Below are 112,389 nucleotides of genomic sequence, written 5' to 3'. Positions count from 1 at the left end.
GTCCATGCAGATCATCGCCCTCTACATCGCCGGGATCCGCTTCGTCCTGGAGGGCTCCGAGCCCGTCCTCGCCCGCGCCAACCAGGCCCTGGCCACGCTGGAGCGGTACCGGGCGCGCCTGGACCAGGTGACCAATTCGCTCTCCGCCCTCGAGATCGAGGCGATGGTCACGGTGCGCGACGTGGCCGCCACGCTCCAGCGCCAGGAGATGGTGCGCCGGATCTCGGAGGAGATCTCCCAGTACGTGCTGGAGCTCGGCGTGGACGGCCGCCTCCTCTCGCTCCAGGTCGAGGAGCTGACCACCGGGTTGGGCCCGGGCAGTGAGATGGTCCTGCGCGACTACCTGGAGGTCGGCTCCAGTACCGCCTCGCTCGAGGACCGCGTGAGCACCCTGCAGGGCCTCAGCTCCACCGAGCTGATCGATCTCGGCACCATCGCCGGCGTGCTCGGGTTCACCTCCTCCGGCGATTCGCTGGACACCCCCGTCCACCCGAAGGGCTATCGGCTGCTCTCGGGCATCAAGGCGGTACCCCCGGCCATCGCCAACCGCCTCGTGGACCGCCTGGACGGGCTGCAGAATCTCATGGCGGCGAACATCGAGGATCTGATGGCGGTGGACGGTATCGGCGAGCAGCGCGCGAGGACCGTCCGCGAGGGTCTGTCGAGGATCGCGGAGACGAGCCTTCTCGATCGCTTCCTGTAACGGTGGACCTCTCTACCCAGGAGTACTCATGACCACCCCCTCCGGTGTCCGGGACCCGGCGCGGCTGTCCGGCCGGGCCACCCCACCCACGCTGCTGCACCATCGTGTGACGGCATGGTTCTCGGAGGAAGCCCGTGAGCTGCCCTGGCGGGACCCCGCGTGCTCGCCATGGGGCATCCTGGTCAGCGAGGTGATGCTCCAGCAGACCCCCGTGGTGCGCGTCCTGCCGGTCTGGAGCGAGTGGCTGGAGCGCTGGCCCACCCCGGGCGAGCTCGCGTCGGAGCCCGCAGGTGCCGCCGTACGCCACTGGGGCCGGCTCGGCTATCCGCGCCGGGCGCTGCGCCTGCACGCCGCCGCGAGCGCCATCGTGCTGCAGCACGGCGGCGTCGTCCCGTCCACGCGCGAGGACCTCCTGGCCCTGCCCGGCGTCGGTGCCTACACGGCCGCCGCCGTCGCGGCCTTCGCCTACGGCCGGCGCGAGACGGTGGTGGACACCAATATCAGACGGGTGCACGCGCGCCTGTTCGCGGGCAGCGCCCTGCCCGCCCCGGCACTCACCGCAGCGGAGATGAGGCGGGCCGAGGAGCTGCTGCCCGAGGACGACGCACTCTCGGTGCGGTGGAACGCCGCCGTCATGGAGCTCGGGGCCGTGATCTGCACCGCCCGCGCACCGGCCTGTGGGAGCTGTCCGGTCCAGGACGCCTGCGCCTGGGTCGCCGCGGGCCGTCCCGCCCCGGACCACGTGCCGAAGGGACAGGCGTGGGCCGGCACGGACCGGCAGGTGCGCGGGGCGATGGTGGCCGTACTGCGTGCCGCCGAGAGTCCCCTCCCACGGGCCCTGCTGATCCGGGGCCCGCTGGATCTCGGGTCGGGACCCCCGCCCGGCATCACGTCCGCGGGACCCGACCAGCTGCCGGGCGCGCTCGGTGCGCTGCACGGACTGCAGGCGCCCGCCGAGCAGCACGAGCGGGCACTCGCCGGACTGCTGTCGGACGGCCTGGCCGAGGAGACGGACGGGAGTATCCATCTGCCCTCCTGACCCGAATCAGGACGGCGAGGCTCAGGAGGGCGGGGCTCAGGACGGCTCCCCGAACCCCGATTCGACGGACTCCCGGACGACGTCGAGAGCACGCTGCGCATCGGGACCGCTCGCCTCGACCGATGCCCTCTCCCCCTGACCGAGGCCGAGACTCATGAGCAGCATCACCGAGGTGGCGTCCACACCGTTGAGCGTCACCTCCGCATCGAGTTCCAGGAGGGCCGCGGCCAGCACGGCAGCCGGACGGGCGTGGAGGCCCATCCTGTTCGGGAGCGTGAACGAGCCACTGACCTGCGACCCGGCCGGGGAGGCGGTCCCGCCGGGCGCGCCGCCCTCCCCGTGCCCAGTGGCCGCCCCGCTGACGAACGGCTGGAGCTCCTGGGGGCTGAGGGACACCACGGCGCCCTCTGCCGCACGGAGGACCTCCTCCAGCGGGGCTCCGCCCTGGGACTGGACTGCAGCGGCAACGGCACCCTCCACGATGGCCGCCTCGGCCAGGCGCACCGCGGCGCGGACCTCCGGCTCGAGGAACTCGAGCACGGTCTCGGCGGTCATGACGGCGGAACCGAGATCGGTCAGGACCACGACGCCGTCGTCGCCCATGGCCTCCTCGATGCCGGCCCGGACGCGCTCGAAGCTCGTGCCGATCCGGACGCCGTCGCCGTCGTCCGTCCCGCCTGCCGCGACGATCACCACATCGGGCGCCATCTGCGCCGCCAGCTCGACCACGCCGACGGCGATCTTCTCGCTGTGGGAGACGATCACCAGGCCCACACTCATGGGGCGCCGTCTCCTGCAGCATCGACCGCGGCCTCGAGGATCAGGGCGCTCGAGACCGCACCGGGATCCTGGTGCCCGATGCTGCGCTCCCCCAGGTAACTGGCCCTGCCCTTGCGGGCGATCAGCGGCTCCGTGGCCACGGCTCCCGCCCGGGCTGCCTCAGCCGCGGCTGCCAGCACCTCGGCGCCGGTGGAGCCCTCCCGGGCTGCGGTCGTGGCTGCATCGGCGGCCGGGGTCCATGCGTCCACCATGGTCTTGTCGCCCGGTTCGGCCTTGCCCCGCGCCACGATCCCGTCGCGGGCGGCGGCGATCATGGTCGCCAGCTGCGCCGCCTCGATCTCCTCCGCATCCCCGAGGGAGGTCGCGGCCCGCAGGAAAGCGGTCCCGTAGAGGGGTCCGGCCGCACCGCCGACGGTGGACATGAGGGTCATGGCGACCAGTTTCAGGACCGCGGCTGGCGTGGCGGGTGCATCCTCCGTGTCGAGCTTGCCGAGCACAGCCGTGAAGCCGCGATCCAGGTTCTCGCCGTGGTCGGCGTCGCCGATGGCGCGGTCCAGGTCTATCAGTGCCGCGCGCTCGACGGCGATCACGCGGGCCGTCTCCCGCATCCAGCGCAGGGCCCAGGCGGTGTCGAGGCTGCCGGCCATGTCACGCCCCCCAGCGGAGGGCTGCGGTGTGCACGGGGCTGTCCCACAACTCGAGCATCTCGTCGTCCACGCGCAGGACGGTCACGGACGCGCCCTGCATCTCGAGGGCCGTGATGTAGTTGCCCACGAGCGAGCGTTCGATCCTCACGCCGAGGCCCTCGAGCAGCTGCGCCACCCGGCGGAACACGATGTACAGCTCGCTCGCCGGGGTACCTCCCATCCCGTTGACCATCACGATGGCGCGGTCCCCCGAGGTCAGCTGCAGATCGGCCGTGATGGGGTCGAGGAGCCGCTGCGTGATGCCGTCGGCGTCCTCCATGGCGATGCGGTGCCGGCCGGGCTCCCCGTGGATGCCGATGCCGATCTCGATCTCGTCGTCCGCGAGCTCGAAGCTGGGCACTCCCGCGTGCGGGACGGTGCAGGCGGCCAGAGCCACGCCCATCGACCGGACGCCGTCGATCACACGTTGCGCCACGGCGGCGACGCCGTCCAGATCGTCCCCCCGCTCGGCGGCGGCGCCGGCGATGCGCTCCACGAGGACCGTGCCCCCGACCCCGCGGCGTCCCGCGGTGTACAGCGAGTCCTCGACGGCGACGTCGTCGTTCACGAGCACCGAGCGCACGCGCACGCCGTCGGCCTCGGCCATTTCGGCTGCGGTCTCGAAGTTCAGGACATCACCGGTGTAGTTCTTGACGATGTGCAGCACGCCCGCCCCGCCGTCCACGGCCGTGGTGGCCGGGATGATCGCGTCGGGTGTGGGCGAGGTGAAGACCGGACCGGGGACGGCCGCGTCGAGCATGCCGCGCCCCACGTAGCCGGCGTGCAGCGGTTCGTGTCCGCTTCCGCCTCCGGAGACCAGGCCCACCTTGCCCTGCACCGGCGCGTCCCTGCGGACCACGAAGAGCGGATCGGTGTGGACGGTCACGAGATCCGCGTGTGCGACCCCGAATCCTTCGACCGACTCGTCGACCACTGCTCGGGGATCGTTGATGAGCTTCTTCATGGCGGCTGCTCCTTGCTGTGGACGGACAGGGGACCTCACGGCCCGCCCCAGGGGCCGTACGGGCCACTGGCCACGTTACCGGCCCCCGCTGCCCGAGCCTAGCGTCCGGCCGGAGGAGCCGTGCCGGGTACGACGAAGGGAGGGCCCCCGCGACGGGGACCCTCCCTCGGTCCTGCCGGGCTGCCCACGAGGGGCGACCCGATCCGGATCAGTCGCCCTGCTTGAACGCGTCCTTGACGTTCTCGCCGGCGTCCTTGACGCTGGAGCTGGCCTGGTCCTTGTGGCCCTCGGCCTCCATGCTCTCGTTCCCGGTCGCCTTGCCGAAGCCTTCCTTCGCCTTGCCGGCCAGGTCCTCGCCCTTGTTCCCGATCTTGTCTCCCAGTCCCATGATGCGGACCTCCTTCGGTTCGGTGTACACCCACCGGATCCGGTGCGCGCCGGCATTTCCGTGGGAAATGCTCAGTAGTCTGACCTTATCCCCGGCTCCGGACGGAACGCCAGCCTCTCGTGGGCACTGCGGTCACAACCGGCGGATCATGCGGGTATTGCCGAGCGTGTTCGGTTTGACCCGCGCGAGATCCAGGAATTCCGCAACCCCTTCGTCGTGCGAGCGCAGCAGCTCGGAGTAGATCTCCGGGTCCACCACGGACTGGTCCTCCATGACCGCGAACCCGTGGCGGCGGAAGAAGTCCACCTCGAACGTCAGGCAGAAGACGCGGCTGACCCCGAAGTCGCGGGCCCCGGCCAGGAGCTCCTCCACCAGCGCGTGGCCCACGCCCAGCCCCCGCGCGACCGAGGACGTCGCCAGGGTACGCACCTCGGCCAGGTCCTCCCACATGATGTGCAGCGCCCCGCAACCGAGCATCACGCCGTCGGGGCTCTCGGCGATCCGGAACTCGGGCAGCGCCTCGTAGTAGGCCACCGTCTCCTTGGCGATCAGGATGCGCTCCTGCGCGAGCGGGGCGATGATCGACCTGATCGCAGGGACGTCCGCGGTGCGCGCGGTACGGATGGTGAAGGGCTGGCTCATCGGACCACTCTACAAATCATCACCGTCCCCGGATCACTACAGGCCGAGCTCCGGTGGCAGCTCACGCTCCTCCCCGAGGAGGTGCGTGGCGAGGAAGGCCTCGATGACCGAGTACCAGATCCTCGCGTGCTGGGGTTTGAGGATCCAGTGGTTCTCGTCGGGGAAGTACAGGAAACGATGCGCCGTGACGCCGTCGTCGTCAGCGGGGAGCTGCGAGGCGGAGAGCAGTTCGTACCACAGGCGCAGGCCCTCGCCGATCGGCACCCTGTAGTCCTTGTCGCCGTGGATGACCAGCATCGGCGTGCTGATGTTTCCCACGTGCGTGTGCGGGGAGTTCTCCCGCATCGCCTCGGGGGTCATCTCGCGTTTCCAGTAGTAGGCCGCGTCGGTCGTCGGACCGAACTGGTCGAGAGCCCACAGGCTCGCGTGCGTGACGATCGCGGCGAATCTGTCGGTGTGCCCGGCGATCCAGTTGGCCATGTAGCCGCCGAAGCTGCCTCCAAGTGCCGCGATGCGCGTGGCGTCGATGTCCGCGCGCGCCACGAGGTGATCGGTCGCCCTCATGAGATCCGTGTACGGCGCTCTGCCCCACTGGCCCCAGCCGCGATCCACCATGTGCTGGCCGTACCCCGTGGACAGGGCCGGGTCCGGCAGCAGCACGGCGTAGCCCCTGGCCGCCATGATCCAGGGGGACCAGCGCCAGCTCCAGGCGTTCCAGGAGCCGATGGGCCCGCCGTGGACCCACAGCAGGGCCGGGGCCGGGGACTCTGCGGAGGCGCCGTCCGGCAGCACCAGCCAGGACGCCACCCGCTGACCGTCCTCCCCGCTCGACTCCATCCGCTCGAGCGTGCCGGGCAGCTCCGGGCGTTCCGCGGGGTTGGGGAGGCGTTCGGTGGCGCCCGAGGCGAGATCCACGCGGACCACCTCGGGCGGGAACAGATAGGAACTGCGGAGCGCGTAGGCCGTGAGACCGTCCGGGGCCGGCCGGACGTCGGAGTAGGCTGCGGCGTCCTGCGTGACCCGGCGGACAGAACCGGTGGCGGTCTCGATCAGGAACACCGGGGCGGAGCCGTCGTCGTCGGCCGTGACCACGAGGGCCGAGCCGTCCGGCAGCCACGCGTGGGGTTCGGGCCAGCGGTCCCACTCGGCCGCCAGCGGGACCGGCTCACCGCCGTCGAGCGGCAGCAGCAGCAGGCTGCTGTGGGGTGCGAGCTCGGCCGTGGTCCGCCGTTCCCGCACCACTACGAGGTGCCCACCGTCCGGGCTCACAGGACCGGGAGAGTAGTCGTTCTCGCGGTCGTCGAGCAGCACGTCCAGTCTCCCGGTGGCCAGCTCGACGCGCGCCAGGACGGTGCGCTGGGAACCTCGCTCCTCCGGGAGCGTGAGCGAGGTGAAGAGGGCGGAGCCGTCCGGTGTGAGGACCGGGTCGGCGTTCCGGAGCCCGTCCCGGACGGACGGGACGAGGTCCGCGAGTGTGTCCACCTCGCTCCGGGTGCCCTGCACAGCGAAGTACCGGGGTTCCTCGGGACCGAGATCGGCGTCCCAGTACCGCACGGGGTAGCCGGTGTGGAGGATGGCCGCGACCCCGCCGTCCTTGCGCAGGGTGCGGCGCTCGACGTCGTCCTGCTCGGTCGTGGACCCGGCGAGCACGCTTCCGGTGACGATGGCCACCTCGGCGTCGTCCGCCGTGGCCACCCCCGAGACCCCGCCCTCGCGGGACAGGAACAGTGACGCCTCACCGCCCGCGGCGGGGAGGCGCCAGAGTGCCGGACGCTTCTCGGCGTCGGCGTCGGCGTCGTCCGGATCGGGGCGGGCGGAGGTGAACAGGAGATCTCCGCCGGAGAGGAACGCCGCCCCCGATTCACCGGCCCCGCTGCGCGTGAGCCGACGTGCGGGCTGCCTGCCCTCAGGGTCGATCTCCCACAGCGCGCTCTGATACGCGGTCTTCTTCTGGTCGAGGGTGGCGACAGTCGCCACCAGGCGCGTGCCCCGCCGGTCGAGGGCGAGTCCGCTCAGGCGCGGCAGGGCGACGAAGTCGTCGAGATCGGAGAAAGGGGTGCTCATGGGTCATCTCTACCACCGGATGTGGGCGGGGTCACAGGAGTTCACTCTGGGAGGAATCCAGTTGCCGAGGGCACCGAACCGTCCGGCTCCGCTCCCCATCAGACGACGGAACCCGCCCTGGTGGCCAGGGCGGGTTCCGTCGCGCGCAGAGGGTGGTCCTACTCGGGGACCGTGGCCTCCAGTGCGGCGGGGGCGTCCTCGATCTCCTTGGGCGCTCCGACTCCGACGAAGGTGAACTTCGCGTCCGCTCCTTCGCCCTCGACGTCGATATGGATGCGCTCTCCCGAGGTGATCTCACCGAAGAGGATCTTCTCCGAGAGCTGATCCTCGATCTCGCGCTGGATGGTGCGCCGCAGCGGCCGCGCACCCATCGCCGGATCGTAGCCCCGCGTGGCCAGCAGCACCTTGGCGGCCGGTGTGAGCTCCATGGTCATCCCCTGGTCGCCCATGCGCTTCCCGAGCCGGTCGAGGAACAGGTCCACGATCTCGATGATCTCGTCCTGTGTGAGCTGCGGGAACACCACGGTGTCGTCCACACGGTTCAGGAATTCGGGACGGAAGTGCTGCTTGAGCTCCTCCTGGACCTTGGCCTTCATCCGGTTGTAGCTCGTGGTGGTGTCGGTGCCGGACTGGAAGCCCGTCATCACACCCTTCGAGATGTCCCGCGTACCGAGGTTCGTGGTCATGATGATCACGGTGTTCTTGAAGTCCACCATGCGTCCCTGGCTGTCGGTCAAGCGACCGTCCTCCAGGATCTGCAGGAGCGAGTTGAACAGGTCCGAGTGGGCCTTCTCCACCTCGTCGAACAGGACCACGGAGAACGGCTTGCGGCGGACCTTCTCGGTCAGCTGTCCGCCCTCCTCGTAGCCCACATAGCCCGGAGGAGCACCGAAGAGCCGCGACACGGTGTGCTTCTCGGAGTACTCGGACATGTCGAGGGTGATCAGCGCGTCCTCGTCCCCGAACAGGAACTCCGCGAGTGCCTTGGCGAGCTCGGTCTTGCCCACACCGGTGGGGCCGGCGAAGATGAACGAGCCGCCCGGACGCTTCGGATCCTTCAGGCCGGCCCGCGTGCGCCGGATGGCCTGGGAGATCGACTTGATGGCCTCGTTCTGGCCGACCACGCGCTTGTGGAGCTCGGCCTCCATGTTCAGCAGTCGCGAGGACTCGGCCTCGGTCAGCTTGAAGACGGGGATGCCGGTCGAATTGGCCAGCACCTCGGCGATGAGCTCCTCGTCGACCTCGGCGACATCGTCGAGTCCGCCGGACTTCCAGCGGCGCTCCTTGTCGCTGCGCTCGTCGTGGAGCTTCTGCTCCTTGTCGCGCAGCGAGGCGGCACCCTCGAAGTCCTGGGAGTCGATGGCCGACTCCTTCTCGCGCCGCACCTCGGCGATGCGCTCGTCCATCTCCTTGAGCTCCGGCGGCGCCGTCATCCGGCGGATGCGCAGGCGTGCCCCGGCCTCGTCGATCAGGTCGATCGCCTTGTCCGGGAGGAACCGGTCCGAGATGTAGCGCTCGGCCAGCGTCGCGGCACTGGTCAGCGCGCCGTCGGTGATGGACACGCGGTGGTGGGCCTCGTAGCGGTCACGCAGGCCCTTGAGGATCTCGATGGCGTGCGCCACGGACGGCTCGGCCACCTGGATCGGCTGGAACCGGCGCTCGAGCGCCGCGTCCTTCTCGATGTGCTTGCGGTACTCGTCGAGCGTGGTGGCGCCGATCGTCTGGAGCTCACCGCGTGCCAGCATGGGCTTGAGGATCGACGCGGCGTCGATGGCGCCCTCGGCTGCTCCGGCTCCCACGAGGGTGTGGATCTCGTCGATGAAGAGGATGATGTCGCCGCGGGTGCGGATCTCCTTGAGCACCTTCTTCAGGCGCTCCTCGAAGTCACCGCGGTAGCGCGAGCCCGCCACGAGGGAACCGAGGTCAAGCGTGTAGAGCTGCTTGTCCTTGATGGTCTCCGGGACGTCACCGCGGATGATCGCCTGGGCGAGGCCCTCGACGACGGCGGTCTTGCCGACGCCGGGCTCACCGATGAGGACGGGGTTGTTCTTGGTGCGGCGGGAGAGCACCTGCATGACGCGTTCCATCTCCTGCTCGCGCCCGATCACCGGGTCGAGCTTGGATTCGCGCGCCGCCTGCGTGAGGTTCCGCCCGAACTGGTCGAGGACCACGGACCCCGCTGGAGTACCCTCCTGCGCCGGGCCGCCGGCAGCCGCCGGCTCCTTGCCCTGGTAGCCCGACAGGAGCTGGATGACCTGCTGGCGGACGCGGTTCAGATCCGCTCCGAGCTTCACCAGGACCTGCGCGGCGACACCCTCGCCCTCGCGGATGAGACCGAGCAGGATGTGCTCGGTACCGATGTAGTTGTGGCCGAGCTGGAGGGCCTCCCGGAGGGACAGTTCCAGCACCTTCTTGGCCCGGGGGGTGAAGGGGATATGACCGGACGGGGCCTGCTGGCCCTGCCCGATGATCTCCTGGACCTGTTCCCTGACGGCACCCAGCGAGATGCTCAGTGACTCCAGCGCCTTGGCGGCAACGCCCTCACCCTCGTGGATCAGGCCAAGCAGAATGTGCTCGGTGCCGATGTAATTGTGGTTGAGCATGCGGGCCTCTTCCTGGGCCAGCACAACAACTCGACGGGCACGATCCGTAAATCTTTCGAACATCAGACACACACTCCTAGCTAACGTGTAATTCGATGCTACGGGCACGGAGTGTGCCGTGGGTGCGTGTTCGCCACAGGCGAGAAATCGCCGGAGTCCCCAAAGCCCCGGCGCCGGACGTCAGCGCTGTGCCGCGCGGTACGCCTCGACGATCTCGCTGTTGACACGGCCGCGGGAGGAGACCGTGTAGCCGTTGTCCTTGGCCCATTCCCGGATCTGCGCCGCTTCCTGGTTGCGCGAGGGGGAGGACGTACCGGAGCGCTGCTGCTTGCCCTGGCTGCTGCGCCGCGCGGCACCGACGTAATCCGAGAGCGCATTCCTCAGCTCGGAAGCATGCTTCTCCGAGAGATCTATCTCGTACTGCACACCGTCGAGACCGAACCGCACGGTTTCGTCGGCGTCGCCCTGGTCCATGTCATCGATGAGAATGATCTTCGTCTTCTGCGCCATTGTGCTCTCCTATTGATTCCCGAATAACAGTACCCCCGTAAAAGAGTATGAAGTACTTATTCAGCCAGGTCAAAGACGGGCATTCTAATGCGGGTTCATTTCGTCATCGTCATTGTCCCGCCTAGCAGCACGGTCGTGGGCGTCCTGTTCGTCCTGCATCCGCTCGGCCTGCGCCATGGCCTCTCGCTCGGACCGATCCACATTGAAGATCGCCTTAATGACGAAATAGAAGATCACTCCCAGGACGAGCGACGGGAGGAGGACGGCGAGATATTCCATGTCTACTGACCCGCTTCGGGCCGGAGAATGGGGAAGAGAATGGATTCCCGAATTCCGACGTCCGTGAAAAGCATCACCAGGCGGTCTATCCCGAGACCGATACCGCCCATGGGCGGCGCGCCGTATTCGAGTGCGCGGAGGAAATCCTCGTCCAGTTGCATTGCCTCGTCGTCGCCCGCCGCGGACCGGCGGGATTGCAGCGTGAGCCGCTCCCGCTGGATCACGGGGTCGATGAGTTCGGAGAACGCCGTACCGCGCTCCATGCCCCCGATGATGAGGTCCCAGGCCTCGATGAGCCGCGGATCGTCACGGTGCGGCCGGGCGAGCGGCTGCGCCGAGGGCGGGTAGTCGTACACGAAGGTGGGCTGGATGAGGGTCGGTTCGACGAGCTCCGAGAACAGTTCGAGCACGATCTTCGCTGCATCCCAGGACGGATCGAGCGCGACGCCGTGGCGTTCGGCGATCGGGCGGAGCTCCTCCGCATCGGTCTCCGGGGTGACCTGGAGATCCACCACTGCCGACAGGCCGGGGTAGACCCCGAGCCAGGCCCACTCGCCGTCGAGCTCGATGGTGCCCTGCGCGGTCTCGAGGGTGCGTGAGCCCAGCAGGTCCGCGCAGGCGAGGATCATCTCCTGCATCCGCTCCGCCATGACGAACTGGTCCGCGTAGGCCTCGTAGCTCTCGAGCATGGTGAACTCGGGGCTGTGCGTGGAATCGACGCCCTCGTTGCGGAAGATGCGGCCGATCTCGTAGACGCGGTCTATCCCGCCCACGACGGCACGCTTGAGATACAGCTCGAGGGCGATGCGCAGTGTCATCTTCTGGTCGAACGCGTTGAGGTGCGTCTCGAAGGGCCGGGCGGTCGCGCCGCCGTGGACGAGCTGGAGCACCGGGGTCTCCACCTCGATGTAGTCGCGCTGGTGGAGTGTCTCGCGCAGTGTCCGCGTGATCGCCGCACGCGTGCGCACCATCTGCCGGGCCTCCTCCCGCACCATGAGGTCCACGTAGCGCTGGCGCACGCGGGTCTCCTCGTTGACTCCGGCGTGGAGGGTGGGCAGGGGGCGCAGGGCCTTCGATGCCATGGCCCAGGTGTGGGCCATGACGGAGAGCTCGCCCCGGCGGGAACTGATGACCTCACCGTGGACCGAGACATGATCCCCGAGATCGACGAGGGACTTCCAGTCCGCCAGGCTGTCGGTGCCGATCTCGGCGAGGCTGAGCATCACCTGCAACCTCGTGCCGTCCCCCTCCTGGAGCGTCGCGAAGCACAGCTTGCCCGAATTGCGGATGAAGACCACCCGTCCGACGACGGCCGCCTGCTGCCCGCTCGATTCACCCGGTTCCAGGGGTGCGAACTGCTCGCGCACCTGGGCGAGGGAGTGCGTCCGTGCCGGCTTCACCGGATAGGGCTCCACCCCGGAGTGGAGCAGGGACTCGCGCTTCTGCCGCCGGAAGCGCATCTGTTCGTTGAGGTCGTCCACGGGGAGGGTCTCGTCACTGGTCACGGAAGACAAGTTTACGACCCCGCCCGCGCCGGGCGGCCCGCACCGCACGTCATGCCGGTCCGGACAGCGCGATGTTGTCGATGAGCCGGACCGCCCCCACCCGTGCCGCGGCGACGGCGAGCGCCGGGGCGGTGGCGTCTGCTGCGTGCACGACGGCGTCGAAGGAGAGCGGATCGACGACGTCGAGGTAGTCCAGCTCCACGCCGTCCGCGGCGCCGATGCGGGCACGCCCGGCCGCGAGGTCCAGCGGGAGCCCGTCCAGGCTCCTCTCGCGCAGCTCCTGCAGCACCCGGGGCAGCACGAGGGCGGCCCTGCGTTCGGCGACGGAGAGGAACCGGTTGCGACTGGACAGGGCCAGACCATCGGTGTCACGCACGATCGGAACACCCTCAATACCTGCGGGGATGTTCAGGTCGAGCACCATGCGCCGGATCAGGGCCAGCTGCTGGGCGTCCTTCTGCCCGAAGTAGGCCCGGTAGTCCGCGGTCGTGGGCCGCGCGAGATTGAGGAGCTTGGCCACCACGGTGAGCATGCCGTCGAAATGGCCGGGCCGGGCGGCCCCCTCGAGCACCTCCCCCACCGTCCCGGCGCTCACGCGGACCAGGGGTTCACCTCCGGGATACATCTCCTCCAGGGTCGGGGCGAAGACGACGTCCACGCCGCTCTCCCCGAGCAGTCGGAGATCGGCATCGAGCGTGCGTGGGTAGCGTTCCAGATCCGCGCGGTCGCCGAACTGCAGCGGGTTCACGAAGATCGAGGCGACCACGACGTCGTCGGTCCGCCGGGCCGTGCCGGCCAGGGCCGCGTGGCCCGCGTGCAGACCGCCCATCGTGGGGACCAGGCCGAGGGAGGCCCTCCTGTCCCCCGTGCCCACGTCCTCCAGAAGGGCGGAGGTGGCCTCGCGGAGCTCGCCGGCGGTGGAGACGAGGAGTGGGGTGGCCTGGGTGGGGATGCCGGTCTCGGTCACGGGAGGGTCCTTCGGAGCGTTCGATGGGCACGGACGACGCCTCGGGGGCGCGGCCGCAGGAAAGGTGGGGGCCGGGGCTCAGGAGGGCGGACCGGGGCGCGTGCCCCGGGGATGACGGGGCCCGCCGGTACCGGGGGGGTCGGCCAGTGCCGCCAGGATCGATGCGCCCTGGGCCGGGGAGAGGACGCCCCGCTCGAGCGCCCGCTCGGCGGTGGCCCGCGCCATACCGAGGTACGCCTGCCGCGTATCGGGGGCGTCGTGTCCGTCGAGGGCCTCACGGTGGGCAACGACGGTACCGGCGTCGCCCCGCGCCACCGGACCGGTCAGGGCGCCCTCGCCGGAGGCGAGCGCGTTCTCGAGGGAGGCCTTCATGAGCGGCCCCAGCATGCGGTCCGGGTGTTCCACGCCGAGATCGGCGAGCAGTTGCGCCGACTGGGCCGCGATGGTGACGAGGTGGTTCGAGGCGTGGGCCAGGGCCGCGTGGTACAGGGGCCTGGACTCCTCCTCGATCACCACCGGCTCGGCTCCCATCTCGACCACCAGCGCCTGGGCGATCGGCAGCACGGCGGACGGCGCGGTGACCCCGAACATGCTGTCGGGGAGACGACCGAGATCCAGACTCATCCCGGTGAAGGTCATGACGGGGTGGATGGCCAGCGGGATGGCACCGGCGGCGCGGGCCGGTCCGAGCACCCCGATGCCGTAGCGCCCGGAGGTGTGCACCACGAGTTGCCCCGCCTGCCAGGACCCCAGCCGCGCCAGCCCCTCCACCAGCTCCGGCAGGGCGTCGTCGGGGACGGTCAGGAGCACTAGTTCGGCGCGTTCGATGATGTCCGGGAGCTCGAGCACCGGCACCCCGGGCAGGAGGTTCTCGGCGCGCTCGAGACTCGCCGCGGAGACCGCGGAGACACCGATGACGGCGTGGCCCGCGGCTCTGAGGGCGGCACCCAGGACCGCGCCCACCCTGCCCGCCCCGATGATGCCCACGCCGAGCCGTCCGGGACGCCGGGTCGCATCACCGGGGGGCATCGGCGGGCCCTCCGACCGGCGGGGCCGGGACGTAGCTCGGCACCTCCGGCATGATCTCGCGCACGCCCGGCTGCGCCGGCCGCTCACCCGTGGCCGGCAGAGCGTCCGTGGTCGGCAGGGTGTCCGTTGCCGACAAGGTGCCCGTGGTCGGCACGGCGTCCGCCGGGAGTCCGGCTGGCATTGGAGCGGTTCCGGGCGCTGCCGGCTGCCGCACGACGAGGGGTTTCATCCACTGCTCGGGTGCACTGCGGCGTCGTGCCTCCGCAGCGCGGGCAGCCTGGCCGTGGAAGAGATCCCAGGCGGCGTCGGAGTCCGTCTGGTGCACCCGTGGGCTGACGGGCCCCGGTGTGGTCTGGAACTGCAGGGTGGAGACCCGGAAGCGCCGGTCCAGCGGCCCCTGCTCGATCGACAGGGACTGCGTGCGTTCGTGCGGTACGACGACGAGCTGGCGCCACAGCACCCCGGAGCGCATCAGGAGGGCCGTGGAGGTCACCGCGAAGCCGTTGCGCCGCCAGGCCAGGGGTGCGAGCCAGCGAGCCCTGCGCGGGGTGGTGACGAAACCCTCGTAGCCGTCCCGACCCGTCATCCCGGCGGAGAACAGCTCGACCGGGCGCTCCGTCCCGGGATCGGGCAGGACCAGGGCGAGGATCTGCAGCACCTCCTCGCGCGTGCCGACGGGTAGCAGGGTGGCACGGGCCTGGCCCTCGCTCGACGCCGCAGCACCGTAGCCGGCCACATTGACGCTCACGCGGTACCAGCCCTTGAGCCGCCATAGCGGCGACTGCACGATCGACAGCGCCTGCACCCGCCCGGGCGGCACGGTCTGCGCGCGCGTGTCGAGCAGGCCGTAGCGCATCCGGATGCCGTCGGGCGAGGTCGCGGCGCGGAAGTTGTAGCCCGTGCCCAGGGCCGACCAGTAGGCGCCGCCCACCCCGATGAGGATGGGGATGAAGGACGTGGCCACGATCGCCGTCCCGAGGACGACGCCGAGCACGAACACGGCGATGGCGGCCACGAGGAGCACCACCGTGGCGCCGGAGAGGACGGCCGCCCCGATGACGCGACCGGGCCGGAGTGCCACGACCTCGCGCTCGGGTGCCTCCACGATGTCCTCCGGGTGCTCCGGGTCGGTCTCAACGCCCGCCGCCCTGGCCAGGATGGTGGCGCGCAGCCTCGTGGCGTCGTCGAGCTTGAGGAACGCGAGCCGCACGGCCGACTCCCCGGCGTCCGCCACCTCGAACTTCAGCTCCGCGAGCCCGAAGATCCGGGCCAGGAGCGGCTGGACGATGTCGATCGCCTGGACCCTGTCCAGCCTCGCCTGCCGTTGCTGGCGGAAGATCACACCGGAGTGCACGCGTACGTGCTCGGCGGTGACCTGGTAGCGGGTGAAGTACCAGGCGACGAAGAAACCCGCGGCGATGAGCAGGACGACGCCGAGGACCACGCCGCCGGCGAGGAGCAGCCCGACGCCCTCGGGCAGCGGGCCGCGCGCCCTGGACCCGGCGTCGAAGAGACCCTCGAACCAGTCGCGGCCGACGAAGTAGAGGATGGCGACGAGGGCTATCCAGCCGCGAACCAGCGGGGAGATGAAGTGCACGCGCTGCCAGGGGACGCCGGCGTCCGGGTCCTTCGCCTCGACCGCACCGTGCAGCGGGAGACCCGGGTCCTCGCCGCCGGTTCCTGGGGCTGTCGTCACAGCCCGGCCAGCCTGGATTCTCCCCGCGCCGACAGCTGCTCACGCAACCTCGTACCCTCCTCGGTGGGGAGGCCCGGGATCAGGGCGTTCGTGGCCGGCGACGCGGTGTGGAGCTTGAGCGTGCAGATGCCGAAGGCCCGCTGGAGGGGCCCCACGGCGATGTCCACGTACTGCATGCGGCCGTACGGCACCACCATGGTGCGCTGGAAGAAGACGCCCTGGCGTACCAGGAGGTCGTCGTCGCGCTCGGCATAGCCGATGGCCGCGACCTGGCGCGGGAGCAGCAGTCCCCGCCAGACGGCGCTCACGAGGACGAGCGCGGGCAGTGCCCAGGCGACCCACTCCGGCGGGAAGGACTCCCAGACGCCGGTCAGGCGCAGGACCAGGGGTACGCTCGCGACGACGAGCCAGACCAGCGATCCCAGCAGCCAGCCGAGCAGCCTGACCCGCAGGTACTTGGGCGACACCCTGGACCACTCGAGCCCGGAGGGGTCGATCGGTTCGCTACGCATACTCCCCCTCCTCACGCTCCGCGGTTCCTGTGGCGTCGTGGTCGGGCGGGAGCCTGCAGAAGTTCTCGACGACCAGTCCCACCACAATCATGACCATGCCGCCCACCATCAGCGCAACCGAGCCCCAGAGCGGCGCGGTGCTGGAGCGCACGGCAAGGAGGGTCACCTGGTCCACGAAGATGCCCGCGTGCCAGCCCAGGCTCACTGCCCCGGCATAGGCGCAGGCCTGCGCCAGGACGAGCGTTCGGGTAGCCAGGATCGGATCGAGCGGGCGGTCCCGGCGGCCGTTCGTCCACCGCAGCACACGGCGGCCGAACACCAGGGTGATGCCGATGATCACAGCGGTGGTGACGAGGGAGGTCAGGGGCAGGGTGGGCGTGCCGTAGCCGTTGCGGGTGGTCAGCCAGTTGGCCAGCCAGCCCAGGAGCCCGGATACCAGTCCCACGATGGCAAGCCAGCGGAAGCGAAGGGAACTCACCGCGTCCTAGTCCTCCTCGAAGGGCACCAGGCCCAGAAGATCGGGGGCCTCGGCGGCCAGTTCACTGACCAGGCGCCCGTCGAGGCGTGCCCCGGGATCCATCCACGCCCAGGGCTGCAGGACGAAGGCCCGGGAGGCGGCCCGCGGGTGGGGAAGGGTGAGCGTCGGGTCGTCCGAGGTCAGGGAACCGTAGGTGATGATGTCGACGTCGAGCGTCCTCGGCCCCCAGCGGACGGACCGCGTGCGCTGGTACTTCTCCTCGACACCCTGGCAGTGCGCCAGCAGCTCGAGCGGGGCCAGGGACGTCTCCACCTCGAGAACCATGTTCAGGTAGTCGGGCTGCTCGGGTCCGCCCACCGGCCGGGTCCGCACAACGGGTGAGAGGGCGTGGAGGCGCACCTCGTGGTGGTCCGCGAGCTCCGCGACGGCACCGACCAGGGTGTCCCTGCTGGCCCCGAGGTTGCTGCCCAGGGCCAGCACGGACCGCACGGTCCCGCTCATGGCCGGCTCCTGCGCAGGGTCACGGCCACGTCGTCGAACGGGACCGCGATGGGCGCCTGGGGCTTGTGCACGGTGACGTCGACGGCGGCAACGGGGTACGTGCCGAGGACGGCGGTGGCGATGGTCTCCGCGAGGGCCTCGATCAGCTCGAACGGCTCCCCGCCGATGATGGCATGGACGTGGTCGGCCACCTCGCCGTAGTGGGCGGTCCGCGCGAGGTCGTCGCTGGTGCCGGCGGGCTGCAGGTCGAGGTGGAGCACGAGATCAACCACGAAAGGCTGGCCGTCGCGGCGCTCGTGGGCGAACACGCCGTGATGGCCCGTGGCCGTGATGCCCCGCAGGCTCACCGAGTCGAGCCTGCCCGACGGCGAGCCGGGCGTGCCGGTGGCTGCCCGGTCGCTCACCGCGGTCCCATGGCGGCCGCGACCTTCACGGCGTCGAGTGTGGCGGCGGGATCGTGGACCCGAACACCCCATGCGCCGGCGGTCGCGGCGAGGGTGGCGACGGCGAGGGAGGCGTGGTCGCGCTCCGCCGGGGCCGCCGTCTTCCCTGCACTGGTCAGCAGGGTGCCGAGGAAGCGTTTGCGGGAGGCACCGACGAGGAGTCGGTGCCCCAGACCCAGGAAGACGTCGAGGTTCCTGAGGATGGCCCAGTTGTGCTCGTCGGTCTTCGCGAAGCCGATCCCCGGATCGAGGATGATCCGGTCGGGATCGACCCCGGCCGCGACGAACCGGTCACGCAACGCGGTGAGCTCCGCGGCGACCTCCGCCACCACGTCCCCGTACCGGGCCAGGCCGTCCATGGTCGCTGCAGTGCCCCTGCGGTGCGTCAGCACGTACGGCACCCCGCGCTCGGCCACGAGTGCGGGCATGTCCGGGTCGTACTCCGCGCCGGAGACGTCGTTGACGATCCCGGCGCCGGCGTCGAGGGCCTGGCGCGCCGTCTCCGCATGCCGGGTGTCGATGCTGACGAGCGCACCGGCCTTCACGAGGGCCCGGACCACGGGCAGCACACGCGCCAGCTCCTCCTCGACCGGCACCTCCCGGGCCTGGGGGCGCGTCGATTCGCCGCCGACGTCGATGATGTCGGCCCCACCGTAGAACAGGCGCAGGCCGTGGGCGACGGCGTCGTCGGTGGTGGCGTAGCTGCCGCCGTCGCTGAAGGAGTCCGGCGTGACGTTGAGGATCCCGAGTACCAGGGCGCGGTCCGTGGGCAGATCCGCGGCTGTCTTGGCGGCACGGACAGCCCGGATGACCGGCAGCGGCGAGGTCGCCGGCCCGGTACCGGGTGCTGCGGCGAGAGAATCCATGTGCGGTGTGTCCTATCTTCCGAGGATGAGGCTCATGGCCTCGGCGCGGGTCGCGGTGTCGCGGATCTGGCCGCGGACGGCGGAGGTGACGGTCTTCGCGCCGGGCTTGCGGACCCCGCGCATGGACATGCACAGGTGTTCACACTCCACGACGACGATCGCTCCCTTGGGCGTGAGATGTTCCATCATCGCATCGACGATCTGCGTGGTGAGCCGTTCCTGGACCTGCGGGCGCCGGGCGAACACCTCGACGAGCCGCGCGAGCTTGCTCAGCCCCGTGACGCGACCCTCCTCCGACGGGATGTAGCCGAGATGTGCCGTGCCGTGGAAGGGCACGAGATGGTGCTCGCAGGTGGAGTAGAACGGGATGTCCTTGACCAGGACGAGCTCCTGGTGGTTCAGATCGAACGAGGTCGCCAGGACCTCGCCGGCGTCCTGGTGGAGGCCGGCGAAGATCTCGGCGTAGGCCTTCGCCACGCGTGTGGGGGTCTCGAGCAGCCCGTCGCGGTCGGGATCCTCGCCGATGGCAACGAGGATCTCCCTGACCGCCCGGCGGATGCGCGCCTGGTCCACCGGCTGGGCGACGGCCTGCAGATCTGCATCCATCGTGTCGTCGTCGAACGCTGTCACGGGTGTCCTTCCTTCATGGAACGCTGCCGGGCACCCACCCTGGGGTCGAGCGCTAGCTGTCCGGGCGCTGGGCGCTGTTGTCCGATCCGGTGGACGGCAGGTCCGAGTCGTGCACGTCGAAGTCGCCGGGGATGTTGGCGGCGGCGAGCTGGTCCTGTGGCGCCACTGTACCCGGTGCGGGCTGGCCGCTCTCGAGCGCCTCGGCCCGCTCCTTGCGGGAGGTGACCGGCGGGAGGGAGTGCACGGGGCGGGTCCCCTTGGACAGCCACACCTCGCGCAGGCTCCGCTTGCGCACGTCGGAGAAGACCTCGGCGATCTCCGCCTGGTTGAGGGTCTCGCGTTCCAGCAGCTCGAGCGCGAGGCGGTCGAGGACGTCGCGGTTCTCCGTGAGGATCTGGTACGCCTCGTCGTGCGCGTTGTCGATCAGGCGACGCACTTCCTCGTCCACCACGAGGGCTATCTGGTCCGAGTAGTCGCGGTCGCTGCCCATGTCGCGGCCGAGGAAGGGCTCGCCCGCTCCCTGCCCCAGCTTCACCGCGCCGATGCGCTCGCTCATGCCGTACTGCGTGACCATCTTGCGCGCGGTGCCCGTGGCCTTCTCGATGTCGTTCGAGGCACCCGTGGAGGGGTCGTGGAACACGATCTCCTCCGCCACCCGACCGCCCATGGCGTAGGCGAGCTGGTCGAGCAGTTCGTTCCTGCTCACGGAGTACCTGTCGTCGCTGGGCATGACCATGGTGTAGCCGAGGGCACGTCCGCGCGGCAGGATGGTCACCTTGGTCACCGGGTCGGTGTTGCGCAGCGCCGCCGCCACCAGCGCGTGGCCGCCCTCGTGGTAGGCGGTGATCTTGCGCTCGAGTTCCTTCATCACGCGGGATCGCTTCTGCGGCCCGGCGATCACGCGGTCGATCGCCTCGTCGAGGGCGCGGTCGTCGATCAGCTGTGCGTTGGAACGCGCCGTGAGCAGGGCGCCCTCGTTCAGGACGTTCGCGAGATCGGCTCCGGTGAAGCCCGGCGTCTTCTTGGCCACGGCCTTCAGGTCCACACCGGACGCCATCGGCTTGCCCTTGGCATGCACCGAGAGGATCTGGGCGCGGCCCCTCATGTCGGGGGCCTCGACGCCGATCTGGCGGTCGAACCGCCCGGGGCGCAGCAACGCCGGGTCGAGCACATCCGGGCGGTTGGTCGCCGCGATGAGGATCACGTTGGTGGTGGCGTCGAAGCCGTCCATCTCCACCAGGAGCTGGTTCAGTGTCTGCTCGCGCTCGTCGTTGCCACCGCCCACCCCCGCGCCGCGGTGGCGTCCGACGGCGTCGATCTCATCCACGAAGATGATGGCCGGTGAGTTGTTCTTGGCCTGCTCGAAAAGATCCCTGACGCGGGAGGCGCCCACGCCGACGAACATCTCCACGAAGTCGGAGCCGGAGATGGAGTAGAAGGGAACTCCGGCCTCCCCGGCCACGGCACGGGCGAGAAGTGTCTTGCCCGTACCGGGCGGGCCGTACAGAAGCACACCCTTGGGGATCTTGGCGCCGAGGGCCTGGAACTTGGCGGGCTCCTGCAGGAACTCCTTGATCTCGAGGAGTTCCTCGACCGCCTCGTCCGATCCGGCCACATCGCTGAAGGTCACCTGTGGCATATCCTTCGAGATCAGCTTCGCCTTGGACTTGCCGAACTGCATGACCTTCGAGCCGCCGCCCTGCATGCGGCTGAGCAGGAACCAGAAGATGACACCGAGGATCAGGATGGGAAAGATCAGGCCGGCGAGGCTCAGGAACCAGTTGCTCTCCGCGGGCTGGTCGGTGAAGCCGTCCGCCCCGGAGGTGTTGATGGCGTCCACGACGCCCTCGGCGCGAGCGGTGCTGTAGAAGAACTGGACGCTCTTGCCCAGATCCTCGTAGTCCTCGCGCAGCGTCAGATCCACGCGCTGTTCGCCGTCGTAGATCTTCGCCTGCGCCACCTGACCATCTTCGAGGAGACGGAGCCCCACATTGGTGTCCACGCGGGAGCTACCCGATCCGAAGAGTGTCGGCAGGACCAGCAGCAGAGCCACGACCGCGAGGACGATCCAGAAGATCGGCCCCTTGAAGATGTTCTTGAATTTCATTCGTCTCAGGGCAGCAAGCCCTGTCCCTCCTGCTGGTGCAAGTAAAAATGTGCGGGCGCGCAGCCGGAGCCGCCCGGTCGGCTTTCCAAGATATACACCGTCCGTGCTGCACCACGCATGGCTGACGCCAATAGTTCCCTCTGGGCGTACTGCCGGCGGGCGGTGAGGACCTACTCGTAGATGTGCGGGGCCAGCGTGCCGATGAAATCGAGATTGCGGTACTTCTCGGCGAAATCGAGTCCGTAGCCCACCACGAATTCGCTCGGGATCTCGTAGCCGACGTACTTGACGTCGATCTCCACCTTCGCGGCGTCGGGCTTGCGCAGCAGTGTGCAGATCTCCACGGAGGCCGGCCCGCGCGAGAGGAGATTGGCCTTCAGCCAGGAGAGCGTGAGCCCGGAGTCGATGATGTCCTCGGCGATCAGGACGTGCTTGCCCATGAGGTCGGTCTCCAGATCCTTCAGGATCCTGACCACGCCGGAGGACTGTGTCCCGGATCCGTAGGACGAGACCGCCATCCAGTCCATGGTGACATGCGAGTGCAGTGCGCGGGCCAGATCGGCCATCACCATCACCGCGCCCTTGAGCACACCCACCAGGAGGATGTCCCGGCCCTGGTAATCGGCGTCGATCTGCGCCGCGAGTTCGGTGATCCGCTGCTGGATCTCTTCCCTGGTGTAGAGGACGTGCTTGAGATCTGACCGGACGTCGTTGGAATCCACCGATTACTCCTGGGTTGGACGGCGCGACTTCTTCACGCCGGCACCGTTGTTGCCAAGGACAAGATTGCCATAGCCTGGTTCTCCGCGGAGAACCGACCGCCCCCGGACCTGGCGGTTGACGCTCACCCCGCCCCCGAGCTGCACGGGCCCGGCGGACCCCTTCCGCTCCAGCAGCGACTCCGCCGCACGGAGCCGTTCGGCGCTCGGCTGGAAGGCGCCGAGCTCGAGGGCCGCCAGGGCCAGCACCCGCTGACGCAATGCCGCCGGGAGGGCGCGCAGACCGTCCTCCGGGAGCAGCACCTCGCCGTCGTCGCCCTCGATCCGCATCCCGGTGTACGCCCGGTGGCTGAGCTCGGAGAGGTGATCGGCGTCCTGCCCGAGGATCCGCGCCGAGCGTGCCAGCGCCTGCGCTATGCCGGGACCGAGCCGGTCCTCGAGGAACGGCAGTACTTCGGCGCGGACCCGTGACCGGGCGAACGCCGGATCGAGATTGGTGGGGTCGTGCCAGGGCTCGAGGCCGTAGAAGCCGCAGATGGCCTCGGTGTCGGCACGCCGCAGCTCGAGGAAGGGACGGACGTAGAGACCGCGGCGTGCCGGCATGCCCGCGAGGGACCGCGTGCCCGAACCCCTGGCAAGGCCCAGCAGCACCTGCTCCGCCTGGTCGTCGAGCGTGTGGCCGAGCAGGACCGCCGAGGCCCCCAGCGTGACCGCGGCGTCGTCGAGCGCTGCGTAGCGCGCACTGCGGGCGGCGGCCTCCGGCCCCATGCCCTCGCGCCGGACCTCGACCCGGTACACGTGCACGGGATCCAGGCCCAGCGTCCGTGCTGCGCCGGCGGCACGTTCGGCGATCGCGTGGCTGTCGGGCTGCAACCCGTGGTCGACGACGACGGCCCCGACCCGGGCGCGCCCGGTGTGGACAAGATGAGCGGCGACGGCGGCGAGCGCCAGCGAGTCTGTTCCGCCGCTGCAGGCGACGAGTACGAGCGGCAGCCCGGCGGAGCCGTCCGCGACCGACCCGGTGAGGATTCCCTCGAGACTCGCACCGAGCAGATTGCGCGCGGTCCCCACCGCGGGCAGCAGCCGGGGGCGTCTAGCCATGGCGCCGCAGGCTCATCCTGTCGATCCACTCGTCGGGGGCATGGATCTCCTGCTCGGTGGGCAGGTACGCGGCCGATTCCCAGACGGCGTTGAAGCCGTCCATGCCGGTCTGGCTGACCACGCGGCGGACGAATCTGGAGCCGTCGCTGTACTGGCGCATCTTGGCGTCCAGTCCCATGAGCTGCCGGATGAGCTTCTCGAGGGGCCCGCGGGAGGTGCCGCGGGCGTTGAAGCGCCGGCGGATGGTCTTGACGGAGGGGACGATGCTCCCGTCCACGCCGTCCATCACCACGTTCGCGTGGCCCTCGAGCAGACTCATGACGGCGGTCAAATGCGAGAGCCTGGCCTTGTCCTCGGGCCCCTGGAGCATCGACAGCACACCGCCGTCGCGGGGCCCCTCCCGGGTCTCGACCGCTGCGTCACGGGAGCGCGGAGCCGCCGACGCCAGATTCTTGACCGCGGCTCCGAGGCGCTCGGAGAGCGAGTCGGCCTTGTCCATCAGACCGGAGGTCAGCTCTCCGATGTGACTCGTCATGTGATCCCGCAGCCAGGGCGCGGCGGCGAACTGCACGCGGTGGGTCTGTTCGTGGAGGCACACCCAGAGCCGGAAGTCCGAGGGGTCCACGTTCAGTTCGCGCTCCACGGCGATCATGTTGGGGGCGACGAGCATGAGCCTGCCGCCCTGGCCGTGCCGAGAGGGGACGAACGGATCGTACTGTCCCAGCACCTTGCTGGAGAGGAAGGCGAGGATGGTGCCGAGCTGCACACCGGTGAGGGTTCCGCCCAGGGCCAGCGACGCGGAGCGCATCACCTCGGGCCGCGAGGCAGCGAGCTGGTCCAGAGCGGGCTCGAGGAGCGTCCGGAAGCTGTGGGCGTTGGCCCTCGACCAGGAGGCGCGGTCGATGACCAGGAGCTCGGAGTCGCGGAGGTCCCGCGCGGCGTCGAGCCGCGAGATGGCGTGGACGTGGGCCACGGAGTCGTCGGCCAGCCGGCGGATGTTCTCCACGGCCCGGGCTATCTCGGCCGGCTTCATCGTCGGTCCGGCCGGGGTCAGGGACGCCGCCGTGGAGGCAGCGATCTCCCAGTTGACCAGCTGCGGGCGGGGTGGTGCTGACTCGTTCCGGGACATGCGCCTATTCGATCACATCCCGCGGACACACTGCTTCCACCGGGAGCCTCCGGCCGGTGGGAGCCGCTACCGGGAGCGTTCGGCCGGTGGGAGGCGCTACCGGCAGCCGCACGAGGCCAGGATCGCCGCGGCGCCGTCGGCCGCGGCCCGTGCCTGGGCCGTGTTGCCGTCGAGCCCCGCGGCGAGGAAGGAGAACACGAGCAGCCGGCCGTCGACCGTCACCACGTGCCCCGAGAGCGCCGTGACGGCGTTGAGCGTGCCGGTCTTGGCCCGTACCACTCCGGCACCCGCTGCGGAGCGGCCGTCCTCGGGGGCGAACCGCCCGGACAGGGTTCCTGTGGCCCCGGCGACGGGCAGCGAGCGGGCCACGGCCACGAGGCCGGGCACATCCGATGTGGTCGTGGCGCGGAGCAGCACGGCCAGCTGGATGGGGGAGACGGCGTTGCGGACCGACAGTCCCGCCGCGTCCCCGAGGACCAGTCCCTCGCCCGGTACGCCGAGGCGCTCGGCGGCGGCGGCGAGGGTCCGGGTGGCGCCGTCGGACGACGCGGGCCGGCCGCTCCCGAGCGCGGCGCTGCGCGCCAGGGCCTCGGCCAGGTAGTTGTCGGAGACCTCCAGCATGCGGTGCACCTGGTCCTCCAGCGGTGCCGACTCCACCGCGGCGACGGACCGGGCGTCACCGGGCACACTCGCCCGTTCCACGCCGGCACCGACGGTGATGCCGCGTTCGGCCGCCGCTGTGGAGAGTGCCGCGGCGAACGTGCGTGCGGCGTCGAGGGCCGCGTCCTGCGAGCGCGGCCCGCTGGTCCGCCCCTCCCCCAGCCATGCGGAGTTGACGGCGAGGGCATGCACCGGCGCGATCTGCCCCGCGTCGATGTCTCCCCGGGCCCAGGTGGGGTTCAGTGCGGGGCCGGTGAACAGGCTGTCGTCGAGGTACACGGTGTACGGCCCGGCTCCGGGGTCGAGGGTGGCCGCCGTCTCGGCCGCGAGGGTACCCAGCCCGGCATGCCCCACGACGGCGTCGGGGTCGGAGAGCCCGGCACCGAGGAGGACGTCGCCGCCGCCGTGCAGATAGAGGGCTCCGGGCCGGGCGGCGGAGGACCGGACCGACGTCGTGAGGCGCTCCCCGGGCCCGGCGTAGGTCATGGCGGCGACGGCCGTGAACAGTTTGATGTTCGAGGCGGGCGCCTGCAGGCGGGCCTCGTCCCGGGTGAAGAGGACGGTGCCGTCGCTCGAATCGACGACGGTCCCGGCGAAGCTCCCCGGGCCCTGGAACCGGAGGGCGGCTTCCAGCAAGGGGCCGAGCACCGCCGGGTCGGGAGCGGGCGCGGACGGGGACAGCGTCGCCAGGACGTCCGGCAGCGGGACCGTGGACGGCAGGACCTGCTGCGTCGGAGTCACGGCCGACGGCTCCGCCGGCCCGCGCGACGACGGCTCGAGGACCGCCCGGACTCCGACCACCAGGACCAGGACCGCCAGGAGACCCGTCAGCAGGCGGAGCAGGCGCGTCATCTGTGTCCTTCCACGTCGCGAGGCCGATCAGGGCCGGCTCGGCGGCCGGATGCCCCGGTAGGGGCGGGCGACCGATATGTTGGGAACCGACGAGTACACAGTAGACCGGCAGGGCGCGGCCGCGGCCCAGCACCGACCCATTCCCAGGAGTTGCCATGAAGCTCGACGTCACCATCGAGATCCCCAAGGGTTCGCGCGTGAAGTACGAGATCGACCACGAGACACACCGACTGCGCCTCGACCGTGTCCTGTTCACCTCCATGCAGTACCCCACGCACTACGGCTACTTCGAGAACACGCTCGGCGAGGACGGCGATCCGCTGGATGCGCTCGTCATGCTGCAGGACTTCGATCTGATCCCGGGGGTCCTGGTGGAGTCCCGGCCCATCGGTGTCTTCAACATGACCGACGACGGCGGCGGGGACGCGAAGATCCTCTGCGTTCCGGTCGATCCCCGGTTCGAGCACATCCAGGAGCTCTCCGACGTCCCCGATTTCCTGCTCGACGAGATCAAGCACTTCTTCGAGCGGTACAAGGACCTCGAGCCCGGCAAGTGGGTGGAGGCCGCCGACTGGGCCGGCCGCGCGGAGGCCGAGGCGGAGGTCGAGGCCTCGCTCGAGCGCTTCCGGGCGCTCGGTGAGGGCAGCGCGGAGGACCAGCCGCAGGGCCGCGACATCGACGTCGAGGCGAAGAACGCCACCGACTCCCCCGAGGGCCACTGACCCGGAGACCGGGCCGTTCCTGCACCCGGACGTCCTGATGCCATGCACTTCGTCCTGACCATCAACCAGCGCGACTCCCGCGAGGTGGGGGATCTCGTCGACGAGCTCCTGGCAACGCTGCGGTACCTCCCCACGCTGGTCCCGTTCCAGCGGTCGGTTGGCGACGAGGTGCAGGGGGTGGTGGACACCGCGACGACGGCGGTGGACGCGGCGCTACGTGCCCTGCGGTTCCGCCGGTGGTACGTGGGGATCGGCGTCGGGGGGCTCACCCCGCCGGTACCCGAACGGATCGCGCACGCACAGGGGTACGGGCTCGTCCTCGCCCGGAGAGCCGTGGACCGCGCACGGAGGACCGGGGAACGGATTCCGCTCGCCGTCGAGGGCCCCGACGCGGAGATCGCGGCGGAGGCCGAGGCCGTACTGCGCCTCCTCGGGCGGATCGTCCACACCCGCACGGATGCGGAGTGGGCCGTCCTGGATCTGCTGACCCCGGGGGCCCGGGGTCAGCAGAAGTACGTGGCCGAGGAGCTCGGGGTCACCGCCCAGGCCGTGAGCCGCGCCGTCGTCCGCTCCCACTGGACCGAGGAGTGGGCCACGCGCCCGGCCGCGGCCCGCCTGCTGGATCTCGCCCACGGACCCGCGACGCTCCCGGTCGACGCCTAGATGACGCCCAGTGCGAGCATGGCGTCGGCCACCTTCAGGAAGCCGGCGATGTTCGCGCCGATCACGTAGTTCCCGGGCGCCCCGTACTCCTCGGCCGTCGCCGCACAGCGCTCGTGGATGCCCACCATGATTTCCTCGAGGCGCCGTTCCGTGTGGTCGAAGGTCCACGCGTCGCGGCTGGCGTTCTGCTGCATCTCCAGCGCGGAGGTCGCCACGCCCCCCGCGTTGGCCGCCTTGCCCGGGCCGAAGAGGATCCCGGCCTCGTGGAAGAGCGACACCGCGGCGCGCGTCGTCGGCATGTTCGCCCCCTCGGCGACGGCCACCACCCCGGACTCGACCAACCGCTTGGCCGCCGCTTCGTCCAGTTCGTTCTGCGTGGCGCACGGCAGCGCGACCGTGGCGGGCACGTCCCAGACGGAGCCGCTGTCCACGAAGACGGCGCCGCGCCGCTCGGCGTACTCGCTGACCCTGCCGCGTTCGGTCTCCTTGATCTGCTTCAGCAGCTCGGTGTCGATGCCGCGCTCGTCCACCACGTACCCGGACGAGTCCGAGCAGGTGAGCACCGTGGCTCCGAGTGCCTGTGCCTTCTCGATCGCGTACATGGCCACGTTGCCGGAGCCCGAGACGAGGACGCGCTGCCCGTCGAGGCTCTGGTTCCGCGTGGCGAGCATCTCGTTCGCGAAGAGGACGGTGCCGAAGCCGGTGGCCTCGGGGCGGACCAGGGAGCCGCCCCAGCCCATGCCCTTGCCGGTGAGGACGCCGGACTCGTACCGGTTGGTGATGCGCTTGTACTGGCCGAAGAGATAACCGATCTCGCGCGTACCGACGCCCATGTCACCGGCCGGAACATCCGTGTACTCGCCCAGGTGCCGGTACAGCTCCGTCATGAAGGACTGGCAGAAGCGCATCACCTCGCCCTCGCTGCGCCCGCGAGGATCGAAGTCAGAGCCACCCTTGCCGCCCCCGATCGGCATGCCGGTCAGCGCGTTCTTGAAGATCTGCTCGAAGCCGAGAAACTTGACGATCCCCAGATTCACCGACGGGTGGAACCGGAGACCGCCCTTGAAAGGGCCGAGCGCGGAGTTGAACTCGACGCGGAAGCCCCTGTTGATGCGCACCTGCCCGGTGTCGTCCACCCATGGCACGCGGAAGATGATCTGCCGCTCCGGCTCGCAGAGCCGCTCCAGGATCGCCGCCGCCTCGAACTTCGCGTGCTTCTTCAGGACGGGGGCGAGCGACGCGAAGACCTCGTCGACAGCCTGGTGGAATTCTGCCTCACCGGGGTTCCGGCGGAGGACTTCCGCTTTGATGGAGTCGAGCTCGACTGTCATGGCGCCTTTCGGGTATCTGCTGCTCGGACGGTACCGCCCTGGGAAGAGTACGTCCCTGGGTGGCCGGATCATAAAGAGATGAAGCGGCCATGACATCTACGCCGGCGGGTCGGGCGCCAGCTGCTCCCCGGCCTGTTCCAGCAGGACGGCGGCGTCGGTCATGCACCGCCGGAGGTCGGGTTCGAGCTCCGTGAGGGCGAGCACGCGGGAGAACCCGGCCCCGCGCTGCTCGGCGGGCGTGAGCTCGTTCCTGCCGCACACCGCCACGACGGGGCAGCCGTGGGCGGCGGCGAGCCGGGCCACGCCGACGGGCGTCTTGCCGGACAGGCTCTGCGCGTCGAGGCTCCCCTCACCCGTGATGACGAGCTCGGCGCCGTCGAGCCGGCCTGCGAGACCGACGAACTCCAGGACCACGTCCACCCCGGGGCGGCGGGCGGCGCCGAGGACCGCCAGCGCCGCGTACCCGGTGCCCCCGGCAGCACCGGCGCCCGGGGCGCGGGAGAGGTCGGCGGCACGCGGACCGAGTGCGGCGCCGAGGACGGAGACGAACTGCGCGAGGCCCGCGTCCAGGGCCAGGACGTCCTCCGGCGTCGCGCCTTTCTGCGGGCCGAAGACCGCCGCCGCTCCGGCCGGGCCGAGGAGGGCGTTGTCCACATCGCTGGCGAGGATCATCGTCGTGTGGCCCAGCCGGGCGTCGAGGCCGGTCAGGTCGATCCGGGTCAGATCTTGCAGGGCGGCTCCTCCCGGGGCGAGCTCCTCGCCGTCGTCGTCGAGCAGGCGCGCCCCCAGTCCCCGCAGCAGCCCCGCCCCGCCGTCCGTGCAGGCGCTGCCACCGACGCCCAGCACGATCCGGGTGCACCCGGCGTCGAGCGCGTGGCCGAGCAGCGCTCCGGTGCCCTCGCTGGTCGCATCGAGTGGGCGGGGCGTACCACCGGGGAGGAGGGCGAGGCCGGACGCGGCGGCCAGTTCGACGACGGCGTGCGTCCCCCGGATCCCGAGCGCCGCCCGCACCGGCTCGCCCGTCGGTCCTGGGACCTCGAACCAGCGCTGCCCGTAACCGGCGGCGAACGCAGCCTCCAGGGTGCCCTCGCCGCCGTCGGCCATCGGGACCTCGACCACGTGGAGCTCCGGAATCCGCCTCCGCAGTCCGTTCGCCACGTGACGGGCCACCTCGGGCGCGGACAGGGAACCCCTGAACTTGTCGGGGGCGACGACGACACGCCTCGGCCTAGGCGAGTTGACCGCAGGCACCGGCGCCGGAGCGTGCTCCGGATCGGGCACCGGATCGTGCGCCGCGGCGATCATCAGACCAGCGAGCGCAGCACCTTGGCGGCGCCGTCGTCGTACACGCTGCCCGTCACCTCGGACGCCATCGCGCGCACCTCCTCCGGTGCCTGGCCCATGGCCACACCGCGCCCTGCCCACTGGAGCATCTCGACGTCGTTGCGCCCGTCGCCCACGGCGACGGTGTTGTCGGGGTGCGTCCCGAGGCGCTGCCGGAGCACCTCGAGGGCGCTGGCCTTCGTGACACCGGAGGCCGCGATGTCCAGCCACGCCGTCCAGCCGACGGAGTAGGTGACGCCGTGCAGTCCGATCGAGGCGACGGCGTCACCGAAGTCCTCGGCCGATGAATCGGTGCTGAAGACCACCACGCGCACAGCCCGGCTCGTGAGCATTTCCTCGAAACCGACGCTCTGGGTCTCCGCGCCGAAGCTGGCGTCCTGGAAACTCTCGGTGGCGAGGAATCTGCCGCGGTCGTCCTCGAGGGCGTACTTGGCCGTGGGCAGCCTCTCGCGTAGCGCCGTCAGTGCGGGCTTCGGGTCGAAGGTGATGCGTTCGAGAACCTCGAAACCGCCTGGGAGGCCGGCGTCGAGACGCAGCGTGACTCCGCCGTTCGAGCACACGGCGAATCCCCGTGTGATGCCGAGCAGACGGATTACCGGAAGGGTGGCTCCGAGGGAGCGTCCGGTGGCGATGATGACGTCGTGTCCCGCCTCGACGACGGCCCGGGCGGCGGCGCGCACCTCGTCCGTCATCGACCCGTCGTGGTCCACGAGCGTGCCGTCGACATCCAGGGCGACGAGGTGCCTACGGGTGGTCTCCTGCTGGTCGTCGTTGCCAGCACTGGTCAAAGTGGTCATACTCCAGTGAACCAGACACCACCGACGCCCGGGGCGGGCGGCCTAGAGGACAGGGAGGATTTCCAGTCCGTTCAGGTACGGACGCAGCGCGGCGGGCACCGTGATCGATCCGTCGGCGTTCTGGTGATGCTCCAGGATCGCCACGATCCAGCGTGTCGTCGCGAGCGTGCCGTTGAGCGTGGCGACGGCCCGTGTGCTCTTCCGGCCTTCGCCGTCCTGCCGTTCACGGATGTTCAGGCGCCGGGCCTGGAACGTGGTGCAGTTCGAGGTGGACGTGAGCTCGCGGTAGTCGCCCTGGGTGGGGACCCACGCCTCGCAGTCGAACTTGCGGGCCGCGGACATCCCGAGGTCACCGGCGGCCGTGTCGATGACACGGTAGGGAAGCTCCACCTTCGCGAGCATCTCCTCCTCCCAGGCGAGCATGCGCTCGTGCTCCGCGGCCGCGTCCTCCACCGTGGTGTAGGTGAACATCTCCACCTTGTTGAACTGGTGGACCCTGATGATCCCGCGGGTGTCCTTCCCGTGGGATCCGGCCTCCCGGCGATAGCAGGAGGACCAGCCCGCGTACCGGACGGGGCCGGCGGTGAGATCGATGATCTCGTCGGAGTGATACCCGGCCAGCGCCACCTCCGAGGTTCCCACGAGATACAGGTCGTCCTCGGCGAGCCGATAGATCTCGGCGTCGTGCGCCACGTCGAAACCGGTGCCCTGCATGATCTCAGGGCGTACGAGCGTGGGGGTGATCATGGGTGTGAAGCCGGCCTCGATCGCCTGGTCGAGCGCCATGCGGAGCAGCGCCAGCTCGAGCCGTGCTCCGACACCCTTCAAGAAGTAGAAGCGCGAGCCCGAGACCTTCGCCCCGCGTTCCATGTCGATGGCACCGATGAGCTCGCCGAGCTCCAGGTGATCACGCGGCTCGAACCCCTCGGCGGCGAAATCGCGCGGAGCACCGACGGTCTTGACCACCACGAAGTCCTTTTCCAGCCCCTCGGGAGTGCCGTCCTGGATCAGGTTCGGCAGCGCGCGCAGCAGGGCGTCCTGCTCCGCCGAGGCCTCATCCGCGTCCGCGGCCGCCGTCCTCACCGCGGCGGCCAGGTCCCTGACCTCGGCCAGGAGGGCCTGCTTCTCCTCCCCTGACGCCTGGGCCACGCGCTTGCCGAAGGCGTTCTGCTCGGCCCGGAGGTTCTCGGAGGACGTGACGGCCTCGCGGCGGCGGGTGTCCGCGGCCAGCACGGCGTCGACGATCGACTCGTCCGCCCGGCGGGCGCGCTGCGAGGCTCGGTACTGCTCGGGATGCTGGCGGAGGTCGTTGACGTCGATCACACCATGAAGCCTACCGAATGCGCCGGGACCGGCGGCCGCGGCGGTACTGCCGCTAGGGTGGAAGACCATGGGCCGTAAACTGCTTGCCGGAACGGCCGCCGCCTCCGCGGCCGCAGCATCCCTCCGGTCGTACTGGTCCGTGAGACGACTCCGGCAGACCCGCGAAGCCACAGCGTCCGTGAACCGGCCGATGCCGGTCGCGGAGGGCCCCACCCGCGTGGCCCTGATCGTGAATCCGTCCAAGCTGCAGGCCGACACCACGCGCCGACTCGTGGTGGACGCCTGCGCCGCGGCGGGCTGGGAGCCTCCGCTGATCCTCGAGACCACGATCGGGGATCCCGGCACAGGCCAGGCCGAGCACGCGCTGGACGCGGGGGCCGACGTCGTGCTCGCTGCGGGCGGCGACGGGACGGTGCGGGCCGTGGCGCGGGCCCTGGCGCACAGCCCCGCCGCCCTCGGCCTGCTCCCGCTGGGTACGGGCAATCTGCTGGTACGGAATCTGGGACTGCCGTACAACGACATAGCCGGCTGCCTCGAACTGGCGCTCCACGGCTACGAGCGGCGCATCGACCTGGGTCTGACCACGATCCGCAACGACCGTACGCAGTCCAGCTCCGAGCATCTCTTCCTCGTCATGGGCGGCGCCGGATTCGATGCGACAGTTGTCACCGAGGCGAGGCAGGACCTCAAGGAGAAATTCGGGTGGCTCGCCTACAGTGAGGCCGGTGTGCGGCACCTGCCGGGCCGACGTCGACGCATCTCGATCAGCCTCGACGGCCGGCCCCCACAGACCCGCAAGGTGCGGAGCCTGCTCGTGGCCAACTGCGGCAAGCTCCCGGCGGGAGTGGACTTCGTGCCCGACGCCGTGATCGACGACGGCTACCTGGACGTGGTGGTGCTCAGCCCCCGCAGCCTGCTCGGCTGGACGTGGATGGCCGCGAAGATCCTCCTGCGTCATCGCGGCGGCATCCCGGTGATCAGCTACTACCGCGTGCGGGAGATCACCGTGTGGTCGGCGGAGCCGATCGCCACGCAGCTCGACGGCGATCCGTCCGGATTCGCCACCTCGCTGACGTCCCGGGTCGATCCGGACGCACTGATGGTCCGGGTGCCGTCACCGGCTCCCGGACCATCGGGGTCCACCGCCGTGCAGGCGCGACGCGTGTCGCGGCAGGACCGGCGAGGATTGCTGCGCCGGTCCTAGCCCTCGCTGTCCGTGTACTCGCCCTGTCCCTCGGGCTCGTCGACGAGCGGCGCGTCCTTGTCGGTGTACGCGCCCTCCTCGGCGGGGTCCTGGGCGGAGGTGTAGCCACCGGAGCGGCCCTGGGGTTCGGCGCTGGTGTAGTCGCCCTGGTCGTCCACCGGATCGGCCTGCTCGCTGATGAGCTGCTGCTCCTCCGCGAAGCGCAGGTCGTTGCCCTGGTCGCCGGCGTCGCCTGGACGGTTGGGGTCCGACGTGGAGGCGCGGCCCGCGTCGGGGTTCACAATGTGTCCGTCATGACTGTTCTCGGTCATCATGCTGCCTTTCATCGGAGGATGCGCTGCGTGAGCGCCCATGCCAAGCGTACTGACGATCGGGGCGGCGACAAAGGCGGGCGCCGGTCCATCGCTCAGTCACGCAGGAGTTCCTGCACCGCTTTCTCCGAGGCCGAGTACGTGGCGATCGGGATGACCTCCCCGCTCATGAAGCGGTCCACGAGGCGTGGGTCCACATAGGAGCTCCTGGCCACGGTGGGCGTGTTCCCGAGATGGTCGGCGACGGCCCGCATGGTGCTGGACACGGCCTTCTGGCGCGCGGTGCGGCTGGTGGCCTTCAGATCCTCCTTGGCGAGGGCCATGGCGGCGACGACCGTGGCCTGCCAGGTCCGGAAATCCTTCGCCGTGAAGGGTCCGCCCGTGACCTGGCGCAGGAACTCGTTGAGCTGTGAGCCGTCCACATGGTGCCAGGACCCGTCCTCCGACTGCCACGCGAGCACGGTGTCGGCGCCCTCGCGCTCGAGCATGGGGCGCAACGCCGTCGCCAGATCGTCGTCCTCCAGGCGCGTGTCCCAGTGCTGGCCGCTCTTGCCCGGGAAGTCGAAGGTGATTACGTCCGCCTCGACCGTGCAGTGCTCCACGAGCAGTGTGGTCACGCCGAAGGAGCCGTTGGTCTCCGCATACTGCGCCGAACCGATCCTCAGGGCACCGGAGTCGACGATTCTCAGGGCCGCCGCGAAGGCCCGCTCACGGCCCACGCCGTCGCTGCGCAGGTGCTGCGTGATGACGCGGCGGGCGCTGGTCAGTTTGGCTCCGAAATCGAGGGCGCGGTCGAACTTCTCGCGGTCCTTCTGCTCACGCCAGGACGGGTGGTACAGATACTGCCGCCGGCCCGCCTCGTCCTTGCCGATCGCCTGGACGTGCCCGTTCGGGTACGGGGCTATCCAGACCTCCCGCCACGCAGGTGGGATCACGAGGTCCTTGATGCGCTCGATCTCGTCCTTGTCCTGGAGGAGACTTCCGTCCGGAGCGCGATAGCTGAAGCCCTTGCCGTGGCGGCGACGGGTGACCCCGGGCCTACGCGTGTTGCTCCGGCGCAATCGAGCCATCGGGGAACCGGCCTTCCGGGTCGGGGTGGTGGTCGATCGTAAGCCTACTGTGCTTGCGTGCCCTCCGACCGGCCGGTTCCGGCGCCCCGGAGGATCCCGCCGAGCCAGGCTCCGGCCGCGTCGAAAGCGGCGTCGGAGGTATGGCGCCCGATCGGGGACGAGCGGCGGTCGGCGCGGGCGTAGGACCCGAGGAAGCGCAGGCCCGGACTGATCCGGTGCAGCCCCTTGAGGGCGTCCGCCACCCTCGCGTCCTCGATGTGGCCGTCGGCGTCCACGCTGAAGAAGTAGTCGCCGAGGAACTGCCCGGTGGGCCGGGATTCGATCCGGCTGAGATTCACCCCGCGGGCCGCGAACTGATCGAGGATCTGCATGAGGGCACCCGGGTGGTCCACCGGCAGGGGGATCACGAGGGTGGTCTTGTCGGCTCCCGTGCGCGGTGTCAGGGCATCCGGTCCGCCCACGAGGACGAAGCGGGTGACGGCGTCGGAGACGTCGCCGATGTCCTCCGCCAGGACGGTCAGACCCAGCCGGTCGGCCAGCAGCGGCGAGCAGATGGCGGCGTCGAAGGAGTCCTCCCCGTCGGCGAGGCCTGCGGCCGCGGCGGCGGTCGACGTCGACGGAATGTATTCCGCGTCGCGTACATGCTTGTCCGCCCAGGCCCGGCACTGGGCCCAGGCATGGCCATGGGTCGCGATGCGGCGGACATCCGCCAGGGCGGTACCCGCCCTGGCCACCAGGACGAAGGTGATCGGCACGAGTTCCTCACGGACGATCCGCAGCGGATCACCGACGGCGATGGCATCGAGGGTGGCACTCACACCGCCCTCCACCGAGTTCTCGATGGGCACCATGGCGGCATCGACGGCTCCGGACCGGACGGCGTCGAGCGCGGAACCCACGGTCGATGCCGGGACGCGGCGCGCGGCGTCGGCCCCGGGCACCTGGAGCAGGGCCGTCTCGGTGAAGGTGCCCTCGGGGCCCAGGTAGGCGTAGGAGGTGCTGCCGGTCACAGGACGGTCGGCTCGTTGTCCCCCTCGGACACCATCGGCTTGCCCTCCTCGAGCCACGAACCCATGCCGCCCGTAACATTGATGGCGGTGTAGCCGTTGCCCTCGAGCCACTCCGCTGCCCGCTGCGAGCGCCCGCCCGAACGGCAGATCACATGGAGGTCCTCGTCAGGATCGAGTTCATCCACTCGCGCGGGGAGGTCGTCCAGCGGGATGTGCAGGGCGCCGTCGATGTGCCCGGCCTCCCACTCGTAGTCCTCTCGGACGTCGAGGATGCGGGCATCCTTCGGAACAGCGGTCACCGGTACATTCTGGAGTTCACTCATGGACCCACCTTTTCACGACCCGCCGGGGTGCCGCCAGACGCGCCGTGGTGCCCCGACCCCGCCCGGCGCCTCCCCTGACCCGCTGGCTCCTATAGTGGTGCTTGTCTCCCGCAGGGCCCGTGGCACGGCGGGTCCCGTGACTGCCCGCCTCCCACTGGAGCCCCATGAGCGATCCGCACGAACTCTCCGCACTGTCCCTCCAGGACGCCCTGGCCCGTGGGGCGCTCAGCGCCCGCGAGGTGACGGAGCACTTCCTGCGCCGCATCGACGCCCTGAACCCGGAGCTGGGCTCGTTCATCACCATCACGCACGACGACGCCCTGCGCGCTGCCGACCACGCGGATCGGCTGCGCTCGTCCGGGGTGGAGCTGGGTCCACTGCACGGCATGCCCCTGGCGCACAAGGATCTCACCGACGTCGCCGGTGTGCGGACCACCCTCGGGACCGCGGCGCTCGATCCGACCATCGCACCGAAGGATGCCCCGCTCGCCGCTGTGCTGCGCCGCGCCGGGGCCATCAGTCTCGGCAAGACGCAGGTACCCGAGTTCGGTCTGAGCTCCTACAGCGAGAACCGCCTGGCGCCGCCGGCCCGCAATCCGCTCGACCGTCGCCGGAGCCCCGGCGGCTCCTCGGGAGGCAGCGCCGCCGCGGTGGCCGCCGGGATGCTCCCGTTCGCACCCGGGACCGACGGCGGCGGCTCGGTCCGCATTCCCGCGGCCGCGACCGGGCTGGTGGGGCTCAAACCGAATCGCGGCCGTGTGCCCTCGGGGTCGGGACAGGCCGATCTGGGCCAGTTCGTCGTCGCCGGGCCCCTCGCCCACTCCGCGGTGGACGCGGGCCTGCTGCTCGACGCCCTGGTGCGTGAGCCGAACTACCGGCCGACGAGCGCGGCCTCACGGCATCCGGGTTCCTTCACCGATGCCGCCCTGCGTGCCGAGGGACGCTTCCGGATCGGCGTCAGCACCGCGTCCCCGTTCTCCGCAGCGATGGACATCGACCTGGACAGCGCCGCGGTGGACGCCCTGCGCTCCGGGATCCAGCTGCTGCAGAATGCGGGCCACGACGTCGTCGACACCGATCTGACCTACGACTCCCGGTACCACGAGGCGTTCCAGCTCGTCTGGACCGCAGGACTGGCCACACTGCCGATCCCCTCCGATCGGGAGCACCGACTGACGGACCTCACACGGGTTCTCCGCCATCGCGCCCTCGGCCGGAGCGCGGCCGAGCTGGCAGGTGCGATCGACGTCCTGCGCGCCTTCGAGCACGACACCATCCGCCAGTACTCGGCGTACGACATGATCCTGACGCCGGCGCTCGCCATGACGCCGCGCTCCATCGGCTGGTACACGGATGCCGACGGCGACACGGACTATGTGCGCCAGTGCCAGTACTCCCCATTCACCTCGATGGTCAACGTCTGCGGGCTCCCGGCCGTGACGGTACCCATCCTGACCCTCCCCGACGGGCTCTCGATGAGCGTGCAGCTCATCGGCCGCCCGGGCGAGGAGGCGGAGCTGCTCGCCCTGACCGCCCAGCTCGAGGCGGTGCGCGGGTAGCCGGCACGCTTGCTTCGCCCGGTGACGGGCGGCACCATGGAACGAATGAGCACCTCCCAGCGGACCACCGCTCCCGACGGCAAGACCTTCTTCGGCCATCCGCGGATGCTGGCGAACCTGTTCAGCGTGGAACTCTGGGAGCGCTTCTCCTTCTACGGCATGCAGGCCCTGCTGCTGTACTACATGACCTACTCCCTCGCCGAGGGAGGGCTCGGCTTCGCCTCCGGCACCGCGGCCGGACTGGTCGGGGCCTATGGTGGCGGGGTCTACCTGTCCACCATCCTCGGCGCCTGGGTCGCGGACCGCATCCTGGGATCCGAGCGTGTGCTCTTCTTCTCGGCGATCATCATCATGTTCGGCCATATCGCGCTCGCCCTGCTGCCCGGGGTGGTGGGCCTGTCGATCGGCCTCGTCCTCGTCGGCGTGGGATCGGGCGGGCTGAAGGCCAATGCGTCGTCCCTCGTGGGTGCGCTCTACGAACCCGGCGACACCCGCCGGGACGCGGGCTTCTCCATCTTCTACATGGGCATCAACATCGGCGCCCTGGTGGGACCGCTCCTGACCAATCTGGCGTGGGCCACGTACGGCTTCCACGTGGGGTTCGGACTCGCCGCGGTCGGCATGGCTGCCGGGCTCATCCAGTACTCCCTGGCCCGGCGGAAGCTGCCGGCCGCCGCGCACGAGGTGGAGGATCCCCTTCCCCGCGCGGCCTACGCGCGGTGGACCGGCATCGCCGTCGGGGTCCTGGTGCTCCTGGGCGTGGTCCTGGCCACCGGGCTCCTGAACGCCGGGAATCTCGCCGAGATCATGGCGTACACGGCGATCGCGGCGACGATCGCCTACTTCGCGGTGATCCTCTCGAGCCGCAAGGTCAGCGCCGTGGAACGACGCCGGGTGTACTCCTTCATGCCGCTCTTCCTGGCCAGCGCCGCATTCTGGTCGCTGTTCCAGCAGCAGTTCACCGTGGTGGCGCTGTACTCGGAGAGCCGCCTCGACCGGACCATCCTCGGCTGGGAAATGCCCCCTGGCATGGTGCAGTCCATCAACCCCATCTTCATCATCGTCTTCGCCGGGGTCTTCGCGGCAGTCTGGACGCGACTGGGTGAGCGCCAGCCGTCGTCGCCGGTGAAGTTCTCCCTGGGCCTGATGGTCATGGGCCTGGCGTTCCTCGCGTTCATCCCGTTCGCGGGGGGCGGGCCGAACAGCACACCGCTGATAGCGCTCGCCGCCATCCTGCTGCTGTTCACATGGGCCGAACTCTTCATCTCCCCGATCGGCCTGTCCATCACCACCAAGCTGGCGCCCGAGGCGTTCCGCACCCAGATGCTGGCGCTGTTCTTCCTCTCCATCTCGCTCGGCACCACCGTCTCCGGTCTGCTGGCCGGCTTCTACTCGGCGGAGACAGAGGTCCCCTACTTCGCGTTCAGCGGCATCACCGCCATCGTGCTCGGAGGAGCCCTCCTCGCGAGCGCGCCCGTGATCCGCAAGGCGATGAGCGGTGTCCGCTGACCTGGCTTCCCTCGAAGACCCCGGATCTGCACCGACGTCGCCCTGTCCCGCCGCCCACCAGGACCGGAACGGCTCCCCTATCCACTGAGCAGGCCAGGCCAATGTGCCCTGTTGCGTGACCGCCCGTGATCCCACAGACTTCTACCCACCGGTAACATCGTGACCGGCCGCTGCCGCGCTACGCATGATCGAAGGAGATCGAGTGACGAACCTCGCCAACAACCTGGTGTCCACCGCAACGAGGAGCCCCTCCGCGGTGGCCATCAAGCTCGACGACGTCGAGGTCACCTTCGGCGCGCTGGAGCAGCTCAGCCAGAAGGTCGCGACGATCCTCGGCGAGTACGGTGTCCAGCGGGGCGATCGCGTAGCGCTGATGATGCCGAACATCCCGCAGATGGCCTTCGTCTACTACGGCGTGCTGCGGACCGGGGCCGTGGTCGTTCCCCTGAATCCCCTGCTGAAGGGCCGCGAGGTGGCCTACCACCTGACGAACTCGGGCGCGAAGCTCGTCTTCGCCTGGGAGGGCGTCATCGCCGAGGCGACCGCCGGCGCCGAGGCCTCCGCCGAGGAGAGCGATTCCGGAGTGGACGTGGTGACCGTGGACAGCGGCGCCTTCATGCAGCGCGTCTCGGCGGCCGAGCCGGCACCGGAGGTCGTGGACCTCGACGGCGACGACACCGCCGTGGTGCTGTTCACCTCCGGGACCACCGGTCGGCCGAAGGGTGCCACTCTCTCCCACACCAATCTTTCGCGGAATGCCGAGATCTCCCGGGACCTGATGGGGATCAAGGAGGGCGAAGTGCTCTTCGGGGGCCTGCCCTTCTTCCACATCTTCGGTCAGACGTGCGCCCTGAACGCCTCCGTCCTCACCGGCGCCACCGTGACCCTCCTGCCGCGGTTCGAGCCGGGCAAGGCACTGGAGATCATCGCGCGCGATCACGTGACCATCTTCGAGGGCGTGCCCACCATGTACGTGGCGATGCTGCGCACCCCCAGCGTCTCCTCCACCGATCTCTCCTCCGTCCGGGTGGCCGTCTCCGGCGGTTCCGCACTACCCGTCGAGGTACTGCACGAGTTCGAGCGGGTGTTCAAGGCCGATCTGCTCGAGGGCTACGGCCTGTCCGAGACCTCCCCGATCGTGAGCTTCAACCGCGTGGGGGAGCTGCGCAAGCCCGGCTCCATCGGAACCCCCGTGGAGGGCGTGGAGGTCCGCATGCTCGACGGCGAGGGCAACGACGTACCCCAGGGCGACGTCGGCGAGCTCTCCGTACGCGGCCACTGCGTGATGAAGGGCTACTGGGAGAACGAGGAGGCCACGAAGACCGCGATCCCCGACGGCTGGTTCCGCACGGGCGATCTGGCGCGCTTCGACGAGGACGGTCTGATCTTCATCGTCGACCGCAAGAAGGAAGTGATCCTGCGCGGCGGGTACAACGTCTACCCGCGGGAGGTGGAGGAAGTGCTCTACGAGCACCCGGCCGTGGCCGAGGCCGCCGTCATCGGTGTGCCGGACGAGCTGCACGGCGAGGAGATCGTGGCAGTCATCGGCCTCAGGGCTGAGCATGCCCCCGCCGACGATACCGCGGCCGAGGCCCTCTCGAACGAGATCATCGCGTTCGCCAAGGACCGGGTGGCCGCGTACAAGTACCCGCGCCGCGTCGTGATCGTCGACGCCTTGCCCAAGGGCCCCACGGGCAAGATCCTCAAGCGCGAGATCGCGGTCTAGTCGAGACGCTCTTCCCGGCAGGGTTCCTGCCGGGAGGAGCGAGGCCGGGGAGGGGGCGACTCCCCGGCCTCAGCGCGGCGGGTACCGCGGCGGGGATCACCTGCCCGGCGGCCGGGTCGTGAAGCGGTGGATCAGGCTTCGGAACCCTTGTTGTCCGCCTCGAAGCCGGGGGCCACCTCTTCCTCGGGGTCCGGTCCGCCGTAGCCGCCCTCGGTCTGCTCATCGAGCCCGCCGGCCTGCTCCGCGCCCTGCTCGCCGGGATCGTTGTCGGGGGTCTCGCTCTGGTTCTCGCTCATCTCGGTACCTTCCGTGCGGCGTCCGCTCCCTGGTCGGGGGCTGATCCTCAGCTTACTGACGATCATTGCCCCGGCAAGCCGGAGCGGTCGGGGCGCTCGGGGGAAGACGCAGCGGGCCTACGGGTGTAATCGGACCTGTTCTTTGACATGCTGGGGCCATGGCCAACCGAGCGGGCACCGTAGCCCTTCCCAGCGACCTCGTCGACATCACCAGCTTGCTCGACGCGTACTTCGACGTCGAACCCGACCTGACGGATCCCGCCCAGCGCGTGGCGTTCGGGACCTCCGGTCACCGCGGGTCGTCGCTGAAGTCCTCCTTCAACGAAGGGCACATCCTGGCGATCACGCAGGCGATCGTGGAGTACCGGGCGGGCCAGGGCATCACCGGGCCGCTCTTCATGGGCAAGGACACGCACGCCCTGTCCGAACCGGCGCAGAACACGGCCCTCGAGGTCCTCGCGGCCCATGGGGTCACGGTGCTGATCGACGCGCGGGGCGCCTACACCCCCACCCCCGCGGTCAGCCACGCCATCCTCGGCTACAACGCGAAGCACACGGAGCAGTCCGACGGCATCGTCATCACCCCCTCGCACAACCCGCCCGGTGACGGCGGTTTCAAGTACAACCCGCCGCACGGCGGGCCGGCCGACTCCGCCGCCACCACGTGGATCGCGAACCGCGCCAACACGCTCCTGGAGGGCGGGCTGCGCGACGTCAAGCGCATGCCGCTCGCGCAGGCACGTACGGCGGAGGGTATCGACAGCTACGACTTCCTGCAGCATTACGTCGAGGACCTCCCCTCCGTGCTGGATCTCGACGCCATCCGCTCCGCGGGCGTCCGCATCGGAGCCGATCCCATGGGCGGTGCCTCCGTGGACTACTGGGGGGCCATCGGCGAGCGCCACGATCTCGATCTCACGGTGGTCAATCCCACGGTGGACCCGCAGTGGGCCTTCATGACCCTGGACTGGGACGAGAAGATCCGCATGGACTGCTCGTCGCCCTACGCCATGGCCTCCCTGATCGGGCAGGCGGACCGGTTCGACATCTCCACGGGCAACGACGCCGACGCCGACCGCCACGGGATCGTCACCCCCGACGCCGGTCTGATGAATCCCAACCACTATCTGGCCGTCGCCATCCAGTACCTCTACGCGAACCGCCCCGACTGGCGGCAGGACGCGGCGATCGGCAAGACCCTCGTGTCGTCGTCGATCATCGACCGCGTCGCCGCCGATCTCGGCCGCGTGCTGCAGGAGGTCCCCGTGGGCTTCAAGTGGTTCGTCCCCGGCCTGCTCAGCGGCGAGCTCGCCTTCGGTGGTGAGGAGTCCGCCGGCGCCTCGTTCCTGCGGCTCGACGGGACGGCCTGGTCCACGGACAAGGACGGCATCCTCCTGGCCCTGCTGGCGTCGGAGATCACAGCCGTGACGGGCAGGACGCCGTCGCAGCACTACGCCGGTCTGACCGACCGGTTCGGGGCGCCCGTGTACGCGCGGATCGACGCCGCCGCCACGCGTGAGCAGAAGGCCGCCCTCGGCAAGCTCTCGCCGTCGGACGTCTCCGCCACCACGCTCGCCGGGGAGGAGATCACGGCGCGTCTCACGGAGGCACCGGGGAACGGCGCGCCCGTGGGCGGGTTGAAGGTCACCACGGAGAACGCCTGGTTCGCCGCGCGCCCCTCGGGCACCGAGGACGTCTACAAGATCTACGCGGAATCCTTCAAGGGCGAGGAGCACCTGGCCCAGGTCCAGGCCGAGGCGAAGGCCCTGGTGGACGGCGTCATCGGCTGACGCGCGACGTCGCCCGCTCCTCAGAGGAGCTTGCGCAGCAGCTTCCGCTTGATCGGACCGAAGGGCGGGTACGCGAGGCGGAGCGTGTCCATCCTGGTGGGCTTGGAGAACACGGACTGCCGGTGGCTGAACGTCCGGAAGGACTCGTACCCGTGGTAGCTGCCCATCCCGCTCGTGCCGACGCCGCCGAACGGCAGACCCGGGACCGCGAGCTGGATGGTGCTCACGTTGTGGGCCAGTCCGCCGGCCTGGACCCGCTGCGTGAATTCGGTCAGGTGCTCCCCGCTGTCACTGAACAGGTACGCCGCCAGAGGGTGCGGGCGCGCGGCGATGAACTCGATGGCCGCGTCGAGATCCACCACCTCGAGGATGGGCAGGAGCGGCCCGAAGATCTCCTCCTGCATGAGCGCCGACCCCGGGTCCACCTCGCGCAGGATGGTCGGCTCGAGGTACCGCTCGGCGCGCTCGTGCCTGCCGCCGGAGACGATCCTGCCGTCGGGCAGCAGCTTCACGAGCCGGTCGAAGTGGTCGTCCGTGATGATCCGCCCGTAGTCGCCCGACTCCCGGGGATCGCTGCCGTAGAACTCCCGCACCGCCTCGGCCAGCGCCTCGGCGAGCGCGGGCGCCCGGTCCGGCGTCGTCAGGACGTAGTCGGGAGCCACACAGGTCTGCGCGGCGTTCATGAACTTGCCGTGCGCGAGGCGCCTGGCCATGGTGCGCAGATCGCCGTCCAGGACGACGGCGGGAGACTTGCCGCCGAGTTCGAGGGTGACGGGCGTCAGGTGCTCGGCCGCGGCCTTCATCACGATCTTCCCCACACGCTCGCCCCCCGTGTAGAAGATGTGGTCCCAGGCCTGCGCCAGCAGGTCGGTGCTCACCTCGACCCCGCCCTCGACGACGGACACCGCCGAACGGTCGAGGTAGAGCGGCACCAGGCGCGCGAGCGCCGTCGACGTGGCCGGAGCCAGCTCGCTGGGCTTGATCACCGCGGCGTTGCCCGCGGCAAGGGCGCCGACGAGCGGGGCCAGGACCAGCTGCATGGGGTAGTTCCAGGGTCCGATGATCAGCACGACGCCGAGCGGCCTCGCCTGGGTCCAGGCCCGCGCAGGGCGCAGCCCGCCCGGGACGGAGACCTTCTCGGGTTCCATCCAGGAGTCCAGGTGCTTGAGGGCGAAGTCCAGTTCGGCCCGCACCACGGCCACCTCGGAGAGGAAGCCCTCCGTGCGGCTCTTGCCGAGATCCTCCTCGAGGGCGCCGGTCAGCTCGTCCTCTTTTTCGGAGAGCAGGCGCAGGAAGGCCTCGAGCTGCCCCCGGCGCCACTCGACGGGACGAGTGGCGCCGGTGTCGAAGAACCGGCGGTGGTCGGCGAGGAGTGTTGCGGCGTTCATCGGTCTGCCTTCTGATCGGTGCTGGTGCTCACCGGGCGCCCGGTGAACTTCTCCATGGAGCTGTAGACCCGGAAGACGCGGCCGGCAACGACGTCCCACACCGGCTGCGGCAGGAGATTGCGCAGGGTGCCGGCGAGCTGGACGGTCCAGGGCAGCTGTACGCGGGCCCTGCCCTCGAGGGCTCCGCGCCAGGCCTTGTCCACCACGTACTCGGGTTCCATGAGCGGCGTCATGAGCGGGCCGCGCGCCCCCTCGAACATCCCGGTCTTGATGTAGCTGGGGATCAGGGTGGTGACGGCGATGGGGTGACCGGCCTCGACCAGCTCCAGGCGCAGCGAGTCGCTCCACCCGATCATGGCCCACTTGGTGGCCGCGTACACGCTCATCCGCGGGACGGCCAGGGTTCCCGAGGCCGACGCGATGTTCAGGATGCTGCCCGGGGTGCCGCGTTCGATCATGGCCGGGAGGAAGGCCCGCGTCACGTGCATCGGTCCACCGAGATTGATGTCCAGGGTGGCGTCGATGTCGGTGGTGTGATCGTGCTCCCAGAAGTACTTGCCACGGACTATCCCCGCGTTGTTGACGAGCATGTCGGGCACCCCGACGTCGTTCAGGACCGACTGCGCCGCTGCCTGGATCGACTCGAGGGACGCGACGTCCACCACGTAGCTGTGCAGCGCGGTCGCCGTCGAGGTCAGGGAGGTCACCACGTCCTCCAGGGCGTTCCCGTCCACGTCCCACAGGACGACGGCGGCAGCTCCCTCCTGGATGGCGCGTTCCACGTAGAGCCTGCCCATACCGCGGCCCGCTCCGGTGACCAGGACGGTCCGTGCCGTGATGCTGAATGTCATCATCTGCCCTTTCTCTGGCTGTTCTGCAACGTAGCATCGAAGCCCGCGCGCTGCCGGTAGGATTTCCCGGGACCCCCGCGATCGCCTTCGGAAGGCAGACCCATGAGCATACGAGGTATCGGCTGGACTCTCCACGGGGACGGCCGGAACGTGCGGGCAGGCGGGTTCGTGGCTCCCGACGAGCGCCTGAGCTGGCCCCGGACCATCGGTATCGGCGCGCAGCACGTGGTGGCGATGTTCGGGGCCACCTTCCTCGTCCCGCTGATCACCGGCTTCCCGCCCTCCACCACGCTCCTGTTCTCCGGCATCGGCACGCTCCTGTTCCTCGTCATCACGGCAGGGCGGATCCCCAGCTATCTCGGCTCGAGCTTCGCCTTCATCGCCCCGATCGCCGCAGCCCAGTCCCAGCACGGGGCCGCGGGCGCCCTGGGCGGCATCATCATGGCCGGCGCCGCCCTGGCCGTGATCGGGTTCATCGTGCACACCGCCGGCGCCCGATGGATCCAGGTGGCCATGCCCCCCATCGTGACGGGCTCCATCGTGGCCCTGATCGGCCTCAACCTGGCGCCCACGGCCAAGGCCAGCTTCGACCAGGCACCCCTCACCGCACTGGTCACGGTGCTCGCGATCCTGCTCGTGACCGTCCTGTTCAAGGGCATTCTCGGGCGGCTGTCGATCCTCGTCGGCGTGCTCGCCGGGTACGCCGTCGCCCTGCTCCGCGGGGAGGTGGATCTCGCCGCGATCGGCGCCGCGGCCTGGATCGGCCTGCCGGACTTCGCTGCTCCCGAGTTCCATCTCTCCGTCGTCGGGCTGTTCATCCCCGTGGTCCTCGTCCTCGTGGCGGAGAACATCGGTCATGTGAAGTCGGTGGCCGCGATGACCGGCCGCGACCTGGATCCCCTGACCGGCCGGGCCCTCATGGCGGACGGGCTGGCCACCATGATCGCCGGCGCCGGTGGAGGCTCCGGCACCACCACCTACGCCGAGAACATCGGCGTCATGGCGGCTTCGCGCGTGTATTCCACCGCCGCGTACTGGGTGGCCGGCATCGTCGCGATCCTGCTGAGCCTGTTCCCCAAGTTCGGTGCGCTGATCGCCACCGTCCCTCCCGGGGTGCTGGGCGGTGCGGGCGTGGTCCTCTACGGGATGATCGGGATCCTCGGGGTGCGCATATGGGTGCAGAACCAGGTGGACTTCTCGAATCCGATCAATCTGTCCACGGCCGGCGTGGCGCTGGTGATCGGCATCGCGGACTTCACGTGGGTGATCGGCGAGCTGACGTTCGCCGGGATCGCCCTCGGGACGGCGGCTGCGCTGCTGATCTTCCACGGCATGACGGCGATCGCCCGGATCCGCGGCAGCGAGCACGTCGCCGGTCCCGAGGAGCTCGAATCGAGCGACCACGGCAGCAGACCCTCGAAGCTCGGCTGACCGGCTGCGTGGAACAATGAGCCGCATGCTGTGCCTTCCCGCCCTGCCCGGTGTTTCATGAGCAGCGCCCATGACCAGTGAACTCTGGGCCTCCTCCGCCTGGCGTCGGGAGGCCGAGCAGTGGATCGACACCGCGCTCGGGGCCCTCGAGGTGCGGCGCACCGGGCCCGCCGAGCAGCCGCGCATCAGATTCTGGTCCACCCAGCTCGCGGTGCCCACGGATCACGGCACGCTGTGGTTCAAGGAGAACAACCCCGGACAGCTCGCCGAGGCCTCTATCCTGTCGGTCCTCGGCGACCTCGCACCGGACCGCGTGGCTGCCCCGCTGGTCATCGAGGCCTCCCGAGGGTGGATGCTCACCGCGGACTACGGGGTCACCGTGGACAGTCTCGGTCCGTCCGATCCTGCCCTCTGGGCGCGGATCGCGGTGGACTTCGCCGAGCTGCAGCGGATCGTCGCACCCCACGGGGACCAGCTCGCCGGGGCAGGGCTGGTCATCATGAACCCCGAGGTGGCCGTGGACTTCGTCCAGAACCAGCTGCAGCTCCACACGAGCATTCCGGCCGGGCACCCGATGCACCTGTCCGTGGAGGAGGCGGCCGACGTCGTCGCGCGCCTCCCGGCGATCGCCGCGGCCGTGGACGTGCTGCGCTCCGTGCCCGTGCCGCTCTCGCTCGACCACAACGACCTGCACGGTGGCAACTGCTTCCTCCCGGGAACCGGCGAGGAGCCGCTGCGCTTCCTGGACTTCGCGGACTCCTACTGGGCGCATCCGTTCAGCGCGCTGCTCGTGCCGATCATGCAGATGCGCGAGCAGTGGGGGACGACGCCGGACGATCCGCGGATCGACGCGGTCGTCACGTCGTACCTCGAGCGGTGGACGGACCATGCACCGCTGCCGCAGCTGCGCGCCGCCGTCGAGCCCGCCCTTGCGCTGGCCGGGGTGCATCGGTATGCCTCGTGGCTGCGCCTGCTCGTGCACGCCGACGAGGAATCCCTGCGTGAATACGCACCGACGGCACTGCGGCATCTGCGGACGCTGGGTGACCCGGTGCTCTAGGTCCTGCGCGGTTCTACGCTGTTGTCGGCAGGACGGAGGTGGGGTGCTCCTGTGCGGCGCACGCAGGAGTCCTTCAGACCGGCCAGGTCTCCTGCCGGTAGGCAGCATCCCAGAACATCCACTCGTACTGGGTGGCCCGGTGGAATGCCGCATGCATGCGCGTCACCGTGCTGGGGTCGGCCAGGCCGGCGAGGTGATCCACGATGGTGCGGGCGGTGTCGGTGGCGGCGGTGAAGTCCGGATCGTCGTAGGCGCCGATCCAGTCTCCGTAAGGATGCGTACCGAGGTCACCGGCAACGGCTCTGAGCCGGCTGCCGATGTCGTCGTAGATCCAGAAGCACGGCAGGAGGCCGGCCGCGAGGACCGGGTAGCTCCCCGATGCCGCGAGGCTCAGCAGGTAGGAGGTGTAGGCGACCGTGGTCGGTGAAGGCTCGACGACGGCAAGATCGCCGATGTGGTTGGCGTGCAGCTGCCGTTCGACGTCGATCACTTCCCGCGTGGATCGGGCCCAAAAGACCATCTCCTGCGACGACTGGGCCTGAGCGGCTGCCGCGGCCAACACCCGGCCGTACTCGGCCAGGTACAGCGCATCCTGGGCGAGGTAGTGGCTGAAGATTTCTTCCGGCAGGGTGGCGTCGGCCAGCTGACGCAGGAACGGCAGCGCGTCGATCGCCTCGCGGACCCCTGCGGTGCGATGCCATGCCACGGCGCTGAACACGGCGGGGTCCTCGCCGGCGCGGATGATGGTCTCGGCCATGGTGTGCAGGCTGCTCATCGGACGATGTCCTTCCTGTGGTGCTGGTTCCTCCAGATGTCGTGGCAGTGGTGCACAGGGCCGGGGCCGTGTCCGATGCGGAGCGCGTCCGCGGCCTGCAGGGTGCCGGTGAGCCAGATCTTAGCTTGGCGTGTGGCCTCCAGGAGGGAATCGGTGGACGGTGCCAGTGCGGCGATCGCGGAGGAGAGGGCGCACCCAGTGCCGTGGCTGTTGGCTGTAGGGATCCGTGGGGCTGTCAACATTTGCTCGCCCTCGTCGTCGAGCCAGACGTCGGTGGCGTGGGTGTCGCTACCGAGGTGACCGCCCTTGACCAGCACCCGGGAAGCGCCCATTCCCTGGAGCGTTGCAGCCTGGGCCCGCATGGTGTCGAGGTCCTCGGCGGGGTCGGTATCGAGCAGGACGGCGGCTTCGGGGAGATTGGGGGTGATCAGGGAGACGTGCGGTATCAGTCGACGCATCGGTCCGATGGCGTCCTCTGCCAGTAACCGGGAACCGGCGGTGGAGACCATGACGGGGTCGAGGACGAGGACCGGCACGGTGTCGGCGCGCTCCTCGAGAAAGTCCAGGATGGTTCTGATGGTGGCCGCGGAGGCGAGCATGCCGATCTTGGCGGCGTCGAGCGCGATGTCGTCGACGAGAGTGTCCAGTTGAGCGCGGACGAAGTCGGCGGGGACTGTATGGACACCGGTGACTCCCCGGGTGGACTGGGCAGTCAGCGACGTGAGGACCGCGGTGCCGTAGGCGCCGAGTGCGGAGAAGGTCTTCAGATCGCCCTGGACGCCGGCCCCGCCGGAGGGGTCCGAGCCGGCAATCGTCAGGACGACAGGTGGGCGGAAGTTCATGGCCGGCCGTCCCAGGCCGACCGGATGTCCGATGCGGCACCCGCTGGGTCCTGAGCGGAGCACACCGCTGACACCACTGCCACGCCGGCCATCCCACTCCGGCGCAACGCACCGGCATCTCTCGCGGTGAGACCGCCGATCGCGACGACCGGCCACGGGCTCGCGGCAGCCACCGCGGCGGCTCCGCCGAGACCGGTCACAGGGCCGTGGTCGGGCTTGGTACGTGTCGGCCGGACCGGTCCGACGCCGAGGTAGTCAACAACGCCGTCGTCGAACTCCCGGGCGGCGCCGACGTGCTCGATCGTGCTGACCGACAACCCCACGATGGCGTCAGGGCCCAGCAGATGCCGGGCCCGGTCGGGCGGCAGGTCGCGCTGACCGACATGGACACCGTCGGCGCCGATGGCCCGGACGAGGTGGACCCGGTCATCGATGATCAGCGGCACCCCTGTCCCCGCCAACACCTGACGCACTGCCAGGCCGAGTGCGACGAAGTCCGCGTCGGTGGCGCCCGGATCACGCAGCTGCACCAACGTGACCCCGCCGGCGACCGCGGCCTCCACCGTCGCAGGCACCCCCCGCGGGCCACACAAACCAGTGTCGGTGACGAGGTAGAGGCTGAGATCCAGCGGCCGGGCGGTCATCGGAGCACCACCCTGTCGACCAGCTCCTGCGGGTCAAGAGAGGCGAGGGAATCCAGCAAGGCCACGGCGAAGCTCCCCGGTCCAGCCACACGTTCGGCCGCGATATCGGCGGCCACCGTGTACGTCGCGGTCGCGGCCGTGGCAGCCAACAGTGGGTCGTCGGCAGTGGCGGCGAAAGCAGCCATGAGCGCACCCAATGCGCACCCGCCACCAGTGACTTTGGTGAGCCACGGATGTCCGTTGGCCACGCGCACCAGGCGAGTACCGTCGGTGAGGTGATCCACCGCTCCGGAGACCGCGACCACAGTGCCGTGCTGCTGTGCGAGCGACATCGCGACATCGACGGCGTCCTCGGCGGTGTCGACGCTCTCCGGGCCTCGCCCGCCGCCGCCCACACCGGACAGCGCGAGAATTTCTGAGGGATTGCCGCGGATGAGAGCCGGAGCGGCGAGCGCAAGGAGGTCGGAGGCGATCCGTGTACGCCAGAGGAGTCCGCCGACCCCGACAGGGTCGAGCACCCAGGGGGTGCCGGCCACTGCGGCCGCTCGCACCACGCCGTGCATGGCAGCCACCGTCTCCTCCTGGGGCGTGCCGAGATTGACGAGGACCGCATCGGCGACAGCGGCGAACGGTCCGGATTCCTCCGGGTTGTCCACCATCGCCGGGCTCGCTCCCGCAGCGAGCAGGACATTCGCCGTCCACTGAGCGACGACGATGTTCGTCAGACACTGCACCAGCGGAGCATGCCCGCGCATCGCGGTCAGTTGCTCCCCCACAGCGGCAGCGGAGAACCGGACAGCATGGACAGAACGAGGTGCCGACATGGGCGACGTTCCCTTCGCTAGTACGACCTAGATCAGGTTCAACGGGTTTGATCTCAGTCGTGCAGCACGACACCCCGCGTCACTCGGCAGCGTAGCAATGAGACCACTTCCGACACAATGGCCTGCACACACGACACTTCGGAGAGCGGTCGTCGTCGGGCAACGGCCCGCAGGCTGACGGGGAGTGGGCCTGCACTCGCGTACCCGACCCGCCCTCATCCGGCGGTGGATTGCAGCTCGCCCTGTCCCGTCTTGGTGCTCACGAGCTGCATCCTGAAATCACGGCGGGCCCCGAGGGCCAGGTGTAGGACCCCGGTCTACGGGCCTCCTCGGCCAACCAGGCCACGGTCATCCGGCAGACCTGCCCCTTGGTCCAGCCCCCGGCTCGGTCGCTCAACGACCAGCGGACGCTGGGTGACCCGGTGCTCTAGATCCTGCGCGGTTCTAGGCTATCGTCGGCAGGACGGGCAGCCCGGAGCTCCTGGCGGAGGCGCTTCGGTCGAACCAGTTCATCACCCAGGCCCGCAGCGCGACGGCGATCGGGATCAGGGCGAGGGAGGCGAGCAGCCCGAAAAGCATTGCGGGTCCTCCGATATTCGCGACGAAACCCATGTATGCACACACTCCGGCGCCGAGTACGGCCATGCCAGTGAGCGACGCCGCAATGACGTCGGCCCAGCGCCGCGCCTCGCCGGTCAACGCCTTGCTGGCCACAGCGATCGAGACGAGGTACCAGGCTGCCACGATCGCCAGTTCGAACCCGATCACTGCGATTATGAGGACCGCGATGGTCGGGGGTGCCAGGTGTGCGACTTCCGGGTAGGCGCCGGCCACACTGGAGCCGGCCCGTGGAATGACCACAACCTGAACCAGCAGGGCTGCGACGGTCCATAGCCCGAGGAAGAAACGGAGGGGAAGTGCTTCCTGCCTGGTCATGTCGCGATCCTCGTCCTCCGGCTGACGTCGGTCAACAGGGTGCCTACTTTCCCGACCGCCGTGCTCTCCCGAATGAGACCGTGCCCCTGGGACCAGTAGCCTCGTCTCGTGAGCGCCCATGCGAAGACGACCAACCCCGACTCCGACGACTCCCCGGGGACAGCTGCCCGCTTCGCCGGCGCCGTTGCACCGGCGGCGGCGTGGGCGTTCGTCTTCCTGCTCCTGCGAATCCTGGCCGTCTCCGGCTACGACTGGAACACCGCATTCGCGGTGAGCACCACCATCAGCTTCAGCGATGGGCTCGCCCTTCTGGTCGGGACGCTCATGGCCGGATACCTGCTGGTGGCGATTCTCCTGATCGGGGTCCTCCCGCTGCTGGTCGCCACCCTCGTGTGGTCGTCCCGCGGGCGTCAGGCCGTCGTCGTGCTCTCCACCGTCCTGGCCGCGGTGACCATGATCGCCCTGACCGTGAGCTTCCAGATCGTGTGGCTGCCCATTTCGGCAGCGGCCGTGTTCGGGATGTTCGCCCTCATCCGCATCCTTCCGGAGGAAAGCAGTATGCGACGCATCTTCTCCAGCGCAATGACCAGCGTCGGCTGGGTCACCGGCGTCGCCGTCCTCTTCGTCGCGGCCCTCGTCCAGACGCCCTGGGTACCCGAGGAACAGATCGGCACCACCGACGGCACCATCACCGGCTACGTCCTGAGCGTCGATTCGGGCTTCGTCAATATTCTCACCGAGGACCACACCTTCATGATCCTCATCAGCGGCGACATCACCTCACGCGACTGAAACCAGAGGTCGGCACCCTGGACGGCCACCGGCAAAAATGGCTCGTTTTCGGACGCCGGTGGCACGAGTGCGTCGGGCTGCATCTTCGCGTCCCAGGACGATGCACTCACGCGGGTGTAGCCCGTGTGCCCCATCTCAGCGATCCGTCCCACAAAGTCCTAGCGACAGGAGCGCTGAGACACTTCACGGTGAGGCGACTTTCTGAGACAGTCGACGCCCCTATACCTAGCGGAAGCTCTTCGGCTTCGACGGAGATGAATGCCTGTCTCGGAAACCTGTAGGTTATGAGGCACTCGAAGTGGGCGCCGGTTCGTTTCCATGTTTCACATCTGGACGTGCACCGGGCATTAAATCGAACGGACTTACGGAAATTGAGGCGCGTGCCGTGAGTAGGTCGACGTGGCCAGCTCACGGCAGGCTGTCGGTATATCGGAGGCGCACTGGCTTACTGGCATTTTTGCCTCTGTCTCCGCCACACTCCGGGCGGTTCAAGTCCCGGGTCGGCAGCACTTAAGCGATGACTGGCGGTAGGAGCTGTTACCGTTCGGGCATCATCACTGAAATCTGGGGGAATTATGTCCAACTTCTCATCCGGTGCGTCGCCCGAACCCGCTCAGCCAAAAAAGCGACCCGCGGGATTCACTCGCCATGTCTGGGTGGCTTGCGCGTTACTTCTTCTCATCGCGCTCCTACCCACGAAAGGGTTCCTTTTCAGTCTGTTGCTTGCCGCAGGCGTGATCTGGATCCTTTTGAACGTCGTTAAGCAGTACCGGCAAGCCTTTGGTGTATCCGCCGAATCAACCAGTGTGAGCGCTGAGAAGACTTATCGGACAAACATGGGCGCACCTCCTGTTCCGGCGAAGGGACTGAAGCAGTACGCCGATGAGGTGTACCGCGCCAATGCCCAGATGCTTGCCGACCTCAATCGGTACGGCGTCATGGACAGCTTGGCCAAAGAACGCCACGACGCGGAACTGACCGCTAGTATCGCCAAAGCTAAGCGAGACTTAGCCGCCGCGGAAGCCCAGCTCGCTGTCGTGCGCAACGACGTACTAGACGTTCGCCAGGTAGCAAAGCGGCACAACGTCGGTTTCTACGATTATGAACACCCGGCCGAGACGTCCGTGAAGCTTGCCGACGAACTAGCTACCGTCCGTGCTCACATCAAGAACAAGCTGCGTGAGAAGACCGCCGTGACCACGGTCTCCGGGTTCACGTTCAACGGATCAGCCCGGGAGGGCGATAAGTTTGTGCGCGACCTTTCTGCGCTGCTGCTAAGGGCCTACAACGCTGAGGCCGAGAACTGCGTCAAAACCGTCAAAGCAGGGAACCTCGACACTGCTCGCGCCCGACTCGAGAAGTCACGTGAGCAGATAGCAAAGCGAGGAACCATGATCGGGTTGCAGATCACCAGCGCCTTTCATCGACTTCGAGAGCAGGAAGTAGAGCTGGCCGCCCGGCATCTCGAGGCATTGGCTATTCAGAAGCAGGTTGAAGCCGAAGCACGCGCTGAAGCACGCGAGACAGCGAAGGCTCAGCGTGAATGGGAGGCACTCAAGGCAAAGCAAAAGAAGGAAGTAGATCACTACTCCAACGTCCTCGCCCAGCTTCAAGCCACCGGCGATCTTGAAGGCGTCCATCGTGTCCAGGAACAGCTCGAAGAAGCAGAAGCAAAACTCGCCGATGCCGAGGACAACGCCCTCAACACACGAGCAGGCTATGTGTACGTCATCTCAAATCTCGGTGCATTCGGTGACGGCGTCGTGAAGATCGGCATGACACGACGGCTGAACCCCATGGAGCGCGTGCGCGAACTAGGCGATGCATCTGTCCCCTTCCTGTTCGACGTTCACGCGCTTTTCTTCTCAAAGGACGCTGTCGGAATCGAGACGATGCTTCACCAGCACTTCGCGACGCAACGCGTCAATCTCGTGAACTTACGCCGTGAGTACTTCTACGCAACACCCGCATCCGTTCGAGAGGCCCTCGTCGAGCACCAAGTCGAACTCGTCGAATACCAAGAAGCCGCACCGGCAGACGAGTTCAGTACTTCTAACGAACTACGGAAGGCGCTTCAGCTCACTACAGCTTGACGAAGCAGGTGGGAGGGCATGGGCCTAGCGTCAAGCCCTCCCATGTCTGCTATCCCGTAATCGTGGCGATACGAGACGTCTCGTCCTAGGACTCCGCGTCCTGTCGCTGGAGCCGGATGCTCCAGGACCCGTCATTCTCATGTTCATGCCTTCAATTCACTAAAAGGCCTACCCAGCGTTTGGCGAAGAACATCGTAGGAAGCGCTGCGCAGCTACTCGGCGAGGTTATCCGCGCATCCGACGCTCGTGCACTCCACCCGCATAGCGACCGAGTTGCACGAGGGAGCTTCCCCTAGCTGGCAGGTAGCAGGAATCGCTCGCATAGGATGCCCCTCATGAGTCAAGCGTCGTGGGAGGCCCGGGCCGAATGGCCCTTGGCCGGAGCAGCCATCCTCTTTCTGGTTGTCTACTCCATGCAGGTGATCGGGCAACCCAACGGCACCTGGGCGGTGATCCTCCTAACTGTCATCTGGATCATCTGGGTCGTATTCCTCGTTGACTATGCTGTCCGCCTGTACCTGGCTGAGCATCGTCGCCGCTGGTTCATCCGTAACATCCACGAACTGCTCATCGTTGCATTGCCGATGCTTCGTCCACTGCGTCTACTGCGTCTGATCACACTCCTACGCACCCTTCACAAGGTTGGCGGGCACGCCTTACGCGGACGATTGGTCACCTATGTCATCGGATCCGTCGCGATCCTGTCTTATGTCGCGGCTCTGACAGTGCTGGACATCGAACGCATGGAGCCGGGCGCTAACATCACCTCGATGGGAGACGCACTGTGGTGGGCGATGGCGACAATCACTACCGTCGGATACGGGGACTTCTATCCGGTCACCATCGTCGGCCGATTGATCGCAACAGCTTTGATGATCGGAGGTATCGCGGTGCTCGGCGTCGTCACCGCTACTCTCGCATCCTGGCTCGTCGAATCTGTCGCCGCGGAGACAACAGCTGAAGTGGAATCCGGCGACCAGGCTCTGCAAAACGAACTCGCCGAGGTGAAGGAACAACTCCGACTCCTACTTGAGAGCAACAGGACCACGACCAGCGAGAAAACACCGAGCTGACAGCCTCCACAACCGCAAGCCTGCACCATCCCGAATAACGAGTTACCCGCGAGACATCCCTTTAGCGTCCGCGCATCGACGTGACGTTGCACGATGCCTAGACCACCGCACAACTCCGTTGCGAAAGCCCCAAAAGAACCCCACAACAACGCGATTCGAGCCCTTCTGCACAGTCGCAGTGGGGTGTACCCAGTGCAATAAGTGTCCTAAACCGCACGAGTGTAACTGTTCCGCGGTCCGTCGCTCGAAACCTGTGGGATTCAAGACACCAGAATTGTAAGACACTCCCAAAATATGGCTATAGGAAAAAATCCAGCTCGCCCTATGTGATATTACGCGAAACGACCATTCGGCTTTGCGTCAAGGATTTGGTGAATGAACTGGCCTCGGGACTGATTAATAGCCGTGAACTGTTCCCAAACTTCCGGCGGGCAAGCCGCATACCACCACTGAACACCTCCCTTCGGGAATTCCACGTAAATAGTCTCTGCTTCCGAGTCATACGCTTCCGCAACGATCCGACTTGAATTCACGGGCTGCCAGTCTAGGGTCACTTTGTCTCCTGCTCGTAGATGCCTCGCCATTTGGCAAGTGCTGGTCGTACATCTCTTGTGCCACAAAGGGATCGCCACGCATCAAGGGACGGGTCTTCAGCAAGTGGAAGTGGATCCGGTCTATTGAGGAGAGCTCGCGTCGGCAGCACTAGTGCTTCCCCGCTGATGATGGCCTCTCCTGTCCTCAAAGATGGAAGCGTTTCTGCCAGCCCTGCAACAGTGTCTGGAAGAGCAGTGCGAATCTTACTCTGATCAGCGCTATTGCTTAAGCGCAGGGCAATGATTGTGCCGCATTGCGCCATGGCTGTGTCGGGAAGATCGGAGGGGCGTTGGGTAACGAGCATGAGCCCAACACCATACTTTCGTCCTTCGCGAGCTATTCGATTGACTGCGTCACGCGCAATTGGGGCCGCTTTATCTCCGAGGTATCGGTGAGCCTCCTCCAACACAACGAGAATGGGACTGGGCCGGCCGATTCCTTCGGTTCCGTTCGGCGTCCTTATGGCCACATCAAAGAGGAGTTTTAAGATTACTCCGATTGCAAGTTCGGCAGCCGTATCTGGAACACCATTGAAATCAAGGACTGAAACCGGACGTATTCCTCCAATCCAAGCATCCACAGCCGCAACAAGCGGATCGGGTCCGTCGATAGTCCCTGATGGCTCTCGCAGAAAAGCTAGACGAGGGTCAAGTAATCCGAGTCGAAGTAGCTCCGGAGTATTGCCATGCAGGCCGAAACACGGACCCTGCATCGGCGGGCTTCCCGCCGGCCCGTGAGGGGTATACCTAGCAGGAGTTAGTGTCGCGGCATCTCCGGTGGTCTCGATGCACGCTGATAGGGCATCCCCCTTGGCTCGTCGAGTCTCCCTATTTTCTGAGTCCAGACGAAGCCAAACTTCGTAGATGTCGAAGGGCACAGGGGTGTCCGCGGTAATTGCGTCAGGATCGAGATGGAGCCATGAAGCCGCGAAACTGAACTGCCGTCTTGCCTCAGCAACCAAAGTTGACCACGTTTTTTGAGTCGTAGGACCGCCTGTGGAACCAGCGAAGGCTCGTAAAATATCCTCGGCAGGAAGGGCCCAGTAAGGTACGTTGAGCCGCTCATTCTCTCCCCCAAGTACGGACTTCACCGATGCATGATTGGCGAGTGCATGGGAGTACTCTCCGTGACTGTCGATGACTACGATGTTGGCCGCAGGCCAGTGCCCTTGTGCGAAATTCTGTAGTAGTGAAGCCACTGCACTGGTCTTACCTGATCCTGTTGAACCAACTACCGCCGAATGACGAACAACTAGTTTGTTTACGTCGAGAGCAACTGGAACTGCTTCGGAAGCGGACAACCGGCCCACGCGAATGTGTGATGTCGAGGGGTGAGGGTAGACCGCCTGCAGTTCTTCAGTGCGAGCGAAATGCACTGGATCATCCAAACCAGGATATGAGCCGACACCTCGCCTAAATTGCTTTGTACCCTTGTCTACCTCACCGAGAAGTTGAACTTGCAACCATCTTTCGCCCGCTGGCGACAAATCTTGAGGGCCGGGACCGGGCGTCAGTTCAGATATACCAACTAAAGTGACGGTGGCGATCAGGTCAACCATCCCCTGAGGCAACCGAACCAGAGAGCCAATTTGCCCGATTTGTTGGAGTTGTCCTCGATAAATTGGGGCAATCCCAGCAAGGCCAGGATCAAGTTCCACGGTTATTTGAGAGCCAAGCACATGCTTGACCCGCCCGACAAACGTTTCTTGTCTAGTTGACATTTAGACCGCTGAGTCCTGCTTGTTCCTCGACGCTCCAGGCAGGAGAACTGCGCGCTAAAAAGCCTGCTAATTGCCTAAAATCGCCTAGTTGACAAGTAGTGCCATCCCAAATGTCGGGGGGCAGCGCTATGCCCTCTGTCGGCTCTGCCCAGGGCGCCTGGAGACCTCCGATGATGGCCTCGGTTTGCGTGACGACCTGAAGATTCGGCGTCTTTCGGGCCTTTTCTGCAAGTTCTGCAGGAATTTCCGAATAGCAGAAGGCTATGAACTCTGAGCGTGGGCGTCGCGCGGCTGCGTCGAAGAACAGCTCGTTGAGATGTTCATCTGCCCAAGAGTAGCCCGACACGAGGAACAGAGTTTCCGGCTCATTAAGTGCACGTCGCAACCGATCTTGAAGTACAACGAAAGGCATTCGTCGCGACTCCTCATATTTTGCGTCGGAAGGAAAAATGGCGGCAATTTGATTGGTAGGAACGGGGTTCCCTAATCTCAAAACCTGGCCGGCTGGGTGGGTTTGATCCCAAGCCCAGTTCACGGAGCCGTGCAGCTTCCAAAGTCTTGCGTAAAACGATGGCAGTAAGACGTCAGAGTCAAGTTGCGTGGCTTCGACCATGTCCGTGCGAAATCGAGCTCTCAGAGACCCTACGAATCCATCGAAATATGGAACTCCGCGCGCTTCCAGTGCTGTTTCTATAAGACAATCGTAATTGACGGTAAAAAGCTCGACCGGCCGTGCGTAGTCAGCGCGCTCGACCCAAGCTACCAACTTGTCGACTGGACCCAAGTGAGCCTTAGCCGACGACAGCTCCTGAATGATGAGCTTACAAATCGCTACATCCAGCGCCTTAGCCTGAGCGCCAGTGAGGCCGTCGATAACATCCGCCCCCTCGACAACAGCTTGAACCCTCCTGAGCCGACTCAGCGCCTGCTCAAGATTGCGGGACGAGGTGATGCGCTTGAAAGCCTCGAGTTGTTCACCTTCCAGGCCAGCCAAGATCTTGGTGGTGAGGAGCGCAACATCTGGTAGGCCGCATGCTTTAGAAGTTCCGGCACCAAAGAAGGTGCAGACATGCCGCGACCTTGTAGCCAATTTAGCGCTGAGACCACCGGCAAAATACGCGACGTCGTGAGAGAGCATAAAACAGACCGTAGCTTATTTCCGAAGACAGGGACTGGCGTATCGCAACCGTAGGTACGCGATACACCTAGTCGAGACACCGCAACTCCCCCACCGTTTCAGCTTGGTCCCTGTCTTGCTACCATGCTCCATAAGTGGAAGCCCAGAAAGTTGATGTCACGGTTGGTTGCAAGACAGATATGGGCTCATTAATCTCACCCGAGCGTTTCGGTTACTTTCGGCAACCACTTCTGGGGTTGTCGTGCATTAATAGGTGAAGGAGTACGTGTGGGTAGGTTAATCGGATACGCCAGAGTATCGACCCGAGTGCAGGACACGGACCGGCAGGTCAAGGACCTCATCGCAGCAGGGGTCCGCCGCGATGACGTGTATGTCGACCACGGGATCAGCGGCGGGCTCTCCCGACGTCCGCAGTTCGACCGGGCCCTCGAAGCCCTCCACGAGGCTGACACTCTGGTCGTGACGACCCTGGACCGGTTGGGCAGGTCGACGGCGAACATGCTCACCCTCGCCGACACCTTCCGCGGACAAGACATCAACCTGCGGGTGCTGAATCTAGGGGGCGGGAACGTCGACACCGGAACCCCGATGGGGTCCATGGTCTTCACCGTCATGGCCGCCCTGGCCCAGATGGAACTCGAGATCAAACGAGAACGCGTCAACGACTCCAACACCAAACGCCGCGCCGCCGGCATGGATTTGGGAGGACGCCGGGAAACGTTCTCCGATAGTCAGATCAGCAACGCCCGCCGGCTTATCGAACAAGGCCAACCCGCCTCCCACGTGGCCCGGGATCTCGGCATGTCCAGGGCCACCCTCTACCGGCGTATCAACAACCTGGAAGCCCGAGACTGGCTAGCTACCCACCCCGTACCGATTCCTTCACCTCTTCAGGACGTCGCCGATCCTGGACCATCAGAACCAGTCAGTGTCTCACCTGCTGACCAGTGACACACCATGGACACCACCCTGCAAATTTTCTACCACCACAGTCTTTCTTATAGGAGGCCGTCCGAGGTGGACCGGATCACGACGTAATCTATGTGGTAGCAGGACAACCACACTTTCTAAGGACGGCGGGCCCAACCGCGGTTATGCTCGGCCAATGACACCCACAGCCTCAAAGGGGCTTTGATGCGCCCGGTGGATCCGGCATCATCCGGTGATGATGGCGGCTTCGTCATGCAAAACCATAATCACCTGATCGAAGCCCACCTGGACGACGGCCTCTACGTCGATGAAGCAGGTTTGGTGAGCTTCCGCACCGCCCTACGGGCGATCAACGGGTGGGAGAAAAAGCCGGTCCTCATCCATATGGGAGCCATTACCGGTGTCAGTCTCACCGTCCGGGAAAAGCTGAGCCTCTACACCCACCCCACACCCGTAGCGGTCATTGGCTCAACCCTCATGGACAAAGTCCTTGCTGCTTTTTTCCTCCGCTCCCCCACCCACGCCAAGTACTTCTCCTCCTACGACGACGCACTGCACTGGCTCATAAGCACACCCCCCTTCACCGCCCTGAAGAGCGGGGTCTGTCCGATAAACGGTGTGTGGGTCCGGCGTTTCATTAGTGGTTGGTTCGTTCGAACCGGTTCGCGAAGGTGATCGCGAAGGCGTTTAGCGCCAGCTTCCACCTGATGACCCAGCGTGCTCTGCCGCCGCCGGTCGGGTCAAGAGACCGGGTCACGAGATACAAACACTTCAGCGCTGCCTGCTCGTTCGGGAAGTGGCCCCTGGCTCTGACGGCCCGCCGGTAGCGGGCGTTGATCGACTCGATCGCGTTCGTCGTGCAGATCACCTAAGCGAATCTCCACGTCGTATTCGAGGAACGGCACGAATTCCGCCCACGCGGATTCCCAGAGCTTCACGATCGCCGGATACTTGGCACCCCACTCCGCGGCAAACTCCTCGAACCGGTCCTTCGCCGCAGCCTCGGACGGAGCCGTGTAAACAGGCTTAAGGGCTTTCACGATGCCGTCGCGGTGCTGGCGACCGGCGTAACGGAAGCTGTTGCGGATCAGGTGCACGACGCATTGCTGCACGACCGTTCGCTGCCACGTCGTCGTGATCGCCTCCGGCAGGCCCTTGAGTCCGTCGCAGACGGCGCTGAGGACGTCTTCGACGCCGCGGTTCTTCAGCTCGGAGAAGACCTGCAACCAGAACCTCGCACCTTCGCCTCCGTCGCCGGCCCAGATCCCGAGGATGTCCCGTTCCCCATTCGTGGTGACGCCCATGACCACGTAGAACGGAGTGTTCCGTACCTGCCCGTCGCGGACTTTCACCACAATCGCGTCCACGAACAGGACCGGGTAGAGCGGGTCCAGCGGCCGGGCGGACCACTCGGCCAGCTCACCGGCGACCTTCTCCGTGATCCTCGAGATCGTGTCCTTCGAGACCCTCGCCCCATAGACCTCTTCGAAGTGCGCCGCGATCTCACCCGTGGTCAGCCCGCGGGCGGACAGGGAGAGGACGATCTCATCGATGCCGTCCAGGCGCCGCTTCCGTTTGGGCACGATGACCGGTTCGAACGATCCGTCACGGTCCCGCGGGACTTCAATCTCGACCGGACCGATCTCGGTCAACACGGTTTTCGGCCGCGTCCCGTTGCGCATGTTTGCCGCGATCGGCGTCCCGCCGTGCTCGTGTCCGAGGTGCTCGGTCAGCTCCGCCTCGAGCGCTGTCTCGAGGACGTTCTTCGTGAGCTGGTTCAACAGCCCGCCGGGCCCGATTAAGCTCACACCCTGTGCCTTAGCTTGGGCGAGTAGCTGCTCGGCGATTTCCTTCCGGTCGATGATTTCTCCTGTCACAGGATCGATCATCGTCTCTGTTGCTTCGGTCGTGAAGTCGTTCACGGCCATCTCCTTTCGGATCAGGCCGGACCCTCACACACCGTTTTTCTTACAGTCCCTCTTTGAACAGCAAGGTGCAAACGAGCTCCGACCGATGCTTCATTCTGTAGCCAGCGGGCGGGCGGTGAGGCCGTTGACCTGGCCGGCGGGTTGGTAGGAGTAGCGGAACTCGGTGGGAGTGTAACCGAATGCGCTTTTGAAGGTGCGGGTGAAGTTCGCCGCGTCACCGAAACCCCAGTGAGCGGCGACGGCCGAGACCGTTCGTCCGCGGAGCAGGGGGTTGGCCAGTTCTCGGCGGCATTGGTGCAGGCGCTGGTGGCGAATCCATCCGCTGACTGTTTCGTCATGGTCTGCGAACAGTCTCTGTAGGAACCGGACCGAAACGTTATTATCCTCGGCTATCGATTCGACGGTGAGGGAGGGGTCGGTGAGGTGATTCAGAATGAATTGCTTGACGTGCTCGAAGAGCACCTCGCGGTTTGCTGTCGGCGAAGTAGTGGGTTCAATGGTGTGAGCGATGGTTGCTGAGATGAGACCTAGAAGTGCTTCAGACGCCGCGAAATTATAGGGAGCTCCGCCGGTATTGAGCTCCTGGTCCATGGAGGTCAACAGAGCCGATGTCATCGCGCCGAGGCCTTTGCGTCCGGAAATGCGGGCGGCGGTGACTTTCTGGAGGGCGTCGCGGCTCAGGTCAAGACTGGAAGCCGGAAACATGAGAACTAGCATTCGGAAGGAATCATCGAAGTAGAGGTCGTAGGGTCTGCTGGTGTCATACACGGCGAAGTCGCCGGGCGTTAGTGCGGCTTCACGGCCGTCTTGGGCGACGAGGCAGTAACCGCGCAGTTGCAACCCGAGTTTGATCATATTCGGGTCACTTTGGGCGATCATCCTGGTCGTGCGGCTGACCTGCAGGGGGGAACCGGCAACTTCACAGAGCTGAATGTCCCCCAGATTCTGGCTGATGAGATGACCATCGAAGGCGGCGGTGTGCACGGTCGATGCCTCAAGAGGAACGAAGGCGGTGTTCACCGCATCTCTCCACGCGTCGAACTTCTCACTGCAGGTAAGACCCGCCCCGTCGTGGATGTCGGGCAGCGCGAGAACGTTTCCTCCAGCCACGGCTCACCTCCCTGTGAAACTCCGGTGCTAGTCAACCACGCCTAGCTGGGGATCAGTGACGCAGGACACAACTGTGCGCGTAATGACAACGGGTGTGCATGTGAAGCCAAGGGATAGTTCCGGTTGAGCGAGAACACTGGTGAGGACAGAAGTCAGCTGTTTTCGAGGAGGGAAGCTTGGGCGGGTCACGAGTGGGTCGACCAGACCACATATGTGGTCCCGGACTTCTTCCTGATTACCCCGCGATGCTGGGCTCTGCCCTGGTGCTAAGCAAATCAGCAGCGACCAGGATTCATCCCTGTCTAGTGGTCAGGGAATTGTGCAACGGGGCTCTTAGCTCCACGTCCTGCTGTGCAGTGCCAACCGCCTCATTCAGCTCCACATTTCATTGACGAACATGGAGAACGCCATGACCACCGAAACCACGCGAAGTGCCATCACAACCGTAGAGGACCTACTCGCCGCCGTCCGACCGCTGGAGGGTGGTAGGGAGATCGAGGATCCGGCTACAGGGGAGGTCGTTGGCAGGGCCCCCGAGCACACTGCCGCGGACCTCGACGCAGCGGTGGCCGCTGCGCGAGCGGTTCAGCCCGGATGGGGGGCACTGACTCACTCCCAGCGCTCTCACTACCTGAACCTTGCCGCTGATGCCGTCGAAGCTCATGCCGAGCCATTGGCGGTGCTCCTGTCCCGCGAGCAGGGCAAGCCCTTGAATGGGCCGAACGCCCGTTTCGAAGTCGGCGCCTGCGCCGCGTGGTTGCGCGCCACCGCCTCGTTCGAATTGGAACCTGAGGTGCTCGTCGACGACGAGGGCGGGCTCGCCGAGCTTCATTACCGCCCGCTCGGCGTAGTAGGCGCGATCGGTCCATGGAACTGGCCGATGATGATCAGCGTCTGGCAGTTGGCTCCTGCCCTGCGCATGGGCAACACGGTGGTGATGAAGCCTTCCGAATACACCCCGTTATCTGTTCTCGCTCTTGCCCACGTCCTGAATACGGCGATGCCGGCAGATGTGCTCCACGTCGTATCCGGTGGCCGGGAAGTCGGCGAAGCCCTCGCTTCCCATCCTCATGTCGACAAGATCATGTTCACCGGCTCCACCGCTACCGGAAAGGCCATCATCCGCTCCAGCGCAGACACGGTGAAGCGCCTGACGCTTGAATTGGGCGGCAATGATGCGGGGATCGTACTACCTGATGCCGACCCGAAAGCGATCGCCGAGGACCTCTTTTGGGGGGCGTTCATCAATACTGGGCAAACATGCGCGGCACTGAAGCGGCTCTACGTCCACGAGAACATCTACGAGGATGTTGTTGTAGCCCTGGCCGGCGTCGCCGAAGCAATGCCCATGGGGGTGGGCCTGGATGAAAACAATGTCCTGGGACCCCTGCAGAACAAAGCTCAATATGACATCGTCGCCAACCTCGTGCGGGCTGCCACGGACGCAGGAGCCCGGGTCGTCGTCGGGGCCAACCCGCGAGCGGATCAACCAGGTTACTTCTACCCGACCACCCTCATCGCGGACATCGACAATAACAACCCGTTGGTGACCGAGGAGCAATTCGGGCCGGCGCTTCCCATCATCAAGTACTCCAATGTCGATGAGGCCATCGCTATGGCAAACGCACTCGATGTCGGCCTGGGCGCGTCTGTCTGGTCCGCGGATCCGGCGCAGGCACGAGAAGTGGCAGCGCGCATTGAGGCGGGAACCGTGTGGATCAACAAGCATGGGGCCGTCGATCCCCGCATGCCCTTCGGTGGCGCCAAGCAGTCCGGCTACGGCCTGGAATTCGGCATTGAAGGCCTTAAAGGCCTTGGGTCCCCGCAGGTCATCAGCGGCTGACTCCGTCCTCCGTCCTCCCGCAAAAGCAGCGCCAATCAAACCGAAAGCCAGCCATGACACCTCAGACACATCAGGATTTCGACTACATCGTCGTCGGCGCCGGATCTTCCGGCAACGTCATCGCCCGCCGGCTCGTGGACGCCGGCAAGCGGGTTGCCGTCCTCGAAGCAGGCGATCAGGACATCAACCCGAACATCGAGCACCTCTACAACCTTGGGGCCCTCTGGCACAGCCCACAGGACTGGGACTACTTCACCACCGAACAATCCGGATGTGCCGGCCGGCGGATCCACCTGCCCCGTGGCAAGGTCATGGGCGGGTCCCACGCGCTGAACGCCACCATCTGGGTCCGAGGCGACCGGTCGGACTACGACGGCTGGGCCGAAGCCGGATGCCCCGGCTGGGGGTGGAAAGATGTCCTTCCCGTGTTCAAAGCGATCGAGAACTATGACGGCGGCGCCTCGGACACGCGTGGGGAGGCGGGGTTGCTGGACGTGGTCCAGAACTTCAGCCGCAACCCCCTCCAGGAGGCGATGCTCGAAGGAGCCGTGGAAGTCGGCGTCAAACTCAACGAGGACTACAACTCGGGCGACGTCGAGGGTGTCTCTCGCATGCAACTCAACGTCCGTGACGGTAAGCGATTCAACACCTGGCACGCCTACCTGCGACCTGTCGTCGACAACTCGAACCTGACTCTGCTCACGGGGGCCCACGTACGTCGGCTGATCGTCGAGGACGGAACAGTGGCAGGCATCGAGTTCGAGCAGGACGGTGAAACCAGGACAGTGCGCGCCGGTGAAACGATCCTCTGCGCTGGAGCACTTAATTCAGCCGAGCTTCTGCTGCGCTCCGGGATCGGCCCCGCTGCGGAGCTAAGGCAGGCAGGCATCGAGCCAGTGCATGATCTGCCAGGAGTCGGCAAGAACCTACAGGACCACCTGCTGTCACCAGTCATCTTCTCAACAACGGAACCAGTGCCGGTCGGTGACGTAGCCCCCGCCGAGGTGCACTTGTTCTGGAAAAGCCACCCCGAACTGCCTGTGGCCGACACCCAGCCGATCTTCTTCTCCGTACCCATGTACTCGGAAGGCTATGCGCAAGGCCCGATGAGCGGGGCTGACGGCGGTTTCTCGATGCTCGGCGGACTCGTGCGGCCGCAAAGCCGCGGAGAAGTCACGCTCAGTGGCCCGAACCCCGAGGACCCCATCCGCATCGATCTCGGCGCCCTGACTGAGCAGGCCGACATCGACGCACTTGTCGCTTCGGTGAAGCAGTGCAGGGAGATCGGCCGGACCGCGGCACTCACCCCCTGGGGTGTTGAAGAGGTTTACCCCGGTCCGTCGATCGCGGATGAGGACCTGGAAACATACGTGCGCGAGTCTGTCGTGACCTACCACCACCAGGTTGGTACGTGCAGAATGGGCCAGGATGAACTGGCCGTCGTCGACCCCCAGAATTTTCGGGTACACGGCCTCGACGGAGTGCGGATCGCCGACGCGTCCATCATGCCGCTCGTGCCCACGGGCAACACCAACGCGCCGACCATCATGATCGCCGAACGCGCCGCCGCAGTTCTCGTCAACTCCACACCGGGCGCCCAAGGGGAAGCTACCGGAACTACAACCGCTTCGGTGACAACTTGACCTAGCGAGCAGGTGTCAGCTGCACACTGGCAGGCGAACGCTGACCGGCAGCAGAAGCAGGTAGTACCCCCTTTTGGCCTCGCTCCTCAGATTTCCCTTAGTGGCAAGGCCAAAAGGGGGCGGTATTGATGCTGGTCAGTGTCGCAGAAAACTGTCGGCATACTGGGCAAACTGGATTCAGCAAACCAACTAGCTAGGGTCTGTAACGTTTTCGGTGTTTCCGGCATTTTTGGTTAGTAGGTTTCGGCTGCTGGCTAGCGGTCGGCGAAGGTGATCGCGAACGCGTTCAAGGCCGGCTTCCACCGCACTGTCCAGCGTGTCCTGCCCGCACCTGTCGGGTCAAGGGACCGGGTCACCAGGTAGAGGCACTTGAGCGCGGCGGCCTCGGTTGGAAAGTGTCCCCTGGCTCTCACGGCCCGCCGGTAGCGCGCGTTGAGGGACTCGATCGCGTTCGTGGAGCAGATCACGGTACGGATCTCAACGTCGTAGGAGAGGAAGGGTGCGAACTCTTCCCACGCGTTCTCCCACAACCGGATGATCGCCCCGTACTGCCGGCCCCATTTCTCCTTGAGCTCCTCCAGTGCCATTTTTGCTGCGGCCGCGTTCGGGGCCGTGTCGATCGGGCGGACGTCTTTCTTGAGGGCGTCCCAGTCCTTCTTCGACGCGAGCCGGAACGTGTTGCGGATCAAATGGATGATGCAGGTTTGAACGGCGGTGAGGGGCCACACGTTCGACACGACGTCCGGCAGACCTTTGAGGCCATCGCAGACGAGGAAGAACGTGTCCTGAACACCGCGGTTTTTGATGTCAGTCAGGACGCCCATCCAGAACTTCACCCCCTCACCACCGGTCCCAGCCCACAAGCCCAGCACGTCCTTCTCGCCCTCCAGGGAGACCCCGATCGCGGCATAGATGGGTCGGTTCGCGATATTGACCGTCGCGGATCTTGACCACGATCGATGGGGGCACCTCCCACGAAGTGGGGGACGATGAAGATCGCTGCGTAGACGCTATCGAGAGGACGATTCGCCCAGCTCGCCATCTCCTCGGATACCTTGTCGGTGATCCTCGAGATCGTCTCCTTTGAGACCTGCGCTCCATAGATCTGCGCGAAGTGCGCACTGATCTCCCCGGTCGTCAGCTCGTGGGCATAGAGGGACAGGACCATCTCATCGACGCCGGTGAGGCGGCTCGGTCAGGACCGTTTTCGACCGGGACCCGTTCCGGACGTTCGAGGTCCCACGATCGGGTTCAGCATGGTGTTTGTCATGACCGACATGCTCGGTCATTTCCTCGTTCAGCGCCGTCTCGAGGACCGTTTTCGTGAACTGCTTTAACAGCCCATCGGGACCGGTCAGGGACAGGCCCCGCTCGGCCGCCATCCGGACCAGTTCCTTAGCAGCTAGCTCCTCCGCAGAGGACTCCGGCTTGTTTCTCTTCACAGCATCCAGTGTCGTCATCACGGCACCTTCCCCGCCAGACTCACGCCCGACGTGTCAGGCCAGAAACACCGAATTCAGGACAGTTCCTCAATCAGCGAAAAAGGGTCACTTTTCAGTCGGCATTGACACACTCCGCAGCGAACACCTGAAACCGGTCCTTCGCGGCGGCTTCGGACGGGGCCGTATAGACCGGTTTGAGGGCCCTGACGATCCCGTCGCGGTGCCGCCGGCCGGCGTAGCGGAAGCTGTTGCGGATCAGATGCACGACGCACTGCTGCACCACCGTGCGCTCCCACGTCGTGTTGATCGCCTCCGGCAGCCCTTTGAGCCAGTCGCAGACAGCGATGAGCACGTCCTCGACGCCGCGGTTCTTTAGCTCGGAGAAGACCTCAACCAGAACCGGGCACCTTCACCCCCGTCGCCGGCCCAGATCCCCAGAATGTCACGCTCCCCATTCACGGTGACGCCCATGACGACGTAGAACGGTGTGTTCCGTACCTGCCCGTCCCGGACTTTCACGACGATCGCGTCCACGAAGAGCACAGGGTAGAGCGGGTCCAGCGGACGAGAAGACCACTCGGCCAGCTCACCTGCGACCTTCTGAGGTGATCCTCGAGATGGTGTCCTTGGAGACCCTGGCGCCGTAGACCTCCTCGAAATGCGCCGCTACTTCTCCCGTGGTCAGTCCGCGGGCGGACAGCGAGAGCACGATCTCATCAATGCCATCCAGACGACGCTTCCGTTTGGGCACGATGACCGGCTCTAAGGATCCGTCGCGGTCCCTGGGCACTTCGATCTCGACCGGGCCGATCTCCGTCAACACCGTTTTCGATCTCGTCCCGTTGCGCATGTTCGCCGCAATGGGCGTCTGCCCGTGGTCGTGCCCGAGATGCTCGGTCAGCTCCGCCTCCAGCGCGGTCTCCAGCACGCTCTTCGTCAGCTGACTCAGCAAGCCACCCGGACCGACAAGGCTCACGCCCTGTGCCTTGGCCTGGGCCAGCAGCCGTTCGGCAGGGTCCTTCTGATTAATGATCTCTTCCGTCACAGGATCGATCATCGCCTCTGATACTTCGGTCGTGAAGTCGTTCACGGCCATCTCCTCTCGGATCAGGCCAGACTCTCACACACCGTTTTTCTGACAGTCCCAAGCCGTGAACGGACTCATCGAGCTCCACCGCCCCCTCGCTAGAGGCTTCAGAAACCGGAACAACTACCGGCTGCGCATGCTCCTCATCGGCGGCGGACTCAGCCACTCCCACCTCAAGTAAGAAGAGCCGGCAAACCAGAGACACAGAATCTCTCGTCGAAGCTGACAACGCGTTGACCGGATAGGAGCTCGCCTATTCTTCCTGTTGAAGGATCGTCCACGGACATTCCTTATAAAGGCCGCACTGGGCATCTCCTCAAGCGGGCAACCGGGAATCGTGCAGACTAAGCACAAGTACGAGGAAGGAATTCATCCGACGTCGGCAGCAAGCGCGTCAGCGGAGGACCGGCTTTTAGCGGATCGATATCTCGCCACGGCATCATTGCCCCACGAAAGGTACCGCAGTACCAAGTAACATGATCCCAATTAGCCAACAACGAGAGGATCTTATTCAATGCCGCACTACGTCGATTTACAGGTGATCCTCAAAGAAAAGTTGCTGGGAACTGGTTCGGGCAACCTGACCTCCCAGGAGAAAGCTATTAACGATCAAGCCGCGAAGGGCTACCGGCTCCACACCATCACCACCTCGAGCAGCGGGAGCAAAGGAATCGGTGGCGGCAACCGCATCCAGGCGACCATGGTGTTCGAGAGCCTTGCCTAGAGCACTGTAGCCGTTCCCTAAACGGGACGGCCCGCTCAGAGAACGTTCCTTGGAAACTTAGCTAGCCCGTCAGTGGCTCGACAGCGCTAGCCAGGGAACTGTGATGCAGGTCGAGGACGGCGCCCCCAGGAGGACGCAGATGCCCAAAAGTAGTCAGCACGATAAACATCGTGAGCCGGTCAGCAACTACGTTGACGCTCTACGCCGTGACGTACCGTTCCGTGACGAGGCGGGCGTGCTTCATCATCCGACGATGCGCAGCCGTCCGCAGCCGGCATTCGTCCTTGACCCGCTGCATCAATTCCTGCGCATCGGCAGCCTCGCCGCCTCCATCGGTTACACCATCTGGATTGCCGCCCGTATCCCGTCGATGCCGGCGCAGGTTCCGATGCAGTTTCCGCCGATGGCTCAGTCAGTCGTTACGGTCCCTCTTGGGAGCTACTGATCCCTGCTTCCATAGTCCTGGCGACCATCATCGGACTCGCGATCCTGACCAGCTACCCCAGGATCTACAACTATGGCGTTGGGAAGTCACCGAGAAGAACATCCAGGCCACTATAAGAACGGCGTTCAGATGATGATCTGGACTACCTTCAGCGTGACAGTGCTGCAGATCATTGGCTTCGGCGGCATCGCAGGGGATTGGCTAATTTTTCCGGCGACCTGGTTCGGACTGGCACTACTTCTGAGCTCGACTACGTTTTTCACCCTGCAGATGTTCCGGCTCTAAGTCAGCATGCCCATGCCCTACCCTGAGGAATTCCGACTCGCCACGTGCTGCACGTGGCGAGGAACCGGAGTTCGACGTCGCCGATAAGTTGGCCAGGCAAGCGGTCCGGGGGCATCCGACAACGCTGGGGCTCCTACGCGACCAATGGCAACGGTAGCAACGGCGAGCTGCGCAATCTCGACCCGGCGAGGTTTCGCTTCTCGTTCCTGGGAGTCTTCGACCCGCAATCCCCACGCGCGTGATCGATGGAGCGGGGGAAACACGGGCTAAACAGGAACTGGCGCCCAGCGCGCAACCCAATAGCTTCAGCAGAGGTGGCCTCTCGCCCCGCAGGGAGGTGGCGCCCTCCTGATCGCGGGGTCGACCACGCGAGGAGTCCCCTCGCTGTTCCAGGCGAAAAGGGTTAGGTGCCAAAGATGAGGCTGCTTGCGGGAGGGGTCGATCAGGCCGTGGGCGCCCAGATCCTCAAGGGCTTCTCGTACTCGCCAGGGACGAGGCCGTTCACCTCGTGCGAGAGGTTCCTGCCAGTCCGCTGCGGCATCCGCCGGGTCGATACCGATGGACCTCAAGGCCTGCTGCGAGCGAAGGTCGACGATGCGATCGGCTCCTACCTCGAACTGCAGCACTTCGAGGTCAGGAGTGCGATCGTCGGTATGAGCGATCATCGCGGCTGCCACCCCTTCACGCGAGGAGCTGAGGTACAGCGTCGGTACGCCCTCTGGGGAATACCGGCCGGCAGACCGCGACCCGGTCAGCGCGTCGGCGCGATACGAGGGATCTATTGCGCGGAAAAATGATCCTCGTACTGATCGCATCAGCGGATCGTCGCCGCTGACGATCGGTTGGCTCTGCTGCACCACACCGCCTTGTCTCTGAAGTCCGATTGTTCAAGCACACCTTGCCAGGTGAGGTACTCCCCGAACAGCATTGCCGCTGTCTCCTGGCTCTGCGGTCAGAAGGTTCAGGAGGAATCGGGTTCTCCTCGACGGATCCAATCGTCGACACCATCCAACCTCGGGCGGCCATCGATGGCTATCCGACGGCGCTGAGATACGGGAGGATCGCCGTCGATCCATAAGCTCGCGCTGGAGCTCGAGATCGGTTCGCATGCCCGTCCAGATTCACATCGGCCCGGCCGCCGGGCGCCGACGAAAGACCATTAATGAGTGCCATGTCAGGCAGACTAGCTGGCGTGAGCATCACCGGATCTTCTTCACCCGTTCTGCGCGACGGCCTCATCGAGCTACGGCCCTACACAAGAGCAGACGAAGAATTCTTCGTCGCCTTGTTCCAGGACCCGGAGGTCGTCCGCTATGTCGGTGACGGGTTGGAGACCGAGGCAGCCGATCGCGAGCTTTTCCACCGCGTCTTCACCCGGGTCTACCCGACGAACAAGTTCGCAGTCTGGGCTGTCGTCGCTGGCGGCTTGCTCATCGGACACGCCGAACTCAAGCCCTCGCCCCGCGATGACATCGAGGGCTGGGAACTCGTGTACGCCATCCAGCGCTCTCACTGGCGCCGAGGGTACGGCCGCGCAGTGGCCGCACTGGTCACCCGCTACGGCTTCGACACTCTCCGGCTTCGGGCAGTGTTCGCGACCGTGGACACCGAGAACACACCCTCGCTGGCTCTCCTGGAAAGCCTCGGGTTCGTTCGGATCGAGGAGACGGTGGACGGCGGCCGGAGAACCGGGATTTTGGTAGCTCACGCGTCGGACCGACTCCGTCCGCGAGCACCTATGCTCGAACAAGAAACCTAGGGCATGCTGCAGCGCCCCAAGGGTGCGGGACCGAACAGGATGCAGCCCCTGAACACGTTGCACCGATTTCAATCACCGCGAAGCCGTCCAATCACCTTGGAGCTGGACCCTGGAACTACACACCGAACGACTGGTGCTTCGTGAGTATGTCCTCGAGGACTTTGGCGCCGTCCATTCCTTCGCCTCTGACCCGAGAATTGCCCGGTTCGTGGACTGGGGGCCCAACACCGAGGACGACACCCGCGCCTATCTCGAAGGATGCATCGCCGCTCAGGAAGCCTCTCCCCGCACAGTGTTCGCCCTGGCAATCGCGCTACCCGGTGGTAGGCCCGTGGGCTCCGTCGGGCTGACCCTCGACGAGCAGCAGCGTGGTCATCTTGGCTACGTCGTCGGGGTCGACCACTGGGGAAGGGGCTATGCCACAGAAGCGGCGACCTGCCTCTTGGCCCACGCCCACAACACCTTGGAGTTGGATCTGATCGAAGCCACGTGCCGGCCGGCCAATATGGCATCGGCGAGGGTCCTCGAGAAGATCGGCATGACCTTCACGGGAGTGCGCCCGAGGGACAGGTTCGTAGGAGGACAGTGGAGCGATTCCCTCGTCTTCGCTGCAGGAAGCTCAAGCTCTGAACCGCCCTCAGTAGACCTCTTCTGATGCAGGCTCCTCCCGCCTCCTCGGCTCCCGCTCAGACCGGTTGCCTCCGGACAATACGCGTTCCGGTCTTCACGAGCATGAGCACCAGCAGCAGAATGCCCACATAGCCGTTGATCACGTACACGATGTTGACCATCTGGGAGAACGGCAGGAGCAGGCCGATCACCGTCCCGACCACCGCGAGGACGATCGTCAGCACCTTGAAGCGGAGCGTCCTGTCCAGGAAGAACCGCGAGGACACGGTCCACAGCAGCGGCACGGCTGTCGTGTAGATCCCGGTGAGGATCATGACCGAGATACCCGCGGCAAGCACAGGGCTGACATCTCTGGCCAGCACGAGCATCGGGATCTCGGCCCCTCCGACCTTGGCCACATTCGCGAGCAGGCCCAGGCCGACGATGATGCATGCGACGGAGAAAGCGATGGCTCCGATCGAGCCGCCGGCGGCGGCTTCCTTGCGGCTGTGCGCCGTCTTGCCGAGCGCCGTCAGGAAGGCCGCCAGCCACAGCATGCAGAAGCCCACGTAGGACAGCCCGGCCAGGAACCAGTTCGTGGACGCCTGGGTCAGATCGAGGGTGGGAAGAATCGCATTGCCGGCAGAAATTCCGCCCGGATTGCGGAAGATTCCCAGCAGCCCGAGCGCTATGGCGACCACCACGATGATCGGGCCGATCTTGCCGATGACGTCGACCAGGCTCTTCAGACCGAACCACACACTGATGCCGACCGCGACGGCCAGGCCGACGCCGCCGATGTACCGCGAGATACCGTGATGCTCTTCGAACACGGCGCCGGCACCGGCCACCATCACGGTGAAGCTCAGGAACACGAAGAGGATGGAGAAGAAGTCGAAGAACGTCCCCAGGTACTTGCCGCAGTAGTAATGGAAGATCCGCGAGGGACGATCGAACTTCTTCGCCTCCCCGACCACGAAGAACTCCATGGCCACGTAGGTCATGAGGACCAGAACCAGCGCTCCGGTCCCGAACACACCCCAGTAACCGTACGAGGTGAAGTACTGCAGGATTTCCTGGCCGGTCGCGAATCCGGATCCGATGAGGAAGGCCATGATCGCGCCCGCATAGGTGAGGACTCGGAGGACGCTCACCTTCTCGGTCGTGTGCAGGTGCGCCCGCGTGGGTGCGTTTTGAGCCAAAGGGTGCCTTCTTCCACAGAATGTCAGTTGTCATCGTCGACGATTGATATATCAGTCTCCGAAGGAAGCTACGGGAGAAGTGTGACCCAGTCAACAATCGTCACCGTGCGCCGAGGCAACTTCTCGGGACGAGGCCGGAACGCTGCACCCTCGGGGCCACCCAAACCCAGGAGACCGGAGCCATGTCCTGCTGGACCCGATCACCACGAGGGCGGCGTAGCGGCGTCAGTCCAGGGGCGGCGTCGAGCGCCCCGCAAGACACTCCGCAAGAACATCTCCCGCGTCCGAGACCAGACCGTCGACGCCCAGATCCAGCAGCCGGTCCATGTCCTCGCGTCGATTGATGGTCCACACGTGCACCTGCAGACCGGCGGCGTGGCAGGCGGCCACGAAGCGGGGCGTCACCACCCGGATCCCCCGGTAGGTCTCGGGCACCTGCAGGGCCTGGACGCCTGCACGCCGAGCGACGATCCCCGCCAGACCCAGGGGTCCCGCCACTTTCACCCCGGCATTGACCCGCATCCCGGCCGACGACGCCGTCGGCCTCTCGAGCAGGCGCAGCACCTGACGGCGGCGGCGATCCGAGAACGACGCCACGAGCACCCGGTCGTGGGCCCGCAGGCGATTGATCAGCTCCGCGAACGGCCGCACGGCGTCGTCCGTTTTGATGTCGATGTTCAGGCGCAGCTCCGGCCAGCGCAGCAACACCGCCTCGAGCGTCGGGATGCCGCCGTGACCCTCCACGGAGACGGCGCCGAGCTCCGCAGCGGAGCGCTCCACGAGGGGCCCACGGGCATCCGTCACGCGATCCAGGTGCTCGTCGTGGAAGACCATCACCACGCCGTCGGACGAGGCCCTGACGTCGATCTCCACGTACCGGAAGCCGAGTCTGACGGCGCGCTCGATCGCGTCCATGGTGTTCTCGCCGCCGTCAGGCGCAAAGCCCCGGTGGGCGAGGGCGAGGGGCGCGCGCCCTGCAAGCACCCCGCTCCCGGCGCCGGCCCCGGTTGCGGCGTCGAGATAGGGGAACCGCTGCGGATCAGGCCGTGCGGAGCGCCGCAAGGCGTTCCTCCAGGATCTGCGCCACGCCGTCCTCCTCGAACGGAGGTGCCACCAGATTCGCTGCCGCGAGCGCATCCGGGTGGCCGGAAGCCATCGCATACCCGTGGCCGGCCCAGCCGAGCATCTGCACGTCGTTGGGCATGTCGCCGAAGGCCACGACGTCGGCCCTGTCCACCCCCAGCTCGGCGGCGTACTGCGCGAGCGTCACGGACTTGTCGATGTTCGGCCGCGCCATCTCGAGGAGCGCCACGCTCGGAGCCGAGTGAGTCGTGGAGACGAGATGCGCGACGGCGGGCCTGACGGTCGCGAGGAACTCGTCCGGGGAGATGTCCGTCAGCCGGGCGAGGAACTTCACGATCTCCTCCCCTGGCAGGGTCTCCTCGAACGGCTGGGCGGTGATGTCGCCCAGGAGCTCCGAGGCCGCGGCGTCCCCGAAGCCCGGCTCGATCGTGAAACCCGCGATCGTCTCCGCCGCGAAGGTTGCCGCGGGGAAGAGGCCGCGGATGATGTCGCGTGCCGCATACACATCGACCGGTTCGAGGAGCTTCGAGCTGAGCACGGTCTCGGTGGCGAGATCATAGGTGAGCGCGCCGTTGGAGCAGATGACGGTTCCCCGGTGCCCGAGCTGGTCGCGCAGGGGGTGGAGCCAGCGGGGCGGACGCCCGGTGACGAAGACCACGTGGATCCCCGCCTCGATGCACGCCTCGAAGGCCCTGACCGTGCGTCCGCTCATCTTCCCGTCATGGCCCACGACGGTCCCGTCCATGTCGCTCGCCACGAGGCGCATCGCTGTCTCCTTCGGTCCTTGATCCTTCAGATTACCGGCGCAGCGGTCTCACTCCCCGGGTACCTCGAAGGTCCCGATCAGCCGTGCGCGGCCCAGAGTGTGGGAGAACAGATTGAAGCCCAGATACGCCGGTGAGGCGTCGGCGGGGATACCGAGTGACTCGACGTCGACGGCGTGGACCACCACGTGGTACTCGTGCGGGCCGTGGCCGGGAGGCGGCGCGGCACCCACGAAGCCGGCAAAGCCGCCGTCGTTCCGCAGCTGGAAGGCACCCCTGGGCAGCAGGTCCGAGTCCTCGCTCCCCGCACCCGCGGGAAGCGAGGTGGTGGCGAGGTCCACGTCCACCAGCGCCCAGTGCCAGAAACCGCTGGCGGTCGGGGCGTCGGGATCGTACACGGTGACGGCGAAGCTCTTGGTCCCCTCGGGGAAGCCGCTCCACGAGAGCTGCGGTGATTCGTCGTCGCCGCCCGGCCCCATCCGTCCCGAGACCTGCGCGGTGGCGAGGGGTTCGTGGTGGGTGATGCTCTCGCTGGTGAGCTCGAACTCGGGGACCTGGGGCAGGTCGGCGTACGGGTCGCGGGACATGGGAGTGCTCCTTCTGGTAGTCGGCAGGACGGGTCAGAGACCGTGGATCATCTCGGCACGCGAGGGCGGATCCGCGCCGGGGCGGGAGACGGTGATGGCTGCTGCCCGGGCTGCGTACTGCAGCATCCCGGTCAGCTGGTCGAGCGTGACGGCGCGCAGGTCCTCCCGACGCTGCGCGCCGTCCAGTCCCAGATCCACGAGCGAGCCGATGAGCGCTGCCATGAAGGAGTCCCCGGCACCCACCGAGTCCACCACGCTGATGGACAGCGCAGGCACGGCGCTCTCGCCGGCGCGGCACACCGCCCACGGCCCCCTGGAACCACGGGTCACGACGACGACGGCGGGCCCGGCCTCGAGCCAGGCACGTGCGGTCTCCTCCGGGCTCCGGTCCGGGTAGAGCCAGCGCAGATCCTCGTCGGAGGCCTTCACGAGATCCGCGAGCGCCACGAACGCCTCGGCCTGGTCGCGGGCGAGATCCCGGTCCCGGATGATGGTCGGCCTGCAGTTGGGGTCGTAGGTGATGGTGCTGCCCGGATGCGCCGCCCGCACCAGGGCCAGGACGTCGTCGGCGCCGGGCATGAGCATCGTGGCGATGGACCCGGTGTGCAGGAGCGTGGTGCCGTCGAGCAGCTCCTCGCGGCGCTCGGCCAGGCCCGGCAGGTCCCAGACCAGCTGGAAATCGTAGGCCGCCCCGCCCGCCGGATCGAGTCGCGCGGTGGCCACACTCGTCGGGGAGTCGTCGGGGCCGATGGGGAACGGGACGGAATTGTCGCGGAGGTGCTGCTGGATCAGGCGCCCGTAGTCGTCGTCGCCGTACCGGCCCACGAACTGCGCGGGATGCCCCAGCCGAGCGATCCCCACGGCCACGTTCATGGGGCTGCCACCCACGTGGGCGCGCATGGGGGCGATGTCGCTGACGACTTCGTCGATGAGGGTTTCCCCGATCACGGTGAGCACGCCTTCAAGGTATCAGTCGTACCTGCGACGGGGCCGTGCCGGTCCGGTACCGCTAGAGGGCGTTCTTGCGGAACAGCGGCACCCTGGGCGGCAACGGGTGGCCGCGGAAGCGGTGCACGCTGTACGCGATCAGGGCGAGGGCGATCAGCGACGAGGCAATGAGGCTGATCCCCGTCCCCACACCTCCGGGGAGCCATAGTCCCTCGCCGAGGAACCACCAGCCCGGCACCCGGGGCTGGAGCACCCAGACCACGCCGAGGCCCATGATCACCAGGGCGCTGGCGCAGCTCAGGGCGATCCGGGGCACGGTCTGCACCCCGAGCGCTGCCGCGTGGAAGGCGTTGCCCTTGAGCGGTTTGAGGAAGCGGCGGGCCCAGTGGTACTGCTGCGAGAGGACCGCGAGACCGGCGGCGAGCATCAGCAGTCCCGGGCCGGGAAGCACCAGGGCCGCGAGCCCCAGCACCACCAGGGTCCAGCCGAGCACCTCGATGCCGGTGCGGCGGATCCACCCTGAGACCCGCCCTCTTGCTGCCATGCACACAGGATGTCACAGGATGCAGGGCGGAGCCGGTCGACCGGACGGCCTGCCCGCCCAGCGAAGGTCGCCAGCACGGGAATGAATGGAAAACTTCATGCGTTTGCATTGATATGCTGGTCGAAAGACGCCAGCCCTATGAAGTCGAGAGACGCCAGCCCAATGAAGGAGGACGGCATGACCATCCAGACAGAAGGTCTTCACCACGTCACCGCGATCGCCGGGGACCCGCAGAAGAACATCGACTTCTACATCAAGGGCCTGGGTCTGCGCCTGGTCAAGAAGACGGTGAACTTCGACGATCCCGGCACCTACCACTTGTACTACGGCGACGAGTCCGGCAATCCCGGGTCCCTCCTGACCTTCTTCCCCTGGCAGGGCATCCGCAGCGGCCGGGTGGGCAGCGGCCAGTCCACCACCACGGCCTTCTCCGTCCCGCAGGGCACACTCGGCTGGTGGCAGGAGCACTTCAAGGCGATCGGCGTCGAGTCCAGCATCTCGCGTGCGTCGTCCGAGGAGGAGCGCCTCTCGCTGCGCGATCCCGACGGCCTGCAGATCGACCTCGTGGCCTCCTCCATCTCCGATCCGCGCAACCCGTGGGACTCCGCCTCCGTCCCCGCCGAGTACGCCGTGCGCGGTCAGCACTCGTCGGTGCTGACGGTGCAGGATCCCACCCACACCCTCGAGACCTTCACGCGTGACCTCGGCATGAACATCCTCAGCGAGAAGGACGGCCGCTACCGCCTGAGCACGCACGACGGCGCCCCCGGCACAGTGGTGGACGTGGTCACCGACCCGCGCGGCCAGCGCGGACTCGTGGCCGGCGGCACCGTGCACCACATCGCGTTCCGCGTCCCCGACCAGGAGACCCAGGAGCTGTGGCGCCGCGAGCTGGCAGAGCGCGGTTACGGGGTGACGGCGATCCTCGACCGCCAGTACTTCACCTCGATCTACTTCCGTGAGCCCGGTGGAACACTGCTCGAGATCGCCACGGACACACCGGGCTTCGACGTCGACGAGCCCCTGCTGGAACTGGGCCGCTCGCTGAAGCTGCCGCCGTGGCTCGAGCCCAACCGCGAGGCCATCGCCCACGCCGTCGCGAAGATCGACGTGCCGGGCGAGAACAACCCCGCCGTCCAGTCCTTCCTGAAGTAGGAGCGCACCATGACCATCACGCATGACTGGCCCCACCTGTTCCACGCCGGCGCGGCGGACGCCCCGGTGCTGCTGCTGCTGCACGGCACTGGAGGGACCGAGCACGATCTCCTGCCGCTCGTGAAGGAGCTCGCACCGGAGGCAGGGTATCTCGCACCCCGCGGGCCCGTACAGGAACACGGCATGAACCGCTGGTTCCGCCGGTTCGGGGAGGGCAACTTCGACGTCGACGACGTAATCCGCCGCTCCGGTGAGCTGGCCGACTTCATTGCGTGGGCCAGGGACCACTACGGGATCGGGGAGCGCAGGCTCGTGGCCGTGGGCTTCTCGAACGGCGCGAACATCGCGCTCGCCACGGCCCTGCTGCACCCGGGTTCGGTGGCAGACGCCGTCGCGTTCTCGGGGATGTACCCGCTGGACGGACGGCCGGTCGAGGCGGACCTGTCCGGATCCTCGATCGCCCTGTTCAATGGGAAGGCGGATGCCATGGCACCGATCGACAGCGTGGTCCGCCTCGGGTCGATCCTCGAGAGCCGCGGCGCCGAAGTACACCGGGCCGTCCGCGAGGGCGGGCACGGTATCCATCCCAGCGAGATCGACGGCGCAGCAGCGTGGATCGCCTCGCTCACCCGGAAGGTTTCACATGACTGACGCACACACGGAGCACGGCGGCCTCGCCGCCAGGGCGACCGCATTCGCCGAGCTGCACTCCGCCCCCGAGATCCTGCAGGTGGTCAACGTCTGGGACGTCATCAGCGCGACGACCGTCGCCGATGTACCCGGCACGAAGGCCCTCGCCACGGCGAGCCACTCGATCGCCGCGTCCCTCGGCTACGAGGACGGCGAGAACATCCCCCTGGAGGAGATGATCGCGGCGATCGGGCGGATTGCCGCGGCCACGGACCTGCCGGTCTCCGCCGATCTAGAGTCGGGCTACGGCGACCCGGAGGACACCGTGCGCCGGGCGATCGGCGTCGGGATCGTGGGCGCCAACATCGAGGACCAGATGCGCCCGCTCGCCGACGCCGTGGCGCAGATGGAAGCGGCCATGAAGGCCGGCCAGGGCGAGGGCATCGACTTCGTCCTCAATGCCCGCACCGACGCGTTCGTGAGGGCCGGTGACCGTGATCCGGCGGAGGTCCTCAGCGACGCCGTGGAGCGCGGCAAGGCCTTCCTCGCGATCGGCGCCACGAACGTCTTCGTTCCCGGCCTGCTCGACGAGCACGCCGTGAGCACCCTCGTGGAGGCCTTCGGCCCGCAGCGCCTGAGCGTCATCAACGTGCCGGGCAGTCTCGCTCCGGCCCGGCTGCAGGAGCTCGGCGTGGCCCGGATCTCCTACGGACCGTGGACGCAGCGTGTGGCCCTGACCGCGCTGGCGGACTCGGCCGCCGAGCTGTACGCGGGAGGCGCCCTGCCCGGGGGCACCCGTCCCCTGAACTAGGGGACTGCCCCACGAACCCCGGTCAGCCCGTCACGGGCGGGACGGGGTTCGCCGTGTCCGCGGCCCGTCCCAGCGCCTCCACCACGGACTCCCATGCCTTCGATCCGGGGGTGATGACGGCGAAGTGGTCCCCCGGCACGATCGTGAGCTCAGCAGTCGCGCCCCGTGCCGTCGCGGCGGCCACATAGCTCTCGGACTGCGAGAGCGGCACCGCGGTGTCCTTCGTCCCGTGCACAACGTAAACCGGAACACCGAGTGGGACGGCGCTCATCGGATCCGCGAGACGATAGCGCTCGGGATCGCCGGGTGCCCGGAGAAAGTTCTCGACGGCGTCGTCGCCGAGCCGCAGCTCGCGTGCCTGCCGCAGATCCAGGACGCCTGCCTGGCTGACCACCGCCGGGAGCGGCACCACCGGCACACCGGCGCCGGGGGTTCCGGACGGGAGGGTGCTGCGGCCCGCCGCCCACACCGCGAGGTGACCTCCCGCCGAGTGCCCGAGCGCCGTCGTCGAACGCAGCTCCAGTCCGTGCTCGGCGGCCGCCACCGCGAGGTGGTCGATCCCGGTGGCGACGTCGTCGAAGGTGGCAGGCCAGCCGCCGCCGTTCCCTGCCCGGCGGTACTCCAGGTTCCAGCAGGCGTACCCGCGCCGCACCAGATCCTGCGCGAGGGGCTCACCGAGTTCCGCGCCGTAGGTGGAGCGCCAGTAGCCACCGTGGATGATCACGACGACGCCCCGGACGGCGGCCCCCGTGGCCGGGAGGTAGAGCTCCGCGAACTGGCTCGGATCATCGCCGTAGGCGTAGCGCTGCGGCGTCACCGCTGTGGGCTTCGCGGCGGCCCTGATACCACCGATCAGGAGCGCGGCGCCGGCTGCGGCGGCGAGGGCGAGGAGGGGGCGTCGTCGTACGGGATCCACCCGTGCAGCCTAACCGTCGGGAGCGTTGGCTACGATGGGACTTCTCCTCGGAAAGGCAGTGTGCATGGGCGCGTGGGACGATCTCGACGACCGGCTGCGCCCTGCCGTCGAGGCCCATACGCGCGAGTTCGAGCGTGTCCGCCCTGCCCTGGACCGCGTCACCAGTGCTATGCGGGAGAGCATCGCGGCCATCTTCGACGGCACCGATCTGAGCCCCCTGTTCGTCACGGCGCGCACCAAGACCGTCGAGTCCTTCCGCGACAAGGCCTCGCGCACCCTCCCCTCGTCCGAGCCCGGTGCGCTTCCCACCCTCGTCTTCCCCGACCCGATGCGTAATCTGATCGACCTGGTGGGCGTGCGCATCATCACCACCCTCCCGCACGAGGTGGATCTCGCGGCGAACATGCTCAAGCGCCAGCGCCGGGAGTTCGACTGCCGCGGCGACCGCGAGAAGGACATCGGCTCGATCGAGTCCGGCACGTACGGCTATTCGAGCCGTCATCTGATCATGCGGACCATCCACAGCGACGTGGTCCGTGCCTTCCAGCAGGTCGTCGACCCGGAGACGAAGGCCGCGGGCAGCTATCTGTTCGAGGTGCAGGTACGCACGGTCCTGGCCCATGCGTGGTCGGAGATCGAGCACGACCTGCGTTTCAAGGCGTCCAACCCGAAGGCGTGGAGCCCCTACTTCGACCGGCAGTTCACCGCCACCGCGGCCATGCTGGAGACCGTGGAGTCCACCTTCGCCGAACTGCACGAGCGGTACGAGACCATCACCGGTTTCTGGGACGAGGACGGCGAGGGCAGCGCTCCGCTGACGCCCAACCGGATCCGCCACATCTGGCAGACCCTCCTGCCCCACGTGGACCGCAAGTCCGGGGACGACTGGGCGTGGGCCGCCGAGCTGCTGGCCGCCCACGGCCTGAGGACCACGCTCGATCTGGTGCCGCTGCTGCAGGCCGGGGCCATCACCTCGGTCCGGAAAGCCCTGGACCACCGCTACTCACCGGGCCCGGACCGTCTCCTCGACGACATGTTGCTGTGGCACTACGGCCATCCGCACATCGAGCTCACCGCCGAACCCGAGAGTGCCGAGAGCACTCCCCGGCGGGACAGCCTGCAGCGCAGGCACCGGCAGATGGAGATCTACCGTCAGCAGCATCCCTGACGCGGCTCGTCGCCGGCGGCCGCGCGGTACTTCCCCGCACGCCGCACCAGCCGGTCCGCTGACGGCATGGCCCTGACCCGCGACAGCTCGTACTCGATCGCCAGGGCCATCCGCTCGCAGAACGCGCGCCCCTCCCGGGCGGCGTCGGGGCGTTCGTCCACCACGTGGTCGACCACGCCGCGCTCCACGAGGGCGGCGATCTTCACGCCCTGCGCCTCGGCCATCTCGGGCGCCCGCTCCACGGTCCGGTGGACGATGGCACTCGCTCCCTCCGGCGGCAGGGGTGAGAGCCACGCGTGCTCGGCGGCGATGGTGCTGTCGGCCGGCAGGAGTGCGAGCGCACCGCCGCCCGCGCCCTGTCCGAGCAACACGGAGACCGACGACGACGCGAGCCCGATGAGGTCGTACAGGGATCGGGCGATCTCCCCGGCCAGTCCGCCCTCCTCCGCCTCCTTCGACAGATCGGCGCCCGCGGTGTCGATGACCGTCAGCAGCGGCAGCCCCAGTTCCTCGGCGAGCTTCATGCCGCGGCGCGCCTCCCGGAGGGAGGCCGGGCCCATGACGGCGTCCCCGGGCTCCCGTGGTCGCTGGTGCCCCAGCACGATGCAGGGCTGCGCCCCGAAGCGGGCCAGTGCGAGCAGGAGGCCAGGGTCCTTCTCCCCCTGACCGGTGCCGTTGAGCGGCAGGACGTCCCGGGCGCCGTGGGCGAGCAGCCGGCGGAGATCCGGTCGGCGTCGATCGCGTGAGACGAGGATGGACTCCCAGGCGCTCCCGGTGCCGGGTGGTACGGAGGCTGTGGCGGGCACGGGCGGGCCGACGGTCGCGTCGGCGAGCAGTACACGGAGGGCCGTGTCGACGATCCTCGCCAGCTGTTCCGGTGCGACGACGGCGTCGATGAGTCCTTTGTCGAAGAGATTCTCCGCGGTCTGGACCCCCGGAGGGAAGGGCCTGTCGTAGAGCGCCTCATAGACGCGCGGCCCGAGGAAGCCGAGCAGTGCCCCCGGTTCGGCGACGGTGAGATGCCCCAGAGAGCCCCAGGAGGCCATCACCCCACCCGTGGTGGGATGACGCAGATAGACGAGATAGGGCAGACCGGCCTGCCGGTGGGCGCGCACGGCACCGGTGATGTCCACCATGGACAGGAACGCCGGGGTGCCCTCCTGCATGCGCGTCCCGCCCGACGCCGGCCCGGCCAGGAGGGGCAGCCGCTCGCGGGTGGCCCTCTGGATGGCGGCGGTGATGCGGTGCGCGGCCGCGCTGCCGATCGAGCCGGCGAGGAACGCGAACTCCGAGACGATGACGGCCACCCGTCGTCCGTGGATGAGGCCCTCCCCCGTCAGGACGGACTCGTCCGCGCCACTCCTCTGCCGAGCGCGCAGCAGCTCGTCCTCGTAGGACGGGCTCGCGCCCGGATACGGGACGGGGACGGGACTGTCCCAGGACGCGAAGGAACCGTCGTCGAGCACCTCGTCGATGAGGTCCCGCGCCGTGAGGTGCCGCGCTCCGGCGGTCATGCGCCCGGCGCCGGCTCCGCGAGCCAGGCGCGGATGGCCTCGCCGTCGCCGTCGAGCAGTGGGGGCGCGGCATGCGTGGTGGGCGTGGTCTCGGCGGCGCCGTCGAAGAACCGCAGCGGGGGTCCCGGGAGGGCGATGGTCCCGAGCAGCGCGTGCTCGACGTCGAGGAGCAGACCCTGCGACCGCACCTGGTCCCAGGCGTACACCTCGTCGAGCGTGCGCACCTTGCCGGCCGGGATGCCGGCCTCCTCGAGCTTCCTCAAGAGGGGTTCGGCCTGGTACGCGGAGAAGGCGTCCTCGACCACCCCGATCAGCTGCTCCCGGTTCCGCACGCGGTCCGCGTTGGTGGCGAACCGGGGCTCGTCCGCCGCGAGGCCGAAGGTCTCCGCGAACGTGGCCCACAGCTTCTCGCTGCCCACGCTGATCTGCACCCTGCCTCCGCGGCAGGTGAAGAGACCGTAGGGGGCGATCGACGGGTGATGGTTCCCCTGCGCCTGCGGCACCTCGCCGGCCACCGTGGCCCGGGTGCCCTGGAACGCATGCACACCGATGATCGAGGCGAGCAGGGACGTCCGCACCACCTGGCCCTTGCCCGTCCGCTCGCGCTCGAGCAGTGCCGCGACGGCCCCGTACGCCCCGTACATGCCCGAGAGCAGATCGGCGATCGGCACGCCGACGCGCTGGGGATGGTCGGGATCGGGGCCCGTGAGGGACATGAGGCCCGCCTCGCCCTGGACGATCTGGTCGTAGCCGCTGCGCCTGGCCTCCGGCCCGTCGTGCCCGAACCCGGTGATGGAGAGGATCACCAGGCCGGCGTTCAGCTCCAGCATGGCCTCGGTGGAGAACCCGAGGCGGTCGAGGACGCCGGGGCGGAAGTTCTCCACGACGACGTCGGCGCGGCGCAGCAGCTCGGTGAGCGTGTCCCTGCCGTCGTCGCTCTTGAGGTCGAGGGCGATGGACTCCTTGTTGCGGTTGCAGGACAGGAAGTAGGTGGACTGCCGGTCCTCCTCCGGCCCCACGAACGGCGGCCCCCAGCCGCGCGTGTCGTCGCCGGTCCCGGGGGTCTCCACCTTGATCACGCGGGCGCCGAGATCGCCGAGCATCATGCCCGCGTGCGGTCCGGCGAGCGCCCGGCTGAGATCGACGACCAGGCGGCCGGCGAGGGGGCCGCCGCGGTCTCCGCTCGTAGGGGACGGTGTCTCGGCGCTCATGGTTCCTCCGGAGGTTCGGGCGCGATCAGTCGCGTGGGGTCGGTCGGGACGGGCAGCCGGGTAGGGCAGCCTGGTCGAGGTGCGGCTCAGAGCCAGCCGGGGACCACCAGGACGAGCCAGGCGATCACCGGTCCGGCCACCACGACGATGGCACCGTATCCCAGGATCTGCTTGTAGAAGCGGTCCTTGTCGGTGCCCTCGGGAGCGTTCGCCAGGACGAGGGCACCGTTGGTGGAGAACGGCGAGACATCGACGATGGTGGAGGACACCGCGAGTGCGGCCACCACACCGACGGCGCCCACGGCCCCGGTCTCCAGGAACGGGATGGCGAGGGGGATCAGGGCGGCGAGGATGGCGGTCGAGGAGGCGAAGGCCGAGACCACGGCACCGATGTAGCAGATGAGGAGCGCGGCCAGCAGGGGCATGCCGAGACTGGCGACGCCGTCGGACACGTACTCGATGGTGCCTGCCGCCTGCAGCACGCCGACGAAGGTGAGCATGCCGCAGATGAGCAGCACCGTGGACCACGCGATCTTGTTGACCGCACCGCTCTGGGCCTTCGGTGAGAGCAGTGCGAGCACGACGGCGATGGTGATGGCGACGAAGCCGACGTCCACACTGAATCCGAGCGCGATCACCGCGAGGGCCACCAGACCGAGCATGGTGGCGATCTGCGAGACGCGGTCCTCGCGGGACCGCGGGGCAACTGCGTCGTCGCCGGCGGGATCCCGCGGTCCGTAGGTGCCGCTGCCGGTGCCCTTGTAGGCGACATCGGCCCTGCGAGCGCCCGGGCTGGCGTTCAGGCGCACCTCGGCGGCCTCCTCGACGACGTGGGAGAACCGCGTGGACATGAGGGCGCGGCCGCCCAGGACCACGAAGAGGACGACGGCGATGAGCAGATTGAAGATGAAGCTGGCCAGGAACAGTGCGAGGGGGCTCGACTCGAACCCGGTCTGCCCCACGATGTCGTTGACGATCACGCCGTACACGGCGATGGGCGAGAAGCCGCCGGCCTGGGCACCGTGGACCACCATCATGCCCATCAGCAGCGGCGAGATCTTGTGGCGCGCCGCGAATCCGAGCGCCACCGGCGCCATGATGGCGACCGCGGCCGGGCCCAGGGCACCGACGGCGGTGATGACGGCGGTGATCGCGAACATCACCCAGGGGATGAGGGCCACGCGGTTCCGGACGAGCTTCACGGCCCCCTGCACGAGCAGGTCGATGGTGCCGTTGTTCTGGGCGATCGCGAACAGATACGTGACACCCACCAGGGTGAGGAACAGTCCGCCCGGGAACTCGGCGATGATGTCGTCCGTCTCCATGCCCAGGAAGACGGCGCCGAGCAGGAACGCGCCCACGAAGGCCAGGGCGCCCATGTTGATCGGCAGCACGGTGGCTATGAGGAACATCGCCGCGAGGATGATGATCGAAAGGAGTGGGGCGGACATCATGATCCTCCAGCGGGACATGGACGGGTAGGAGATGTGACCCGCAGCACAGGTTCACTGGCCTAGCCTGTAGGAGAGTGGGTCTCCCTGTCAACCATTCGCGGTTACCATGGGCGGACCACGACACGGGGAGAGCCAGGATGACCGACGCCCAGATCCCGCCGGCGCTGGGTCGGCTCGCTCGCCCACGCCTGTACGAGCAGCTGGTGGAACAGCTGCTGGGGTACATCGAGTCCGCGGGCCTCCGGCCGGGCGATCTGCTCCCGGCGGAGCGTGATCTCGCCGAGCGGCTCGGGGTGTCCCGTGCCACCCTCGCGCAGGCCCTGGTGGCCCTCGAGGTGCTCGGCGTGATCGATGTGCAGCACGGTACCGGGGCCGTCCTGCGGCACCGCGCGAGTGTCGCGAGCGTCATCCGCGGGCTGCGCGAGCATCGGAGTCGCCTCCCGGACATCGTCGAGGCCCGGAGCACCCTGGAGGTCAAGCTCGCGTTCCTCGCCGCCGAACGCCGGACGGCCGACGATCTCGCGGCGATCGACAGCGCCCTGGGGACCATGCAGTCGGAGATCGACGACGGCGACCGCGGTGCGCACGGTGACGAGCTCTTCCACCAGGCGGTGACGGCGGCCGCACACTCACCCGTGCTGGCCCAGCTGATGGCGTTCATCGGTGAGATGGTGCTCGAGACCCGCCTGGAGTCCCTGGCGCAGCCGGGCCGACCCGAGCAGTCGCTCGCCTCGCACCATAGGATCGCCGACGCCGTCCGCTCCGCCGATCCCGCTGCCGCCGCTGCCGCCATGCAGCAGCACATCGACCTCGTCTCGGATGTCGCGCTGCTCAGGTAGTGCCTACGTAGCCCGTCGATGCCGACATACGCCTGGCGCGGGCCGCTATGCCACCCCGGTCGTTCCCAGCAGCAGTCCCACCGCGTAGGTGAACGCCATGGCCAGGGCCCCGCCGATCATGAGGCGGGTCACGGCGCGGGCCACCGAACTCTCGCCCACGCGGGCGCTGATCGCTCCCGTGATGGCCAGGGCCACCAGGACGGCGACGAAGGTCAGCGGCACCCGGATGTCGGCGGGTGCGAGGAGGATGGTGAGCAGGGGCAGGACGGCGCCCACGGCGAAGGCCGCCGCCGAGGCGAACGCGGCGTGCCACGGATTGGCCACCTCGAGTTCGTCGATGTTGAGTTCGATGGAGAGATGGGCGGCCAGGGCATCGTGCTCGGTCAGCTCCGCCGCCACCCGGTGTGCGGTGTCCGGGGCGAGACCCTTCTTCTCGTAGAGCCCGGCGAGTTCGAGGAGCTCGCCCTCGGGATCCTCGCGGAGCTCCTGGCGTTCCTTCTCGATCAGGGCCTCCTGGCTGTCCCGCTGGCTGCTGACCGAGACATATTCTCCGAGCGCCATGGACACCGATCCGCCCACCACGGCTGCTGTTCCGGCCACCAGGATCGGGGTGACGGAATTGGTCACACCCGCCACGCCGATCACGGTGGCGGCCGTCGAGACGATTCCGTCGTTCGCGCCCAGGACGGCGGCGCGGAGCCAGTTCAGGCGCGATGCTATGCCGTTGTCGTGGGGCTCGGGGCGACCCGCGGGGATGTGTGCCATCCCTGCAGTAAACACCGGGCGGCGCCATCCGGCCACACAGGTTCGGCTTGCCTCACGCGGCCCGCGCGCTGCGGGAGCCGACGGTGCACGCTCACTGCTCCGGTTGCCGGCGCTGCTGGGCGTAGTGGTGGCCGAGGGAGTCCTCATGGATCTCGATGGACCCCAGGGTCTCCTCCGAGAAGTCCTCTGCCTCGTCGTGCCGATGGACCACGGGCAGATCCCCCTCGGACCGGTCGGCCGGTCCGAGGAACAGCCGGACGGTGGAGTCGATCCTGTCGAAGATCGAGCCATGACCCCTGCCCGGCTTCTTCGGGACGGTCCCCTGATCGATCCCGGGATCGGTTCCGGGATCGGTTCCGGACTCCGGCGGCATCGGAAGGTCCTCGGCCCTGTGCCGGGCGGCCGGATCGGGCTGCGGCGTGGGATCGGGCGGCACTGTCGAGTCCTGCTGCGCGTCCGAGTCCTGCTGCGCCATGGGATCCTGCTGCTGCGACTGTCGGCTTCGATGGGTATCCATCACACACCTGCTTCATCGGGGCATCCAGTGTACTCCGGACCACGGCGAAGGGCTACGGCGAAGGGCTACGGCGAAGGGCCATCGTCGGTCGGGGGGCTCGCCCCGGGCAGCGGAACGGCCGGCCCCCTCGACGGTGACCGGCCGTTCCCGTCCTGACCGGGCCCGCGGAACGGGCCCGGAGCATCAGGCCTCGGAGACCTGCGCTGCGAGATTCCCGAGCGTGGTGTCCAGGGCGTCCTGGGGCACGGCGGGGAAGCTGACCTTCTTGAGGAGCTCCTTGTCGGTCACGGCCGACCAGTCGTACGTCACCGAGACCTGCGTGGAATCGGGGCCGTCGGGCTGGAGCTCCCAGACCCACTCCCATCCCGGGGGAACCTCGCCGGCCGGAGCGGTCTTCCAGGCCAGCAGCTTGTTCGGGTCGTAGCCCACCACGTGGTTGTCGGTCTGGTAGTCCCCGCCCATCTTGTCCCAGTGCTGGTTCATGGTGAACACCTGGCCGACGGCGGTGATGCGATCCGACTTGCTGTCGGACTGCACCATCCCCGAACCGTCCAGGGCGGCATGATGCTCCGGGTTCGAGAGGATCTCGAAGATCGCGGCGGCGGGTGCATCGATGGTGCGAGTTGCGGAAATGCTTGTTTCTGCCATGGAACGTTCTCCTTCTGGTTGGGGACGACGCCGTCTACTGCGCGTCGTCCGGTGAGGACTCGTCGAGCGTCCAGCCGGTGATGGCTTCCAGGTCCTTGCCGGCATCGCGCGTGTACTGCCATGCACGCTGCCGCTGGTCCTGCAGGTCCTGCCGGAACCGGCCCTGCGAGGCGCCCAGGGTCGGCACGCGATCGATGACGTCCATGGCCAGCTGGAACCGGTCGATCTGGTTCAGCATCGCCATGTCGAACGGCGTCGTCGTCGTGCCTTCCTCCTTGTAGCCCCGAACGTGCAGATTACCGTGGTTGTTCCTCCGGTAGGTGAGGCGGTGGATGAGCGCCGGGTAGCCGTGGAACGCGAAGATCACGGGCTTCGACGTGGTGAAGAGCGTATCGAAGTCGCGCGACGAGAGCCCGTGCGGATGCTCGGTGTCGTCCTGCAGGCGCATCAGGTCCACGACGTTCACCACGCGGATCTTCAGACCGGGAACAGCGGCCTTGAGGAGACCTGCTGCCGCGACGGCCTCGAGCGTGGGCACGTCACCGGCACAGCCGAGGACCACGTCGGGCTCCATGCCCGGCTCCTCGCTGCCGGCGAAATCGAGGATGCCGATGCCCCGCTCGGTGTGCAGCTGCGCCTCCTCCGGCCCGAACCACGTGGGGGTGGGCTGCTTGCCCGTGACGATCACGTTGACGGTGTCACGCGTGCGCATGCAGTGCTCGGTCACCGCGAGCATGGTGTTCGCATCCGGTGGCAGGTACACGCGGGTGATGTCGGCCGTCTTGTTCACCACGTGGTCCATGAAGCCGGGGTCCTGGTGGGAGAACCCGTTGTGGTCCTGCTGCCAGACATGGCTGGAGAGCATGTAGTTGAAGGAGGCGATGGGCCTGCGCCAGGACAGCATGCGGTGGACCTTCAGCCACTTGGCGAACTGGTTGAACATCGAGTCGACGATGTGCACGAATGCCTCGTAGCAGTTGAAGACACCGTGCCGCCCCGTGAGCAGATACCCCTCGAGCCAGCCCTGGCACAGGTGCTCGCTGAGCACCTCCATCACGCGCCCTGATCGCGCGAGGTGCTCGTCCACCTCCTCGATGCGCGGCTGCCAGGCCTTGTCCGTCACCTCGTAGACGGCCGACAACCGGTTCGAGGCCGTCTCGTCCGGCCCGAAGAGGCGGAACGTGTGCGGATTGAGCTCGATGACGTCGCGCAGGTAGCCACCCACCGTGATCATGGGACTCACCTTCTCCGTCCCGGGACGGGAGACCGCCACGGCGTGCTCGGCGTAGGAGGGCAGGACGAGATCCTTCAGGAGCCAGCCGCCGTTGGCATAGGGTGTCGCGCTCATCCGGAGACCGCCCTCGGGCGCGAGGGCGGCGATCTCCGGTCGCAGTTCCCCGTTGCCGGTGAAGAGGGACTCCGGGTCGTAGGACCTCATCCACTCCTCGAGCTGCTGCAGGTGCCGCTCGTCGGTGTGGACCCCGGACAGCGGTACCTGGTGGGACCGCCAGGTACCCTCCACCGGTGCGCCGTCCACCTCCGCGGGGCCGGTCCAGCCCTTCGGTGAGCGCAGCACGATCATGGGCCAGCGCACGGCGGGGTCCCCGGGTCCGGAGGGGGAGGTCCGCGCCCGGTCCTGGATGGCGTGGATGTCGTCGATGCACGCGTCGAGGACGTCCGCGAAGTCCTGGTGCGCGGCCTCCGTGGCGGCGGGATCGGTCACCGTGACGAAGCGGGGATCGTAGCCGTAGCCGTACATGAGCTGCCGCAGCTGTTCCTCGGGCATGCGGGCCAGCACCGTGGGATTGGCGATCTTGTAGCCGTTGAGGTGCAGGATCGGCAGCACCGCGCCGTCGACGGCGGGGTCCACGAAGCTGCTCGAGTGCCAGCTCGCGGCGAGGGGACCGGTCTCGGCCTCGCCGTCGCCCACCACCGTGGCGGCGATGAGCGTGGGGTTGTCGAAGACGGCGCCGTACGCGTGGGCCAGGGAGTACCCGAGCTCCCCGCCCTCGTGGATGGAGCCCGGGGTCTCCGGTGCTGCGTGGGACGGGATGCCGCCGGGATAGCTGAACTGCTTGAACAGGGCGTTCATCCCGGCGTCGTCGGACCCGATCTTCCCGTAGATCTCCGAGTAGGTCCCCTCCAGCCACGCGTTGGCCACGTTCGCCGGGCCGCCGTGCCCCGGACCGGTGACGAAGAGGATCTCCTGCTGCCGCTGCGCGATCACCCGGTTCAGGTGTGCGTACACGAAGTTCAGGCCCGGGGTGGTCCCCCAGTGTCCGAGCAGGCGCTCCTTCACGTCCTCGCTCCTGAGGGATCGCGTCAGCAGGGCGTTGTCCCGCAGGTAGATCTGCCCGACGGACAGATAGTTGGCGGCGCGCCACCACGCATGCAGACCCTGGATGTCGATACTCATCTATGCCTCCGTGTTCATGGAACTGGTTCGGTCGTCGATGGGACGTCCGTGACGTCGTCGGCGATGTCGTCGGTGATGTCGTCCGGTGTCTTGTCCGGGCGCCAGCCGCGCCACACGGGATGGCGGAGACGTCCGCCTCCCGTCCGGCCGCTGTAGCGGACCTCGGCCACGAGCGAGGGGCTCACCCAGTGGGCGTCGGAGGCCTCCGCCGGCGGGACGTCGTCGAGCGGCGCCGTGGAGCGGGCCAGCCCGTCCACGCGTTCCCGGGCGGCGCGGAGATCGCGCTCCCCGAGACCGGAGCCCACCCGGCCCACATAGCGGAGCGTGTCGCCGTCAGGCACGGCGACCAGGAGGGAGCCGAGCGTCGCGGCCCTGCCGCCGTTGCCCGGACGCCATCCCACCACCACCACCTCCTGCGTCCGCAGGTGCCTGATCTTGACCCACGACGGCGAGCGCGTTCCCGGTCGGTAGTCGCCGGAGAGCCGCTTGGCCACGATGCCCTCGAGGCCCAGCTGCCTGCTCGCCACGACCGCCTCCTCGAACGTCGCGTCCAGGGCCGCGGGCACCTGCACGTGATGGTCCCCGGCCTCGTCGACGGCCCGCTCGAGCAGTTCGCGCCGCTGGCGGTACTCGAATCCGGTGAGGTCGTTCCCCTCGAGGGCCGGCAGATCGAAGAGCACCAGGCGCACCGGCGTGATGCCACGGGCCTCCTCGATCTCCTGCTCGCCGGTCAGCGTCATGCGCTGCTGGAGCAGCCCGAAGTCCGGCCGGCCCCTCGGGTCGAGCGCCACGATCTCGCCGTCGAGCACGGCACTGTCGGCCCGGACGTGCTCGGCCAGGTCACCGAGTTCCGGGTAGACCGCCGTGATGTCCACGCCGTTCCGGCTCCACAGCGTGAGCCCTCCCTCCGAGACGGTGGCTATGCAGCGCACCCCGTCCCACTTGAGCTCGTACGCCCAGTCGTCGGGGTCCGGAAGGGTCTGCGCCGCGCTCGGGGTCGCGAGCATGGGAGGGACGAACCCGCCGGACGTCCTCTCCTCCGGGTGCTCCCCGTCGGGGGGCACCGTGCGGACCGTCGGCGCGTCCTCCTGCTGCACGGGCTGGTCCTTCATGAGGTGGATGAGCCAGTTGTTCTTCCCCTTCACGCCTCCCGTGCTGATGAGCGCGTACCGGCGGACGGCCGCTCCCGCGCGCGCCAGGCCGCCGTCGGGCCGGCCGTGGAGCGTGCAGATGACCTCCTTGCCGTCCCTCCACTTCTCCAGCTCGTAGGTTCCGGCATCCCAGATGGAGACGTGGCCGCCACCATATTCCCCGGCCGGAATGTCTCCTTCGAAGGTCCCGTACTCGAGGGGGTGGTCCTCGGTCTGGACGGCCAGGTGGTTCCTGTCCGGTGTCAGGGGAGGCCCCTTGGGGAGGGCCCAGGACACCAGCACACCCTCGCGCTCGAGGCGGAAGTCCCAGTGGAGGCGGCGTGCATGGTGCTCCTGGATCACGAACCCGGTCCCACCGGCCGGGCCGGTCGCCGCGGGCACGGGCTCGGGTGTCCTCGACGCATCGCGCATGCTCCGGTAGGTGGAGAGCCGGTCGGCGGGAGCTTCACCGGCGGACGCGCCGGCGGAGGCGCCGCCGGCGTCGGCCGGGACGGGAACCGCGACGGGAACCGTGGCGGGGGCGAGGAGATCCCCGGACGCTGCGATCCGGGCCATGACCGCCGCGGGATCCAGCTGGTCCAGCCCGCCCGCCTCGAGCTCCTCCCACGAGCGCGGCGCCGCGACGGTGGGTTCGAACCCGCCGCGGAGGGAGTACGGGGCCACGGTGGTCTTGGTGGCGCTGTTCTGGCTCCAGTCCACCAGGACCCTGCCGGAGCGGAGCGTCTTCTTCATGTCGCTGACCGCGAGTCCGGGGTGGTCCGCCTCGAGCGCCCGCGCGAGCTCGTGGGCGACGGCGGACACCTGTGCCGAGCTCTGGCCCCCGGTCAGGGCACAGTAGAGGTGGAGGCCCTTCGCTCCGCTCGTCACGGGGAAGGGCTCGAGACCCATGCCCTGCAGGATGGGCCGGGCCAGGAGCGCCACCTCGGCGCACTCGGCCAGGCCGGCCCCCTCCCCCGGATCGAGATCGAGCACGAGGCGGTCGGGGGCGGCCGCGGCGCCGTCGGCGTCGAAGCGCCACTGCGGCACATGGATCTCCAGGGCCGCGATCTGTCCCAGCCAGGTCAGGGTCGCGAGGTCGTCGACCCGCGGATAGCTGTTCGTGTGGTCCCTGTGCCGGACGTCGGTGCGGGGCACCCAGTCCGGGGCGTTGTCGTCGATGTTCTTCTGGAAGAACACCTCACCCGGCGCGGCAGGGGTCCCCACGCCGTGGACCCAGCGCTTCCGCGTGGCCGGCCGCCCGGCCGCGTGGTGGATCAGGGGCCCGGCCACGGCGGCGTAGTAGGAGAGCACATCGGCCTTGGTGGTCCCGGTGGCCGGGTAGAGCACCTTGTCCAGGTTGGACAGGCGGAGGGTGCGCCCGTCCACGGTGACGCTCTGGGAGCGGGTGGGGACCATACCCCCAGTCTCGACTGGATGGGCCGCGGATGCCAGTGGTGCGGTCCGTCGATGCCGGTGGCGGTCTCAGTCGGCGAACTGCTCGCGGTACCGGTCCACGTAGACCTCCCAGAGCGCGGGATCCTGCCCGAGATTGCGCTTGTTCAGGAAGTCGTCGAGGCCCGCGATGGTCAGGTGCCAGCCCGCAGCCATGGTGGCCGCGTGGCGCGGGCTCCCGGGGGTGAGCAGCAGCACGAGGCGCGTACCGTTGTCCGGTGTCCGCTCCAGTTCCCAGCGCAGGGTGTCCCGCTCCCACGTGTACGCCAGCACCGAGGGCCGCTCGGCCTCCAGCACCACACCGCGCAGGGGCTTCTGGTCGGCGTACCGGAACAGGATCTCCGCGTCCTTCCGCGGCTCGAACTCCATCTCGCACGGGAACCAGTACTTGAGCTTCTCGGCGTCGGTGAGGTGCTTCCACAGCACGGTGGGCGGGAAGGCGAACTCGAAGGCGAGGCGCAGCACCGTGGCGCCGTCGTCGCTGGTGGTCCTGCTGACCGTGGGTTCTGCGGTTTCGGAAGTCACCCCCCAAGTCTAGGCGCGGTTGTCCCGCGTGCTCTGGCCCGCCCGGCGCGCGTGGTGTCTACTGGAGCCATGAGAGCCATCTGGAAGGGTGCGGTCGCGTTCGGCCTGGTCAATGTCCCCGTGAAGGTCTACAGCGCCACGGAGGACCACGACATCTCGCTCCACCAGGTCCACGACAGGGACGGCGGCCGGATCCGCTACCAGCGGCGCTGCGAGGTCTGCGGGGAGATCGTGGACTTCAAGGACATCGACAAGGCCTACGACGACGGCGAGCACACCGTGGTGCTGACCGACGACGATCTCTCCGCGCTGCCGGTGGAGCGCAGCCGGGAGATCGAGGTGGTGGAGTTCGTCCCGAGCGATCAGCTCGACCCGATCATGCTGGACCGCGCCTACTACCTCGAACCGGACAGCACCTCGATCAAGGCGTACGTCCTGCTGCGCCGCACGCTCCAGGAGACGGATCGCACGGCGATCGTGCAGTTCGCCCTCCGCCAGAAGAGCCGCCTCGCCGCGCTGCGCGTACGCGGTGACGTCCTGATGCTCCAGACCCTCCTCTGGGACGACGAGATCCGCGAGGCCGCCTTCCCCGCCCTCGAGGAGAAGGTGCGCATCTCCGCGAAGGAGAAGCAGATGTCGGCCGAGCTCGTCGACTCCTTCTCCACGGACTTCGATCCGGAGAACTTCACCGACGACTACCAGTCCCAGCTGCGCACCCTCATCGAGGCGAAGATCGACAAGGGCGACACCCTCGACACGGAGGAGACCTTCGGCCCGGCGGACGAGGACGACGACGACAACGTCCTGGATCTCATGGAGGCGCTGCGCCGCAGCGTCGAGAAGAACCGGGAGAAGGCCGGCGCCAAGAAGGCCACCGGCTCCACGAAGCAGAAGGGCGCGTGATGGGATTCTTCACCGACGAGTTCGGACGGCAGACGGTGATGCAGCGACCCAACGCGCCCATCCTCGGCTGGGCCGGGTTCGGAGCGGCCTCCTTCATGGCGCTCGGGGCGGAGAACCGCGAGCGCCTACGCCGGGCGAGCTCCGCCTGCCTGCTGGTCTGGGCGCTGCTCGAGACCACCACGGGTCGGAGCGGGTTCCGTCGCAGCGCGGGGATCCTCACCCTCTCCTGGCTGTGGCGGAGGTACGGACCCCGCGCGGACTGAGCGCCTACTGCTGCTCGAAGACGTCCGGTATGCCGTCGTCGTCGGCGTCGATCCTCTCCTGCTCCTCGATCTCCCGGTAGCGCTTGCTGCGCCGGAGCAGCAGGACCGCTGCCACGAGCGCGGCGATCAGGGACCCGGCGAGGATGGCCACCTTGGCGTGATCGTCCTCCACGGTGCCCTGCCCGAAGCCGAGTTCGCTGATGAGCAGCGAGACCGTGAAGCCGACGCCCGCCAGGATCGCGACGCCGATGATGTCGATCCACGCCAGGTCCGGGGCGAGGGCCGCCTTCGTGGTCTTCGTGACGACGACGGTGGCGAGCAGGATCCCGATGGGCTTGCCGATGACGAGGGCCACCATGATGCCGATCGCGATCGGGTCGGTGATCGCATTCACCAGGCCGTCGATCCCGCCCACGGCCACGCCGGCGGAGAAGAATGCGAAGACGGGCACGGCGAACCCGGCGGACAGCGGACGGATGCGGTGTTCGAGGGTGTCCGCGAGGCCGTCCGGCTGGGCGGCGGGCACCTCGTCCGCCGACGCCTCCGCGGCGTCGACGGCGTCGGCCGACTTCACGGCGTCCGCGCGGGTGACACCGCGGGGCAGCACCGGGATGGCGAAGGCGAGCAGCACGCCCGCCACCGTGGCGTGGACGCCCGACTCGTGCACCAGCGCCCACACGATGATCCCGAGGGGGAGCAGGATCACCCACGGCGACCACGGATGGCGCTGGAAGAAGGCGGGGAAGCGCTGCGCCGCGAAGGCGTAGACCGCGAGCGGGACGATCGCCAGCAGCAGGGGCGGGAACGCGATGTCCTCGGAGTAGAAGAAGGCGATGATGCTGATCGCCAGGAGGTCGTCCACCACGGCGAGGGTCAGGAGGAAGATGCGCAGCGCGCTGGGTAGATGGGACCCGACGACGGCGAGTACGGCCACCGCGAACGCGATGTCGGTGGCGGTGGGGATGGCCCAGCCGCGCAGGGCCTCCGGTCCGGCGCTGAAGGTGATGGCTACATAGATGAGCGCGGGCACGACCACGCCGCCCACGGCCGCGGCGACCGGGACGATCGCGCGGTCGAACTTGCGGAGGTCCCCGGCCACGAACTCCCGCTTCAGTTCCAGGCCGGCGAGGAAGAAGAAGATGGCGAGCAGCCCGTCGGCGGACCAGGTTCCCACACTCAGTTCGAGGTGCCACGGCTCGTAGCCGAACCGGAAGTCCCGGACGGCGAAGTAGGCGTCCGCTGCGGCCGTATTGGCGAGGACCAGTGCGATGACCGTGGCCAGCAGCAGCAGGCCTCCGCCCACGGTCTCCTTGCGCAGGATGCTCGTGATGCGCAGGTGTTCGGGGTAGCTGCTGCGGGAGAAGATCCTGCTGCCGGGCGGGGAGTCCGGGACGGGATCGGTGGGGCCTGCAAGATGGGCCATGGCATTCCTTCGGTTGGGCACGCTCGACGTCACGCCGACCAGACTTCCCGGCTCACCAGTTCGTCCACACTAGCCCCGCTCGGGCGCGGGCGCGACATCGATGACGTGGCGCGCTACAGGAGGGAGCTGAAGAGTTCCGCCTTGGCCGTGGGCCCCGCGACGATGATCTCGTCGTCGTCGTAGAGGGTGGTCTGGGCCGTGGTGTAGTCCCACGTCCCGCCCTTGCGCCGGACGGCGACGACCGTCACGCCGTACTTGCCGCGCAGCCCGGTGGTGCCCAGCTCCCGGTCCCAGTACTCGCGGGGCGGGCGGGTCTTGACCATCGCGAAGTTGTCCTCGAACTCCACGTAGTCGAGCATGGTGCCGCGGACCAGGTGCGCCACGCGCCGGCCCATGTCGTGCTCGGGCCGGATGACGTGCTCCACCCCGAGCTGGGACAGGATCTGCGCGTGCGGCTCGCTGATGGCTTTCGCCCAGACGGTGGAGCGATCGAACCGCAGGAGGATCGACGTCGTCAGGATGCTCGCCTCGAGGTCGCTGCCGATCCCCACCACCACACGGTCGAAATCCGGCAGGGAGAGCTGGCGCAGCGCCTCCTCCTTGGTGGCGTCGGCGCGCACCACGTGCGTCAGGCGACCGTTGAAGGACTGGACCACTTCCTCGTCGAGGTCTATCCCGAGGACCTCGGTTCCGGCCCCCTCGAGTTCGAGGGCGAGCGCGCCGCCGAAGCGCCCGAGGCCGATGACGGCGACGGAATCGGCCGCCGCGATGGCCTCGATGGGTTTGGAGGAGAAGAAGCGTTGCCTAGCCAATGAGGGGCCTTTCCTTGGGGTATTCGTACTGGAGGGGCCTGGACCGCAGCGCCAGGGCCGAGGCGAGGGTCACCGGGCCCAGCCTCCCGGCGAACATCACCAGGATGAGGATCACCTGGCCCACGGACGGGATGCCCGCGGTGATGCCGGTGGACAGTCCCACGGTGCCGAAGGCGGAGACCACCTCGAACAGGATCCGGTCCAGCCCGAAGTCGGTGATCAGCATCAGGACCATCGTGGCCGTGATGACCAGGCCTCCGGCGAGCAGCACGATCGAGATGGCCTGCCGGTGCACGGAGCGCGGGAGTCGCTTGCCGAAGACGTTGACGGCGTTGCCTCCGCTGATCTCCGTGTAGAGGATGAAGAACAGCACACCGAAGGTGGTGATCTTCAGCCCCCCTGCGGTGCCGGCGGGACCACCCCCGATGAACATCAGCACGTCCATGGCCAGCAGGGTGACCGGGTGGAGCTGCCCGATGTCGACGCTGTTGAAGCCCGCGGTGCGCGTCATGGTGGACTGGAAGAATCCGGCGAGGACCCGCTCGCCGGGCGGCAGCGGTCCGAGGGTCGCCGGACTGGACCACTCCACCGCGGTGATGAAGACGGTGCCGAGGACCAGGAGCACGAGGGTCCCGCTCAGCACGAGCTTGGTGGTCATCAGCCACTTGCGCGGGTACCGGAAGTGGCGCCGCAGTTCGAACAGTACGGGGAAGCCGAGTCCTCCGAGGATGACGGCGCCGGCCACGGGCAGGCAGATCCACGGGTCGCCCACGAATCCCGTCAGATTGTCGCTGAAGAGGGCGAAGCCGGCGTTGTTGAACGCCGAGACGGCATGGAAGACGCCGAGCCACACGGACTCGGCCGGTGGACGGCCGTACCCGAGGTGGAAGCGGCCGGCGAGGATTACCGCGGTCACGCCCTCCACCAGCAGGGTGGTCCTCAGGATCCCGACCAGGATGCTGCGCACGTCACCGATGCCCGTGCTCTTCGTCTCCGCCGCCGTCGAGATCCGCGAGCGCAGGCCCATCCGACGGGCCAGCAGGACTCCGAGCAGCGAGGCGAAGGACATGATGCCGAAGCCGCCGATCTGGATCAGCGCCAGGATGGTCACCTGGCCCACGCCGGTCCAGTACGCCGGGGTGTCGACGACGGTCAGGCCGGTGACGCAGACCGCGGACGTGGCGGTGAAGAGGGCCTCGAGGAAGCCCGCGCCTCCCGGGCCCACCCTGGAGGTGGGCAGCGTGAGCAGGAGGGTGCCCGCGAGGATGGCCGCTGCGAAACCGAGCACGATCACCTGGGCCGGATGGCGCGGACTCAGGTGCGCCGCCCAGGCACGGAGGATACGGGCCAGGGCCTGGACCCTCGACGTCGCCGGCGTCCGGGCCGCCCGCGGGGTCTGACTGGTGAACCTCACGGGGACGCGGAACCTCCGGTAGCGGGATGCGGCGAGCTGATCCTACGCCGCATCCCGCTCCCGTGGAAGGCGCTGCGGACCGGACTGCACGGTCCGGGAACGCACCCCGCCGAGCGGGCCCGCCACGGCTCCCGGACGGCGTCAGGCGCGCAGGGCGCCCCGGGCGTCGGTGAGCGCGTGGATCTCCTGGTCCGGTGCGGTCATGGCGGGCGGGTAGGGCGCGCCGTCGCGGTTCAGCCAGAGGGTCCTCAGGCCGGCCCGCGCCGCGCCGTCGATGTCCCACGGGTGGACGGCGAGGAGCACGACGTCGCCCGGATCCCGGCCGAGCGATTCCAGTGCGTAGGCGTAGGACTCCGGCGCCGGTTTCCACCGCGGCGCATCCTGGACGGACAGGACGGTGCCCATCAGGTCACGGACTCCGGCGCGGTCGAGCAGGGCCTCCGCGGTCGCGGCCGCGCCGTTGGTCAGGGCGGCCATGTCGACGCCCCCTGCGGCCAGGTCACGGATGCCGTCGGCGACGTCGGCGTGGACGGGAAGGCCCTGCAGACCCGAGAAGACGTGCTCCACGGCCTCCTCGAGGTCCCGGTTGAGGGGCTGACCGGCCAGGACCGCCCGTAGTGTCCCTTCGGCCACATCGCGGAAGGGGATATTCTGTCCGACGGCGGTCAGGGCGAAGCCGTCCCGGAGCACCGCGGCGAACCACAGCCCGGCCAGCTGCGGAGGTGCGCCGAGTTCCTCGAAGTGCTGGGACATCACGCTCATGTCCGAGAGCGTCTCGTTGACGTCGAAGAGCACCAGGGGCGGCGCCATCACTGGCGGTACCCCTCCACCTGGCTGATGGGGCGCGCATCGGCGTCCGCCGGGTTCTCCCCGGCATCGGCCTTGGCGCGGCGCTGGCGCAGCAGATCCCAGCACTGGTCGAGGTCCTCCTCCACCCGCTTCAGCCGAGCCGTGTGGTCCTGGCTCTCGGCGTCGGCCGCAGCACCCTGGGGCTGGTCCCTGAGATCGTGCTCCTCCTGAACGAGCGCCTGGATACGCTGCAGGATGTCCTCGTTGTTCATGGTGCCGTCCCTTCGTCGCCATGCCCGACCGATCGGTCCGCTCCGGCGTCCGATCCGTTTCCCTCAGGCTACTGAGGTGTCGGGACGATGACCAGCGGCCCGTTCGGCCGTCGTCGGCGATGCTGATCCCCGCGAATTTGGCGCATCGCCCGGATGGCCTAAGCTGGTCAGGAGTCACAGGCCTGTGTAGCTCAGTCTGGTAGAGCATCCGCCTCACACGCGGAAGGCCCGGGGATCAAGGCCCCGCGCAGGCACATGGGAACGCCGGTGACGGCAGTACAGTGACGGTGATACAGGAGGGGCCCGCACCGGGACGACGGTGCGGGCCCCTCCTGCGTCCGCATCCCGCCGAGGGCCACCTTGCACAGCGGCGCCCCGCACGCGAAGGATGGGGGCATGGACTTCACACCGAGCACAGCAATCGTCACCGGCTCCGACTCCGGCATCGGCCGGGCAACAGCACTCGCCCTCGCAGCGGCCGGCTGCGCGGTCGGTGTCACCTGGCACTCCGACCAGGAGGGCGCGGAGGAGACCGCGCGCCTCGTCCGCGAGAAGGGCGTCAAGGCGGCGGTGGCGCACCTGGACACCACGGACGCGCCGGCCTGCGGAGATGTGATCGACCAGCTCGCGGAGGAACTCGGCGGGGTGGACGTCTTCGTCAACAATGCCGGCATCAACGGCGGCACCATGTTCATGGAGACGGACTGGGATCTCTGGCGCGCCACGGTCGGCGCGAACCTCGACGGCGCGTTCGTCTGCATCCAGCGCGCGGCCCGGCACATGCTCGACGCCGGCAGGGGCGGGCGCATCATCGCGGTCACCAGTGTCCACCAGGCGCAGCCGCGTGTGGGATCGGCCGCCTATGACGCGTCCAAGCACGGCCTCGGCGGCCTCGTCAAGACCATCGCCCTGGAGCTCGGTGATCGCGGCATCACGGCGAACGCCGTGCTCCCGGGCGAGATCAACACTCCGATGAACGATTCCGAGGACCAGGATCCGCACAGCATCGACCGCCCCGGGGTGCCGGTGGGCCGGCCGGGATCGGCTGAGGAGGTGGCCGACGTCGTCGCCTTCCTCGCCTCCGGCGCCTCCAGCTACGTCAACGGCGCCTCGTTCGTCGTCGACGGCGGCATGCTCCTCATGGGGCCGCAGGCCGGCTCGCACCTCACGAGCGGCGACTGGCGCACGGTCTAGCTGCCGATTCCGCAGCAATGGCGGGTCCCGGGGTCCGGGATCAGTCATTTCTGCAGTGTCGCCGAGCCGGAGCGCTACCGGACCACCGCTGAGCGCAGCAGGAGAAGGGTCATGACCGCGCTGACGGCGATGATCACGACGGCGGCGACCGCCAGCCACCACAGCCGGAAGCCGTCGAGCACCGACCCGGTGATCGACGGCAGGACCAGGGCGAGCAGGCCGAGGAGGCCGATCGCCAGACCTGCTCCGAGGAAGACCGGTCCGCGATTCCCGAAGCGTGCCCAGGACGCCCCGAACAGGGCTCCGATAGTGAGGGCGCTGAGGCTGCCGAGGAACACCGTGGGCAGCAGGATCAGCAGGTCACCGGTCCCGAGGTAGTAGACGTCGAAGATGTAGACGCTTGCGAACCAGTGATCGGTGGCCAGCTCCACCAGCAGGAGCACGGCGTAGATGACCGCGAGATACGCGGAGGTGACGGCGGCCCAGACCAGGGTCCCGCCCACGAAGGCCTTCCGCGTGGAGCCGAGGGTCAGGGCGAAGGGGAACGTGGTGGCGATCGACTGGACCCCCAGGTAGACCAGAAATCCCAGCAGCCCGAAGGCCATACCGCCATTGCTCCGCGCCCCGGTGATCCATTCCGCCGACCCCGGAGTTCCCCCGGCACGCCAGATGATGAGGGCGATCAGGGCTGATATCACGGCGACGAGTCCCACGATCTGCACGGGAACGCCGAACGTCATGTTCTTCTTGGTCAGATGCAGCCGGGTGGCCGCCTGGATGCCGTTCATGCGCTGATTCCTTCTTTGCTGGAGTCCTGCAGGGAGTCCCCGGAGCCGTAGGCCACCGCGAGATCCTGCAGCGATGCGCCCTTGAGCTGGACGCCGAGGGTCGCCGCACGCGACCGTGCGTCGTCGTCGAGCCGGCCGGTGACGGTGGACGTGCGCAGACCGCCGATGGAGTGGCTGCGGAGCACGGGGTAGTCCGCGCAGAACGCCTGGACGGCGTCCGCGACGCCGCTGACGCACATCGCGACACGGCGCGCCTCCTCGGCCTCCGCACGGAGGACCACGCGGCCGCGGTCCATGAGCACGACATGGTCGAAGAGGGAGTCCGATTCGTCGATGAGGTGCGTGGAGAGCAGGAGCGTGCGTGGGTGTCGCCCGAGATCGCGGAGCAGGAGATCGTGGAACAGCCCGCGGGCCGTCGCGTCGAGACCGAGATACGGTTCGTCGAGCAGGGTGACCGGCGCCCGGGAGGCGAGTCCGAGCACGATGGCGACGGCGGAGAGCTGGCCCCTGGAGAACTTCCTGATGGCCGGTTTCCGCGGCAGCCGGAAGCCCTCGACCAGTTCGGCGGCGAGTTCGCCGTCCCAGTGCGGCGCGAAGGCGGGGGCGATGCTCAGGACGTGGTGCAGGAAGTAGTCGTCGGGATACCGCTGGTTGTCGCGCACGAAGCTGATGCTCGAGAGAACCGCCTCGTTCTCGAACGGATCGTCCCCGTCCACGAGTACCCGGCCGGTGGTCGGGCGGTCCTGCCCCGAGATCAGCGACATCACGGTGGTCTTGCCCGCACCGTTCCTGCCGAGCAGGCCGCAGATGGCGCCGTCCGGCACGGCCAGGGTGACATCCTCCAACGCGTTGTCATTGCGGAAGCGCCGGGTGACGGACTGTAGTTCTATCGCCTGTGTCATGGGATGTATTCCTCCTTGATCATCTGTGCCAGCTCCGGGGGCTCGATACCGACGGCCCTGGCCTCCCTGATGAGCGGGTGGACGAACTGCTGCGGGAAGTCCGCCCTCCGCTGCTTGAGGAGCTGGCTCCGGGCGCCGGGCGCCACGAACATGCCCACGCCCCGCTTCTTGTAGAGCACGCCCTGCTCGACGAGCACATTGAGCGCTTTCCCGGCCGTGGCCGGATTCATGTGCAGGAAGGTCGCGAAGTCGTTCGACGACGGTACAGCGGCATCCTCGGCGTAGGTCCCGGCCACGATGTCGTCCGCGATCCGGGCAGCGAGCTGCTGATAGATGGGGTTGTCTCCGGTGAACATCGCACTCCCTTGGTTCATTACTACACTAGTTAACCTATGAGGTGCGTGCTGTCCCGTCAAGGCCTCATCGGGCGCCGGGCGCCCGTCCGCGGGGTCGGCTCCTCTCCCCTGTAACGTGGCTCCGGTGAGAAACCGAGCCCCCGCCGTATCCCTCGCCCTCGCCGCCGCGCTCGCCCTGACGGCCTGCGGCTCCGACTACCCCCTCGGAGCCGAGCAGGAGGCGGCAGCGGAGAACGGTGACACGAGCCTGAAGGGCGCGATCACCGGTGCTGGGTCCTCGGCGCAGGGACCGGCCATGGACGCGTGGCGGGCCGGCTTCAGTACGCTGTACCCGCGCGCGCAGGTCCAGTACTCACCCGACGGCTCGGGGGCGGGCCGGGGCGCGCTGCTCGCCGGCGCGGTCTCCTTCGCCGGATCCGACGCCTATCTCAGCGACGAGGAACTCGTGGAGTCGCGGGAGGCCTGCGGTCCCGGCGGGGCCTTCAACATCCCTGCCTACGTCTCCCCCATCAGCGTTGCCTTCAACCTCCCCGGCATCACGGAGCTGAACCTCGATGCTGGCACGATCGCGCAGATCTTCCGCGGGGAGATCACGCGGTGGGACGATCCGGCGATCGCGGCGCAGAACGAGGTGGACCTCCCCGATCTGGCGATCTCCGCGGTGAGCCGCTCCGACGACTCCGGGACCACCGAGAACTTCACCGACTACCTGCACGCCGTGGTGCCCGAGATCTGGACCGAGGAGGCCGATGGGACCTGGCCCTCCGGTCTCGACAACGAGAACGCCAAGGGCAATGCGGGGGTGGTCAGCACGGTGGCCGGTACGGAGGGGGCCATCACCTATGCCGACGACTCGGCCGTCGGGGATCCCCTCGGGCGGGCCGCCCTGCGGGTCGGGGACGCGTACGTGCCGGTCAGCGCCGACGCCGCCGCAGCCGCCGTCGATCTCGCGGGCCGCGTCCCGGGCCGGGCGGACTACGACATAGCGCTGGACCTCGACCGGTCCACGCGCGAACCCGGCGTCTATCCGCTGGTCCTGGTGTCCTACCACGTCTACTGCGCACGCTACGAGAACGAGTCGACCGCCGACGTCGTCCGCACCTTCGGGACCTACGCGGTCAGCGCGGAGGGTCAGGCCGAAGCGGCGGAGGCGGCGAAGAGCTCCCCCATCTCCGCGGAGCTGTCCCGCCAGGCGACCGACGCCATCGCGACGATCGAGGTCGGCGACATCCCGTAGGCCGGGAGGACGAAGGACAGGAGGCGGACCCCACGGGGATCCGCCTCCTGTCCTTCGTCTGCGCGTCAGTCGGCGCGCGGTCCACCCGAGTCCGGGTCGTTCGTCGAGGTGTCCGGCACCGCATCGTTCGCCGGCACCGCATCCCCCGTCTCCCCCGTGGGGGGCGCGTCGACCTCCCCGCGCCAGGCGCCGGTCTCTCCACCACTCTTCTCGATGAAGGACTTGAACCGCTTGAGGTCGCCCTTGACCTGGATCGCGTCCGCATTCACCACGGCACCGACCTTCTCGGTGAACGTCTCCGGGTGCCAGTCGATCTGCACCATGAGCCGCGTGCTGCTCTCGTCGAGCCGGTGGAACGTCACCACGCCGGCGTGCGATTCCCCGTCGGTGCTCTTCCAGGCGATCCGCTGGTCGGGATGCTGCTCGGTGATCTCCGCGTCGAACTCGCGCTTCACCCCACCGATGCTCGTCACCCAGTGCGTCATGGTCTCGGAGGACTGCGTGATGGAGTCGACACCCCCCATGAACCGGGGGAAACTCTCGAACTGGGTCCACTGGTTGTAGGCCGTGGTGACCGGTACTGCCACGTCGATGGATTCCTGCACTGAAGCCACGAGGGTTCCTCCTTTTTCAAGACTCCGGCGCCGCCCATACCCCTCGTGCGGGGTTTCGGCACGACTGGACCGTAAGTCCCCTTAGCGTATTGATTCCGGTTGGATTTGGCCAACACCCGGGACTACGCTGAAAACGGTCCCCCGGCGTTTCCCGGCGTGAACACCACGCCGCCGGAGGAGGTCATTTCTCTAGCACTGGAGGATTCATGAAGGCTTCAAGCACCCTCACCGACAACATGCAGGCGGTCCTCGTGGACCTGGTCGAACTGCACCTGCAGGGCAAGCAGGCGCACTGGAACGTGGTCGGCAAGAACTTCCGCGATCTCCACCTGCAGCTCGACGAGATCATCGACGACGCCCGCACCTTCGCCGACGACATGGCGGAGCGCATGCGTGCGCTGCACGCCGTACCGGACGGCCGCAGCATCGCCGTGGCCGAGGGCACCAAGATCGAACCCTTCCCGGCCGGTCTCGTCTCCACCAAGGACACCGTGGGTCTCGTGGTCAGGATGCTGAACGCAGCGGTGAAGACCATGCGCGACGTCCACGACCAGATCGACGAGGAGGATCCCACCACGGCCGACCTGCTCCACGGCTTCATCGGGAAGCTCGAGCAGTACGCCTGGATGGTCGACGCCGAGAACATGGAACCGACCGCAGAGGTCGTCACGCCGGTCGGCACCGAAGAGGCCACCGTCTGAGCCACTGCATCATCTGCACTGACGCGTGACAGTCACGTAAGGAGGGGAGGTGCCCGTGGGCACCTCCCCTCCCCCTTTCTCGCTGCCTTCACCCCGGGTCCGCATCGCGCGCCGATGATGCTAGGTTTACCCGACATCGTGATCCTCGCTGTGGGGTAAGGGAGTCAGAATGGATGCACAACCGCGCCACGTGGTGGTCATGGGAATCTCGGGTTCCGGCAAGACCACCATCGCCACCCACCTGGCGGAGACACTCGGGTGGACGTTCGCCGAGGCGGACGAGTTCCACTCCGCGGAGAACATCGAGAAGATGACGTCCGGGACACCACTGACCGACGAGGACCGCTGGCCCTGGCTGGAGTCGATCCGCGCCTGGCTCACCGAGCAGGCGGAGGCCGGTACCAGTACCGTCATCACGTGTTCGGCCCTGCGGCGCGCCTACCGCGACGTCCTCGCGCAGGCGGCGGGCGAGGTCCGGTTCGTGCACCTGCTCGGCGACACGGATCTCATCCTCGACCGCATGAAGACCCGCAGCGGCCACTTCATGCCGCAGTCGCTCCTGCCGTCCCAGCTCAGCACGCTCGAACCGCTGGAGTCCGACGAGCAGGGCATCAGGATCATGAACACCGGGACTCCCGACGAGGTGACCGCCGGCGTGATCGACCAGCTCGGCCTCGAGCACTCCGACCCCCTGCAGGAGGAGACGCCATGACCGTCGAAGGATGGACCCAGACCCTGACCGCCGGTCCGCTCCTGCTGATCGCCGCAGCGGCGATCCTCGTCCTGCTGTTCCTGATCATCACGCTCCGCCTCCACGCGTTCGTGGCCCTGATCCTCATCAGCCTCGCGACGGCCTTCGCCACGGGTATCCCGACGTCGCAGATCGTGACCGTCCTGGTGGGGAGCTTCGGTTCCACGCTGGGCGCCGTGGCACTCCTCGTGGGGCTCGGCGCCATGCTCGGCCGGCTCGTCGAGACCAGTGGCGGCGCCAAGGTCCTCGCCGACTACCTCATCAGGGTCTTCGGTGAGCGGAGGGCACCCCTGGCCCTGGGAGTCGCCTCGCTGGTCTTCGGGTTCCCCATCTTCTTCGACGCCGGACTCGTGGTGATGCTGCCGATCGTCTTCTCGATCGCCCGTCGCCTCGGTGGTGGCGTGCTGCGGTACGGTCTGCCGGCCGCGGGGGCCTTCTCGGTCATGCACATCTTCGTCCCCCCGCATCCGGGACCGGTCGCCGCCTCCGAGTTCTTCGGGGCGAACGTGGGGATCGTCATCATGGTCGGCCTCGTCGCCGCCATCCCCACCTGGTACGTGACCTCCTACCTGTACGGCCTCTGGGTCGGCAAGAAGTACGTCCTGCCCGTCCCGGCACTCCTCGGGACGGCGGACGAGCATGCGGAGGCCAATCCTCCGAAATTCGGCACCGTGGTGGCCATCCTCCTGCTCCCCCTCGTGCTGATCTTCCTCAACACGGGGCTGAACACCGTGGCACGATCGGGCTCGGCCGACGAGGGTCTCGCCGACCAGACCTGGTTCCAGGTACTCAGGACCCTCGGTGAGACACCCGTGGCCCTGCTGATCTCCCTGCTCGTGGCCGCCTATGTCCTCGGCCGCCGACGCGGAATGGACAAGACCGTCCTCGAGAGCACCCTGGAATCCGCCCTCGGGCCGATCGCCTCCGTGGTCCTCATCACCGGGGCGGGCGGCATGTTCGGCGGCGTGCTGCGCACCAGCGGAATCGGTGACGCCCTCGCGGATGTCCTCGGCGACCTCGGCATCCCACTGATCCTCGCGGGCTTCCTCATCGCCGCGATCCTGCGCATCGCCCAGGGCTCGGCGACCGTGGCACTGACCACCGCGGCCGGCCTCATCTCCCCCGCCATCCTCGCGGGCGACTACAACGCGTTCCAGCTCGCGGCCCTCGTGGTCGCCGTCGCCGGCGGCTCGGTGGTGGCCAGCCACGTGAACGACTCCGGCTTCTGGCTCGTGGGGCGGTTCTTCGGCATGGACGTCAAGACCACGCTGAAGACGTGGACCGTCATGGAGACGACGATCGGCGTCATGGGCTTCGCCATCGCGGCGGCGGTCTTCGCCCTCGCCTCGGCGGGCTGACGGCCGCGGCTACAGCAGCGCGGCCAGGGAGCGGCCCACGGTCCGTCCGGAGAAGATGCACCCGCCCAGGAAGGTGCCCTCGAGGGCGTTGTACCCGTGGGCGCCTCCGCCCCCGAACCCCGCGGCCTCGCCCGCCGCGTACAGGCCCTGGATCGGCGTTCCCGCCGTATCGAAGGCCCTGCCGGTCAGATCGGTCTGGATGCCGCCCAGGCTCTTCCGGGTGATGATGTGCAGCTTCACCGCGATCAGCGGCCCCGCCGCCGGATCGAGGATCCTGTGGGGCTTCGCCGTCCTCGTGAGCCGATCGCCGAGGAACCTCCGCGAATTGTGGATGCTCATGACCTGGACGTCCTTGGAATAGGGGTTGTCCAGCTCGGCATCACGCTGGACGATCTGACGCTCGATCACGCCGTGGTCGAGCAGCGCCGTGTCGGTGAGCCGGTTCATGCCCGCCACGAGTCCGCGAAGGGTGCTCGCGACCACGAAGTCCTCGCCTCGATCCTTGAACGCCTCGACGGGTGGTGGCGCACCGCGACCCAGCCTGCTGCGCAGCAGCAGCCTCAGGTCCCGGCCCGTGAGATCGGGATTCTGCTCCGAGCCCGAGAGCGCGAACTCCTTCTCGATCATCCTCTGCGTCAGGATGAACCAGGAGTGGTCGTACTCGACCAGGTCCGGGGTGGTGCGGAGGAGCTTCAGGGTCCCGATCGTGTCGTGCCCGGGCAGGCCGGGCGCGGGTAGCCTCCGCCCCAGGGCGTCGAACCACATCGACGACGGACCCGGCAGGATCCGGATGCCGTGCTGCGGCCAGACAGGGTCCCAGTTCCGCACGCCCTCGGTGTAGTGCCACATGCGATCCCGATTGACCAGGCGGACACCGGCGTCGGCGACGATGTCGAGCATGCGTCCGTCCACGTGCTGCGGCACCCCGGTGATCATGGTCGACGGCGGCGTGCCCAGATGTGGGGGCCACCACTTGCGGATCTGCTCGTGGTCCCCGCCGATCCCTCCGCTGGCGATCACCACGGCCTGGGCCCGCAGCTCGAACGCACCGACGGCGTCGCGGGTCGAGCTGACGCCCCGGGCGGCGTCGTCCGGAGCCAGGACCGTCCCGTGGACCCCGGTGACCGTGGAGCCGTCCAGGACGAGGCCGTCCACGCGGTGACGGAAACAAAAGCCCAGTGAGCCCTCCTCCGCGGCCGCGCGGGCCCTGTCGGCGAACGGCTCGGAGATCCCGGTCCCGGTGCCCCACGGGACATGGAACCTGGGCACGGAGTTGCCGTGTCCCGCCGCCGAACCGCTGCCCCGCTCGGCCCAGCCCACCAGCGGCGTGAACTTCACGCCCTGCTCCTCGAGCCAGGGGCGTTTGTCGCCGGCCGCGAACTCGACGTACGCGCGTCCCCACCGCTGCGCCCACTCGTCCTCGGGAAGCTCGCCCTCGAGGCGGTCCCAGCCCGCCGAGCCCTGCCAGTCCTGCCAGGCGAGGTCGAACGAGTCCTTCACGCCGAGCCGGCGCTGCATCGGGGTGTCGACCAGGAAGAGACCCCCGAAGGACCAGAATGCCTGGCCTCCGAGATTGCGGGCGTTCTCCTGCTCCACGACGAGGACCGTCCTGCCCGCCCGGATCAGCTCGTTGGCGGCGACGAGGCCGGCGAGCCCTGCTCCGACGATGATGACGTCAGCGTCCACGCCGTCTGCCGCCCTTCTGCCCGCTGCCCTGCTGTTTGTGGCTCTGCTGTCCACTGCCCTGCTGTCCACTGCCCTGCTGTCCCCCGCCCCGGCCGGTGGCGGCCTTCTTCGCCGCGGCCTTCTGCGCAGCGGTCCTCTTCGGGGCCTCCTGCCGGGAGGGTTGCCGTGAGCTCTGCGCCGTCCGTCCGCGGACGATGCCGATGAACTCCTCGACGTCGTCCGACTCGTCCTCCACCCGCCACGCGATGCCGATGGTGGTCACCGGCAGGCCCGGTACCGGGCGGTGCACCGCATCCTTGCGCGCATGCAGCCGGGCGAGGGACATCGGCAGGACCACAACCCCCGCGCCGGAGGCAGCCACCTCCACGGCGTTCCCCGGTCCGCCGCACGCGCCGACGTCGAGCAGGGTCTGCGCCCCGAGTTCCTCGGGCGGCACCTCGTCGAGGAGCGAGAGCTCGTTCTCCCGCGACATCACCACCACGGGCTGTTCCTCGTAGAGGGGGATCAGGTGCAACCCGGCGCGCTCCACCGGCAGGCGGACGAACACGACGTCGTCGGATCCGTTCCGCAGGCCCTCCAGGGCGGCGTCGGCGTCGTGCTCGTGGAGCTCCAGGGGCACGCCGGGGTGCCGCTCACGCCACCTCGACGCCCACTTGCCCGGCGTCACGCCCGGCACGAAGCCGACGGAGAGGACGCGGGGCTGGTCGGCGGGCACCTGATCACAGTAGCGCCTGGGCTCGACCGTTAAGCTGGGTCCATGACTCCCGCGAAAGCCACCCAGACCCTCAAACCCGCCACGGCGGCCAAGAAGCTGGGGATCTACCTGCCCGCCGCCCCCCAGGCCTTCCAGGAGAGTGGACCGACGCGCGCGGAGTTCGACGAACTCCAGCAGAGCCCGCCGGAATGGCTCGCGGAGCTGCGCCGCACGGGCCCGCACCCGCGCCCCGTGGTGGCGCAGAAGCTCGGTATCTCCATCAGCGGCCTGGCCCGCGGTGGACTGACGGATCCCCTGACGACCGAGCAGATCACCGCCCTCCTGCAGGATCCGCCGGCCTGGCTGGTCAGCGAGCGCGCCACGCAGGCGGCCGTCCGCAGCGAGGCGGCGAGGGTCAAGGAGCGCGATGCCGCGCGCAGGGCTGCCGACACCTGAGAAGCACCGTGGACGCGGTTCGTCCGGACCGGACACACCGATTGACTTAATAGAACACGTCTTCGAATATTAGGGGGTGACGCCTCCAGCTGCCGGTCCCGAGTGGGACGATCCCCCCACCGAGGGCGCGCCACGACCCGCGGCGTCCGGGACGGCCCGCGAGCTCCAGGCCCGGATCAACAGCATGCAGGCCAGCACGCTGGCCTCGCGGTGCATGCCCACGGTTCCCGCACTCGCCCGGATCCTGCCCGGCGGCGGCCTCCAGTCCGGGAGCTCGTACGCGGTGCGGGACTCCGCCACCCTGGCCATGGCGCTGCTCGCGGGCCCGTCGGCGACGGGCGCCTGGTGCTGCGTCATCGGCGTACCGGACTTCAGCGCCGAAGCGGCACAGGGCTTCGGCATCAACCTCGAGCGGCTCATCCTGATCCCCGACCCCGGAAGCCAGTGGCTCTCCGTCACGGCAGCCCTCGTGGACGTGGTCTCGATCGTGCTGGTCCGCACCCCGGAACACCTCGCACCCACCGAGTGGGCCCGTCTGAAGGCGCGCCTGCGCCAGCGCGGCGCGGCGCTGATCACCCTCGGCTCCTGGAAGCAGAGCGATTCGACGCTCGGTGTGGCCGAGAGCGCCTGGGAGGGCCTCGGGGCCGGCTCCGGCCACCTCCGGAAACGCCGCATGAAGATCACCGCCACGCAACCCTCC

General features: G+C 67.9%; 108 protein-coding genes, 1 tRNA gene, 3 pseudogenes and 1 riboswitch (2 of these 113 running past the window's edge). Of the genes and pseudogenes, 37 read left to right on the top strand and 75 right to left on the bottom strand.

Features of this window, described 5'->3' with window-relative positions:
• Together disA and FQ377_RS04305 are read left to right on the top strand one after the other, a co-directional pair.
• Positions 1-703 carry the 3' portion of a DNA integrity scanning diadenylate cyclase DisA gene (disA, locus tag FQ377_RS04310; protein WP_148599951.1) on the top strand. It extends 374 nt beyond the left edge of the window, so 703 of the gene's 1,077 nt are visible here — the last part of the coding sequence; its start codon lies beyond the left edge, outside the window; the stop codon is at positions 701-703.
• A 28-nt stretch (positions 704-731) separates the two neighbouring features.
• Positions 732-1,742 carry an HhH-GPD family protein gene (locus FQ377_RS04305; RefSeq protein WP_148599950.1) on the top strand — a complete coding sequence of 337 codons (1,011 nt, stop codon included), beginning with the start codon at positions 732-734 and terminating at the stop codon, positions 1,740-1,742.
• Positions 1,743-1,778: 36 nt separating this feature from the next.
• On the opposite strand, the gene dhaM is transcribed toward FQ377_RS04305, so the two are convergent.
• The 24 genes from dhaM to dacB all read right to left on the bottom strand — a co-directional run bounded on the left by dhaM (position 1,779) and on the right by dacB (position 25,853).
• Complete coding sequence (dhaM, locus tag FQ377_RS04300) at positions 1,779-2,522, bottom strand: dihydroxyacetone kinase phosphoryl donor subunit DhaM (protein ID WP_148599949.1); 744 nt, start codon at positions 2,520-2,522, stop codon at positions 1,779-1,781.
• Positions 2,519-3,169: a dihydroxyacetone kinase subunit DhaL gene (gene dhaL, locus FQ377_RS04295; protein WP_148599948.1), complete on the bottom strand. Its 651-nt coding sequence runs from the start codon at positions 3,167-3,169 to the stop codon at positions 2,519-2,521. Before dhaL ends, dhaM begins: the two co-directional genes overlap by 4 nt.
• 1 nt (position 3,170) lies before the next feature.
• Positions 3,171-4,172: a dihydroxyacetone kinase subunit DhaK gene (gene dhaK / locus FQ377_RS04290; RefSeq protein WP_148599947.1), complete on the bottom strand. Its 1,002-nt coding sequence runs from the start codon at positions 4,170-4,172 to the stop codon at positions 3,171-3,173.
• Between the two features lie 208 nt (positions 4,173-4,380).
• Positions 4,381-4,560: a CsbD family protein gene (locus tag FQ377_RS04285; protein ID WP_148599946.1), complete on the bottom strand. Its 180-nt coding sequence runs from the start codon at positions 4,558-4,560 to the stop codon at positions 4,381-4,383.
• A gap of 132 nt (positions 4,561-4,692) precedes the next feature.
• Positions 4,693-5,202: an amino-acid N-acetyltransferase gene (locus FQ377_RS04280; RefSeq protein WP_148599945.1), complete on the bottom strand. Its 510-nt coding sequence runs from the start codon at positions 5,200-5,202 to the stop codon at positions 4,693-4,695.
• 36 nt (positions 5,203-5,238) lie between these two features.
• Positions 5,239-7,266: a S9 family peptidase gene (locus FQ377_RS04275; protein WP_148599944.1), complete on the bottom strand. Its 2,028-nt coding sequence runs from the start codon at positions 7,264-7,266 to the stop codon at positions 5,239-5,241.
• 158 nt (positions 7,267-7,424) lie between these two features.
• Entirely contained in the window at positions 7,425-9,932 is a 2,508-nt protein-coding gene (locus FQ377_RS04270) for an ATP-dependent Clp protease ATP-binding subunit (RefSeq protein ID WP_148599943.1), read from the bottom strand.
• Between the two features lie 117 nt (positions 9,933-10,049).
• Positions 10,050-10,379, bottom strand: coding sequence for a histone-like nucleoid-structuring protein Lsr2 (locus FQ377_RS04265; RefSeq protein ID WP_148599942.1), 330 nt, complete (start codon positions 10,377-10,379; stop codon positions 10,050-10,052).
• Positions 10,380-10,463: 84 nt separating this feature from the next.
• On the bottom strand, positions 10,464-10,658 hold the full coding sequence (locus tag FQ377_RS04260; protein WP_148599941.1) for a hypothetical protein: 195 nt from the start codon (positions 10,656-10,658) through the stop codon (positions 10,464-10,466).
• A gap of 2 nt (positions 10,659-10,660) precedes the next feature.
• Positions 10,661-12,163, bottom strand: coding sequence for a lysine--tRNA ligase (gene lysS / locus FQ377_RS04255; RefSeq protein WP_262364253.1), 1,503 nt, complete (start codon positions 12,161-12,163; stop codon positions 10,661-10,663).
• A 49-nt stretch (positions 12,164-12,212) separates the two neighbouring features.
• Positions 12,213-13,130 (bottom strand): pantoate--beta-alanine ligase, encoded by a 918-nt coding sequence (gene panC, locus FQ377_RS04250; RefSeq protein ID WP_262364252.1) that lies wholly within the window; start codon positions 13,128-13,130, stop codon positions 12,213-12,215.
• A gap of 78 nt (positions 13,131-13,208) precedes the next feature.
• The gene (locus tag FQ377_RS04245; protein ID WP_148599940.1) at positions 13,209-14,159 is read right to left on the bottom strand and encodes a Rossmann-like and DUF2520 domain-containing protein; all 951 of its coding nucleotides are present in this window, start codon (positions 14,157-14,159) and stop codon (positions 13,209-13,211) included.
• The gene (locus tag FQ377_RS04240) at positions 14,146-15,855 is read right to left on the bottom strand and encodes a PH domain-containing protein (RefSeq protein ID WP_148599939.1); all 1,710 of its coding nucleotides are present in this window, start codon (positions 15,853-15,855) and stop codon (positions 14,146-14,148) included. The genes FQ377_RS04245 and FQ377_RS04240 overlap by 14 nt, the downstream gene beginning before the upstream one ends.
• Positions 15,852-16,367, bottom strand: a complete 516-nt coding sequence (locus FQ377_RS04235; RefSeq protein WP_148599938.1) for a PH domain-containing protein — start codon at positions 16,365-16,367, stop codon at positions 15,852-15,854. The genes FQ377_RS04240 and FQ377_RS04235 overlap by 4 nt, the downstream gene beginning before the upstream one ends.
• A complete protein-coding gene (locus tag FQ377_RS04230; RefSeq protein WP_148599937.1) occupies positions 16,360-16,845 on the bottom strand; it encodes a DUF3180 domain-containing protein in 486 nt (161 codons plus the stop codon). The genes FQ377_RS04235 and FQ377_RS04230 overlap by 8 nt, the downstream gene beginning before the upstream one ends.
• Before the next feature lie 6 nt (positions 16,846-16,851).
• Positions 16,852-17,346: a 2-amino-4-hydroxy-6-hydroxymethyldihydropteridine diphosphokinase gene (gene folK, locus FQ377_RS04225; RefSeq protein ID WP_148599936.1), complete on the bottom strand. Its 495-nt coding sequence runs from the start codon at positions 17,344-17,346 to the stop codon at positions 16,852-16,854.
• Entirely contained in the window at positions 17,343-17,750 is a 408-nt protein-coding gene (folB, locus tag FQ377_RS04220) for a dihydroneopterin aldolase (RefSeq protein WP_262364251.1), read from the bottom strand. Before folB ends, folK begins: the two co-directional genes overlap by 4 nt.
• Complete coding sequence (gene folP, locus FQ377_RS04215) at positions 17,747-18,655, bottom strand: dihydropteroate synthase (RefSeq protein ID WP_148599934.1); 909 nt, start codon at positions 18,653-18,655, stop codon at positions 17,747-17,749. Before folP ends, folB begins: the two co-directional genes overlap by 4 nt.
• Before the next feature lie 12 nt (positions 18,656-18,667).
• The gene (folE, locus tag FQ377_RS04210) at positions 18,668-19,285 is read right to left on the bottom strand and encodes a GTP cyclohydrolase I FolE (protein ID WP_395858459.1); all 618 of its coding nucleotides are present in this window, start codon (positions 19,283-19,285) and stop codon (positions 18,668-18,670) included.
• A 52-nt stretch (positions 19,286-19,337) separates the two neighbouring features.
• On the bottom strand, positions 19,338-21,392 hold the full coding sequence (gene ftsH, locus FQ377_RS04205; protein WP_148599933.1) for an ATP-dependent zinc metalloprotease FtsH: 2,055 nt from the start codon (positions 21,390-21,392) through the stop codon (positions 19,338-19,340).
• A 170-nt stretch (positions 21,393-21,562) separates the two neighbouring features.
• Entirely contained in the window at positions 21,563-22,114 is a 552-nt protein-coding gene (gene hpt, locus FQ377_RS04200) for a hypoxanthine phosphoribosyltransferase (RefSeq protein ID WP_148599932.1), read from the bottom strand.
• Between the two features lie 3 nt (positions 22,115-22,117).
• Complete coding sequence (gene tilS, locus FQ377_RS04195) at positions 22,118-23,212, bottom strand: tRNA lysidine(34) synthetase TilS (protein ID WP_148599931.1); 1,095 nt, start codon at positions 23,210-23,212, stop codon at positions 22,118-22,120.
• Positions 23,205-24,341, bottom strand: a complete 1,137-nt coding sequence (locus FQ377_RS04190; RefSeq protein WP_148599930.1) for a zinc-dependent metalloprotease — start codon at positions 24,339-24,341, stop codon at positions 23,205-23,207. The genes tilS and FQ377_RS04190 overlap by 8 nt, the downstream gene beginning before the upstream one ends.
• A 96-nt stretch (positions 24,342-24,437) precedes the next feature.
• Positions 24,438-25,853: a D-alanyl-D-alanine carboxypeptidase/D-alanyl-D-alanine endopeptidase gene (gene dacB, locus FQ377_RS04185; RefSeq protein ID WP_148599929.1), complete on the bottom strand. Its 1,416-nt coding sequence runs from the start codon at positions 25,851-25,853 to the stop codon at positions 24,438-24,440.
• Between the two features lie 155 nt (positions 25,854-26,008).
• Here dacB and FQ377_RS04180 point away from each other — a divergent pair, with 155 nt between their 5' ends.
• Both FQ377_RS04180 and FQ377_RS04175 read left to right on the top strand, forming a co-directional pair.
• Positions 26,009-26,575: an inorganic diphosphatase gene (locus tag FQ377_RS04180; RefSeq protein ID WP_148599928.1), complete on the top strand. Its 567-nt coding sequence runs from the start codon at positions 26,009-26,011 to the stop codon at positions 26,573-26,575.
• Between the two features lie 42 nt (positions 26,576-26,617).
• On the top strand, positions 26,618-27,238 hold the full coding sequence (locus tag FQ377_RS04175) for a hypothetical protein (RefSeq protein WP_148599927.1): 621 nt from the start codon (positions 26,618-26,620) through the stop codon (positions 27,236-27,238).
• Here the strand turns inward: FQ377_RS04175 and gdhA are convergent.
• The 4 genes from gdhA to serS all read right to left on the bottom strand — a co-directional run bounded on the left by gdhA (position 27,235) and on the right by serS (position 32,033).
• On the bottom strand, positions 27,235-28,569 hold the full coding sequence (gene gdhA / locus FQ377_RS04170) for an NADP-specific glutamate dehydrogenase (protein ID WP_148599926.1): 1,335 nt from the start codon (positions 28,567-28,569) through the stop codon (positions 27,235-27,237). The genes FQ377_RS04175 and gdhA overlap by 4 nt on opposite strands.
• A gap of 96 nt (positions 28,570-28,665) precedes the next feature.
• Entirely contained in the window at positions 28,666-29,874 is a 1,209-nt protein-coding gene (locus FQ377_RS04165; protein WP_148599925.1) for a glycerate kinase, read from the bottom strand.
• Positions 29,874-30,710, bottom strand: a complete 837-nt coding sequence (locus FQ377_RS04160; RefSeq protein ID WP_148599924.1) for an HAD family hydrolase — start codon at positions 30,708-30,710, stop codon at positions 29,874-29,876. The genes FQ377_RS04165 and FQ377_RS04160 overlap by 1 nt, the downstream gene beginning before the upstream one ends.
• 42 nt (positions 30,711-30,752) lie before the next feature.
• Positions 30,753-32,033, bottom strand: a complete 1,281-nt coding sequence (gene serS, locus FQ377_RS04155) for a serine--tRNA ligase (RefSeq protein ID WP_148599923.1) — start codon at positions 32,031-32,033, stop codon at positions 30,753-30,755.
• A 67-nt stretch (positions 32,034-32,100) separates the two neighbouring features.
• Between serS and FQ377_RS04150 the strand changes: the two genes are divergently transcribed.
• Positions 32,101-33,237, top strand: coding sequence for a diacylglycerol/lipid kinase family protein (locus FQ377_RS04150; RefSeq protein WP_148599922.1), 1,137 nt, complete (start codon positions 32,101-32,103; stop codon positions 33,235-33,237).
• On the opposite strand, the gene FQ377_RS04145 is transcribed toward FQ377_RS04150, so the two are convergent.
• From FQ377_RS04145 to FQ377_RS04130, 4 genes are all read right to left on the bottom strand, one after another.
• Positions 33,234-33,551, bottom strand: coding sequence for a hypothetical protein (locus tag FQ377_RS04145; RefSeq protein WP_148599921.1), 318 nt, complete (start codon positions 33,549-33,551; stop codon positions 33,234-33,236). The two genes, FQ377_RS04150 and FQ377_RS04145, sit on opposite strands and share 4 nt — an antisense overlap.
• Positions 33,552-33,643: 92 nt before the next feature.
• Positions 33,644-34,618: a DNA topoisomerase IB gene (locus tag FQ377_RS04140; protein ID WP_148599920.1), complete on the bottom strand. Its 975-nt coding sequence runs from the start codon at positions 34,616-34,618 to the stop codon at positions 33,644-33,646.
• Between the two features lie 44 nt (positions 34,619-34,662).
• A complete protein-coding gene (gene pheA / locus FQ377_RS04135; protein ID WP_148599919.1) occupies positions 34,663-35,628 on the bottom strand; it encodes a prephenate dehydratase in 966 nt (321 codons plus the stop codon).
• The gene (locus FQ377_RS04130; RefSeq protein ID WP_148599918.1) at positions 35,625-35,951 is read right to left on the bottom strand and encodes a rhodanese-like domain-containing protein; all 327 of its coding nucleotides are present in this window, start codon (positions 35,949-35,951) and stop codon (positions 35,625-35,627) included. The genes pheA and FQ377_RS04130 overlap by 4 nt, the downstream gene beginning before the upstream one ends.
• Positions 35,952-36,115: 164 nt before the next feature.
• Between FQ377_RS04130 and FQ377_RS04125 the strand changes: the two genes are divergently transcribed.
• The 3 genes from FQ377_RS04125 (at position 36,116) to FQ377_RS04115 (ending at position 40,745) form a co-directional block, all read left to right on the top strand.
• Complete coding sequence (locus FQ377_RS04125) at positions 36,116-37,510, top strand: amidase (RefSeq protein WP_148599917.1); 1,395 nt, start codon at positions 36,116-36,118, stop codon at positions 37,508-37,510.
• 45 nt (positions 37,511-37,555) lie between these two features.
• Positions 37,556-39,019 (top strand): peptide MFS transporter, encoded by a 1,464-nt coding sequence (locus tag FQ377_RS04120; protein WP_148599916.1) that lies wholly within the window; start codon positions 37,556-37,558, stop codon positions 39,017-39,019.
• Between the two features lie 202 nt (positions 39,020-39,221).
• Positions 39,222-40,745: a long-chain-fatty-acid--CoA ligase gene (locus FQ377_RS04115; protein WP_148599915.1), complete on the top strand. Its 1,524-nt coding sequence runs from the start codon at positions 39,222-39,224 to the stop codon at positions 40,743-40,745.
• Between the two features lie 131 nt (positions 40,746-40,876).
• Here the strand turns inward: FQ377_RS04115 and FQ377_RS14800 are convergent, their stop codons facing one another.
• On the bottom strand, positions 40,877-41,041 hold the full coding sequence (locus FQ377_RS14800; protein ID WP_187393245.1) for a hypothetical protein: 165 nt from the start codon (positions 41,039-41,041) through the stop codon (positions 40,877-40,879).
• A gap of 158 nt (positions 41,042-41,199) precedes the next feature.
• Between FQ377_RS14800 and pgm the strand changes: the two genes are divergently transcribed.
• Complete coding sequence (gene pgm, locus FQ377_RS04110; RefSeq protein ID WP_148599914.1) at positions 41,200-42,831, top strand: phosphoglucomutase (alpha-D-glucose-1,6-bisphosphate-dependent); 1,632 nt, start codon at positions 41,200-41,202, stop codon at positions 42,829-42,831.
• 20 nt (positions 42,832-42,851) lie between these two features.
• Here the strand turns inward: pgm and FQ377_RS04105 are convergent, their stop codons facing one another.
• Positions 42,852-44,219 carry an aldehyde dehydrogenase family protein gene (locus tag FQ377_RS04105; protein WP_148599913.1) on the bottom strand — a complete coding sequence of 456 codons (1,368 nt, stop codon included), beginning with the start codon at positions 44,217-44,219 and terminating at the stop codon, positions 42,852-42,854.
• Entirely contained in the window at positions 44,216-45,073 is an 858-nt protein-coding gene (locus FQ377_RS04100) for an SDR family NAD(P)-dependent oxidoreductase (RefSeq protein WP_316245911.1), read from the bottom strand. Before FQ377_RS04100 ends, FQ377_RS04105 begins: the two co-directional genes overlap by 4 nt.
• Before the next feature lie 99 nt (positions 45,074-45,172).
• On the opposite strand from FQ377_RS04100, the gene FQ377_RS04095 reads away from it, so the two are divergent.
• Positions 45,173-46,501 (top strand): uracil-xanthine permease family protein, encoded by a 1,329-nt coding sequence (locus FQ377_RS04095; protein WP_148599912.1) that lies wholly within the window; start codon positions 45,173-45,175, stop codon positions 46,499-46,501.
• 70 nt (positions 46,502-46,571) lie between these two features.
• Positions 46,572-47,561, top strand: a complete 990-nt coding sequence (locus tag FQ377_RS04090; RefSeq protein WP_148599911.1) for a phosphotransferase family protein — start codon at positions 46,572-46,574, stop codon at positions 47,559-47,561.
• A gap of 73 nt (positions 47,562-47,634) precedes the next feature.
• Here FQ377_RS04090 and FQ377_RS04085 read toward each other — a convergent pair whose 3' ends face one another.
• The 5 genes from FQ377_RS04085 to FQ377_RS04065 form a co-directional block, all read right to left on the bottom strand.
• Positions 47,635-48,336, bottom strand: a complete 702-nt coding sequence (locus FQ377_RS04085) for a TenA family protein (RefSeq protein ID WP_148599910.1) — start codon at positions 48,334-48,336, stop codon at positions 47,635-47,637.
• Positions 48,333-49,178 carry a bifunctional hydroxymethylpyrimidine kinase/phosphomethylpyrimidine kinase gene (thiD, locus tag FQ377_RS04080; protein ID WP_148599909.1) on the bottom strand — a complete coding sequence of 282 codons (846 nt, stop codon included), beginning with the start codon at positions 49,176-49,178 and terminating at the stop codon, positions 48,333-48,335. Before thiD ends, FQ377_RS04085 begins: the two co-directional genes overlap by 4 nt.
• Positions 49,175-49,822 carry a thiamine phosphate synthase gene (thiE, locus tag FQ377_RS04075; RefSeq protein ID WP_148599908.1) on the bottom strand — a complete coding sequence of 216 codons (648 nt, stop codon included), beginning with the start codon at positions 49,820-49,822 and terminating at the stop codon, positions 49,175-49,177. The genes thiD and thiE overlap by 4 nt, the downstream gene beginning before the upstream one ends.
• Positions 49,819-50,646: a hydroxyethylthiazole kinase gene (gene thiM / locus FQ377_RS04070; protein ID WP_148599907.1), complete on the bottom strand. Its 828-nt coding sequence runs from the start codon at positions 50,644-50,646 to the stop codon at positions 49,819-49,821. Before thiM ends, thiE begins: the two co-directional genes overlap by 4 nt.
• Positions 50,638-50,733, bottom strand: a riboswitch (TPP riboswitch). Its footprint overlaps the gene before it by 9 nt.
• Before the next feature lie 357 nt (positions 50,734-51,090).
• On the bottom strand, positions 51,091-51,582 hold the full coding sequence (locus tag FQ377_RS04065) for a DUF2975 domain-containing protein (RefSeq protein WP_148599906.1): 492 nt from the start codon (positions 51,580-51,582) through the stop codon (positions 51,091-51,093).
• Positions 51,583-51,690: 108 nt separating this feature from the next.
• Here FQ377_RS04065 and FQ377_RS04060 point away from each other — a divergent pair, with 108 nt between their 5' ends.
• From FQ377_RS04060 to FQ377_RS04050, 3 genes are all read left to right on the top strand, one after another.
• Positions 51,691-52,374, top strand: coding sequence for a hypothetical protein (locus tag FQ377_RS04060; protein ID WP_148599905.1), 684 nt, complete (start codon positions 51,691-51,693; stop codon positions 52,372-52,374).
• Between the two features lie 575 nt (positions 52,375-52,949).
• Positions 52,950-54,467, top strand: coding sequence for an SNIPE associated domain-containing protein (locus FQ377_RS04055; RefSeq protein ID WP_148599904.1), 1,518 nt, complete (start codon positions 52,950-52,952; stop codon positions 54,465-54,467).
• Between the two features lie 335 nt (positions 54,468-54,802).
• Positions 54,803-55,540 (top strand): potassium channel family protein, encoded by a 738-nt coding sequence (locus tag FQ377_RS04050; protein WP_148599903.1) that lies wholly within the window; start codon positions 54,803-54,805, stop codon positions 55,538-55,540.
• A 332-nt stretch (positions 55,541-55,872) separates the two neighbouring features.
• Here FQ377_RS04050 and FQ377_RS15280 read toward each other — a convergent pair whose 3' ends face one another.
• The 3 genes from FQ377_RS15280 to FQ377_RS04035 all read right to left on the bottom strand — a co-directional run bounded on the left by FQ377_RS15280 (position 55,873) and on the right by FQ377_RS04035 (position 58,992).
• A complete protein-coding gene (locus FQ377_RS15280) occupies positions 55,873-56,124 on the bottom strand; it encodes a KTSC domain-containing protein (protein WP_148599902.1) in 252 nt (83 codons plus the stop codon).
• Complete coding sequence (locus FQ377_RS04040; RefSeq protein ID WP_222861827.1) at positions 56,091-57,692, bottom strand: ATP-binding protein; 1,602 nt, start codon at positions 57,690-57,692, stop codon at positions 56,091-56,093. The genes FQ377_RS15280 and FQ377_RS04040 overlap by 34 nt, the downstream gene beginning before the upstream one ends.
• Positions 57,693-57,843: 151 nt before the next feature.
• A complete protein-coding gene (locus tag FQ377_RS04035) occupies positions 57,844-58,992 on the bottom strand; it encodes an SIR2 family protein (RefSeq protein ID WP_148599900.1) in 1,149 nt (382 codons plus the stop codon).
• Between the two features lie 267 nt (positions 58,993-59,259).
• Here FQ377_RS04035 and FQ377_RS04030 point away from each other — a divergent pair, with 267 nt between their 5' ends.
• On the top strand, positions 59,260-59,943 hold the full coding sequence (locus FQ377_RS04030; protein WP_148599899.1) for a recombinase family protein: 684 nt from the start codon (positions 59,260-59,262) through the stop codon (positions 59,941-59,943).
• Between the two features lie 192 nt (positions 59,944-60,135).
• On the top strand, positions 60,136-60,597 hold the full coding sequence (locus FQ377_RS04025; RefSeq protein WP_148599898.1) for a hypothetical protein: 462 nt from the start codon (positions 60,136-60,138) through the stop codon (positions 60,595-60,597).
• Here the strand turns inward: FQ377_RS04025 and FQ377_RS04020 are convergent.
• Positions 60,560-61,811: pseudogene (locus tag FQ377_RS04020) on the bottom strand (IS256 family transposase). The gene FQ377_RS04025 and the pseudogene FQ377_RS04020 overlap by 38 nt on opposite strands.
• 129 nt (positions 61,812-61,940) lie before the next feature.
• A complete protein-coding gene (locus FQ377_RS04015; RefSeq protein WP_148599897.1) occupies positions 61,941-62,960 on the bottom strand; it encodes an AraC-like ligand-binding domain-containing protein in 1,020 nt (339 codons plus the stop codon).
• A gap of 409 nt (positions 62,961-63,369) precedes the next feature.
• Here FQ377_RS04015 and FQ377_RS04010 point away from each other — a divergent pair, with 409 nt between their 5' ends.
• Positions 63,370-64,803, top strand: a complete 1,434-nt coding sequence (locus FQ377_RS04010; protein WP_395858458.1) for an aldehyde dehydrogenase family protein — start codon at positions 63,370-63,372, stop codon at positions 64,801-64,803.
• 53 nt (positions 64,804-64,856) lie between these two features.
• Complete coding sequence (locus FQ377_RS04005) at positions 64,857-66,446, top strand: GMC family oxidoreductase (RefSeq protein ID WP_148599896.1); 1,590 nt, start codon at positions 64,857-64,859, stop codon at positions 66,444-66,446.
• Between the two features lie 254 nt (positions 66,447-66,700).
• Here FQ377_RS04005 and FQ377_RS04000 read toward each other — a convergent pair.
• Positions 66,701-67,909, bottom strand: a pseudogene (locus FQ377_RS04000) (IS256 family transposase).
• Positions 67,910-68,048: 139 nt separating this feature from the next.
• Positions 68,049-68,945, bottom strand: a pseudogene (locus FQ377_RS15340) (IS256 family transposase); the annotation flags it as partial.
• 544 nt (positions 68,946-69,489) lie between these two features.
• Here FQ377_RS15340 and FQ377_RS03985 point away from each other — a divergent pair.
• Positions 69,490-69,699 (top strand): DUF4177 domain-containing protein, encoded by a 210-nt coding sequence (locus FQ377_RS03985; protein ID WP_148599895.1) that lies wholly within the window; start codon positions 69,490-69,492, stop codon positions 69,697-69,699.
• A 139-nt stretch (positions 69,700-69,838) separates the two neighbouring features.
• A complete protein-coding gene (locus FQ377_RS03980; RefSeq protein ID WP_222861826.1) occupies positions 69,839-70,144 on the top strand; it encodes a hypothetical protein in 306 nt (101 codons plus the stop codon).
• Between the two features lie 590 nt (positions 70,145-70,734).
• Here FQ377_RS03980 and FQ377_RS03975 read toward each other — a convergent pair.
• Positions 70,735-71,244: an RES family NAD+ phosphorylase gene (locus tag FQ377_RS03975; protein ID WP_148600095.1), complete on the bottom strand. Its 510-nt coding sequence runs from the start codon at positions 71,242-71,244 to the stop codon at positions 70,735-70,737.
• A 377-nt stretch (positions 71,245-71,621) separates the two neighbouring features.
• Here FQ377_RS03975 and FQ377_RS03970 point away from each other — a divergent pair, with 377 nt between their 5' ends.
• Positions 71,622-72,188 (top strand): GNAT family N-acetyltransferase, encoded by a 567-nt coding sequence (locus tag FQ377_RS03970; protein WP_187393244.1) that lies wholly within the window; start codon positions 71,622-71,624, stop codon positions 72,186-72,188.
• 133 nt (positions 72,189-72,321) lie between these two features.
• On the top strand, positions 72,322-72,843 hold the full coding sequence (locus FQ377_RS03965; protein ID WP_187393243.1) for a GNAT family N-acetyltransferase: 522 nt from the start codon (positions 72,322-72,324) through the stop codon (positions 72,841-72,843).
• 31 nt (positions 72,844-72,874) lie between these two features.
• Here the strand turns inward: FQ377_RS03965 and FQ377_RS03960 are convergent, their stop codons facing one another.
• The 6 genes from FQ377_RS03960 to FQ377_RS03935 all read right to left on the bottom strand — a co-directional run bounded on the left by FQ377_RS03960 (position 72,875) and on the right by FQ377_RS03935 (position 77,925).
• The gene (locus tag FQ377_RS03960; protein WP_148599891.1) at positions 72,875-73,999 is read right to left on the bottom strand and encodes a YkvI family membrane protein; all 1,125 of its coding nucleotides are present in this window, start codon (positions 73,997-73,999) and stop codon (positions 72,875-72,877) included.
• Positions 74,000-74,224: 225 nt separating this feature from the next.
• Positions 74,225-75,061 (bottom strand): glycerophosphodiester phosphodiesterase family protein, encoded by an 837-nt coding sequence (locus tag FQ377_RS03955; protein ID WP_262364250.1) that lies wholly within the window; start codon positions 75,059-75,061, stop codon positions 74,225-74,227.
• Entirely contained in the window at positions 75,039-75,848 is an 810-nt protein-coding gene (locus FQ377_RS03950; protein WP_148599889.1) for an HAD family hydrolase, read from the bottom strand. The genes FQ377_RS03955 and FQ377_RS03950 overlap by 23 nt, the downstream gene beginning before the upstream one ends.
• A gap of 48 nt (positions 75,849-75,896) precedes the next feature.
• Positions 75,897-76,433: a YbhB/YbcL family Raf kinase inhibitor-like protein gene (locus FQ377_RS03945; protein ID WP_148599888.1), complete on the bottom strand. Its 537-nt coding sequence runs from the start codon at positions 76,431-76,433 to the stop codon at positions 75,897-75,899.
• 33 nt (positions 76,434-76,466) lie between these two features.
• Positions 76,467-77,390 carry a carbohydrate kinase family protein gene (locus tag FQ377_RS03940; protein WP_148599887.1) on the bottom strand — a complete coding sequence of 308 codons (924 nt, stop codon included), beginning with the start codon at positions 77,388-77,390 and terminating at the stop codon, positions 76,467-76,469.
• 52 nt (positions 77,391-77,442) lie between these two features.
• Positions 77,443-77,925 (bottom strand): PGPGW domain-containing protein, encoded by a 483-nt coding sequence (locus FQ377_RS03935; RefSeq protein WP_148599886.1) that lies wholly within the window; start codon positions 77,923-77,925, stop codon positions 77,443-77,445.
• Between the two features lie 177 nt (positions 77,926-78,102).
• Here FQ377_RS03935 and FQ377_RS03930 point away from each other — a divergent pair, with 177 nt between their 5' ends.
• The 3 genes from FQ377_RS03930 to FQ377_RS03920 are packed head-to-tail and all read left to right on the top strand — an operon-like array spanning position 78,103 to position 80,521.
• Positions 78,103-79,080, top strand: a complete 978-nt coding sequence (locus tag FQ377_RS03930; protein WP_148599885.1) for a ring-cleaving dioxygenase — start codon at positions 78,103-78,105, stop codon at positions 79,078-79,080.
• A 9-nt stretch (positions 79,081-79,089) separates the two neighbouring features.
• Positions 79,090-79,731, top strand: coding sequence for an alpha/beta hydrolase (locus FQ377_RS03925; RefSeq protein WP_148599884.1), 642 nt, complete (start codon positions 79,090-79,092; stop codon positions 79,729-79,731).
• Positions 79,724-80,521 (top strand): isocitrate lyase/PEP mutase family protein, encoded by a 798-nt coding sequence (locus FQ377_RS03920; protein ID WP_148599883.1) that lies wholly within the window; start codon positions 79,724-79,726, stop codon positions 80,519-80,521. The genes FQ377_RS03925 and FQ377_RS03920 overlap by 8 nt, the downstream gene beginning before the upstream one ends.
• Positions 80,522-80,543: 22 nt before the next feature.
• On the opposite strand, the gene FQ377_RS03915 is transcribed toward FQ377_RS03920, so the two are convergent.
• The gene (locus FQ377_RS03915; protein ID WP_148600094.1) at positions 80,544-81,338 is read right to left on the bottom strand and encodes an alpha/beta hydrolase; all 795 of its coding nucleotides are present in this window, start codon (positions 81,336-81,338) and stop codon (positions 80,544-80,546) included.
• Positions 81,339-81,501: 163 nt separating this feature from the next.
• Between FQ377_RS03915 and FQ377_RS03910 the strand changes: the two genes are divergently transcribed.
• A complete protein-coding gene (locus FQ377_RS03910) occupies positions 81,502-82,605 on the top strand; it encodes a GTP pyrophosphokinase (RefSeq protein WP_148599882.1) in 1,104 nt (367 codons plus the stop codon).
• Here the strand turns inward: FQ377_RS03910 and FQ377_RS03905 are convergent.
• The 3 genes from FQ377_RS03905 to FQ377_RS03895 form a co-directional block, all read right to left on the bottom strand.
• A complete protein-coding gene (locus FQ377_RS03905; protein ID WP_148599881.1) occupies positions 82,590-84,119 on the bottom strand; it encodes a carboxyl transferase domain-containing protein in 1,530 nt (509 codons plus the stop codon). The two genes, FQ377_RS03910 and FQ377_RS03905, sit on opposite strands and share 16 nt — an antisense overlap.
• The gene (locus tag FQ377_RS03900) at positions 84,116-85,330 is read right to left on the bottom strand and encodes a CaiB/BaiF CoA transferase family protein (RefSeq protein WP_148599880.1); all 1,215 of its coding nucleotides are present in this window, start codon (positions 85,328-85,330) and stop codon (positions 84,116-84,118) included. Before FQ377_RS03900 ends, FQ377_RS03905 begins: the two co-directional genes overlap by 4 nt.
• An 86-nt stretch (positions 85,331-85,416) precedes the next feature.
• Positions 85,417-86,781, bottom strand: a complete 1,365-nt coding sequence (locus tag FQ377_RS03895) for an SLC13 family permease (protein WP_148599879.1) — start codon at positions 86,779-86,781, stop codon at positions 85,417-85,419.
• Between the two features lie 140 nt (positions 86,782-86,921).
• Between FQ377_RS03895 and FQ377_RS03890 the strand changes: the two genes are divergently transcribed.
• Entirely contained in the window at positions 86,922-87,623 is a 702-nt protein-coding gene (locus FQ377_RS03890; protein ID WP_148599878.1) for a FadR/GntR family transcriptional regulator, read from the top strand.
• Between the two features lie 45 nt (positions 87,624-87,668).
• Here the strand turns inward: FQ377_RS03890 and FQ377_RS03885 are convergent, their stop codons facing one another.
• The 6 genes from FQ377_RS03885 to FQ377_RS03860 all read right to left on the bottom strand — a co-directional run bounded on the left by FQ377_RS03885 (position 87,669) and on the right by FQ377_RS03860 (position 95,076).
• The gene (locus FQ377_RS03885; RefSeq protein ID WP_148599877.1) at positions 87,669-88,388 is read right to left on the bottom strand and encodes a VIT1/CCC1 transporter family protein; all 720 of its coding nucleotides are present in this window, start codon (positions 88,386-88,388) and stop codon (positions 87,669-87,671) included.
• Positions 88,389-88,479: 91 nt separating this feature from the next.
• Positions 88,480-88,863, bottom strand: a complete 384-nt coding sequence (locus tag FQ377_RS15105) for a hypothetical protein (RefSeq protein ID WP_262364249.1) — start codon at positions 88,861-88,863, stop codon at positions 88,480-88,482.
• Positions 88,864-89,088: 225 nt separating this feature from the next.
• A complete protein-coding gene (locus tag FQ377_RS03875; RefSeq protein ID WP_148599876.1) occupies positions 89,089-89,553 on the bottom strand; it encodes an SRPBCC family protein in 465 nt (154 codons plus the stop codon).
• A 34-nt stretch (positions 89,554-89,587) separates the two neighbouring features.
• Positions 89,588-91,969, bottom strand: coding sequence for a phosphoketolase family protein (locus tag FQ377_RS03870; RefSeq protein ID WP_148599875.1), 2,382 nt, complete (start codon positions 91,967-91,969; stop codon positions 89,588-89,590).
• A 14-nt stretch (positions 91,970-91,983) separates the two neighbouring features.
• Positions 91,984-94,515: an ATP-dependent DNA ligase gene (locus FQ377_RS03865; RefSeq protein ID WP_148599874.1), complete on the bottom strand. Its 2,532-nt coding sequence runs from the start codon at positions 94,513-94,515 to the stop codon at positions 91,984-91,986.
• Positions 94,516-94,581: 66 nt separating this feature from the next.
• The gene (locus FQ377_RS03860) at positions 94,582-95,076 is read right to left on the bottom strand and encodes an SRPBCC domain-containing protein (protein ID WP_148599873.1); all 495 of its coding nucleotides are present in this window, start codon (positions 95,074-95,076) and stop codon (positions 94,582-94,584) included.
• Between the two features lie 69 nt (positions 95,077-95,145).
• Between FQ377_RS03860 and ku the strand changes: the two genes are divergently transcribed.
• Positions 95,146-95,979, top strand: a complete 834-nt coding sequence (gene ku, locus FQ377_RS03855; RefSeq protein ID WP_148599872.1) for a non-homologous end joining protein Ku — start codon at positions 95,146-95,148, stop codon at positions 95,977-95,979.
• Positions 95,979-96,242 (top strand): hypothetical protein, encoded by a 264-nt coding sequence (locus FQ377_RS03850; protein ID WP_148599871.1) that lies wholly within the window; start codon positions 95,979-95,981, stop codon positions 96,240-96,242. The genes ku and FQ377_RS03850 overlap by 1 nt, the downstream gene beginning before the upstream one ends.
• Before the next feature lie 4 nt (positions 96,243-96,246).
• Here FQ377_RS03850 and nhaA read toward each other — a convergent pair whose 3' ends face one another.
• The 5 genes from nhaA to FQ377_RS03825 all read right to left on the bottom strand — a co-directional run bounded on the left by nhaA (position 96,247) and on the right by FQ377_RS03825 (position 100,952).
• On the bottom strand, positions 96,247-97,665 hold the full coding sequence (gene nhaA, locus FQ377_RS03845) for a Na+/H+ antiporter NhaA (protein WP_148599870.1): 1,419 nt from the start codon (positions 97,663-97,665) through the stop codon (positions 96,247-96,249).
• 113 nt (positions 97,666-97,778) lie between these two features.
• Positions 97,779-98,477 (bottom strand): potassium channel family protein, encoded by a 699-nt coding sequence (locus tag FQ377_RS03840; RefSeq protein WP_222861825.1) that lies wholly within the window; start codon positions 98,475-98,477, stop codon positions 97,779-97,781.
• A complete protein-coding gene (locus FQ377_RS03835) occupies positions 98,470-99,828 on the bottom strand; it encodes a TrkH family potassium uptake protein (RefSeq protein WP_395858464.1) in 1,359 nt (452 codons plus the stop codon). The genes FQ377_RS03840 and FQ377_RS03835 overlap by 8 nt, the downstream gene beginning before the upstream one ends.
• Before the next feature lie 204 nt (positions 99,829-100,032).
• Entirely contained in the window at positions 100,033-100,701 is a 669-nt protein-coding gene (locus FQ377_RS03830; protein ID WP_148599869.1) for a haloacid dehalogenase type II, read from the bottom strand.
• The gene (locus FQ377_RS03825) at positions 100,701-100,952 is read right to left on the bottom strand and encodes a DUF2630 family protein (protein WP_148599868.1); all 252 of its coding nucleotides are present in this window, start codon (positions 100,950-100,952) and stop codon (positions 100,701-100,703) included. Before FQ377_RS03825 ends, FQ377_RS03830 begins: the two co-directional genes overlap by 1 nt.
• 180 nt (positions 100,953-101,132) lie before the next feature.
• On the opposite strand from FQ377_RS03825, the gene FQ377_RS03820 reads away from it, so the two are divergent.
• Both FQ377_RS03820 and FQ377_RS03815 read left to right on the top strand, forming a co-directional pair.
• Positions 101,133-101,206, top strand: a tRNA-Val gene (locus FQ377_RS03820).
• A 142-nt stretch (positions 101,207-101,348) separates the two neighbouring features.
• Positions 101,349-102,146, top strand: a complete 798-nt coding sequence (locus FQ377_RS03815; RefSeq protein ID WP_148599867.1) for an SDR family oxidoreductase — start codon at positions 101,349-101,351, stop codon at positions 102,144-102,146.
• A 74-nt stretch (positions 102,147-102,220) separates the two neighbouring features.
• Here FQ377_RS03815 and FQ377_RS03810 read toward each other — a convergent pair whose 3' ends face one another.
• The 3 genes from FQ377_RS03810 to FQ377_RS03800 are packed head-to-tail and all read right to left on the bottom strand — an operon-like array spanning position 102,221 to position 104,192.
• Positions 102,221-102,934 (bottom strand): hypothetical protein, encoded by a 714-nt coding sequence (locus FQ377_RS03810; RefSeq protein ID WP_148599866.1) that lies wholly within the window; start codon positions 102,932-102,934, stop codon positions 102,221-102,223.
• Positions 102,931-103,836, bottom strand: a complete 906-nt coding sequence (locus FQ377_RS03805; protein ID WP_148599865.1) for an ATP-binding cassette domain-containing protein — start codon at positions 103,834-103,836, stop codon at positions 102,931-102,933. Before FQ377_RS03805 ends, FQ377_RS03810 begins: the two co-directional genes overlap by 4 nt.
• Complete coding sequence (locus tag FQ377_RS03800) at positions 103,833-104,192, bottom strand: GntR family transcriptional regulator (RefSeq protein WP_148599864.1); 360 nt, start codon at positions 104,190-104,192, stop codon at positions 103,833-103,835. The genes FQ377_RS03805 and FQ377_RS03800 overlap by 4 nt, the downstream gene beginning before the upstream one ends.
• A gap of 115 nt (positions 104,193-104,307) precedes the next feature.
• On the opposite strand from FQ377_RS03800, the gene pstS reads away from it, so the two are divergent.
• Positions 104,308-105,429, top strand: coding sequence for a phosphate ABC transporter substrate-binding protein PstS (pstS, locus tag FQ377_RS03795; RefSeq protein WP_148599863.1), 1,122 nt, complete (start codon positions 104,308-104,310; stop codon positions 105,427-105,429).
• Positions 105,430-105,494: 65 nt separating this feature from the next.
• Here pstS and FQ377_RS03790 read toward each other — a convergent pair whose 3' ends face one another.
• On the bottom strand, positions 105,495-106,043 hold the full coding sequence (locus FQ377_RS03790) for an SRPBCC family protein (protein ID WP_148599862.1): 549 nt from the start codon (positions 106,041-106,043) through the stop codon (positions 105,495-105,497).
• 206 nt (positions 106,044-106,249) lie between these two features.
• On the opposite strand from FQ377_RS03790, the gene FQ377_RS03785 reads away from it, so the two are divergent.
• From FQ377_RS03785 to FQ377_RS03775, 3 genes are all read left to right on the top strand, one after another.
• On the top strand, positions 106,250-106,744 hold the full coding sequence (locus tag FQ377_RS03785; protein WP_148599861.1) for a Dps family protein: 495 nt from the start codon (positions 106,250-106,252) through the stop codon (positions 106,742-106,744).
• 169 nt (positions 106,745-106,913) lie between these two features.
• Positions 106,914-107,456: a gluconokinase gene (locus FQ377_RS03780; RefSeq protein WP_187393241.1), complete on the top strand. Its 543-nt coding sequence runs from the start codon at positions 106,914-106,916 to the stop codon at positions 107,454-107,456.
• Complete coding sequence (locus FQ377_RS03775; protein WP_148599860.1) at positions 107,453-108,853, top strand: GntP family permease; 1,401 nt, start codon at positions 107,453-107,455, stop codon at positions 108,851-108,853. Before FQ377_RS03780 ends, FQ377_RS03775 begins: the two co-directional genes overlap by 4 nt.
• A gap of 9 nt (positions 108,854-108,862) precedes the next feature.
• On the opposite strand, the gene FQ377_RS03770 is transcribed toward FQ377_RS03775, so the two are convergent.
• Complete coding sequence (locus tag FQ377_RS03770) at positions 108,863-110,539, bottom strand: FAD-binding dehydrogenase (RefSeq protein WP_148599859.1); 1,677 nt, start codon at positions 110,537-110,539, stop codon at positions 108,863-108,865.
• A complete protein-coding gene (locus tag FQ377_RS03765; protein WP_187393240.1) occupies positions 110,529-111,254 on the bottom strand; it encodes a LysR family transcriptional regulator substrate-binding protein in 726 nt (241 codons plus the stop codon). The genes FQ377_RS03770 and FQ377_RS03765 overlap by 11 nt, the downstream gene beginning before the upstream one ends.
• A 42-nt stretch (positions 111,255-111,296) precedes the next feature.
• Here FQ377_RS03765 and FQ377_RS03760 point away from each other — a divergent pair, with 42 nt between their 5' ends.
• Together FQ377_RS03760 and FQ377_RS03755 are read left to right on the top strand one after the other, a co-directional pair.
• Entirely contained in the window at positions 111,297-111,689 is a 393-nt protein-coding gene (locus FQ377_RS03760; RefSeq protein WP_148599857.1) for a DUF5997 family protein, read from the top strand.
• 76 nt (positions 111,690-111,765) lie between these two features.
• Positions 111,766-112,389: the 5' portion of a hypothetical protein gene (locus FQ377_RS03755; RefSeq protein ID WP_148599856.1), read on the top strand. Its footprint extends 141 nt past the window's final position; the window shows 624 of its 765 coding nt (coding positions 1-624); the start codon lies at positions 111,766-111,768; its stop codon lies off the right edge, out of view.

It is taken from the genome of Arthrobacter echini (assembly GCF_008107445.1).
Taxonomy (GTDB): Bacteria; Actinomycetota; Actinomycetes; order Actinomycetales; family Micrococcaceae; genus Arthrobacter_D; species Arthrobacter_D echini_A.
This window is presented reverse-complemented; position numbering and strand designations above follow the sequence as displayed.

Coding starts and splice junctions, on each gene's coding strand:
- FQ377_RS04305 (WP_148599950.1), top strand. CDS start 732: ATGACCACCCCCTCCGGTGTCCGGGACCCGGCGCGGCTGTCCGGCCGG.
- dhaM (WP_148599949.1), bottom strand. CDS start 2,522: ATGAGTGTGGGCCTGGTGATCGTCTCCCACAGCGAGAAGATCGCCGTC.
- dhaL (WP_148599948.1), bottom strand. CDS start 3,169: ATGGCCGGCAGCCTCGACACCGCCTGGGCCCTGCGCTGGATGCGGGAG.
- dhaK (WP_148599947.1), bottom strand. CDS start 4,172: ATGAAGAAGCTCATCAACGATCCCCGAGCAGTGGTCGACGAGTCGGTC.
- FQ377_RS04285 (WP_148599946.1), bottom strand. CDS start 4,560: ATGGGACTGGGAGACAAGATCGGGAACAAGGGCGAGGACCTGGCCGGC.
- FQ377_RS04280 (WP_148599945.1), bottom strand. CDS start 5,202: ATGAGCCAGCCCTTCACCATCCGTACCGCGCGCACCGCGGACGTCCCT.
- FQ377_RS04275 (WP_148599944.1), bottom strand. CDS start 7,266: ATGAGCACCCCTTTCTCCGATCTCGACGACTTCGTCGCCCTGCCGCGC.
- FQ377_RS04270 (WP_148599943.1), bottom strand. CDS start 9,932: ATGTTCGAAAGATTTACGGATCGTGCCCGTCGAGTTGTTGTGCTGGCC.
- FQ377_RS04265 (WP_148599942.1), bottom strand. CDS start 10,379: ATGGCGCAGAAGACGAAGATCATTCTCATCGATGACATGGACCAGGGC.
- FQ377_RS04260 (WP_148599941.1), bottom strand. CDS start 10,658: ATGGAATATCTCGCCGTCCTCCTCCCGTCGCTCGTCCTGGGAGTGATC.
- FQ377_RS04245 (WP_148599940.1), bottom strand. CDS start 14,159: ATGCCCCCCGGTGATGCGACCCGGCGTCCCGGACGGCTCGGCGTGGGC.
- FQ377_RS04235 (WP_148599938.1), bottom strand. CDS start 16,367: ATGCGTAGCGAACCGATCGACCCCTCCGGGCTCGAGTGGTCCAGGGTG.
- folK (WP_148599936.1), bottom strand. CDS start 17,346: ATGAGCGGGACCGTGCGGTCCGTGCTGGCCCTGGGCAGCAACCTCGGG.
- folP (WP_148599934.1), bottom strand. CDS start 18,655: ATGGATTCTCTCGCCGCAGCACCCGGTACCGGGCCGGCGACCTCGCCG.
- ftsH (WP_148599933.1), bottom strand. CDS start 21,392: ATGAAATTCAAGAACATCTTCAAGGGGCCGATCTTCTGGATCGTCCTC.
- tilS (WP_148599931.1), bottom strand. CDS start 23,212: ATGGCTAGACGCCCCCGGCTGCTGCCCGCGGTGGGGACCGCGCGCAAT.
- FQ377_RS04190 (WP_148599930.1), bottom strand. CDS start 24,341: ATGTCCCGGAACGAGTCAGCACCACCCCGCCCGCAGCTGGTCAACTGG.
- dacB (WP_148599929.1), bottom strand. CDS start 25,853: ATGACGCGCCTGCTCCGCCTGCTGACGGGTCTCCTGGCGGTCCTGGTC.
- FQ377_RS04180 (WP_148599928.1), top strand. CDS start 26,009: ATGAAGCTCGACGTCACCATCGAGATCCCCAAGGGTTCGCGCGTGAAG.
- FQ377_RS04175 (WP_148599927.1), top strand. CDS start 26,618: ATGCACTTCGTCCTGACCATCAACCAGCGCGACTCCCGCGAGGTGGGG.
- gdhA (WP_148599926.1), bottom strand. CDS start 28,569: ATGACAGTCGAGCTCGACTCCATCAAAGCGGAAGTCCTCCGCCGGAAC.
- FQ377_RS04165 (WP_148599925.1), bottom strand. CDS start 29,874: ATGATCGCCGCGGCGCACGATCCGGTGCCCGATCCGGAGCACGCTCCG.
- FQ377_RS04160 (WP_148599924.1), bottom strand. CDS start 30,710: ATGACCACTTTGACCAGTGCTGGCAACGACGACCAGCAGGAGACCACC.
- FQ377_RS04150 (WP_148599922.1), top strand. CDS start 32,101: ATGGGCCGTAAACTGCTTGCCGGAACGGCCGCCGCCTCCGCGGCCGCA.
- FQ377_RS04145 (WP_148599921.1), bottom strand. CDS start 33,551: ATGATGACCGAGAACAGTCATGACGGACACATTGTGAACCCCGACGCG.
- FQ377_RS04140 (WP_148599920.1), bottom strand. CDS start 34,618: ATGGCTCGATTGCGCCGGAGCAACACGCGTAGGCCCGGGGTCACCCGT.
- FQ377_RS04130 (WP_148599918.1), bottom strand. CDS start 35,951: ATGAGTGAACTCCAGAATGTACCGGTGACCGCTGTTCCGAAGGATGCC.
- FQ377_RS04125 (WP_148599917.1), top strand. CDS start 36,116: ATGAGCGATCCGCACGAACTCTCCGCACTGTCCCTCCAGGACGCCCTG.
- FQ377_RS04120 (WP_148599916.1), top strand. CDS start 37,556: ATGAGCACCTCCCAGCGGACCACCGCTCCCGACGGCAAGACCTTCTTC.
- FQ377_RS14800 (WP_187393245.1), bottom strand. CDS start 41,041: ATGAGCGAGAACCAGAGCGAGACCCCCGACAACGATCCCGGCGAGCAG.
- pgm (WP_148599914.1), top strand. CDS start 41,200: ATGGCCAACCGAGCGGGCACCGTAGCCCTTCCCAGCGACCTCGTCGAC.
- FQ377_RS04105 (WP_148599913.1), bottom strand. CDS start 44,219: ATGAACGCCGCAACACTCCTCGCCGACCACCGCCGGTTCTTCGACACC.
- FQ377_RS04100 (WP_316245911.1), bottom strand. CDS start 45,073: ATGATGACATTCAGCATCACGGCACGGACCGTCCTGGTCACCGGAGCG.
- FQ377_RS04095 (WP_148599912.1), top strand. CDS start 45,173: ATGAGCATACGAGGTATCGGCTGGACTCTCCACGGGGACGGCCGGAAC.
- FQ377_RS04090 (WP_148599911.1), top strand. CDS start 46,572: ATGACCAGTGAACTCTGGGCCTCCTCCGCCTGGCGTCGGGAGGCCGAG.
- FQ377_RS04085 (WP_148599910.1), bottom strand. CDS start 48,336: ATGAGCAGCCTGCACACCATGGCCGAGACCATCATCCGCGCCGGCGAG.
- thiD (WP_148599909.1), bottom strand. CDS start 49,178: ATGAACTTCCGCCCACCTGTCGTCCTGACGATTGCCGGCTCGGACCCC.
- thiE (WP_148599908.1), bottom strand. CDS start 49,822: ATGACCGCCCGGCCGCTGGATCTCAGCCTCTACCTCGTCACCGACACT.
- thiM (WP_148599907.1), bottom strand. CDS start 50,646: ATGTCGGCACCTCGTTCTGTCCATGCTGTCCGGTTCTCCGCTGCCGCT.
- FQ377_RS04065 (WP_148599906.1), bottom strand. CDS start 51,582: ATGACCAGGCAGGAAGCACTTCCCCTCCGTTTCTTCCTCGGGCTATGG.
- FQ377_RS04055 (WP_148599904.1), top strand. CDS start 52,950: ATGTCCAACTTCTCATCCGGTGCGTCGCCCGAACCCGCTCAGCCAAAA.
- FQ377_RS04050 (WP_148599903.1), top strand. CDS start 54,803: ATGAGTCAAGCGTCGTGGGAGGCCCGGGCCGAATGGCCCTTGGCCGGA.
- FQ377_RS15280 (WP_148599902.1), bottom strand. CDS start 56,124: ATGGCGAGGCATCTACGAGCAGGAGACAAAGTGACCCTAGACTGGCAG.
- FQ377_RS04040 (WP_222861827.1), bottom strand. CDS start 57,692: ATGGTTGACCTGATCGCCACCGTCACTTTAGTTGGTATATCTGAACTG.
- FQ377_RS04035 (WP_148599900.1), bottom strand. CDS start 58,992: ATGCTCTCTCACGACGTCGCGTATTTTGCCGGTGGTCTCAGCGCTAAA.
- FQ377_RS04010 (WP_395858458.1), top strand. CDS start 63,370: ATGACCACCGAAACCACGCGAAGTGCCATCACAACCGTAGAGGACCTA.
- FQ377_RS04005 (WP_148599896.1), top strand. CDS start 64,857: ATGACACCTCAGACACATCAGGATTTCGACTACATCGTCGTCGGCGCC.
- FQ377_RS03985 (WP_148599895.1), top strand. CDS start 69,490: ATGCCGCACTACGTCGATTTACAGGTGATCCTCAAAGAAAAGTTGCTG.
- FQ377_RS03980 (WP_222861826.1), top strand. CDS start 69,839: ATGCCCAAAAGTAGTCAGCACGATAAACATCGTGAGCCGGTCAGCAAC.
- FQ377_RS03975 (WP_148600095.1), bottom strand. CDS start 71,244: ATGCGATCAGTACGAGGATCATTTTTCCGCGCAATAGATCCCTCGTAT.
- FQ377_RS03950 (WP_148599889.1), bottom strand. CDS start 75,848: ATGCGCCTCGTGGCGAGCGACATGGACGGGACCGTCGTGGGCCATGAC.
- FQ377_RS03945 (WP_148599888.1), bottom strand. CDS start 76,433: ATGTCCCGCGACCCGTACGCCGACCTGCCCCAGGTCCCCGAGTTCGAG.
- FQ377_RS03935 (WP_148599886.1), bottom strand. CDS start 77,925: ATGGCAGCAAGAGGGCGGGTCTCAGGGTGGATCCGCCGCACCGGCATC.
- FQ377_RS03930 (WP_148599885.1), top strand. CDS start 78,103: ATGACCATCCAGACAGAAGGTCTTCACCACGTCACCGCGATCGCCGGG.
- FQ377_RS03925 (WP_148599884.1), top strand. CDS start 79,090: ATGACCATCACGCATGACTGGCCCCACCTGTTCCACGCCGGCGCGGCG.
- FQ377_RS03920 (WP_148599883.1), top strand. CDS start 79,724: ATGACTGACGCACACACGGAGCACGGCGGCCTCGCCGCCAGGGCGACC.
- FQ377_RS03910 (WP_148599882.1), top strand. CDS start 81,502: ATGGGCGCGTGGGACGATCTCGACGACCGGCTGCGCCCTGCCGTCGAG.
- FQ377_RS03905 (WP_148599881.1), bottom strand. CDS start 84,119: ATGACCGCCGGAGCGCGGCACCTCACGGCGCGGGACCTCATCGACGAG.
- FQ377_RS03900 (WP_148599880.1), bottom strand. CDS start 85,330: ATGAGCGCCGAGACACCGTCCCCTACGAGCGGAGACCGCGGCGGCCCC.
- FQ377_RS03895 (WP_148599879.1), bottom strand. CDS start 86,781: ATGTCCGCCCCACTCCTTTCGATCATCATCCTCGCGGCGATGTTCCTC.
- FQ377_RS03890 (WP_148599878.1), top strand. CDS start 86,922: ATGACCGACGCCCAGATCCCGCCGGCGCTGGGTCGGCTCGCTCGCCCA.
- FQ377_RS03885 (WP_148599877.1), bottom strand. CDS start 88,388: ATGGCACACATCCCCGCGGGTCGCCCCGAGCCCCACGACAACGGCATA.
- FQ377_RS15105 (WP_262364249.1), bottom strand. CDS start 88,863: ATGGCGCAGCAGGACTCGGACGCGCAGCAGGACTCGACAGTGCCGCCC.
- FQ377_RS03875 (WP_148599876.1), bottom strand. CDS start 89,553: ATGGCAGAAACAAGCATTTCCGCAACTCGCACCATCGATGCACCCGCC.
- FQ377_RS03870 (WP_148599875.1), bottom strand. CDS start 91,969: ATGAGTATCGACATCCAGGGTCTGCATGCGTGGTGGCGCGCCGCCAAC.
- FQ377_RS03865 (WP_148599874.1), bottom strand. CDS start 94,515: ATGGTCCCCACCCGCTCCCAGAGCGTCACCGTGGACGGGCGCACCCTC.
- ku (WP_148599872.1), top strand. CDS start 95,146: ATGAGAGCCATCTGGAAGGGTGCGGTCGCGTTCGGCCTGGTCAATGTC.
- FQ377_RS03850 (WP_148599871.1), top strand. CDS start 95,979: ATGGGATTCTTCACCGACGAGTTCGGACGGCAGACGGTGATGCAGCGA.
- nhaA (WP_148599870.1), bottom strand. CDS start 97,665: ATGGCCCATCTTGCAGGCCCCACCGATCCCGTCCCGGACTCCCCGCCC.
- FQ377_RS03830 (WP_148599869.1), bottom strand. CDS start 100,701: ATGGCGCCGCCCCTGGTGCTCTTCGACGTCAACGAGACGCTCTCGGAC.
- FQ377_RS03825 (WP_148599868.1), bottom strand. CDS start 100,952: ATGAACAACGAGGACATCCTGCAGCGTATCCAGGCGCTCGTTCAGGAG.
- FQ377_RS03815 (WP_148599867.1), top strand. CDS start 101,349: ATGGACTTCACACCGAGCACAGCAATCGTCACCGGCTCCGACTCCGGC.
- FQ377_RS03810 (WP_148599866.1), bottom strand. CDS start 102,934: ATGAACGGCATCCAGGCGGCCACCCGGCTGCATCTGACCAAGAAGAAC.
- FQ377_RS03805 (WP_148599865.1), bottom strand. CDS start 103,836: ATGACACAGGCGATAGAACTACAGTCCGTCACCCGGCGCTTCCGCAAT.
- FQ377_RS03800 (WP_148599864.1), bottom strand. CDS start 104,192: ATGTTCACCGGAGACAACCCCATCTATCAGCAGCTCGCTGCCCGGATC.
- FQ377_RS03785 (WP_148599861.1), top strand. CDS start 106,250: ATGAAGGCTTCAAGCACCCTCACCGACAACATGCAGGCGGTCCTCGTG.
- FQ377_RS03780 (WP_187393241.1), top strand. CDS start 106,914: ATGGATGCACAACCGCGCCACGTGGTGGTCATGGGAATCTCGGGTTCC.
- FQ377_RS03775 (WP_148599860.1), top strand. CDS start 107,453: ATGACCGTCGAAGGATGGACCCAGACCCTGACCGCCGGTCCGCTCCTG.
- FQ377_RS03760 (WP_148599857.1), top strand. CDS start 111,297: ATGACTCCCGCGAAAGCCACCCAGACCCTCAAACCCGCCACGGCGGCC.